Origin of the sequence: Flavobacterium sp. RNTU_13 (genome assembly GCF_046614455.1) — a bacterium.
Classification (GTDB): Bacteria; Bacteroidota; Bacteroidia; order Flavobacteriales; family Flavobacteriaceae; genus Flavobacterium.
In genome coordinates this window covers 285,611-400,953 of the sequence record NZ_JBKJHB010000002.1, presented here as the reverse complement: position 1 = coordinate 400,953, position 115,343 = coordinate 285,611, and the positions used below count along the sequence as shown (strand labels likewise).

The following is a 115,343-nucleotide window of genomic DNA, read 5'->3' as shown; positions in this document are numbered from 1 at the left end:
CGACTTTGGTACCACTGCCATAAGTACGCATCCTTATACTGTGGCGCCGCCTGTCCTTGCGGCAAACCTGTCGGGTTCTTCATGGAGCAATAGTAACGGAACATGGAGCAGTAATAACGGGAGCACGGGTACCGCAATTACACTTACCAGTGCGAATAATGAAACAATAACACTACGGGTAACCATAGCATCGGGTTATCAGGTTGAAATATCCTCATACAGCTTTTGGCGCCAGCGTAGTAACTCGGGGCCTCAAAACTGGGCTATGACCATAAACGGTACTAACGTGGGCAGCGGCAGCGTACCTACAACCGGTGCCAATACCAACAATATTAATGTTACGCCTGTATTATCAGGTATAACCGGTACACTTACGGTAGTACTTTCGCTATCGGGCGCATCGGGTAATGGAAACATAAGGTTAGATGATTTTACCCTTAACGGACGTGTAACCCCTACGTGTGCAGCGCCGGTAATTGCAGGATTTTTGCCCGCAAGTGGCCCGCAAAACACCCGTGTTACCCTAACCGGAAGCGGATTTACAGGTGCTACAGCGGTAACCTTCGGCAGTGTTCCGGCTACGTCATATACCGTAGTATCTGATACACAGATAACCGCTATTGTACCCGCAGGTGCAGGTAATACAGTTAATGTAACTAATGCGGCAGCCTGTACAGGTAGCGCACTTACAAACTTTACATTGTTAACTTCTACCTGCCCGCAACCACCTACCGAAATTTATATTTCTGAAATATACGACGAAGACTTGGGAGATCCGGGTGCCATAGAGCTATACAATCCCACCGCCACTACTGTAGTGCTAGATGGTGTGTATGTATTAGAGCGTTATGGTAACATAAACGACCCTAACCCTACAACAGGGTACATTATTCCGCTAACCGGAAGTATTGCCCCTTACAGTACATATTTGGTACGTTGTGGTACACAGGCCTCATCCTGTTTGTCTACACTAGTTTTCGGGCCAAGCCGTATGTCTGGTATTAATGAAAATGATGCCATAAAACTGCGTAAAAATGGCAGTATTATAGACGTAGTAAATACACCGGGCAACACTGGTTATACCATTATAAGAAACGCTAATGCCATAGCCCCGGCGGCCACCTATGCTGCCGCAGACTGGGCAACATCTAACACAGAGAGTTGTGCAGACCTTGGCAGGCATACGGCAAACCCTTCGGTGCTTAACCCTCCTTCGGTAGCACCCCTTGCAGACGCTACAGCCTGTTCTGGTGCTAATGGTGTATTTGCATTACAGGTTACACCAGCCGGTACTTATACGTATCAGTGGAAGACACTTAGCCCGGCGGGTGTATGGGTTAACGTAACTAATGGTGTTGGGTTTTCTGGAGCCACAACAGCTACACTTACTGTAATAAGCCCTACTGTAGCACTAAACGGAAGCCAGTATTATTGCCAGGTAACATCGGGATGTATAGTATATAGCTATGCAGCAAGGCTTAACGTAGATGCAGCCCCGGCGGCACCAACAGCAACCCCACAGCAACCGGACTGTACCAATGCGATGGGAAGCATTACCGTAACACCTGTTACAGGTGCAACATACAGTAAAGATGGCACAAACTACCAGACTTCCAATGTATTTAACAACCTGGCACCGGGTACCTACTCTATAACCATTAAAAATGCGGCTGGTTGTGTATCTTCGCCTCAGAGTGTTACAATAAATACCGTTGCTTCGGCTCCGGCAGCCCCGGCTGTTACCGTGCAGCAGCCTACCTGTACTGTGCGTTCGGGAGGAATAAACATAACCCCGGTAAGCGGCATGACGTATAGTATAGACGGTACCAATTATGGACCGGCAACTATTTTTGCGGGATTAGCCGCGGGAACTTATCCTGTAAGCGTAAAAAATGCAGCCGGTTGTGAATCCCCGGCCACAATTGTAACCATTAATGCTGCTCCGGAGGTGCCTACCGCACCTAATGTTACAGTTACACAACCTGATTGCATAACTACCACAGGATTTATTAATGTAACTGCGACTGCGGGCTACACTTACAGCAAAGATGGCACAAATTACCAGACAAGTAACATATTTACGGGAGTAAACCCCGGATCGTATGATATAACTACAAAAAGTGCAGCAGGTTGTACATCTCCAATTACCCGCGTTACGGTAAACGCTGCTCCGCTTACACCTGCAACACCAGTAGTAAATGTAACACAGCCAACCTGTACCACCCCTACAGGTACCATTACTATAACCCCGGTTAGTGGTGCTACATACAGTATAGACGACACCAACTATGTGTCCAATAACGTATTTACCGGAGTAGGCCCCGGAGTTTATCCGGTAACAATTAAAAATGCAGCCGGATGTACTTCCGCTGCCGTATCTGCTACGGTAAACGCAGCACCTGCATCACCGGCAACGCCTACAGTTACTACACAACAGCCTACCTGTACCACCCCTACCGGAACCATTACCATAACACCGGTTAGCGGTGTAACCTACAGTATAGATGGCACAAACTATGGTACTAACAGTACGTTTACAGCGCTAACTACGGGTAATTATACGGTAAGCGTTAAAAATGCAGATGGCTGTATTTCTCCCGTAGTAAATACAACTATAAACGCTGTGCCTGCCGCACCGGCAGCACCCGGTGTAAGCATACAAAACCCTACCTGTACACAACCAACAGGTACTATAACGGTAACCGCTATTACAGGCGCTACGTATAGTATTGATGGAGTAAATTATGTAAGTAACAATGTATTTACGGGACTTGGAGCCAACACATACAGTGTAACGGTTAAGAATAGTGCCGGCTGTATATCTCCGGCTTCTTCGGCAACCGTTACTGCTGCCCCTGCCGTACCTGCTGCTCCTTCGGCATCGGCCACACAACAGCCTACGTGTGCTGCGCCAACAGGTACCATCACCATAACACCAATAACCGGCGTAACCTACAGTGTAGATGGCACAACATACACTTCAAATAACGTATTTACAGGCCTTGTTTCAGGAAACTACAATGTAACCGTAAAAAATGCTGCAGGATGTGTATCTGCGGCAACACCGGTAACCATAAATCCGCTAAACGGACCTGCACAGCCGGTAACTTCGGTACAGCAACCTACCTGTAATGTAGGCAGTGGAACCATTACTATAACGCCTGTTACAGGTGTAACCTATAGTGTTGACGGTGTAAATTATTTTACAAATAATGTATTTTCAGGCCTGATTCCCGGCAGCTATCCCGTTACTGTACGTAATGCCGCAGGGTGCGTTTCGCCAGTACGAACTGTAGTTATAAACGGCCTGCCTACTGCTCCGGCTGCTCCTGTAGTAACTGTTACTAACCCTGGCTGCAATGGCAGTACGGGTAGTATTTCGGTAACTGTAATGCCGGGAGTAACCTATAGTATTAACGGGGTAAATTATGTATCTTCAGCAGTATTTACTAACCTTGCACCCGATAGCTATACAGTAACTGTGCGCAATGCCGCAGGATGCGTTTCTCCGGGAACACCGGCTGTAATACAGCCCGCTCCCGCAACGCCGGTGCTACCACTGTTAACAGTAACACAACCTAATTGTACTACAGCTACAGGGAGTATTACTGTGACACCGGTAACAGGCCTTACCTACAGCATAGACGGTAGAACCTATACCGGTACTAATACCTTTACAAACCTAACTCGTGGTACCTACAACGTTACGGTACAAAATGCTTCCGGATGTATTTCCCCGGCGCAGACCGTTATTATAAATGCGGCTCCGGCAACTCCGGCTGCACCACTGGTTAGCGTAAGGCAACCCGACTGTACTACCAGGACAGGAAGCATTACCGTAAACCCTGTATTTGGTTTACAGTACAGTATAGATGGTGTAAACTACCAGTCATCGGCAACATTTACAAATCTTGCGGCAGGAACGTATGCTGTAACAGCACAAAATGCTGCCTTGTGTACCTCAGCAGCTACTACTGTTGTTATAGATGCAGCGCCCGCGCTGCCTGCAACCCCGGCCGCTATAACAGGTAACACTACGGCTTGCCTTGGCGAAACTCTTCAATATTCAAATACCGTTACCGGAGGTACGTGGAGCGTAAGCAATACAAGGCTTGCAACCATAGACCAAAACGGACTTTTAACCACACTGCTACCGGGCCGCGTTGTTATAACATATACCACCGGAACCGTATGTACTGCATCGGCTACTACAACGCTTAACATATCAGGATTGCCCGATGTAAGGCTCGCCACAGAATATTATTTGTGTAAAGACCTTATTACAGGCCAGTACAGTAGTGTTACCATAAACACAGGCCTGTCTGCAGTAACTAATACATTTGCATGGGAAAAAGACGGGCAGTTACTTGCAGATACTACTCCGTTTTTAGAAATTAAAGAACCCGGAAATTATTCTGTTACCGTAACAAATAGTGCCGGATGTACAGATACCGCTACTACTGTTGTAAAAGAATCGTCTAAAGCCATTGCTTACGCAGAAGCAGGCCTTGATTTCCACACGTATCAAACCGTTACGGTATACACTACGGGCGGAAGCGGAAGCTACCTTTACAGCCTTGATGGCGGAAGCTACCAGAGCAGCCCAATATTTACGGGTGTTACGCAGGGGCTTCACACAGTAACGGTAAAAGACGAAAACGGATGTGGAGAAATAGTATTAGAGGTTTTTGTACTGGATTATCCGAAGTTCTTTACACCTAACGGTGATGGTAATAACGATACATGGCAAATTTCGGGGCTACGTAACCAGCCACAGGCCATAATCTATATTTATGACCGCTACGGCAAACTCATTACATCGCTTAAACCTTCTTCAAGAGGATGGGATGGTACCCTAAACGGGCATGATCTCCCTTCTACCGATTACTGGTTTACGGTACTTTATAAAAATATCCTTGGCCAGGACAGGGAGTTTAAAGCGCATTTCTCGCTTATTCGATAGTTATAGCACTTTTAAATATACACGCGGTGTTTTCCTTTACAGAAAACACCGCGTTTTTTTATGCCCGGATGTTAAGCAAAGCGTAAATAAAAACGGGTTATGTAAGTAAAGTAGCGCAAGGGTAGTTAAACTATTGTTAGGCAATCCAGTTTTTAATATATCGTTATGAATCAACCAATTAAACAAAGGTTAATTTTAAGTATTGATTAAAACGATTATTCAATAGTAAACAAAACTTCAATACAAAAACCATTATGAAAACTGCAACAAAAACATCAACAAGAAGTACGGCAAAGGCCAGTACAAAAACAGCGGCTAAAACTAATAAAACAGCTGCAACATCTAAAGCCTCATCTACCAAAGCTACTACTACAAGAGGACAGGTAAAAGCAAAATCAACCGCAGCCGAAGGACTTGAGGAGCTTTTTGTAGACAGCCTGAAAGACATTTATTGGGCAGAGAAAGCACTTTCTAAAGCATTGCCTAAAATGACTAAAAACGCTACTACAGAAAACCTTATTAAAGGTCTTGAAGACCATACTGCACAAACCGAAGAGCATATTGCAAGGCTCGAGCAGGTTTTTGAAATTATAGGAAAACGTGCGGTGGCAAAAAAATGCGAAGCTATGGACGGCCTGATTAAAGAAGGTCAGGACATTATGGAAAGTACAGAGCCGGGCCCGGTAAGGGATGCAGGTATCATTGCTGCTTCTCAAAAAATAGAACACTATGAGATAGCTACTTACGGTACGCTATGTGCTTTTGCTAAAACACTAGGCATGGATGAAGCTGCTAAAATCCTGCACATGACCCTGGAAGAAGAAAAACAGGCCGATATGTTACTTACAGAAGCAGCATATAACACCATAAATTTTGACGCTGCCGAGGCAGACGACACTATGGAAGAATAAAAAAACACGTTATTCTGCAAAAAAAAACCGGCCTTTAAGCGTTGTAAAATTGCTTAAAGGCCAGTTTTATTGTATATTATTTTTGTATTACACAAGCTGACTTAAAACTCAAAGTTAAATCCTTTTTTGGTCAGCTTTTCGTAAATTTTTTCATCGAACTGATACAGTTGCGCAGCGCGATGCGATACGTTTTCCTGTTTTTCATCCAACGGAAGCAACAACTTCATACGCAGGAATTTACGCCTGAAATTTGACTTATCCATTTCTATACCTAATATCTCTTCATACAACTGCATCAGCTCAAAGAGAGTAAACTTTTCTGGCAGCAGGTTAAACCCTATAGGCGCCTGTTTTACCCGGTTACGCAGGTTAAGTAAACTGTAGTTTAAAATATCGTTGTGGTCGTATATCAGCTTAGGTATATCTTTGATTTTGTACCACTTAGCATCCGATGCCGTAAAACCTGCCTTTACATTGTAGTCTTCACGCTTTACCAGGGCATAATACCCTATGGTTATAACGCGCCCCAGCGGGAAACGATTGGGCTCACCAAATGCTTTAAGCTGCTCCAGGTACACATCATCAAGGCCGGTAAGGTCGCCCAAAAGGCGGTGTGCAGCAGCATCTATACCCTCGGTTTCTTTAATCCATCCTCCGGGTAAACCCCATTCGCCCTTACGTATACCCTCGCCGTGCTGAACCAGCAGTACCTCAAGGCTTCCGTTATCAAACCCGAATACCACACAGTCTATGGTAATCGCATTCATTACCGTGCGTTCTACGATCTTTCCGGATTCCCTGTCGATAAATTTTTTGAGCATTGCTTCAATCAGAATAATTAAACACGAATATACAATAAAATCACGAACTCTTAACAAAATCTAATTTTTTAATCATGTGTTAATAAATCTGTTGATATGTGAGAATAATAATTTTTTTAAGCAAAAATTTTGTCGATATAAAAAATCTGTTGTATACTTGTGGTCATAATAACCATAAGAAAAAACGTTATAGCAGCTACTTCCTTAGTGTTTATGCGGGCTGGCGTTAAAAAAGGCACAAAAAAACTAGCAATGTATTTTTTAGGAATCGACTTAGGCAGTTCATCAATTAAACTATCTGTGCTAAATGCACAAACAGGTACCATAGCCTGTTCTATAACCGTACCTGATTTTGAACTTTCTATAGAGGCTCCGCAATTCGGTTGGGCAGAACAAAACCCGGAAGGCTGGTGGAACTACATTAAGCAGGGAATCAGTACTCTAAAATCAGATTACGGTATAAACATTAAAAAAATAGCCGGTATAGGCATAGCCTATCAAATGCACGGGCTGGTACTTACAGATGACAAACTTAACCCGGTACGTCCATCAATTATTTGGTGCGACAGCCGCGCCGCAGAAACAGGTGATGCGGTTTACCAGCAAATGGGAACCATAATTTGCCAAGAAAGCATTTTGGGCAGCCCGGGTAATTTTACCGCCTCAAAACTAAAGTGGGTTAAAGACAACGAACCCGAAGTTTTTGCGCAGGCAAAATACATGATGCTGCCAGGCGACTTTATAGCTGCCCGTTTTTCGGGAGTGGCGCAAACCACAGCATCGGGCTTGTCTGAAGCTGCATTGTGGAACTTTGCCGAAAACCGCCCGGCCACCGAAGTGCTTGATGCTATGGAATTACCGCACACGGTACTACCAGAAATAGTACCTACGTTCGGTATCCAGGCAACCATAGCACATAACGTGGCACTGGAGTTGGGACTTAATGAAAATGTACAAATAAATTACCGCGCCGGCGACCAGCCAAATAACGCACTTTCGCTGGGTGTATTAAAACCGGGCGAAATAGCCACTACCGCGGGTACATCGGCGGTGATTTATGCGGTAACCGAGGCCAATGCCTGCGATGCAGAAAACAGGGTTAATACCTTTTTGCACGTAAACAATACGCCTTCAGATAAAAGTAACGGCGTACTGCTGTGTATAAACGGCAGCGGCATACTGTACCAATGGCTTAGGAAAACACTAAGCACAGGAGCAGGCAGCCTTATATCGTATGAGAACCTTAATGCAGAAGCAGCCAAAGCCGAACTGGGTGCTAAAGGGCTTCGTTTTTACCCGTTTGGTAATGGGGTGGAAAGGATTTTTGGGAATAAGCCTGCGTTTAGCGGCATACAAAACCTCAACTTTAACATCCATACATCGGCAGAAATGGTAAGAGCCGCCTGCGAGGGTATTGTATTTGCCATGAATTACGGTTTTGATATCATGAAAAACATAAACGCCGGTGGCACTGTAGTAAAAGCCGGACGTGCTAATTTGTTCCTTAGCCCTGTATTCAGGGAGATATTTGTAAACACAACACAAACCACCTTACAATTATACAACACCAGTGGCGCAGAGGGTGCCGCACGCGGAGCCGCTTACGGATTCGGCTACTACCCCACCCTTAACGATGCGTTTAAAAACCTGGAGCACCTGGAAACCATAAGCCCTACTCCTGCCCTGGCAGCGCAGTACGCAGAAATTTACAATACGTGGAAACTCCACATTAATTCCCTATAACACACTTATGAGTACAACAAAACAAGCCTACTTTAAAGCTGTAGATAAAATACAGTTTGAAGGCCGCGAAAGCACCAATCCCTTAGCTTTTAAATGGTATGATGAAAACCGCGTTGTGGCGGGAAAAACGTTAAAGGAACATTTTAAGTTCGCTATGGCTTACTGGCATACACTGTGCAACACCGGAAACGACCCGTTTGGACCGGGCACCGAAACCCACGCATGGAATGCTAAAGATAACGCCGTGGCACGCGCTAAAGATAAAATGGATGCCGGTTTTGAGTTTATGGAAAAACTGGGCATACCATACTACTGTTTCCACGATGTAGACCTGGTAGACGAAGCACCTACGCTTGCCGAATTTGAAGACCGCATACAGGCCATGGTAGAATACGCAAAGGAAAAACAAAAAGAAACCGGTATAAAACTACTTTGGGGTACCAGCAACCTGTTTAGCAACCCACGCTATATGAACGGTGCAAGCACTAACCCTAACTTTGATGTGGTGGCGTATGCCGGTGCTCAGGCCAAAATAGCCATAGATGCAACTATAGCACTAAACGGCGACGGGTACGTATTTTGGGGTGGCCGCGAAGGCTACATGAGCCTGCTTAACACAGATATGAAGCGCGAGCAGGAGCACCTGGCCATGTTCCTTGCCATGTGCCGTGATTATGCACGCAAGGAAGGTTTTAAAGGTACTTTCTTCATTGAGCCAAAACCAATGGAACCCATGAAGCACCAGTACGATTTTGATGCTGCCACCTGTGTAGGCTTCCTTAACCAGTACGGGCTAAAAGACGACTTTAAACTAAACATAGAGGTAAACCATGCTACCCTTGCCAGCCATACGTTTGAGCACGAGCTTCAGGTGGCGGCTAATGCCGGAATGCTGGGCAGCATAGATGCTAACCGTGGCGACTACCAAAACGGCTGGGATACAGACCAGTTTCCTATAGATATTTATGAGATTACACAAGCCATGCTGGTATTCCTTGAGTCTGGAGGACTACAGGGTGGTGGCGTTAACTTTGATGCTAAAGTACGCCGTAACTCTATAGATGTGGAAGATAAGTTTATAGCCCACATAAGCGGCATGGACGTATTTGCCCGCGGACTTATCACTGCAGAACACATACTTACAAACACAAATTATACGAAACTGCGCACAGAGCGCTATGCGTCATTTGACGGTGGTAACGGAAAACAGTTTGAAAAAGGAGAGCTCACTTTAGAAAACCTTAACGCTATTGCCCGTCAGAATGGAGAACCTACACCTGTAAGCGGAAAGCAGGAACTGTTTGAACAGATTATTGCCAATGCTTATTAGGACACCAAACCCTTAACTCAAGTACCTATAACCAAACTCTCATTTATCATGAACAGTAAATTTTGTATTCCGCCGCGGGCGTTTACACTTTGCCTGTCGTTTTTCCTTACGATGTTCTCGTATACGGTATTTGCGCAGCAAATTAAAGTTTCAGGAACGGTTACCTCTGCCGATGACGGCATGAGCCTGCCCGGGGTAAACGTTGTGGAAAAAGGCACCACTAACGGTGTAAGCGCCGACATGGACGGTAATTTTGTAATCAGCACACAAGCTAATGCTGTGCTTGTTTTTAGCTACGTAGGCTATGCATCGCAAGAGATAGCCGTAAACGGGCAAACTTCTTTAAAAGTATCACTAAAATCAACCGCTACCGAAATTAAAGAGGTGGTAGTAGTAGGTTACGGTACACAAAAACGCAAGGTAAGTACAGCGGCTACAACGGTAGTAAGCGGTAAAGACCTGCAACAAACAAACTCTATAGACGCTACAAGTGCCATACAAGGGCAAACCAGCGGTGTTAACATTACACAGTCTTCGGGTCAGCCCGGAGCAGGTATGGTTGTTAACATACGTGGTGCCGGTACTGTGGGTAACGCTAACCCGCTATATGTAGTAGATGGTGTGGTGGTAGACAACGGAATTGGCTACCTGGATCCATCGAGCATTGAAAGGATAGACGTTCTTAAAGATGCCTCTGCCGCAGCTATTTACGGTGCACGTGCAGCAAACGGTGTTATCCTTGTAACCACTAAAAAAGGTGTCGAAGGAAAAATAAATGTAGCATTTAACAGCTACACCGGGTGGCAGCAGAGCTATAAAAGGTTGGATATGCTTAACGCAAACCAGTATGCTACCATAATGAACGAAGCGCGTGTAAACTCTGGTTACGCACCGCTATATACACCTGCACAGATTGCAGCAATGCCTAACACCAACTGGCAGGATCAGCTGTTTAACGATGGTGCTATGAAGCAAAATCACTCGCTTCTTATAACCGGTGGTAATGATAAGGCTACGTACAGCTCTGGTATTTCTTACTACGGACAAGACGGCCTTATAGGAAGCCAAACCGGACAATCACAATACGACCGTGTTACCTTTACTACAAATACCACGTTTAATGTAATTAAAGACCGCTTTAGGGTAGGTGAAAACTTCTCGTATGCCAATACAAAAAGTAAGGGTATTGCAGACCAGGGTATTTACTACAACTCAGTAAGAGGATTCCTTAATGCACCGCCAAACTACGCTGTATACAATGCAGACGGTACCTATGGCTCGTCAGACATTAGTGCAGATATTACTAACCCACTGGGTTTAATGTACTACACTAACTTTAGAGAAACACTGGCAAACCGTTTTGTAGGTAATGTATTTGCCGAAGTTATGCCTGTTAGTGGCCTTACCCTAAAAACCTCATTAGGTGTAGACCTTTATACAGATAACTACCGTGCCTTTACCCCTACTTATAACCTTTCATCTGTAAGTTATGCTCAGGTAAATTCAGTTACACAAAGTGCTAACAACAACTTCTCTTACATTTGGGAAAACACTGCCCAGTACAAGAAAAGCTTTGGTAACCACAACTTTGATGTGCTTGCAGGTATATCTGCCCGCGAGCGTGTATCAAGATATTCTGGTGCTACTGGTAAAGACCTAACGTTTAATGACTTTGCCCATGCGTACCTGGATAACGTTTCAGATCCTAAACAAAATAGTGTTTCCGGCGGACGTTATGATTATGCCATAGCTTCATACTTCGGTAGGTTACTATACGATTATGGAAACAAATACCTGTTTACCGCCACAGTACGCCGCGATGGTTCGTCAGAATTTGGCGCTAACAACAAATGGGCGGTATTCCCTTCATTCTCTGCCGGATGGAATGTAGACCAGGAGTCTTTCTTCCCTAAAGACAGTAAAGTACTTAAAACACTAAAAATACGTGGTAGCTGGGGACAAAACGGTAACGACCAGTTCGGACGCAGGTTTGCGTACATGTCTACCGTTTCTTCTGCCGATATGTATTACCAGTTTGGTACCGATGACAGCAAGGCAAACTACGTAGGTGCCAGCCCGCTTGCCCTTAGTAACCCAGACCTTAAATGGGAAACATCAGAACAGCTGGACCTTGGTTTAGACGCTACACTATTTAATAACTTTACATTTACATTCGACTATTATAACAAAACTACTAAAGACTGGCTTGTACAGGCAAGTATTCCTAAATACTCTGGTGCACAGGCGCCATACATTAACGGTGGTAACGTAACAAACAAAGGTTTTGAGGCCGCAGTAAGCTACAATGCTAAACTGGGCGAAGACTGGAGGGTTACGGTAAACGCTAACATTTCTAAAAACAAAAACGAGGTAACTAAAGTTGCTACCCAAAACGGAATTATTTACGGTGAAAGCAACCTGCTGTTCCAAGGTATAGACGAAATTAACCGCGTACAGGAAGGCCAGCCTATAGGCTTCTTCTACGGACTTAAAACCGATGGTATTTTCCAGAACCAGGCCGAAATTGATGCGTATGCAAAAGACGGTAACCTGATTCAGCCAAATGCACAACCGGGCGATGTAAAATTCGTAGACCTTAACGGCGATGGCAAAATTTCGTCTGACGATAAAACAAAAATCGGAGATCCTAACCCTGACTATTATTACGGTATTAACTTCCAGTTAAACTATAAAGCGTTTGACCTGTCTGTGTACACCTACGGTGTTGCCGGTAACCAAATTGCTTATGGTACACGTGATTATTCAAGGCCATACTACAACTATACTACAGACGTGTTTGACCGCTGGACAACCGAAGGCAGCTCTAACACCATGCCACGTGTAACGTATGGTACTGATGCTAACGGTAACTGGACTAAGTTTAGCGACCTGTACATTAAAAACGGTAGCTTCTACAGGATTAAAACCATAACCCTGGGCTGCGATGTTGCTAAACTTTCTAAGGCTGTAAACAGCGTATTCTCTCAGTGCAGGATATATGCATCGGCTAACAACCTGTTCACCTTTACTAAATATCCGGGCCTAGATCCTGAAGTAGGATTTGGTAACGCTAACCAGTCTTGGGCAAAAGGTATAGACGTAGGTTTTTATCCTCAGCCAAGAACCTATATGCTAGGTTTAAGTGTTAATTTTTAAAAAATGCGTGAAATGAAAAATATTATAAAAGTATTCGGAATATCGTCATTACTGGTGCTGGGCTCATGTAGCGATGATTTTATAACTAAAACTCCCTATACCCAGCAGGTAGAGGAGAACTTTTACAAAACACCTTCAGACGCGCTTAAGGGGCTGGTAGCAGCATACGATATCCTACAGCGCGAAGGTTACGGCGGCTGGCTTATGAATACCGAAATAGCGTCTGATAACTGCTACGGAGGTTTCGGTACTGCCGACAGTAACGTAGACGTGGAGCGCGACCGTTTTCAGTTTATTTCAGATAAGGAAATGAACAACCCTATTTGGGAAAACGACTATATAGGTATTTACAGGGCAAATGTACTCCTGCAAAACCTTGATAACATAGACTGGGGTACCGATACGGCACTTAAAACACAGTATGAGGCTGAAGCAAAATTCCTTAGGGCGTTTTATCACTTCCGCCTGGCAAGGGTATTTGGCGACATAGTACCTCTAGACCATACCCTAAGCAGCAGCGAGTTTGAAACACCACGCGCCAGCGCAGAGGTTACCTACAAGCTTATAGCCGAAGACTTTAAGTTCGCAGCCGATAACTTGGGTAACCAAAATTACTCTACACCGGGTAACGATAATTACGGACGTGTAACCAAGTGGGCTGCCGAAGCGTTCCTTGCCAAAGCATTCCTTTTCTACACTGATTATTACAATAAGGCAGACCTTGCAGGTGTAGTATCTAAATCAGAAGCTGTTACATACATAAACGATGTGGTAAACAACAGCGGCCACAACTTAGTAAGCAACTTCTCAAGCCTGTGGCTGGCTTCATCAGCTTCAGAGTCGGCTACCTACGCCGGTGAAGGAAATACAGAAGCTGTATTTGCCATTCGCTACAACGGTTCGGGTAACGCCAACTGGAACCTGCACGATGGCAATCGTTTTAAGGTAAATATTTCTACCCGTGGTGGTAACTACGGTATTTACGGACAAGGATGGGGTGGCGGCACCGTTACTGCATCTCTTTACAATGCCTATGGCGCTGGAGATGCACGCAGGGATGCTACCATTATAGACTACGCCGGCGAAGCACTGGGCTATGATGCCGAAGCTAACGGACAACGCCAGTACACCGGTTACGGCTGGAAAAAAGGCGCACGTGTAACAGGCGAACAAGGCAGCGGAGATTTCCAGATAGATAACACGGAGGACATTTACCTTATGCGTTTTTCTGATGTGCTGCTTATGGCTGCAGAGCTTAACCTGGACAGCAACGCATCATTTGCACAGGCTTGCCTGGACAGGGTACGTAACCGTGCCTATGGTGTTACAGACAACTCGCACAGCGTACCGGCTACCCTTGCTAACATCTTAAACGAGCGCAGGCTGGAGCTTGCCCTTGAAGGCGACCGCTGGTTCGACCTGATAAGGCAGGGTATGGATGTAACGGCAGCAGCTGTTAACGCTACAAGCCTTGGCGGTGAGTTTGCCGTAACCTTCAGGCCCGAAACTCAGGGCTGGTTTGCGCTGCCACAATCGCAAGTGCTGATTTCTAATGGTAGTATCACCCAAAACCCCGGTTGGTAATAAAATGAAAATTAAATAATTACGATCATGAAACACTATATTTTAAAAATGTTTGTGGCCCTTGCGGCACTTACAATGGTATTCTCATGTGAGCCTGTGGAAAATAGGGAAAATCTTCCGGCTATAACGCTAAAAGCGGCCGATATAGATATCGCTGTAACACAGGATCCGTCTAACCCTAACAAGGTTACCATGACAAACCTTACGGATGATATTATTCCGTACTGGAGTTATGTAAACTCAAACGGCGATGAGCTGGGCCACTCTAACCAACAAACCAATACGGTTACGTTTCCGTTTGCAGGTACATATAAAGTATACTTTACAGCCTACACGCGTGGTGGCGCTGTAGCGGCAGAGCCGGTAAACGTTACCATTAACTCTAACAACGCAGATTACTTTAACGACCCCAAGTGGAACTACCTTACAAACGGTACCGCAGGTAAAAAATGGGTGCTGGACATGGATAGCCCCATGGGTTGGTGTGGCCTGGATTACCCTGCCGCTACCGGAGATAACTGGAACTGGTTCCCTGACTACGCCAGTGCAAGCTGGTGTATGGTAAACAAAGACTGGGGAAGCATGACGTTTAACCTTAACGGAAACTACAATGTAAGCGTTACACAAACCGCAGTTGCAGATAATACGCAAACCACAAAAACAGGTACGTTTACATTTGATATGCCTAATGATAAGCTTATCTTTAACGGCGGTACCGAGATGCTGCGCGGTGGTGATTACTACCCTGACTGCAGTAACTGGGTATCTGTACATGTGCTTGAAGTAACAGAAAATTCACTTCGCCTTGCCGTAATACGCGACCAAAGCCGTACAGGAGAAGGTAAGTGCCAAATTATGTTCCACTACAAGCCGGCACCATAATTTGTAAAAACCAGGCCGGTAAGTGCCTTTCACTTATCGGCTTTTTATACCCATATCCTCATGACTACACTAACTATAACTAAACTGCTTAAAACTGCTGCACTTGCAGGCATTTTTAGCCTTATGGCCTGCAAAGGCCATGATAACAGCCTGCTTGCATCAAGAAAGGTAAACTTTAACGACAACTGGCAGTTTCACCTGAATGACAGCCTTAAAGACCATGACACCATAGGAAACGCTACCCAATGGCGCACCCTTAACCTTCCGCACGACTGGAGCATAGAAGGCAACTTCAACGAGCACAGCCCTGCGGGAATAGGCGGCGGCGCACTAAATGGCGGCCTTGGCTGGTACAAAAAAACATTCAGCCTACCTGCCGCAGACAGCACAAAGGTTACCTCTGTTACATTTGACGGCGTATACCGTAACAGCAGCGTTTGGATAAACGGGCATTATTTGGGTAACAGGCCTAACGGCTATATAGGTTTTACCTACAACCTTACCCCTTACCTAAAATTTGGCGAAGGCCAAAAAAACGAAATTATTGTAAAGGCAGATAATGCCAAACAACCCAACTCACGTTGGTATTCCGGTTCGGGCATTTACAGAAACGTATGGCTTACCACTACTAACAAAGTACACGTAGCCGAATATGGCACATACATAACCACACCACAAGTATCTGCACAAAAAGCTACTGTAGCACTGGAAACTACCGTTAAAAACGAAGATAAAACCGAAAAAACGGCTACAATAACTACTACCATATATAAGGGAGATTCAGAAATTACATCGGTTACAGCCGAACAAAAAATTGGTGCTAACGACCAGCAGGTAGTAAAACAACAAGCCGATGTTAACACCCCTGTGCTTTGGGAAACCGAAAAGCCGGAACTGTACCGTGCAGTAACTGAAATAAGTATAGACGGCACTGTTGCCGATGCGTATGAAACTACCTTCGGTATCCGGGATTTTAAATTTGACCTCAACAAAGGTTTTATCCTTAACGGTAAACCACTAAAAATAAAGGGCGTGTGCCTGCACCATGATTTGGGGCCACTGGGGTCGGCTTTCAATACCAGGGCTATGGAGCGCGAACTGCAAATAATGCAGGAAATGGGTGTAAACGGCATACGTACCAGCCACAACCCACCCGCACCGGAACTGTTAGACCTTTGCGATAAAATGGGACTCATTGTTATGGACGAAGCCTTTGATATGTGGGCACAAGCCAAAACACCCTACGACTACAGTAACTACTGGGATAAATGGCACAAAAAAGACCTGGAAGACCAAATACTGCGCGACCGTAACCACGCATCGGTATTTATATGGAGCATAGGCAATGAGATCCCAGAACAATGGAATGAAAAAGGTGCCGAAACAGGGCGCGAACTCGCCGCCATAGTAAAGAACCTGGATAAAACCAGGCCGGTTACCGCAGCCATGAATCCGCCTGTAGCGGTAGACGCTACTAAAGTAAGCATACAGTTTACAAATACGGCAGACAAGCCTAATAACCTTGCAGCATCGGGTGCGCTGGATATTATAGGATACAACTATGCCCATCAAACCTGGCCTAAGCATCAGGTAAACTTTCCTAAAACACCTTTTATTGCTACCGAAACTACCTCAGCACTGGAAACGCGTGGTGTATATGACCCCAAATCAGACACTATAAAAATATGGCCTAAACGATGGGACATTCCTTTACTCGAAGGTAATCCGGGTAACACCTGTTCGGCCTACGACCAGGTACAGGCACCCTGGGGTTCTACCCATGAGGCTACCTGGAAAGTAATGAAAAAGTACGACTACCTCTCGGGTATGTTCATCTGGACCGGGTTTGATTATATAGGAGAACCTACACCTTATCTGTGGCCTTCCATTAGTTCGTACTTCGGCATCGCAGATCTTGCCGGTTTCCCTAAAGATGTGTACTACATGTATCAAAGCGAATGGACTACTAAAGATGTACTGCACATACTGCCTCACTGGAACTGGAAACCTGGTAAAACTGTAGACGTATGGGCCTACTATAATAATGCTGACGAAGTAGAACTTTTTGTAAACGGAAAATCAGTAGGCAAACGCAGCAAACAGGGCGATGACCTACACGTAATGTGGAGCGTAAAATACGAGCCCGGAACGCTAAAAGCCGTAAGCCGCAAAGCAGGAAAAGTGGTGCTGGAAAAAGAAATAAAAACTGCCGGTGCTGCAGCAGCCTTAAAAGCCACTGCCGACCGCCAAACCATAAACGCAGACGGTACTGACCTGAGCTATATTACCGTAGACGTAACCGATGCCGCCGGAAACTTTAACCCTACGGCAAACAACCTTATTAACTTTAGCCTGAAAGGGGACGGGAAAATTGTAGGGGTTTGCAGCGGCGACCCGGTAAGCCACGAAAGCTACAAAGCCACTAAACACACCGCATGGATGGGCAAATGCCTTGTAATAGTGCAGGCGGGCAAAAAGCCCGGCACGCTGCAATTAACAGCAAGTGCAGCTGGGCTAAAGGACACAACGGTTAATATAACCACAAAATAATACGGAAAATTTCCCACAAGTAACCAAACTATAAGTAACCCAATGAAAAAAAGAAAGTTGACTGTACTATCGGCCGCACTGGCGCTCTTTTTAGGAGGCCTGGGCGTAGCCAATGCACAGATACAGAACGCTAACCTGCTTAACGCGCCTGTAGATGTAAGCAAAGATTTTGAAGACTATCTAAACACGTTTTACTTTGCCGATGAACTTGCCTCATTTGACCCGGCTACCGGAACAGGAACCGTAAAGTACCAGCGTTACAATTACCAAACCCGCCAGGCGTTTGACAATATGCTGGTAAAACCGTCTCCGGTTGCTGCAAACGAGTTTCCTACTACTGAATATGAAGCTGCTCCGGTACTGCCATTTACCGTGCAATTTGTATCAGACCGCACGGTAAGGATAAAAATGGCTTCTGGGCCTCAGTACCACCAGCCACAAGAATCGCTTATGCTGGTAAACGGTACCGCGCCTAACCACCCCGAACTTTGGAAATACAGTAAAACCGCAACAGGGCATAAGTATACCAGCAAGTACGGAACGGTTGAAATCATAGCCAACCCATGGCATGTAAAAATATACGATGCAGCAGGTAAGTTACTTACAAGTACCCTGCACAACAGCGACGTACAAAACACCTACACCCCTATTTTACCATTTAGCTACGTGCGCCGCAACAGCGACTATTCGCGTAGTATGGCACCGGTATTTAGCCTGGAGCCCGATGAAAAGATTTTCGGTTGCGGGGAGTCGTTTACCAGCTTTAACAAGCGTGGGCAAAAAGTAGTACTGTTTACCGATGATGCAAACGGTGTACAAAACGAAACCATGTACAAGCCCATTCCGTTTTATATGAGCAGCCGTGGCTACGGGGTGTTTATGCATACCTCTTCGCCCATTACAGTAGACTTTGGTAAGTACGATGCCAATACCAATAAAATGATGATAGGCGACGACGAAGCCGACCTATTCCTGTTTATTGGTGAGCCAAAAGATATACTGAATGAGTATACAGACCTTACCGGTAAGGCAGCCATGCCACCACTATGGTCGTTTGGTTTATGGATGAGCCGTATTACCTATTTTTCTGAAAAAGAAGGCCGTGAAGTGGCTAAAAACCTTCGTAAATACAAGATACCAAGTGATGTAATTCACTTTGATACCGGTTGGTTTGATATTGACTGGAGGAACAACTATGAGTTTGCTTCCAAGCGTTTTGAAGACCCAACCAAGATGATGACCGATCTTAAAAAAGACGGCTTTAATGTGTGCCTGTGGCAGCTTCCCTACTTTACGCCAAAGAATACCTTGTTTAAAGAAATTGTAGACAACAACCTGGCAGTAAAAGACCGAAAAGGTAACCTGCCTTATGAAGACGCCGTGCTTGATTTTACCAACCCGGCCACCGTAACATGGTACCAGGGTAAACTTAAGCACCTGTTCGACCAGGGAGTAGCAGTGTTTAAAGTAGACTTTGGCGAAGCGGCACCTGTAGACGGCATTTACAGCAATGGACGCACCGGTTTTTATGAACACAACCTGTTTCCGCTGCGCTATAATAAGGCTGTAGCCGAGGTTACCCAGCGCGAAAAAGGCTATACGCTTATTTGGGCGCGCAGTACCTGGGCCGGTAGCCAGCGCTACCCACTGCACTGGGGCGGCGATGCAGCTACCACAAACGGTGCCATGAGCGCTACATTAAGGGGCGGGCTTTCATTAGGGCTTTCAGGTTTTAGTTTCTGGAGCCATGATGTAGGAGGTTTTGTAACTAAATCGCCAGAAAACCTATACCGCAGGTGGACACCTTTTGGTATGCTTACCAGCCATGTACGCAGCCACGGCGAACCACCAAAAGAACCATGGTTTTACAGCAGTGACTTCCTGGAAATGTATCGCAATGCCGACAATATGCGCTATGAGCTTATGCCATACATTTACGCCCAGGCAAAAGACTGTAGCGAGCGTGGCCTGCCTATGATGCGTGCCCTGTTTGTAGAGTTCCCTAACGACCCGGGGTCATGGCTGGTAGATAACGAGTATTTATTTGGTTCAGACCTGCTTGTAGCACCGCTGTTTGAAGAAGTAACAGAACGCGATGTATACCTGCCACCGGGACAATGGATAGATTATCAAACCAAAAAAGTATACAACGGCGGCTGGCACAAAATTAAAGCAGGAGACCTGCCTATAGTGGTATTGGTTAAAAACGGTACAGTGCTGCCACATATAAAACTGGCTCAAAGTACCAAGGATATGGAGTGGAGCAAGCTAACGTTAAAGGTATTTGCCACAAACGACAGCGCGTCAGCTACCGGTAAAGTATATCTGCCCGGTACAGATGCCGTACAAACCATAACCACCAGTAAAAAAGGAAATGAGTTTGAAGTAAAACAAAATCCGTTTGGCACTAAAACCAGTTTTACCACACAGTGGGTAAAATAAACATATAAATACTTGGGTTAGTTTTGTAGTTTTCCGGGAATCGGGGTTATCATACTCCCCCCTATTCCCGGTTTTTACAGCTCCAAAGCATCCCTAACACATATAGTCATGAAGAAGATAAGCACGCTTTTACCCATGCTGCTGCTTAGCGTAACCGCGGTAGTTGCACAAAACAAAACACAAAAGCTGGAATCACCCGGCAAAAAAAACAACGTTACCTTTAGCCTTACAAACGGTATCCCCACCTATGCCGTAACCCATGGTAAAGACGAAATCATTACGCCTTCGGCTATGGGCTTTAAGCTTAAAAACGAAGATCTTAGCAAGGATTTCACCGTTACCAACATTAAAACCACTACCCATGATGATACCTGGACACAGGTATGGGGCGAAAAAAAGAACATACGCAACCACTATAACCAGATGGTGGTGCAGCTACAGACCAAAGATGCCCGCAAGCGTAAGCTAAATATAGAGTTTCGCGCGTTTGATGATGGTGTGGCTTTCCGCTACGTGTTTCCTGAGCAAGGTATTAAAGACAGTATTTTTGTAATGGACGAGGTTACCGCCTTTAACCTTAAAGAAGATGGTAAGGCATGGTCTATACCTGCTTATCAGGAAAACCGCTACGAATACCTGTTTACCCCCGGTGCTGTGAGTAAGCTGGGCAAAGTACACACACCGCTTACCATAGAAAACAAGAAAAACGTAATCAGTTTCCATGAGGCAAATCTTGTAGACTGGCCTAGTATGGTAATGGAACATACCACAGGCAGCAACCTAAAATCAGACCTTGTGCCTTGGGCCGATGGTGTAAAGGCACGCTACGTAAAAACCTTTACCTCATCGTGGAGAACACTACAAATAGGCGAAAAACCGGGTGACCTTATAGAGTCGTACCTTATACTAAATCTTAACGAGCCTAACAAACTGAAAGACCTTTCGTACGTGCATCCGTTTAAATACCTGGGTATCTGGTGGGCCATGCACATAGGTAAGTATAGTTTTTGGGAAGGCGAAAAACAGGGTGCTACCACAAAGCACGCCGAGGAATATATTGATTTTACATCTAAAGAAGGATTTCATTACCTGCTTATCGAGGGCTGGAACAAAGGATGGACGCCGTCTTGGTACGAAAACCGCATGCACATGTTTAGCTTTACGCAAAACGCAGACAACTTTGATTTGGCTAAAGTAGTAGACTATGGCCGTAAAAAAGGTGTAGAAATCATTGGCTACCATGAAACAGGTTCAAACCTTGTTAATTACCTTAAAGAAATAGACGCCGGTTTTGCATTGTACAAAAAACTGGGCATCCATAACGTAAAAATAGGCCAGGTAGGTTCTAGGCTAAACATGAAAGAGTGGCACCACGGTCAGTTTGGGGTGCGCTACTATCGTTATGTACTTGAGAAAGCCGCGCAATACGGGCTGGCAGTAAACTTCCACGAACCTATAAAAGATACGGGAGAACGCCGTACCTACCCTAACATGATGGCACGCGAAGGTGCGCGTGGTATGGAGTATAACGCCTGGAGCGAAGGCAACCCGCCGTCGCATGAGGCTACAATTCCGTTTACCCGTATGCTTGCAGGCCCCATGGATTTTACACCTGGTGTTATAGATGTTGAGGTAAAACAGGGGTATCCTGGCAAACGCGTACACACTACAGCCGCAAAACAACTTGCACTGTATGTAGTGTTATACTCGCCAATACAAATGCTTGCCGACCTACCCGAGAACTATGCAGGGCAGCCGGAATTTCAGTTCCTTAAAGATGTACCTACCGACTGGGAAGATACTAAAGTGCTAAACGGCGAAATAGGTGAATACATAACTACAGCCCGTAAAGACCGCAATAGTACCGACTGGTACCTGGGTAGCCTTACTAACGAAAAAGCCCGTAACTTAAATGTAGCGCTTTCTTTTCTGGATGCTAATGCTACGTATGAAGCGCAAATTTATGCCGACGCGCCGGGAACCGATGAAACACACAACCCGGGCGAAGTAGCCATAACCAAAAAAAATGTTACGGCTAAAGATAAGTTAACGCTAAACCTGCCGCGTTCGGGCGGATATGCCATTCGCTTTAAAAAACTGGCTAAATAATACATAATACGGTTATCTTTAAACGCGATATTCGCTTTAATACAACCTCTTTAACCCAATAACAACCTCAATATGAAGAATAAAGCATTATGCCTTTCGGCTGCCATGATACTGCTTATGGCATCGTGTAAGGTAAACGACAAAGCACAGGCATCGGCCTCTAAAGCCTATGAAGGCAAAGAAATGACCGATGAGTATGATGGTAAAATAAATGAACTGGTAAGCAAAATGACCCTGGAGGAAAAAGTGGGCATGCTACACGGTTACAGTATGTTTACAAACAAAGGTGTAGAGCGCCTTGGTATTCCTGAAGTGCACATGGCCGATGGCCCTCTGGGCATACGCGAGGAGCTGGAACGCATGAGCTGGGCTCCCCTACACCTGGAAACCGACTATGCCACGTACTTCCCTGCCGGTGGTGGTTTATCGGCTACGTGGAACCCTGCCATGGCTAACCTCTTTGGTACAAGCATTGGCGAAGAAGCACGCGCCCGAGAGAAAGATGTGTTACTGGCCCCTGCCTTTAACATCATCCGTACCCCACTTGGCGGCCGTACCTTTGAGTACATGACCGAAGATCCTTTCCTTAACAAAAGCCTTGTTGTACCTTACGTAGTAGGTGTACAAGACCAAAACGTGGCGGCGTGTATAAAGCACTATGCGGCTAATAACCAGGAAACCAACCGAGGATCGGTAGATGTAAATATGGACGAGCGTACATTGCGAGAGGTATACCTCCCTGCATTTGAAGCTGCGGTAAAAGATGCGAAAGCGTACAGTGTTATGGGTGCCTACAACAAGTTTCGCGGCGACTACCTGTGTGAAAACAAATACATGCTTCAGGACATTTTACGCGATGAATGGGGCTTTAAGGGTATTGTAATTTCCGACTGGGATGCCGTACATAGTACCAAAAAAGCGCTTGAGGCAGGAACCGACCTTGAGATGGGTACTAACGCGCCATCGTTTGACGAGTTTTGGCTGGCTAACCCACTGATAAAAGCGGTAAAAGAAGGTAAAGTAGCCGAAGCGGAAATAGATAAGCATGTAAAACGTACCCTGAAAATGCTGTATACCCTTAAGGCAATGGGCGACGCCACAGACCGTGTAAAGGGTAGCATAAATACCGAAGCACATTTTAAAAACGCGTATGCCATAGCTTCAGAATCGGTAGTATTGCTAAAAAACAGTGCTAATATGCTTCCGCTACAAACCGAAGGCGTTAAAAGCATTGCCGTAATTGGTGCCAACGCTACAGCAAAACACGCACAGGGCGGTTTTGGCGCCGGAGTAAAAACGAAACGCGAGGTTACTCCGCTTGATGCGCTTAAGGCAAAGCTTCCGCAAAGCATTACCATAAACTACGCTAAAGGTTACGAAACCAAATTTAAGCCAAAAGCTAATATTAAATACGGCGATGTAACGGTAGAACGTGCTGAAACGATAAACGAACTGGATCCTAAAATGGTTGCCGAAGCCGTTGCAGCAGCAAAAAAATCAGACGTGGCAATACTGTTTGTAGGCGCTAACCGCGATTACGAAACCGAAGCCAGCGACCGTGTAGACCTGAAACTTCCGTTCGGACAGGAAGCACTTATATCGGCAGTAAAAGCAGCTAATCCTAAAACTATAGTGGTTTTTGTAGCAGGTTCTCCATACGACCTTAATCAGGTAGAAAAAGAAAACCAAACCATATTGTGGAGCTGGTATAACGGTAGCGAAGGCGGTAACGCCCTTGCCGATGTTATTCTTGGTAAAGTAAACCCATCGGGTAAGCTGCCATGGACCATGCCTAAGCGTATAGAAGATTCTCCGGCTCATGCCACAAACAGCTTCCCCGGGGGCGCTACAGAAGAATATAAAGAAGGTATACTGGTAGGTTACCGCTGGTTTGACACCAAGAACATTGCACCGCTATACCCATTTGGTTACGGCTTAAGCTATACTACCTTTGAACTTGCTAATGCCAAAACCGATAAGGAAAGTTATACCAAAGACGAAACCATAACCGTTACCCTTGACCTTAAAAACACGGGTAAGGCAGACGGTAAAGAGGTGGTACAGTTGTATGTTTCTAAAGCGGAAAGTAAAGTACAACGTTCGGCAAAAGAGCTAAAAGGCTTTGCTAAAACAGCTGTAAAAGTCGGCAACAGTGAAAAAGTGAGCATAGAAGTTCCGGTAAAAGAGCTGGCTTACTATGATATAGCTACCAAAAGTTGGGTAGTAGAACCGGGAACATACACCTTTAAATTGGGAACATCATCCAGAGATATTAAGGCAGAAGTGAGTGTAACTGTGGAGTAATTACATAGTCTACAGAAATTCAATAAGGAGGCACAGGGCCAAACGGAATTAATCCGCTGCTCTGTGCCTCTTTTCATAAAATAAATAACATCATGAAGAAAAACGCTATAGCAATAGCAGCATTATTTGCCCTGGCAAGCTGTTCTACAGTAAAAAAGGGAATCCCCGCAGCACGCCATTATGAGCCTACTTGGGAGTCGCTGGCTAAGTACGATGAATCTGCCGAGTGGTTTAAAGACGCTAAGTTTGGTATTTATGCGCACTGGGGTGTGCTGTCTGTGCCCGCCTATGCAAACGACTGGTATCCGCGCAATATGCACATAGAAGGCACAGACGAAAACAAGCATCAGGTGGCTACCTATGGTCCTTTAAATAAGTTTGGCTACCATGATTTTGTACCTATGTTTACGGCAGAAAACTTTAATGCCGATGAATGGGCAGACCTTATGGTAAAAGCCGGTGCAAAGTTTGGTGGCGTTGTAGCAGAGCATCATGATGGGTGGAGTAACTGGGCCAGCAAAATAAACCCATGGAACAGCCAGGATATGGGGCCTCACCGCGACCTTGTGGGTGAACTGGCAAAAGCCATACACCAACGTGGGTTAAAGTTGGTAACGAGTTTTCATAAAGACCGTAACCTGCAGCTTTTTCAGGATGAAAAAGACAAGTGGCTGGATGATACCTCTTACTTTCCGTATAATCCTAATATGGCTACATCGAGCACCGACCCAAAAATCCGGATGATGTATGGCAATATACCAAGGGAGCAGTTTTATGCGAACTGGCTGGGCGAACTTAAGGAACTTATAGACAACTACTCGCCAGACCTCATTTACTTTGACAGTAAAATGACTAAAATACCAGAGCCGTACAAACAGCAGTTTCTGGCGCATTACTTTAACCATTCGGTAGCGGAGAAAAAGCAAATTGTGGTTACGCACAAGGAAGGCGAACTACCCAAAACAGTGAGCCTTGAAGATTTTGAAAAAGGGCGTAATAATGCCATTACAAAAGACTTTTGGCTGACTGACGAAACGGTATCGGTGGGCAGCTGGAGCTACACCAATAACCTGGGACTAAAAAACGCCGATGAAATCATTGACCTACTGGCAGATATAGTTAGTAAGAACGGAGCATTGATGCTAAACATTTCGCCTATGGCAAATGGTACCATTCCGCAAAACCAGAAAGACATTTTACTGGCCATAGGTAACTGGCTTAGTGTAAATGGCGAGGCAATTTACGGCAGCCGTACGTGGCAGATTTTTGGCGAAGGCCCTACTAAAATGGGCAAGGCGGGTATGTTTGCTGATAAAGTAACCTACACCGCCCAGGATGTACGCTATACCCGTAAAGGCAATGTGGTTTATGCTATATTTTTAGGTTGGCCCGGAAACAATACTCCCGTAACGCTTGAGTCGTTTAGCGGTAAGGTATTTGATTTTGTACCAAAAGTAAAACGCATAACCGCACTGGCTTCGGGCGAAGAAATTGCCTTTACAACAGACGACAAAGGGCTGCACCTAACCACACCTTCAAAAAAAATAGATGACAACGCGTTTGTGCTTAAAATAGAAACGGAGTAATTTAAAAAACCGCTATTCAATTAGTTTGTGATAGGGCTGCCGGTTATGGCAGCTTTTTTTTTTAACACAGTAGCAAATTTAGCATATATATTTTATATATATATTTGGTGTACAAACCAAAAATCTTCAACCATGAAAAATCTAGTTTTAGTTGCATTGTTATGTTTCGTTGAAAGCTTCGCCCAGCAAAAAGCACCTTCTTCGGGAGACGATTCTATTAAATATACCTATAACGAAAAGCAAAACAAGATAACGCTGTTGTTACCTAAAGATGCTGAAATAAAAGCCGACGGCAAGTTTATAATTAAGGGTAACACCTTTCATATAGAAGAAGGTGAAGCTTCATACTACCTTAATGATGATGAGAAAAAATCCCCGACTGACAAAAAGAAAAAAATTACAACTATGACTTCTTTTTGGGCATCTAAAAATTCGAATAAAGACAATGCTGCATTAAAAACGCAAAAAAGAGGGTTTCAAATGCGTTCATCGGAAGATAATGAGTTTATGATTTGCTGGCATACACGAAAAAAAATGGACAATGTCGCATTATCTGAATTTATGGGCGGCAAAGTAATTGGTAACCAGATTTTTATCTTGGTTATGGAGGGAGATGCAGCAACAAAAACGTTAGATTTAACAGAAAACCAAAACTTGTTTTTTGAAATACTAGACAGTGCTTCACCGGAAATTGCCGGAAGATAAAATACATAGCTTTCAACTCAGTGCATAAGCTGTTTATATGAGCTTTGAATAACTATTCCTATAATAGCTTTTTGTATATCGTAATTTGAGGACTAATCAAGATAGCCCTGGTCTATAAAGTTAGGCCAGGGCTTTTTTCAGCTAAAACTTTACAGCGCTAATCTGCTGTATGTTTGTTATATCTACCGGATCCAGGTTAAACCTGTAAACCGCATCGTCTGCTATGGCAAACATTTCATTACCCCTAATAATAAGGTCGTTACAGGCTTTGTCTATACTGGTTTTAAGTACGGGATAAGCCGGTGTGGTAACATCAAATATCTTGATTTTATCGTCGCATACCAGCAGGTAGTTTCTGTAAAGCGCTAAGCCCTTTGGCGCCACAAGCGTACGGGAGTTAAGGGTGGCAGGGTGCTCCGGGTCCGTAATATCGTATACCATAAGCGCATTAACATTGTTACCGCACCAGGTATTGCTGTGTAGCGTTACGTAAGCTGTATTGCCATTGGCCACTACAGGGTCGCACGCCGTAAAGTGGAAGGCAGTACCCAGTAGCTGCGGGTCTTCGGGATTTTCTATATTGTACATATACATGCCGCTGCGTGCCCCCATGTACAGACGATTGTCATTGGCAAAAAGGGTCTCAATTTCAAAGCCCACGTGTACCGTATTTACCTGTGTAGGATTAGCAGCGTCGGCTAAAGAAAACACGTTAAGATTTGTTTCATCTACCACGTATAAATAATTGTCCTTTAGAGCAAAAACCGCTAAGGAACCACCCTGGCCGTCACCGGCAGAGGCATTTTCATTACTATCAGTGGCACAAGATACCGCAACCATAAGGCTCAGTAACAGAAGTAGTATTTTTTTCATATTATCTTGGTATCCAGTTTACAATAATTTCATTGTTTCCCGCAGGTGCCCAGTAGCCGTCCGGCGACTTCTTTGACGGGAAAATATTCCGTGTACGTGCTGTAACAGCAACACTGCTGCCTGTATAGTTAAGCGTAACAAGGTCAACCGCCTGGTTAATGTACAGGCTGTTGTTTCGTATGGCTACATCAGTAGCGCCGGGTACCTGTAGGTATGCTTTTTGGGTAGGGTGCGCCGGGTCTGAATAATCATAAATATGGAAACCCTCGTTAACTTCGGTAACAAACATCAGGTTATCTTTAATGTAAATTTTACCGGATTTCTTAACCGGTTTGGCGTCGGTAAGGCTAATGGAGTTTTCCATAGTGGCGCGGGGCATGGTAACCGCGCGGTAGGCAGATTGCGGAGCCTCGCCCGGGTCATCTGTTCCGTGGATGTCTGTAAAAAGGATAAGCCAGCAGCCCTGTAATAAAAACAGCAAAGGCATTACCAGCAGTAGTTTCAGGTATCTCATAGCATGGTGATTTTCTTAAAAGATAAACAATATGCAAAAGGGTTGCGTGCATGCTTAAATATTTTACAATAGCGTAATATTGTAACTACTGCAAAACAAAAGTAGGCGCGCATACTATTTTTAGTATCTTTACTATTACGAACAAACCTCTGAGAACAATGAATTATACCGAAAAAATGCTGCGTGACGACGCACTTAAAGGCAAAACAATAGTAGTAACAGGCGGCGGCAGCGGCCTTGGCAGATCTATGACCAAGTACTTTTTAGAGCTTGGCGCCAAAGTGGCCATAACCAGCCGTGACCTGGAAAAGTTGCAAAATACCGCTAAAGAACTGGAAACCGAAACCGGAGGCACCTGCCTTGCAGTACAATGCGACGTGCGCCATTATGAAGAAGTGGAAGCCATGCTAAAAACGGTTGTAGACAAATTTGGGCAGGTAGATGTGCTGCTAAACAATGCTGCGGGCAACTTTATATCGCCTACGGAACGGCTTTCTGCCAATGCTTTTGACACGATAATAGACATAGTGCTAAAAGGTACTAAAAACTGCACCCTGGCATTTGGCAAGCACTGGATAGATACAAAGCAGCAAAACACCAGTATTTTAAACATAGTTACCACATACGCATGGACAGGTAGTGCCTACGTGGTGCCAAGCGCTACCGCAAAAGCGGGTGTACTTGCCATGACCCGGAGCCTTGCCGTAGAGTGGGCTAAATATGGCATACGCAGTAACGCTATAGCACCCGGCCCCTTCCCTACCAAAGGCGCTTGGGACAGGTTGCTGCCGGGCGACTTACGAGACAAGTTTGACCTGGCCAAAAAAGTGCCGCTTAAGCGTGTAGGCGACCATCAGGAGTTGGCTAACCTGGCGGCATACCTTGTTTCTGATTTTTCGGCTTACGTAAACGGGGAGGTTATTACTATAGATGGCGGCGAGTGGCTTAAGGGTGCAGGGCAGTTTAACTTACTGGAAGCCATACCCGAAGAAATGTGGGATCAGCTGGAAGCCATGATACGTGCCAAAAAAGCAAAATAACATAGCAGGACGGCAGATGCCCTACCTGCTTTATGCATACAACAAGATACTACCACGCCATCACAGCGTGGTATTTTATTTTTTGTACTGTTAACAAATTCCGTTTTCAGGTACCATAAATAATTGTATTTTTACAGTTCGAAAATTTCAATCAGAAAATGGGTAAAATCATTGCTATTGCCAACCAAAAAGGTGGTGTGGGTAAAACAACAACTTCGGTAAACCTTGCGGCAGCGCTGGGTGTACTGGAAAAAAAAGTACTGCTTATAGATGCTGACCCTCAGGCCAATGCCAGCTCAGGGCTGGGGCTTGATGTAGAATCAGTAGAAATAGGCACCTACCAGATACTGGAACACAGTAACACGCCTGATGAGGCTACCGTACCGTGTACCGCGCCTAACGTATCTATAATACCGGCCCATATAGACCTTGTAGCTATTGAAATAGAACTTGTAGACAAGGAAAACCGCGAATACATGCTTAAAACAGCACTGGAAAGCGTAAAAGATAAATACGATTACATCCTTATAGACTGTGCACCATCGTTAGGGCTGCTAACGCTTAATGCCCTTACGGCAGCAGATAGCGTGGTAATACCTATTCAGTGCGAATATTTTGCCCTGGAAGGTCTTGGTAAACTGCTTAATACCATAAAAAGTGTACAAAAAATACACAATCCCGAACTGGACATAGAAGGCTTGCTGCTTACCATGTACGATTCTCGCCTTCGTCTAAGCAACCAGGTGGTGGAAGAAGTACAAAAACACTTTAATGACATGGTTTTTGATACCATAATACAGCGAAATATAAAGCTGAGTGAAGCCCCAAGTTTTGGCGAAAGCATTATTAACTATGATGCTACCAGTAAAGGCGCTACCAATTACCTGCAACTGGCAGAGGAAATTATTAAGAAAAACAGCAAGTAAGGCATTATCATGACAAAAGCAATAAAAAAGCAGGCACTGGGACGCGGACTATCGGCACTTTTAAAAGACCCTGAAAACGACATTAAGTCGGTTGAGGACAAAGGCGCAGATAAGGTTGTGGGTAATATCATAGAGCTTGAAATAGAGTCGATTGAAATTAACCCGTTTCAGCCGCGTACAAACTTTAATGAGGAAACGCTGCAGGAACTAAGCACCAGTATTAAAGAACTTGGTGTTATACAACCTATTACTGTTCGTAAAACAGATTATAACAAGTACCAGCTAATATCCGGTGAGCGCAGGCTTCGTGCCAGTAAACTTGCAGGCCTTACGCATGTTCCGGCTTACATCCGCCTTGCTAATGATAACGATTCGCTTGTTATGGCACTGGTGGAAAACATTCAGCGCCATGACCTTGACCCTATTGAAATAGCCCTTTCTTACCAAAGGCTTATGGACGAAATACAGCTTACGCAAGAGCAGGTAAGCGACCGCGTGGGTAAAAAACGTTCTACCATAGCTAACTACCTGAGGCTGCTAAAACTTGACCCTATAATCCAGACCGGCATACGCGATGGTTTTATAAGCATGGGCCACGGCCGAGCTATAATTACCGTAGAAAACCTGGACGACCAGGCAGATATTTACCAAAAAATAGTAAGCGGTAACCTTAGCGTTAGGGAAACCGAAGCCTTGGTTAAAAGCTACCACGAAGGTGTAAAAAACCCGGACCAGGCAGCGCCGGCAGAAAATAAACCGAATGCTTTTGCCGTTAATGATGACGAGCGCAAAGCATTTACCAATTTCTTTGGAGCAAAAGTAGATGTAAAGATTGATGCTAAAGGAAAAGGGAAAATTACTATTCCGTTCCACTCTGAAGAGGACTTTAACAGGATTATAAAACTGATACAAGGTTAGTGAAAAACTTATTTTTTATACTGGCGGCTTTTTTTCTTTACACGGGTACTGCACTTAGCCAGGAAGCCGGAAAGGAAGAAAAGCCGCCTGTTAACAAAGAAAAGCCAAGCGAAACGGCTGCTAAAAAAACCGCAGAATATAAGTATGACGCCCTTGCTCCCAGCAAGGCAGCGTTTTATTCTGCCGTAGTACCTGGGCTGGGGCAGATTTACAATAAAAGATACTGGAAAGCACCTATTGTATGGGGTGCATTGGGCGTAAGCCTGTACTCCTATGGCTGGAACCAAAAATACTACAAAAAATACCGTAATGCCTACAAGCAGCTTTTATCTGGCCATGCCCTTACCGGCGAACTGGAAGGTATAGACGGCGACCGCCTTATACGGGCACAAAAGTATTACCAGCGTAACCGGGACCTTTCGGCGCTGGTTACAGCAGGTATTTATATACTTAATATTGTAGATGCTAACGTAGACGCCCACCTAAGGCAGTTTAACGTTAATGAAAACCTGAGCCTAAGGCCGGATTTTGAAACAAACGACATTGATAACCAATATCACCTGGGGCTTACCATGAGCCTCCGTTTTTAACCATAACGTATGAAAATAGCACTGCTGGGCTACGGCAAAATGGGTAAAGTAATAGAGCGCATTGCCCTGGAACGCGGACACGAAATAGTACTTAAAAAAACCAGTGCCAATAGTTTTGATGGTTTAGAAAATGCTGATGCAGCCATAGACTTTAGCATACCAGACGCCGCTGTAGAAAACATAAGCCAGGCACTAAACCTGGGTATACCTGTGGTAAGCGGTACTACCGGATGGCTGGAGCAATATCACAACATAGCGAAACTGTGCGAAGAAAAAAATGGTGCCTTTATTTATGGCTCTAACTTTAGCCTTGGCGTAAATATTTTCTTTGAGCTAAACGGCCACCTTGCCAAAATGATGCGTACGCTAAACCAGTACAAGGTAAGCATGGAAGAAATCCACCATACCCAAAAGCTGGATGCGCCAAGCGGCACGGCAATATCTCTTGCCAAAGACATTATAGCCGAATCTGATTACGCAGGCTGGGCTATAGAAAACCCCAAGCCGGAAGATATTTTTATAGATGTAAAACGTATAGAAAATGTTCCGGGTACGCACGTGGTTACCTACGATTCGGAAATTGACTCTATAGAAATAAAACATACCGCCCATAACCGAGAGGGTTTTGCCCTGGGGGCTGTTATAGCCGCCGAATGGCTGGCCGGTAAAACAGGCATCTACACCATGAAAGATGTGCTGGGCCTGTAACATTTTTGTAAAAACACACACTTATACCAAAAACATACAAATATGACTTTAGTTCAGTGGTTTATATTTTTCCTTGCCGTACAGGTAGTACACTTTGCAGGAACCTGGAAACTTTATCAAAAAGCGGGGCGTAAGCCTTGGGAAGCGGCAGTGCCGGTATACAATGCCGTGGTACTAATGAAAATTATTAACCGCCCCTGGTACTGGACCATACTGCTGTTTATACCTATAGTAAACCTGATTATGTTCCCTGTAATATGGGTGCAGATACTTAAGGCATTTGGCAAAGATAAAACCAGCGACTACATTATAGGCATACTTACCGCAGGCTTATACATCTACGCGCTTAACTATTCTGATAAGGCAGTATATAACGGCAATACAGAAACAAAGGAGAGCACGCTTAGCTCACTACTGTTTGCCGTAGTAGTAGCTACTATAGTCCATACGTATGTAATTCAGCCTTTTACCATACCTTCATCGTCGCTTGAAAAAACGTTGCTTATAGGCGATTTCCTGTTTGTAAGTAAGCTAAACTACGGTGCTCGAATTCCTATGACTACCGTTGCAGCCCCTATGGTACACGATACAATTCCGGTAGTAGGCATAAAATCATACAGCAAATGGCCACAGCTGCCGTACATGAGGCTTCCGGGTTTTGAAACCCCTAAGAAAAACGATATTGTGGTATTTAACTGGCCTGCAGATACGGTAAAGAAATTTTTTGACGCAAGCAGCTTTGGCATACGTAAACCGGTTGATAAAAAATCAAACTATGTAAAACGCTGTGTAGCAGCACCGGGCGATATTTTTTCACTTCGCGATGGTGTGGTGTATATAAACGGTAAAGAACTTAAACTTTCTGACCGCGCAAAGGTACAGTACAGCTATAAACTGACTACTAAAGACAAGAGTTCACTTGACCCTAGTTACATTATTAACGACCTTGGGGTTAATCCGGTTGACGTTCGCCTTGTAGGCCAGGGAGAGTACGGTTTTAGTTCGCTTACCGATGAAATGGTGGCCAAGCTAAAAGCAAACAGCCTTGTTGAAACCCTGGAACGTACCGTATACAAAAACAACGACGGTATGCAGAATAAAAACTATATTTTCCCGTATACCCATGACAACTGGACGGTTGACAACATAGGCGATATCTATATTCCTGAAAAAGGAAAACAAGTAAGCCTTACCGCCGAAATGCTGCCTTTTTACAAAAAAATCATTGAGGAATACGAAGCAAACGAACTTAAAGTTACGGGTAACGAAATTCGTATCAATGGTGCTCCGGCTACCACATATACCTTTAAACAAAACTACTATTTTATGATGGGTGATAACCGCCACAACTCTGAAGACAGCCGTTTTTGGGGCTTTGTGCCGGAAAACCACATAGTAGGTAAGCCAGTATTCATCTGGATGAGTTGGGATAGCGTAAACAAGAAAATCCGTTGGGAGCGTATGTTTACCACCGTGGGCGGCGATGGCCAGCCGGTATCGTATTTCAGGTATTTTATTATAGCATTAGCTGCTTACCTTGCGCTTGATTTCTTTGTACTGAAGAAGAAAAAGAAAGCCGAAAATTAATTAATTTGAAAATTTGGAAATTTGGAAATGAAGTTTAAAGCGCATTTTCAAATTTCCAAATTAATTCACTTTCAAATTATCATGACTAATATACTTTTACACCCCACATATTTTCCTTCAATAAGCCATTTTGTGGCTATGGTTAAAGCTGAGAGCATAACCTTTGAAGCAGAAGATAACTTCCAGAAGCAGACCAACCGTAACCGCATGTACATTTATAGCCCAAATGGTGTGCAGCTGCTTAACATACCCGTAAAACACGCGCCTGTTGCCGGACACCAGAAGTTTAAGGATGTAAAGATAGAGACCGCATTTGACTGGCAGAAACAACACTTTAAGTCGCTTGAAGCCGCTTACAGGACGTCTCCGTTCTTTGAGTATTTTGAAGACGATATACGCCCGGTATTTGAAACCAAACACAAATACATGATGGATCTGGACTTCCAGATTATGGAAATTGTATGCCAATGCCTCGGTATGCCTTTTACATACGGTAAAACCAGCGAATACTTTCATGAAGCACAAGGTTTTACCGACTTGCGCCCTTTAGCAAACGGCAAAAAAGACCCCAACCAATTTGACCCCTACACACAGGTTTTTGAAGAAAAGCACGGCTTTATAAACAACCTTAGCATACTCGATCTTTTATTTAACGAGGGCCGGTATGCATTAGATTACCTAAAAAAACAAGAGCTTGTTTATTAGATAATTCGCGGGTTTAGTAAAAATAAAACGGAATCATAAGTACGATGATTTCTTTTCAGAGTTATAAAAGCATCATCAGCTCAGGACTTTAGACTTTAGACTTTAGACATTCGTCTTTAGACTAAAATTTTATTCTGCTTCCTCTTTAATAAAGCTTAAACGTGTAAGAACCGGAAAATGATCTGAGTTTACAAAATTGCTAAACGTTTGGTACTGGCGTACGTCTATAGTTTTATCGGTAAAAATATAGTCAATACGCGCAGGATAGTATTTAAAGTTATAGGATTTCCCGAAGCCTTTACCAGCCTCTTCAAAAGAGTCTTTCATAGTACCGCGTATGCTGCGATACACATAGCTAAACGCACTGTTATTAAGGTCGCCACATATAATCATAGGATAACTGCATTCGCTTTTGTGCTTTTCCATAAGCTCACCTTGCGACTGCTGTTTTTTAAAAGCAGCACCTATGCGTTTAAATATCATTTTACCCTTTTCCTCATCAATACTTTCGTGTATATCAGGGCTGATTTTTATCGACTGAAGGTGAATGGTGTACACACGCAGGGTGTCTTTGCCTTTTTTAATATCGGCCCAAACCGCATTATTAGCCGACTCCGGAAACTGTATATCGCCGGTATTGATAATCGGGAATTTAGAAAAAATGGCCTGTTCTGTCTGACCTTTTTCCGAAAATATAAAACGGTGTCTGTATTGTTTAAAAGCAGTATCCCCTACCGCCTGTTTACTGTACTCCTGCAGGCAAAGTATATCGGGATTTTTCTCTTTTACAAAAGCTGCTATTTTTTTCGGGATATCATGATCCGGCAGCCATTCGTAAAGGTTAAAAAGGCGTACGTTGTAGCTCATCAGCGTAAAATCTGAAGGCTCTTCAGGCTGAACATTAGCACTAAACTTAAACATTTTACTGACAAACGTAATCCCGATAAGCAGGATAACGCCCGAAAGCAACATTTGCTTTTTAACCTGAAACAGCCAGTAACAAAAGAAAAATGCGTTTAACACCAGCATAAGCGGCATAACAAGCGTAAAAACCGAAAGCAGTGGCGAAAGCTTAGGAGCCACAAACGGCAGTACATACGATATTACCGTGAGCACCGTAAGTACGATGTTCAGGAAATACATAAACTTATTAAACCACGACAGCTTCTTCATTTTTTATTTACGCAGTATTGCTAACGGCAGTACAATTACTTGCCAGTATTCCTTAAAAAATCTTTTTCCGCCTGGGTAAGACTATCATACCCACTACGGCTTATTTTATCGAGTATCTCATCTATGCGCTGCTGTGTTATGTCTTTAGCAGGTTTTTGGGCAGCACGGGCGGGCTGTGGATTTGGGTTACGATATACTTTTTTAAAAGGCGTTGCTTTCTTTGGCTTAAATAAATTGACAAAAAAATCGATTATAGCCGATACTCCCTTACTTAAATCAGTACCGTTTTGTAGCAATTTGATGTAAATAAACCCAAACAATGCCCCTGAAAGGTGTGCTATATGCCCGCCACTATTTGAAACCGATACATCTATTAAATCGAGTACAATAAAAACACCGGCAATATGCCAAAGCTTTACCGTACCTATTAACATAAGCCTTACCTGATATTGTGGTGCATACACCGCTGTTGCTACCAAAACCGCCATAATAGACGCCGATGCCCCTACCATAGGTGCAACTACACCGCTAAGCATGGGAATGACCTGGTAACTGCCTATAAACACCAAAGCGGCAAATATAGCTGATAGAATATATAAGCCAAAAAATTGCTTTTGCGTAAAAAAAGTAAGAAACAGTCGGCCTACAAAAAACAGCCAAAGCATATTAAACAACAGGTGCAGAAAATCATAATGCAGAAAAGCATACGTGATTAACGTCCAGGGTTTCCATAGCAAATCAGCCGGTTCAGATGAAACACTAAACCAGTTTGATGTCCCCCCTACTGTCCAGTCAAACTGAGGCAATACTATCCCTCCCATTTTTAGCAGGCTAAAAACAACAAGCGGTATTACAAACAAGCCTACATTCCAGAAAATGAGGCGTTGCACAATCCCGCCAATGCGGTATTCGTTTTTAATATCGTCTATAATTCCCATAGTTTAATTCCAGCGGTTGTGGTTAAACTGATTTTTCTTCCAATACCACATCATAATAAAACCTATCAGGGCACCTCCTAAGTGGGCAAAATGCGCCACTCCGTCATCTCCTTGACTACCAAAAATAGACTGCCCTTTAAGTCCCAGGAATAAATCTCCTAATAATAAAAGCGGCACAAAATATTTGGCTTTAATAGGTATTGGTAAAAATATCATCATCAGTTCTGCATTAGGAAACATAAATGCAAAGGCTACAATAAGGCCATAGAGTGCTCCCGAGGCTCCTAACATAGGGCTTTGGTTTAGCATAGATGCGTCGAACAAACTTTGTAGTGCACCCGGATTTTGCTGAAGATACTGTAGTTTACCGCTTTCCTGAAGAATGGCTAAAGCTGCCTGCTTAAACTTTTCGGTATCTATAACGTCGCCATTGGTGGAATCAATATTAATTATCTTTCTTATAGCAGTTTCTGATAAATTAAGTCCCTGTGCACCATCCAGCAGGCTTTGCATTTCAAAATGATTTATCCCCAAATGCAATAACGCTGCTCCTATACCGCATGAAAAGTAGAAAAACAGAAACTTCTTTGTTCCCCAAAAATGCTCTAAAGGGCTACCGAACATCCATAAGCCAAGCATATTAAACAATATATGCTGTATGCCTCCATGCATAAACATATAGGTAACAAACTGCCAGGGCTGAAAATCAGTACTCGTTGGTGTATGAAGTGCAAGAATGTCGTAGGCTACATGTGTACCTACTACATACGTACCTATAAAAAAAAGTACATTAATTATAATTAACTGCTTTACAGTGTTGGTAATCTGCATCATAAGGCAAAACGTTTATCTAAATCCTCCACACTCATGGTTATGAAGGTAAGTTTATTAAATGGAGATACTCCGGGCTCTTTACAGGCGAAGAGGGTATTAACCATGGTTTCCTGTTCTTTTTCGGTAAGCTGCGTACCTGTTTTTACCGCCAAACTCCGTGCCATAGATTTGGCTATACGGTCGCTTAGGCTAAAACTACTATCGGGCACCTCCTGCTGCATATCGTTAATCAATTCTTCCAGTAAAATAGAAACCTCACTTTCGGCAACATTTACAGGCAATCCGTTTACAATAACGTGATCTCCATATATTTCGGCAAATCCAAAACCAGTGCTTTCCAGCGATGCCCTCATGTCTTTAATCAATGCCATTTCGGCAGGTGTATAGTACAAAACCAACGGAAATAATAGCTGCTGGCTCGACGCCTGCTGTACGGTAATATTACGCAAAAACTGCTCGTATAGTATACGCTGGTGCGCCCTTTTTTGGTCAATAATCACCATACCCGATTTAATAGGGCTTACTATGTATTTCTTGTGTATCTGGTAGGTTTTATAAACGGTAGTTTCTTCTATATCGCTATCGTTAAACAGGGAACCGGTTACTTCTTCCGACTCAAAATCTATTTCGGCAATTTCCTCGTTACTAGGACTTGTACCTACATACAAGCTTTCCCAACTGGGCTGTAATTCTTTTTTAAACGAAGGGATGCCAAAGCTCCCTCCTCCACCTGAGGCCTTACCGGCTAAAACGCTGCCCAGGCTTCTACCACCTCCCGATGATGCGAACGAGCTGCCAAAACTACTGCCGGTACCAAAACTACTGCCGGTACCAAAATTACTGCCTGTAGGGCTATCATCGGCAAACGGATTGTAGTTCCGGTCTACCTCAACCGTAGGCATACTGGCTTCTTTACCTTCATAAGTGTATGGTGTATCCAGATTAGCATCACGGTCAAAATCCAGTACGGGCGCTATATTAAACTGCCCCAGGCTGTGCTTTATGGCCGAACGTAGTATGGCGTAGAGGGCGTGCTCATCGTCAAACTTAATTTCGGTTTTTGTGGGGTGTATGTTTATATCTATGGTGTTTGGGGGCACATCAAGGTACAGGTAGTACGCAGGCTGTGTGCCGTCTTTAAGCAAGCCTTCGTAAGCCGCCATTACGGCGTGGTGCAGGTACGGACTTTTTATAAAACGGTTGTTTACAAAAAAGAACTGTTCTCCACGGTTTTTCTTGGCAAACTCCGGTTTGGTTACAAAACCGTTTATGGTAACAATTTCGGTAGTTTCATTTACGGGAACCAACTTTTCGTTGGTTTTTCCGCCAAAGATATTTACAATCCGCTGGCGCATATTACCCGAAGGCAGGTTAAACATTTCGCTGCCGTTGTGGTACAGCATAAAGCTAACATTGGCATGCGCCATGGCTACACGCTCAAACTCATCTACTATATGGCGAAACTCCACCGTATCGCTCTTAAGGAAATTACGGCGGGCAGGTATATTAAAAAACAGGTTTTTTATAGAAAATGAAGTACCGCGCGGCAGTACCGCCACATCCTGATGGGTAAATTTACTCCCCTCTATAACCAAGTGGGTGCCAAGCTCGTCCTGCTCCTGGCGGGTTTTTAGCTCTACATGGGCTACGGCGGCTATAGATGCCAATGCCTCGCCCCTAAAACCTTTAGTATGTAGCGAAAATAAATCTTCTGCATTACGTATTTTACTTGTGGCATGGCGCTCAAAGCATAAACGCGCATCGGTAACACTCATGCCCTTACCGTTGTCTATAACCTGAATAAGGGTTTTACCGGCATCTTTTACAATCAGTTTAATTTCGGTAGCACCAGCGTCTACCGAGTTTTCCATCAGTTCCTTAACCGCCGAAGCCGGGCGCTGCACCACCTCACCGGCGGCTATCTGGTTGGCAACATGGTCTGGAAGAAGCTGGATAATACTAGACATTTTATTTGTACAGTTGTTTTAAAAAAAGTAAATCAAAGGTACGATTTTTTTGTGGGCGGGGGAAATAGGATTTTATTGGTTAGATTAAAACAAACTAGAATGCACAACTTTTAAAAAAATATATTACGTTTACCGTAATAAATCCAACCCACAAATTAAATTCTTTAAAACTTGACACAGATAAATTTAGGCACACTAAATGAAAGCCAGCAAGAAGCTGTGCTTAGTGATGAAAAAAGGCTTTTGGTACTTGCCGGGGCAGGATCGGGCAAAACCAAAACACTACTCCAAAAAATAATGTATCTCACTGATGAAAAATACATTAGCCCTTCAGAAATATTAGCCGTAACATTTACCAAAAATGCAGCTAATGAAATGATTGATAGAATGATTATTTCAGCAGATGAAAGTGGAGAATATGAAAAACTGCTTTTAAACAAAAGAGTTTCTAAAGCAGATAAAGATAATGCCCGGAATTTTTATCAAAAGAAATTTAAATGGATAGAGAGTTTATCTATTAAAACATTTCATAGTTTTTGTTACTCTATCCTTCGAAATCATGGAGTAAAACAGTTTGACAATAAATTTAGAATAATCGGAGATGAAAAAGCCGAGGGCAATGAAGAGTTGCTCAAACATATAGCACCCATTACTTCACTAGAGGTTTTTAAAAAGCTATTAATAGACCTTTGTAGCGACACAAACTATCTTCTAAAGTTAAAGAGATATATACTTGACTATGTAATTGATAAAATCCATTTACAACATTCCGGTCCTGTTTTTTCGCACAAAGACGGAAAATATTTTACTGCCTTGGATGGTACCAAAGTGCGATCTAAATCAGAACAATTTATTGCAGATTGGTTCTATAGGCACAGTATAAAATATGAATATGAGCCCGAGTTAAACATAAAGGATTTCACATTCAGACCAGATTTTTATGTTCCGGCAGCTAATGTTTACATTGAGCACGTAAGTGACAAGAGCTATCCTACGCACAAGAAAGAGGAGCAATTTAAAAAAGGTAAACTGCTATTGGTTAAAACGTATGAAGAAATGACCAAAGACTCTTCGCTGTTTAATCATACGCTGGACAGTATCTTTAAAGACCGGCTTCCAGAAAATTATCATTCCGATGCACATTTATCTTACAACGAAGAATTTAATCATTATCATGCAGATGTAACAAGCTTCATAGTATCGGCAATGCGTATTACCGATATGATTAAAGTGGAAAATGCGAATATTGAGGAGGTAAAAAAGAAAGCTGAGGCAGATCAGCATGAGCGCGTCAGGATGTTTTATGAATTAGCACTACCATTAGCTAACTCATACATGTCGTATTGCGTTGACAAATCCTATTTAGATTTCAATGATTTAATAACTACGACTATTAGCCTCTTTAAAAATCATCCAGATATAGCAAACAGATACAGGGAGCAATTTAAATTTGTTCTCGTTGACGAATTTCAGGATGTAAATAACCTTCAGGTAGAGTTTATAAAACTTCTTATAAAAGACGAAACCCAATTATTTTGCGTAGGCGACGACTGGCAGAGTATTTACGGTTTCAGAGGTTCTAATGTAAGCTACATAGTAGAATTTGAAAATCATTTTGAAAATGCGAAAACTATAAAACTCAACCTGAACTACAGAAGTACCCAAAATATTGTTGAGGCTAGTAACGAGATTATAAAACATAACAAATTTAAGGTTGACAAGGATGTAAGGTCTTCAAAACGATCTGAACATAAAATTGTAGTTTATTCAGGAAGTACTCCAGATGACAACGTAAAGTTTTGTGTATCCCAAGTTAAAGAATTACTGGAAGAGGGTGTTGCGAATGACGAAATACTATTCTTGTACCGAAGAAGTAAGATGTTTTGGGAATACCGACAGGAATTACAAAATCAGGGAATCAAAGTTCAAAACAAAACCATCCACGCAGCAAAAGGGCTCGAAGCAAAAGTTGTTTTCATTGTAGGACTGAAAGATGGTAAAGGAGGGTTTCCAGACATTTGGATGGAAGACCGTATATTTCAGATTATAAAACCTGCAAATCACGACGACCTTCTTGAAGAAGAGAGAAGGCTATTTTATGTGGCAGTGACGCGCGCAAAAGATAAATTGTTCTTAATTGCAGAAAAAGGCAATGAGTCTCGATTTATAAAAGAAATACCTACTATATATACTGTTAGAGGAAATACAAATTCTAAGGTAGCAGACGAAAAAATTGAGATTTGCGCAAAGTGTTTCAGCCAGCTTGAAAAACTATGGAATATGTGTCCGTATTGTGGTGAAACCATAAAAAGATAATATACAATCAACATCAATTAACACAAAACCATTTAAATGAAAATTATTTACACGCTCCTGTTTAGCTGTGCATTGATTTCCTGTCAACAGGAAACGAAGAAAACCGAACCAAAAAAAGAGAATACCCCCACCGCTAGCATGGCACTTTCAAAAAGGGAAAAAGACTCTATAGAACTGGAAGAATATTGGAAATGGATAAAAGACAAACAGTACCAGGGTATAGAAAAACAAGAAAAAGATACCTTGGCGCTAAAACACCTGGAAATTAACCGTAACGAGGAGTTGCTAAACAATTTTATTAAAGCTTCTGACACATTGCTATCTGGCTTTACTACACAATACACTCCCGAAACACTAAAAAAGCAGTTATATACTATCGACTTTAATGCCGATAAGCTTGAAGATGTTATTTATTACGGCCCTTCTATAAGCGAAGGTAGCGTAGTGCACTTTTTCCTTAATACACAAAGTGGTTTTAAAAACGTGTTTACACAACGGCAGATCCTGCAAAAACCTAAAATGGAAAACGGCAAGCTAAAAGAATTTATAATTTTTAACCCCGGATGTTGTGCTGAGTATCAAGTGGCTGAGTATAAATATATTGTTGATTATATTGGATCCGAGCCTAAATTTGTTTTAGAAAAAACAACTGGCTACTCTAACGACTTTCAGAAACCACAGCAAATGCTGGCAAAAGAACTACCGTTTAAAGTTACGGCAAACGAAGCAATACTTAGACCCGAATGCTATATTTTGAACGCGGAGCACCCGATAATTGGCGAAAGCGGAAATAAAATGGAGTCTTACAGCAAGGGATGGAACGGTAAAGCAATTGCCACATATAACGAAAATGGTACAGAGTGGCTATTTGTACTAATGGAACCTACAAAAGCACAAAAAGGTAATACAGATACTTTTCATGCACAGCCTACCCGCTTATACGGCTGGATGTTAAAAAGCGATACTGATTTAAAGTAACACCAATTATTTAAAAAGACGATGCCCGCTGTATAGCGGGCATCGTCTTTTTAAATATCTCACAAGAGAACTACCTTGAGTAATTAGGAGCCTCTTTAGTAATGGTAACATTATGTGGGTGGCTTTCGGCAATACCGCTTGAGGTAAGGCGTACAAACCGAGAGGTTTCCTGCAGGGTTTTAATATCTTTAGCACCACAGTATCCCATGCCGGCACGTAGCCCGCCTACAAACTGAAGCATGCTTTCAAATAGTTCGCCTTTGTACGGTACGCGGCCCACAATACCTTCGGGAACCAACTTTTTAATATCATCTTCCACATCCTGAAAGTAGCGGTCTTTACTACCCTCCTGCATGGCCTCTACAGAGCCCATACCGCGGTATGATTTAAACTTACGCCCTTCAAAAATGATGGTTTCTCCCGGCGACTCTTTAGTACCGGCAAGCAGCGAGCCCAGCATTACACAGTCGGCTCCGGCAGCAAGCGCCTTAGGAATATCACCCGTGTAACGTATACCGCCATCGGCAATAACCGGAACACCACTACCTTTAATCGCCGCAGCTACCTCTAGCACCGCGCTAAACTGAGGGAAACCTACACCCGCTACCACACGCGTTGTACATATAGAGCCTGGGCCTATACCTACCTTAACAGCATCGGCACCGGCAGCAACAAGGTACTGCGCCGCTTCGGCAGTAGCAATATTACCCACCACTACGTCAAGTTCCGGGAATTTGGCTTTAACCTGTTTTAGCACCGTAACTACACCCTGGGTGTGCCCGTGTGCCGTGTCTATAACCACCGCGTCTACACCGGCAGCCACAAGTGCTTCGGCACGGGTAACAGCATCGGCAGTAACGCCAAGCGCAGCAGCTACACGAAGGCGCCCGAATTTATCTTTATTGGCTACAGGCTTTTTGCTCACCTGGGTGATATCCCTAAAGGTAATAAGCCCTACCAGTTTATTGTGGACATCTACTACCGGAAGTTTTTCAATTTTATGGTTCTGTAGTATTTCCTCGGCTACATCAAGGGTAGTACCCTCTGGTGCCGTAACCAGGTTTTCAGAGGTCATTACCTCAGTAATCGGCCTTGCAAAGTTTTTCTCAAAACGCAGGTCGCGGTTGGTTACAATACCTTTCAGTGTGCCGTTATCATCAACCACCGGAATACCGCCTATTCCGTACTCGCGCATCGCGGCTTTGGCATCTTTTACAGTAGCGGTAAGTGGGAGGGTAACCGGATCTATAATTAATCCGCTTTCCGCACGCTTTACCTTACGTACGTGTGCCGCCTGCTGCTCTATGGTCATGTTTTTGTGCAGTACACCTATACCACCTTCGCGTGCCATGGCAATAGCCATATCGCTCTCGGTAACGGTGTCCATAGCGGCAGATACCACAGGGGTATTAATAACAATGTTTCGGCTGAATTTTGATTGTATGTTTACTTCGCGGGGTAAAACTTCAGAGTAGTTAGGAACGAGTAAAACGTCGTCATACGTTAACCCTTCTCCCATGATCTTAGTTGTGTGTGCTTTCATGGTGCAATTTGTAGTTAAATTGCGTGCAAATATAACACTTTTTTAAGGAACAAAAAAGCAGCTGCATAAATAAAAATCTATTAAGCAGCTGCTTTGGGTTAATCAAATATATTTTACGTATCGCAAACGATATTATTTAATGATACTCCAAAAACACCTTACTCGCCTCGTTATACGCACTCTCAAAACTAAGAGAGTTCAGTCCGTGGTTTGCTTTCGCAGCGGTAAGGTACGACAGTAGTTTTTCGGTAGGCATATTACCCGTAAGGTCGTCTTTAGCCATAGGGCAACCACCAAAGCCCTGTATGGCACCATCAAAACGGCGGCAACCGGCTTTGTAGGCAGCATCTACTTTTTCATGCCACTTTTCGGGCGTGGTGTGCAGGTGCGCCCCGAACTCAATATGAGCAAATGCAGGTATAAGGTTACGGAACAAATAATCAATAACATCTGGGGTAGAGCTCCCTATAGTATCAGACAGGGAGAGTATTTTAACGCCCATATCGGCAAGCTTTTGTGTCCACTCCCCCACGATTTCCACATTCCACGGGTCGCCATACGGATTACCAAAGCCCATACTAAGATAAGCCACCACCTCTTTATCGGCTTTGTGGGCTATATCCAGTATTTCCTGCAGTGTTACCAAACTTTGGGCTATGGTTTTATGGGTATTACGCATCTGGAAATTTTCAGATATGGAAAACGGAAAACCCAGGTACTGTATTTCTTTGTGTTGCGCCGCAGTCTCTGCCCCTACTGTATTGGCTATAATAGCCAGCAGTTTACTTGTAGTAGCAGACAGGTCTAAACCTGCAAGCACCTCTGCGGTGTCCTGCATTTGCGGAATAGCCTTAGGCGATACAAAGCTCCCAAAATCAATAGAATCAAACCCCACACGCAGTAGCGACTGTATGTAGTTTACTTTTAGTTTGGTAGGGATAAATGGTTTTATTCCCTGCATGGCATCGCGCGGACACTCTATTATTCTTACTGTTTCCATTCTTTAGAGCTTCTGAGACACTTAGCAGCTGAGCTACTTAGCTTTTTAGAAAGTTTTCTAACGTGTAAAATAGCATTATTTAGGTCGCTGAACTTTAAAATCACTTTCAAAGTTCAGCGGCTAAGCGGCTATAAATCTAATATCCTCTCGTTAATATCTTTAATAAGCTGTGGGCCTTCGTATACAAAACCGGTGTATAGCTGTATTAGGCTGGCGCCGGCTTCCAGTTTTTCTATTGCATCATCGGCGCTGTGTATGCCTCCCACACCAATTATAGGAAATGCTTTTCCACTTTTTTCAGACAGGAAACGTATTACCTCTGTACTGCGCTTAGTAAGCGGCTTACCACTAAGCCCGCCGGTTTCGTTTTTGGCTTCAGACTGCAAACCCTCGCGGCTTACAGTAGTATTAGTGGCTATAACCCCGGCAATCCCGGTGTCTTTTACAATATCGATTATATCCAGTAGCTGCCCGTCTGTTAAGTCCGGCGCTATTTTAAGCAAAATAGGCTTTTGTTTTGGCTTGGCAGCATTTTTTTCCATTAATGCAGAAAGCAGCTTTGTAAGCGGTTCCTTATCCTGAAGCTCACGCAGGTTAGGCGTATTAGGCGAACTTACATTCACCACAAAATAATCTACATAATCATAGAGGGCATCAAAACATAGTATATAATCACTAACCGCCTCTTCATTTGGTGTAACCTTATTTTTACCTATGTTCCCTCCTATAAGCACATGGTTTTTGCCCGACGGGTTTTTCTTAAGCCGCTCTGCAGCCGCTGCCACCCCACCGTTGTTAAATCCCATACGGTTAATAAGGGCATTGTCTTGGCGCAGGCGAAACAGCCTTTTTTTAGGATTCCCATCCTGTGGCTTAGGGGTAAGGGTACCTATCTCCACAAAGCCAAATCCCATATTACCAAGCTCTTTAAAGGCTATGGCATCTTTGTCTAATCCGGCAGCAAGCCCTACCGGGTTTTTAAATTTTAGGCCGAATACTTCGCGCTCCAGCCGAGGATCGTTTAAACTATAGGCACTGTGTATAAGAGCCGGAACGCCCGGAATGCTGTTTAAAAAGCGAATGGAGGAAAAGGTAAAATGATGAATCTTTTCCGGATCGAACCGAAAAAGAATAGGCCTTATGAGCGATTTGTACATTATTTTAGTTTGTGTTGTTCCTGCAAAAATATGAATTTCAAAATAATTGCCTTTCATTTTGGTAAAAGACTATAAAATATTCGCATTGCTTGTAAATCTCATTGTAATGACTAATTTTGAAAACACTTTTATAACTAACCAATCTTAAATATACATCTGCATGAATCCGGAATTTGAAAAGTTGTTTGAAGCAGCCTTTACAGACGGTTTTATTACCCCAAAAGAACTGGAAGTACTTAAAAAGAAAGCCCTAAAACTGGGAATCTCTGAGGGTGAGCTGGAAATAATGATAAATGCGCGGCAATACACTACAAAACAGGATAGCGACAAACGAAAAGGAAATACAAATAAATGCCCTAACTGTGGCGCAAAAATTAATCCTGAAAAAGATATCTTTTGTCCAAGCTGTAATAATGCAATAAATAAGCCGCAAGAAGAACCCTCAGGGAGAGAGGATGTAATCACTGATTCTGAATATTATACTAATTGCACAAGAAAATCCATTAACGAGCCTAGGATAGCCCAAAGAAGTGAGTTACAGGGATCGGGATGGCAAATTTTTAAATGGTTTAATATTATTTTTAGCGGCGGACTTTACATCCCTTTTAAGCTACTTTTTAAAAAAGAGCCTGTTTTTGATGGCAAAAAAACCGATAATCAAATAAGGGAGGCAAAAGCCGAGATTTATGCCACTATGGTATCCGTTGTAAATAACGGAGTGGGTAACGACGTACAACTTGCAAAATCTATAGTTAACGGCTGGAAGAAAAGAGTACAACTCCAAAGGTTAAAAGATTTTTTTGTTTCATTGTTGTGGTTTGTTGTATTTGGTTTACCTGCATACGGTATATATATGGCTGTAACCAATAAATCTAAAGCAAAACCTATTGAACAGGAGGCACCTAAGCCAGAAGCGAAACTTTCAAAAAAAGTTTTAAAAAAACAAAAATCCGACAGTATTATTAAACTAACCGATAGTTTAGTAAACACCGGGAATATAGATTTAGCCTTAAAAGCTATTGCCCCGCTTAAGGATGAAGAAAGTGATGCATATTTAACTGAAAAAATTTCACAGCTTACAGCGGATAAAAAATTTTCTGATGCTATGAAACTGACCGAAAAAATTGAGTCTTACGATAAATACCAATCTAAAAGACAGGTGCAGCTGGCTATAGCTTTAGATAAATACGCTACTAAAAAATAATATCCAACTAATATAATCGCTAGTCTTGAAAAACAAGAATACCAAAAACGAATTTGAAAAACTGATATCATTAGCACTTGTTGACGGTTTAATTACCGACCGGGAACGCATGATACTGCGCGAGAAAGGAATATCGATGGGCTTGAGTGCCGACGAAGTTGATGTAATTTTAGATGCGAAGCAATACGAAACAGGAAAATCATCTCCTGCAATATCTAATATAAATAAGTGTGCAAGTTGTGGGGAATTACTCGATGAAGATGATTACACCTGCCCAAGCTGCGACGCTGACATTGAAAGACCTAAAGAAGAATGGGAATTAGATATTGAAAAAGAGAAGAAAAACTATTCTGAACGCGAAACTATAAGCAGTATCGTTAAAGAAATTGAATATACTTTTATAAAAAACAATAATAAAAACTACTATGATACTGGTTCGTACCCGGCATTTAACTGGATCCTTGTTTTTATTACCGGAGGCCTCTATTTAATTGTTCTTCTTATCAGAAAACGTAGTAAAGTTCTGTTTAACCCCTATTCTGAAGTCAATAACTCTTTTGAGAAAACCATTAAAAATTATACTGATCGTTTAGAGAAATTTTCAAAGAATGCAGAAATAAAAACTGCTATTTCAGAAATAAATAAACAGGTGGCATTAATTTCGCGCAGGCGTACGTTAACCGCAGTAGCTAATTCATTTATGGAAGGGTTAGCATGTGCCCTAATCATTTTTGGAATATATAAATTATACGATATATCTTTAGCTACCGACAAAAAATCGCCTGCAGCAGAAAACGACATTGAAGAGTATTATGGAGCTTTAAAAGACACACTACCCTCAAAAGCCCTTAAATATTATCTTAAACTCCCTAAAGAAGAACAAACAACAGACAAGTACTATAACGTTTTAAATACAGAAATTGATAGTTTAATGCAGGCAGAAAATTACGAAATGGCGCTAACTAAAGCTAATCTTCTTCCTAGCGACTACGGAAATAACAATTACGATAAAGAACGTAGCTACAGGGTAGACAAGGCACTTTCGGGGCTTATACCAGAACTAATAGAAAATAAAGAATTTGAAAAAGCCAGTGCATATGTTAATGCGGTTAGTTCATCTACTGCAACACTTTTAAAATACGATATTGAAGACGCAATAAAAAATAAATAAGAGCTATGGGCATATTTGATATTTTCAACAAAAATGAAGGCGGATTTATTGATGTGATTAACTGCACAGAGCAGGATTATCTGGTACATAAATGGACACCCGGAAATGAAGAAAACAGCTCTAAAAAGGAGTTTGCCATACGCTACGGCAGCAGGCTTATTGTAAAGCCCGGCGAAGCTGCTGTATTCTTTTATCCCGGAGACAGCGCAGATCAGAAAAAAGACATAATATACGGCCCGGCAAATGAAGGGATTAAAACAGCCAACTTTCCCGTGCTTTCCAGCCTGGTGGGTAGCCTTTTTGGTGGCGAATCGCCGTTTTTCTCCGAAATATATTTTTTTAACCTTGAAAAGAATATACAAATCCGTTTTGGTATCCCCTACTTCGATGTATTTGATGCACGCTTCCCAGACCTTGGCGTGCCCTGCGCAGTAAGGGGAACCCTTACATTTACCATAACTAATGTAGAAAACTTTATAGCGCAATACCGCTTACAGAGTTTTAACCTGGAGGAATTACAGGCAAAGGTTAAAGACTTTTATACCCGAAAGGCGAAAGCCATTGTGTTTAGCCTGCTTGGGCAGTCTAACGTTTCTATAATGCAGGCCGAAACAATGTTGGAACAAGTGTCAGACCATATCCTGGGGCACATAAAACCTGAACTTGCCGAAAACTTTGCCATAGACCTGAGGCGTGTAGATGTTACGGCAATAGAGCTGGATAAAAACAGCTTAGGCTACATGCAGTTAAAAAGCGCCACTGCCGATTTACAAACCCGTATGGCTTCTGTTAAAACTGAGGTAGAACTTACAAACATTACCGAAGTAGCCCGCATACAACGAAAAGACCTGGAAATGGGAGTTGAAGGTAAAAACTTTGCTGTACACCAAATAAATCAGCAGACAAACGTGCTACGGTCTGCCGCAGAAAACCTGGGTGAAATGGGACAGGTAGACGGTGGTGGAGGCTCAGGAGGGTTTAACGCTGCAGGCGTTATAACAGGCATGGCACTGGGGGGCGCAATGGCGAATCAAATGGGCAACATGATGGGCGGCATAGGTAGTGTGCCCCCGCCTGCACCGGTTACAACATATTTTATAGCTATTAACGGTCAGCAATCAGGGCCGTATACCATAGCCCAACTAAAAGAATTTGCCCTGAACGGCCAGTTTACCACAGAGCACTACATTTGGAAACAAGGTATGACCGCGTGGGAACAAGCCAATACTAATCCCGCCATGACCGAGGTATTTGGGCAAGTTCCACCTCCGCCGCCACCACCCTCAATATAATTTACAATATGAAAATAAACCATATAACCACCATAATAGCAGTGCTTATGTGTCCACTGCTTTCTTACGGATTTTACCGTTTTAACACCCCGCCCCTTAGAGAATTACTTTGCGGCGGCAGCTTTGTACTGCTGTTTACCACGTTATTTTTTAGCATTGGAACCCGCTTTAGCACGTACCAAACCAATATAAACGTGCGCACTATGTCGTTTATATTCTTTGCTGTTTTTATAGCCACGAACCTATTTTTCTCGTTATTATATTTAAATAAAGACGTTTATATTATAGTACACGGGCTGGCACTGCTGTTTTACCTGCTGGTACTTTATTATCTTACACGAACCCAAAGAACGGCTTAAATTCCACCTTCTAATCCTATGGCATTAGCTGAAACATTTATACAATTAGCATTACGGTATACTAATGCTGCTACCGCCAAAAAAATGTGGGATGAGATAGCCTTAGCATACAGCCATAAAAACAGGCAGTATCATAACCTTTTCCACCTGGAAAACATGTACAGCGAACTGAAATGTGTTCAGCATACTATTTCAGATTGGGACACGGTGCTTTTTGCCCTATTTTATCATGATGCCGTATATAGCGTCACAAAAAAAGATAACGAGGAAAAAAGCTCTAAAATGGCTATAAGCCGCCTGCGTGAAATAGGATATGACACTGTAAAAACAAGCTTTTGTTATGAACTCATAATGGCAACGAAGCACCATGCTTCTTCTTCAGTTAATGATATAAATCTTTTTACTGATGCCGACCTGAGCATACTTGGAAAACCATGGGCAGAATATGAGGTATACTGCTTAAACGTACGTAAAGAATACAGCATATATCCTGACCTGCTTTACAATCCGGGGAGAAAAAAAGCACTGCAACATTTTTTAGAAATGGAACATATTTTTAAAACCCCGCATTTTAAAGACCGGTTTGAAGCACAGGCACGTAAAAACATAACACAGGAAATAGACCGGCTGTAAATTTCCAATGTAAATTTATTGTAAATTTGTACGTACTAATTATAGCATGATGCAACATATTATTGATCGTTTTATTAGCTACGTTACCGTAGATACTGAATCGGACCCAAATTCTGACACAACTCCAAGCACGGCCAAACAATGGGACCTGGCCAATAAACTGGTAGATGAACTTAAAGCCATAGGCCTTGAAGACGTTACCATAGATGAAAATGCTTACATAATGGCTACGCTTCCTAGTAATGTAGCGCATGATGTACCTGTTATAGGCTTTGTATCGCATTTTGATACCACACCTGATTTCACCGGAGCAAACGTAAAGCCGCAAATTGTACCAAATTACAATGGCGGCGATATTGTGCTTAACGCCGAAAAAAACATAGTGCTTTCGCCAAAGTATTTTAAAGACTTACTACAGTACAAAGGGCAAACCCTTATTACTACAGATGGTACCACACTGCTGGGCGCAGATGACAAGGCCGGTATTACCGAGATTATAACCGCAATGGAATACCTTATTCAGCACCCGGAAATTAAGCACGGAAAAATCCGTATTGGCTTTACACCCGATGAAGAAATAGGCCGTGGCGCTCACAAATTTGACGTAGAGAAGTTTGGTGCCGACTGGGCGTACACCATGGACGGTAGCCAGATAGGCGAACTTGAATATGAAAACTTTAATGCCGCCGGTGCCAAGGTTACTTTTAAAGGAAAAAGCGTGCACCCGGGTTATGCTAAGGGTAAAATGATAAACTCTATGCTTATTGCAAACGGATTTATTAGTACACTCCCTAAAAACGAAGTGCCTGAGCAAACAAAAGGCTACGAAGGGTTTTTCCACGTTACGGGTATTTCGGGAAGCATAGAAGAAACTACCGTGCAGCTGATTATACGCGACCATGACGCACGTCGTTTTAAAAAACGTAAAAAGCTACTTAAAAAAATAGTGGATAAAATAAACCGTAAGTTTAAAAAGCAATTTGGCGATGATATTGCCGTACTGGAAATTAAAGACCAGTACTATAACATGCGCGAAAAGGTAGAGCCTGTTTTCCATATTGTGAAGATTGCCGAAAAGGCTATGAAAAAAGTGGGAATAAAGCCTATCATTAAACCTATACGTGGCGGAACTGATGGCAGCCAGCTATCATACATGGGGCTTCCATGCCCTAACATTTTTGCCGGCGGGCATAACTTCCATGGGAAGTATGAGTATGTGCCGGTAGAAAGCATGGTTAAGGCCGTAGAGGTTATTGTAAAAATAGCTGAACTTACCGCTAAAGGCGAAAAAGAATAATGGCAGACAAACCTAAACGCGTTTGGGATAAATCATCAAAATGGCCTGAAGAAATTGATTTTCTGAAGGCCATTATTGCTAAAACCCCTTTGGTAGAAACTACAAAATGGGGAGGGCCTGTGTATACTTACAACGGTAAAAATGTAATGGGCCTTGCCGGGTTTACTAACCATATTGCGGTGTGGTTCTTTAAAGGTGTGTTTCTTAAAGATGAAGCTAAGGTGCTGGTAAATGCCAACGAAGGCACTACGAAAGGATTACGCCAATGGCGGTTTACAACCATAAGCGAAATTGATGAGCGGTTGCTATTGAGATATATTAATGAAGCTATAGCTATAGAGGAAGCCGGGTTTACTATTGCGCCGGCAAAAAAAGAAACGATTATCCCCGACTTTTTACAGTTACGCCTTGAAGCCGATGCTATCTTAAGAAATGCTTTTGAGGCCCTGGCACCATACAAACAACGCGAATTTTGTGAATACATAACGGAAGCTAAACAGGAAAAAACAAAACACTCCCGGTTTGATAAAATAAAAACCCTGATCATTGAAGGAAAGGGCCTTAACGATAATTACAGAAAATAAAAATCCCCCAAACGTTTATGTAATAAATCGCTGGGGGATTGTTGTATATATAGAGTGTGTATTCTATTATTTGTCTTCGGCCGCTACCTTGTTTTTAACTACAAGCCTAAAACCTTCGCCGTGTATGTTAAGGATTTCTACCTCCTCATCCGGCTTTAGGTATTTACGTAGTTTTGCAATGTAAACGTCCATGCTTCGAGATGTAAAATAGTTGTCATCTCTCCATATTTTAGTTAGCGCAAGTTCACGTGGCATAAGGTCATTTTCGTGTAGAGCAAGCATTTTAAGCAGCTCGTTTTCTTTCGGCGAAAGCTTTATAGGCTCCTCGTTTTCAAACGTAAGGAAACGCAGTTTAGAGTTCAGGTGGAATTTACCAATCTGGAACTCATTTTTAGAGTTATCCGTTTTACTGTCGCTTGATTTCCTTTGTAGGATTGCCTTAATTTTCATAAGAAGCACCTCAGAGTCAAACGGCTTGTTAAGATAGTCGTCTGCTCCTACTTTGTAACCTTTAAGCACGTCTTCTTTCATGGACTTTGCTGTAAGGAAAATGATAGGCACCTCTTTGTTTTTTTCCCTTATTTCTCTTGCCAATGTATAACCGTCTTTGTACGGCATCATTACGTCAAGTATGCAAAGGTCAAAATTATCTTTTTTAAATTTCTCGAAACCCTCCATACCGTTTTTGGCAAGGGTTACGTCAAAATCATTGATTAACAGATAGTCTTTTAGCACGGCTCCAAAGTTAGGATCGTCTTCCACTAAAAGAATTTTTTTGTTTACTTCTTCCATATTTTTTAATTTATTAGTGGCATCTTAATGATAAAGGTACTGCCCTTCCCCTTTTCACTTTCTACATATATAAGGCCATTATGGTCTTCTACTATTCTTTTTACGTAGGCAAGCCCTAATCCATGTCCTTTAACATCATGAAGGTCGCCTGTATGTTCACGGTAAAACTTCTCAAAAATAAGTTTCTGTACCGCTTTGGTCATTCCCTGCCCCTGATCCTTAATTTTAATCAGGATAAAATCTTTAACATTCTCCGTATACACATCTATAACGGGTCTTTCCGGAGAATATTTGATAGCATTGTCTAAAATATTAACAATTACATTGGTAAAATGTACCGGGTTTAAAAGTGTTGTTGTCCTCTTCGCTTCAAAATGAGTATTTAACACCCCTTCCCTGTCCTCTACAATAAGATTAACATGCTCTATTGCTTCCTCAAGTATATCGTTTACATCTGCAGCCTCTTTAGGTATATCCAGCTCGTTTTTATCAAGCTTAGATATCTGTAGTACGTTTTCTACCTGAGAGTGCATCCGTTTGTTCTCCTCGCGTATCATTTGCAAGTAATACTGCACCCGCTGCTTATCATCAAATATCTTCGGGTTCTTTATTGCATCAAGCGCTAAGTTTATAGTAGCTATGGGCGTTTTAAACTCGTGCGTCATGTTATTAATAAAATCGGTTTTTATTTCAGATATATTTTTCTGCTTTATAACCTGGTTTATGGCACTTAAATACGCAATTACTATAATCAGTGTAAAAACCATAGACAACGACGCCATACCCATAACCGATGACAACAGGTAGCGCTCCTTTTGTGGGAAGCTTACTACAAGTACATACTTTGTGTAGCCATCGCGGTCTTCAAACAGCTTATGGTCGTACATTTCATTAATGCTACTAACACTGTTAGAATGTATGCGTGTGGGCATTCCGTTGTACAGAACCCGGAATTCAAACGGTGTTTTTACCCCGTTTTGTTCCAGCTGCCTGAATATTATCCGTCTCAGCCTATCATTAGTAAGCCAGCTTTCTATGCCCTTATTATCTCTAAAGTCTTTTATAAAACCTTCTATTTTAAAGGCAAGCAGACGGTCTGCATCGTCTACCTCTGCACGGTCTGACGTAACATGAGAAAGTCGGCTTGTTTTTTTTCTCAGGTACGCTTCTACAGCGTCTTTTTCATTTTCTCTTTCAAAGAGCACATCATCTTCGTAACCCGAGGCTAACCCGCCCGCAAATATGATTTGTTTATTACCGGCACCTGCTTCCTGGCTATCATATAACTTTACAAGATCTGCCTTAGAAGGTGCAGTACCTGTACTGTCTTTATACTTGCGGTATACTTTATAAAACTCATCTGTTTCAGCATCTTCCAGTTGCCCGGCCACATGGCTTAGCACCTGTTGTATATGATACTTAAACTGTTCTTCGTTATTTTTAAGAGAACTGTTAACCCAATATAACTGTACAAGTATTATGCCTAAAAGCGAAAGGCTCATAAAAAATACCAACAATCTAAAACGGGCTTTCTTCATCGATACAAAACTAACATTTTAACATTTAAGACTAATATCCATTAACCAAACATTAACAGAGGGTTCTAATTTTCAATTATATTCAGAAAATTAAACGTTGCGAGCACCTGCTTTTTGGTATCTTCAGTATCAATATTGGTAATAATATACTTACTTAACCCCATTTTCTGCTCATCGGTCCACTGATTTGCCATACGTTTAAGCACCATCTCTCTTGTTACACCATCGCGCGCCATTACGCGCGCTATACGTGTTTCTACCGGAGCAGTAACTAATATAACCGCATCGCATTGTTTGCTGGCACCACTTTCAAACAGTATGGCGGCTTCTTTAATTACAAACGGAGCCGTAGAATGCTCTAGTGTCCATTGTTTAAAATGTTCTGCAACGCGCGGATGTATTATAGCGTTAAGTTGTGCAAGTTTTTGCGGATCAGAGAAAACAACCGAGGCAATTTTAGCCCTATCGGGAATACCATCGGTAAACACCGATTCTCCTAATGTTTCTTTTACAAGCTGCGCAACTTGCGGAGTGAAAAGAATACTCTTCGCCTCGTCATCGGCATAATAAACCGGTACACCCAACGCACGAAACATTTCTGCAACTGTAGTTTTACCACTACCTATACCGCCGGTAAGTCCTATAATTTTTGTCATTATTTAAAGAAAAGTTCGGGGAACGCTGCTTTAGGCTCCATGCGCAGCAAGTGAATTTTTACAAAAGATTCCAGATAGCCCATGCCATAACCATAAAACTGCATGAATACAGCCACAACAGCCAGTGAGCCTACCTTAAAGTTATTTTGAGAAACTGCCGTTAACCATATTATTGCAAAATAGACAACGTAAAGTAACAGCATAAATTTAATTCCGAAAAGTACCAAAAACACAGACAGGAATAACCCCAGTATAAATAAAGTAGGAAACAGGAATGTCACTTTTTTGTATTGCGGATGCCACTTATCAAGAATTGGCCTTGCTTTACCAAATTTAGAAACCTGTTTTTTAAATTTTTCCCAGTCTATTCGTCTTTTATGATACACGTAAGAGTTGGCAAATAACGCAGTTTCAAAACCGAGTTTCCACAAGCGTATAGATAAATCCGGATCTTCGCCAGGGTGTATGTTTCCAAAACCTCCTGATGCTTCAAACGCTTTTTTGCTAATTCCCATATTAAAACTACGCGGCTGAAATTTGCCTATTTTCTCTGACTTTCCTCGAATACCACCCGTGGTAAGTGCAGAGGTCATGGCAAAGTTTATAGCTTTCTGTACGTCGCTAAAACTATCCAGGGCAGCATCGGCACCTCCAAAACAATCAACATACTTCTGCTGTAGGGTTGCTTCTATACTAGAAAGATAATGTACCGGTAACAAACAATCAGAATCAAGGATAAGGAAATAACCACCCTTTGCTACTTTCATACCGTAGTTACGGGAATCTCCGGGACCACTGTTTGGCTTAAAATAATACGAAATATTTAAACGGTCTTTAAAAGCCGATACCACTTCTGTACACGGTATAGATGAGCCGTCTTCTACAACCACCACCTCATAAGCCTTTGTGTAATCTTGTTTAACAAGGGTTTGTAAAAGCTCTTCTATTTCATCTGGCCTGTTGTAAACCGGTATTATGAGCGAGAAATACATTACTATTCAATTTTTAACAAAGTTATCTTTTTTAAAATAAAAGAGCCACCCAATGGGTGGCTCTTTTGTGAGATTTATGTAATTCTTATGATTAAAGAAAGATTATTTCTTAATCACTTTTACAGTTTTAATAGCTGAACCGGCAGCAACTTTAACCACGTAAGCACCTTCTGCAAGAGCAGACATGTTTACCTTAGCTACAGTAGCATTTGGTTTCACAGTAAGCACATGCTGACCTAGTAGGTTAAACACTTCTACTGTAGTTATTTCAGAACTGTAAGATATTGTAAGCTCGCTGTTTACCGGGTTAGGGTAATAAGCAAAGTTAGCCATATCAAATGATTTATCACCAAGAATTTCGCTAACAGTAACAGGAACTATTGTAAAACAAAGATCTGAACTAGCTTTAGCGTAGTATGTAGTGCTTGCAGCAATAACGCTATCAGCAAAAAGTGGGTTAGTACCTGCTAAAGCATCTGCTTCAGTAGCATACCACGTTACGTTTGCATCTGTTGTTATTACGATATCTGCAATAGTAGCAAAGTCATTTTGTGTAGAAACAACCTGAGGAGAAACTGCATTGATAACCGGAGAAGCAGTTATGGTAACTGTAAACGGAGTCTCTGCAATACAGCTGCCCGATTGAGCAACAGCATATAGATTTGTGGTAGAAGTTATTACTGTACCGGCAGGAAGTACATCTCCTGTACCCTGGCCTGAAGTGCGGTAAACTACACCTTCAAGTGCTGGTAGCACATAGCTATCACAGCTAGAAACATTAGTTACAGCAGGTGCCTCAACAGTTACTATAGTTACTGTTACAGCAGCTCTCTGACCGCTTTCGCAACCGTTAATGGTTTGTGTAGCGTAGTATACGTTTCCGTTTACAAGCGAAGCGTCTGCACCAAGCACATCTGTCGATGTAGCCGAAGCATACCATTTAACATCAGTACCCTCAGCTGAAAGCTGACCAACTACACCACTTTGGCAGAATGACTGATCTGCAGTTGCAGTTGGAGCAGAAGTAGTATTAATAACTGCAGTTACAACCGTTCTTTGTGCGCTTTCGCAACCATTAACAGTTTGAGTAGCGTAGTACATGTTTCCATTTACAAGAGCAACGTCTGCACCAAGTGCTTCTGTTGATGTAGCCGAAGCATACCATTTAATGTTAGTACCCTCAGCTGAAAGCTGACCAACTACACCACCCTGGCAGAATGTCTGATCTGCTGCTGCAGTTGGCGCAGAAGTTGTATTAATGTTTACTGTGAACATGTTTTCTGCAAAACAGTCACCAGACTGAACGTACACAAATAGTGTTGTAGTTTGTGTAATTACTGTACCTGCCTCTACAAGAGCACCCTGACCTGCTGAAGCAGTGTAGTAAGCACCTGTAGTAAGAGCCGGTAGTACATAGCTGTTACAAGCCACAACATCTTGAGTTTGTGGTGCAGTAACAACTGTAATTGTAACAGCAACCGCAGTACGGTTAAGGCTTTGACAACCGTTTACCGTTTGCGTAGCGTAGTATGTACCTGTTGTAAGCGCAGCGTTTGGAGACAGCGCCTGACCACCGGTAGCAGCAGCATACCACTGTATGTTTGTACCTTCAGCCACAAGCTGAGCGATTGCAGCACCTTGGCAGAATGTTTGTGTTGCAGCAGCTACAGGAGCGTCTACAATACTTACAGTTACAGAAGTTGTACCTGTAACAGAACATCCGTTAGTATTTGTAGAACTAGCAGTATACGTTTGTGCACTGTTACCTTTAAAGTATACCGTACGTGCATCTCCACCTGTGTAAGGAGTTGTAGCAGCAGCATCTGTATAAAGATCTGTTACAGGAGACCAAATTACAGGGTAAGTAGCACTGTAGTTAAACCTCATGTTTGGCCTTGATGTAGAAGTACCAAAAGAACTATAAGAAGTAAGCGCATCATAACTTGCCATACCTGCAGGAGTTACACTGTCTTTTGCTCCATAGTATACAGTGTTCTCTGTAGTTGTAGTAGTTTTTGTTCTTGTACCAGAACCATTACCAAAGTTACCAGCGTTGTGAGCCACTTCTACTACAAGGTTACCACCATTCCATACATACTGAGATGTAAGGGTAAAAGGTACCCAACCAGTAGTTCCTGCAACAGGAGTATAGTTAGCATTGTAAACTGTAGTTAGACCAGTTGAAGGCAAGAAACCTGAGGTTAGGTTAGTCTGAGTAGTTTCGCCTATCTTGATTCTAAAGTCGTTACATGCAATGGCAGAAGACGCAAAGAAATCAAATGAAAGTGATGTAATTGGCACACCCGGAACAAGACCCTGAGCCTGTAGTTCTGCAGCAGTAAATAGTATTTGAGTTTTTACACCTCCATAATAACCGCTGAATGGATTAGGATAACTTGTAGTTCCGGGAGCAGTTGTACCTGTACCAAGAGTAATAACACCTGTGTTATCACCACCTGTAGCTATAAGAGCCTGACTTTGACCCTGACATACCGCCTGAGAAGCAGGAGTAATAACAAGAGGAGCCGGAAGCGCATTTACGTTTACTGTAAATGGTACACTTATAGTACACAAACCAGCAGACTGAGATGCTGTAAGTGTATACGATGTAGTCTGAGAAGGATTGAAAATAAATCCTGTTTCAGCAGAACCGCTTACACCTGTAGCAGGAGTCCATACAAATGTGTCATAAGCTGAAGCACCATCTGTAATTGTAACAGCAGTAGTAGACTGGCCTGCACAAATCGTTGCCTGACCTGCACTAATAGCTAGAGCAGCTGGTGCAGTTACTGTAAATTCTGTTGCACTTACTGCAGTACCTACAAAAGTTGTAGCACTAACAAGACCGGTTGTACCGGCTGGTATGGTTGCTACAATTTGAGTATCTGTAACCGAAGTAGGTGTTATTGTAGTATCACCTACTTTAAGTGTAGCGTTTAATAGTCCAGTACCTGTAACAGTAAGTACAGAGCTCACCGCACAAGCAGCTGCAGGAGTAAAAGATGTAATCGCCGGAGCATCTGGCATAGTTACCACTAACGTGTAATCTTCAAAAGTACCATATGAACCAGTGTAGCATGGATCAGATACAGTTTCATCATCTGTACCGCCAATACGTACTGTGTGCGTACCTACTACCGCTGCAGATGCAGGGATAGTAAATGAACCGTTTAAGGTAAACGGATTTGCACTACCAGAAACACCAGTGTAAACAAGCTCTCCCTGATCATTAAAATCAGCATCATTATTCCAGTCTATCCAAATTTTAGTACCATAAGTATAGCCTGTAGCGTAGGTAATATTAAAGTTAACTGTAGCACCTGCTACAGCACTTGTAGAAAGGTTTGTATAGTTACCGTAGTTACCTTGTTCTGCCACTGTAGTGTTGTTAATATCACCCATGGTAACATTAATAATACCCCTATCATCTACGCTTGAAGGCGCAGGAGTACAGTAACCTGTGTACAATGGTGTAGAAAGAACTACCCATGCACTTTTATTGTCAGCAGCACAAACGCTTCTAACCCATACATAATATGTAGTATTTGCAGTTAAGCCAGAAATTGATGCAGTGTGTACACCTGTAGCAACGCTACCTGCAGGTACAGTTGTTTCATTTGGCGCTAAACCTATATTATTATAGTAATAATCAAAACCTTGTGCAGGTTCAGATCCGTCAGCTACGTTCCAGTTTATGGTAGCAGATGTAAAACCGTTTGCAGTAGCGCTAACAGATAGAGGTGAATCACAAGTTGGCTGAAGCTCTACAACGACATTAGCTATGTGGAAATCATAGTCAGGAGCATCATCTGCAGGGCCATCCGTACCACGGAAAGCGATTTGTACAGTCTGCCCTGTATAGGCTGTAAGAGGCAATACAAAATCAACCAGTGAATTTGTAAGTGTAGTAGTGTTCGAAGCATTAAATTCGTAAAGCGGAACCCAAGTAAGGCCACAACCATCTGTAGAAACAAAAATAGTTACAGCATCATCTGTACCCTGCATACCAGTAGGATCAGGAGTAATACCAGCAAAGTCTGTTATTGCCGCCTTAAACTTAAGCCTTGAATCACCGGTTAATGTAATCTTCGGGCTAATAATCCACTCATTACGTGTAGTGGTATACAGGTTAATCTTCGCGGTTGTAACAGACGACAAAGAACTATTAGTCCATGCAGAAGTACCTGCAACAGGTGAAGTGTTAACAGGAACAGTACCAGAAGCAGTCGTCCTGGAAGCCTCGTACCAGCCAGGAATTACTGTGCTTAGGTTAGCACCTGTAAAACCTGCAAAGTTATTTGTAGCAGGCAGCGTAGCTGTTGCAGGACCCACAGGAGTACCCATAGCAGCGTTTGTACCCTCAGTTAGGTTTACATAGATATCGTAAGGCCCTGAACCACACCTGTTATACTCATAAACTTTTACATAGTATGGTGTTGTACAGTTAAGACCAGTTATAGTTACAGTACTTGCCGTACCATCGTACACAAGTTGCTGACCATCGTTAGCAAAAACAGTAGAAGTTGAAAAAGCAGGGAAGTTTCCGGTGGCAATAGGATCTTCAATAGGATCTGTACTAACAAAAACCATTCTGCGAACGCCTGAACCGTTTGTCCAATCTACTTTTAAGCTGTTTAAACCAGGTGTGAGCGCAATAGCTGACGCCTGAGATAGTGGAGCTTCAATAGGATTAACTGTTACAAAATTGCTAGAATAGGCAACGTCTCCACTAGCTGTACAAATAGATTTAAGCCTGTACATAATAGTAGATCCCTGAAAAGCTTCCGGTGTAAAGCTAAGCGTAGCAGCGCCAGTACCGGCGGTAACATCTGTCCAATCACTACCGTCAAAAGACTGCTGCCACTGAAAAGCAATACCTGTTGTATTGTTAACTACAGGAGCTGTAATAGCAGCTGGTGTTGAACCAGAACATACAAAACGTACTAACTCGCCAGATATAGCACCTCCATTTGGAGTACCAGCACAAGCAGGCGGAGCAGTAAAAGTATAAGTTAAACCAGTAGCAAACGTGTTTGTAGCACTTAGCGTCATTAAAGATGAAGAAGTGGCACCTGTAGTAACAACAGTAGGAGCTGCAAAAGTACCGTTAGAAGCAGAACTAAGAACTTTATAAACTCCAACAGCACTCTTAATACCTATTTGAGGTTGATACGTAGTATCTGAAGTAAATAAAGGAGTACCATCATATACAAATTTCACACTCTTAGTTACTGTATTAAGCCTAACCTGAAAATTAATACTTTCAACAACAAAATAACGTGCGAAATTAGTCCATTGAAATACAATCTCATCACCTACGAGTTCTGTCCTTATCTCCGAAGTGCCCGTTGCACCTGCGTAAAGGTCAGCTGCAAACGGAGACATAATTATGTTACCACCTGCTGAAGATGTTAACGGAGTGTAGTTAAAAGCACTGGTTACAGGAGTTCCCAGCGATACGTGTCCGTTTGAAGTTATAGAATACGAAGTGTAACTATTTCCGGCAAATTCGAAGGCCGCCGGCAGCGTAAGTTGACTAGACACATAGCTGTCCAGTGAGGTAGCTCGGTTTACTGTCGATGTTACCACCGTACCCCCTGTTATGGGCACATAGGTATCTGTCGAAACCGAAAAACCGTACAGAGACGCCTGTGCATAGGAACCCGTAATTCCCAAGAGAATCAGGGCAATAAGCAAAGTAATTTTTCTCATTTAACAAATTATTTAATTATTTTTAAAATTAGCAATAATTCAAATAAATAATAACTTAATGTTATTTTTATATATATTACAATCAAATTGTTAAATAAGGTGCATAAAAATAAATTTAAAACACAAATAAAACAATGTGATGTTAAAATTAACATTAAAGAAACAAAAATACTATTTTCATATTAAAACACCTAAAAAAAAAGAAAAACCTTCCTTAAAAAGGAAGGTTTTCATATAAATATTCAGGTTTATTGCAGAAATATTACTTTTCTATACTTTCTATGTTTACCATTTCATTTGCATCAGCAGCGTAGTCTACGCCTGCAAATTCAAAACCAAAAAGGTTATAAAAATCCTTGCGGTAACCTTCTAAATCGCCAATTTCAGCTAAATTCTCAGTATCTGCTTTTGCCCAAAGTTCAGATACTTTAGCCTGTACGTCATCACGCATTTCCCAGTCGTCTATACGTATACGGCCCTGCTCATCTACAGGAACTTCGCCACCTGTATAAAGCCTTTCGCGGTACAAACGGTCTATTTGTTCTATGGTACCTTCATGCAAACCCATTTCTTTCATGGTCTTGTACAATAGCGATATATACAGTGGAATAACCGGTATTGCCGAACTCGCCTGTGTAACAAGCGCCTTGTTTACAGAAACATATGCTTTACCGTTTATATCTTTTAGCTTATCTGAAATTTCGAAAGCAGTAGCTTCAAGGTGATCTTTTGCCCTACCTATGGTACCCTTACGATAAACAGCCTCGGTAACCGATGGGCCTATGTAAGAATACGCCACAGTAGTAGCGCCTTCGGCAAGCACACCTGCTTCTTTAAGGGCATCTATCCACATAGCCCAGTCTTCGCCACCCATTACGGTAACGGTATTTTCTATATCACCTTCAACTGCAGGCTGAATAGTAACCTCAGATACTTTACCGGTATGGAAATCTACTGTTTTATTACTAAAAACCCCGCCAATAGGCTTTAGCACACTACGGTGCAGCACACCTGTTACAGGATGCTGACGCACCGGAGAAGCAAGGCTATACACAACCAAATCAACCTGACCCAGGTCGGATTTTATAATATCTATAGTTTGCTGTTTCACTTCGTTGCTAAACGCATCCCCGTTAATACTCTTTGCGTAAAGCCCGGCAGCGTGCGCTTCGGTTTCAAAGGCAGCGCTGTTATACCACCCCGGAGTAGCAGTTTTACCCTCTGCAGGCTCCTTTTCAAAAAAGACACCTACCGTAGCAGCGTTGCTACCAAATGCGGCAGTAATGCGAGAAGCAAGGCCAAAACCTGTAGAAGCACCCACAACAAGCACTTTTTTAGGGCCATTGGCTATCTCGCCATGTGATTTTACGTATTCAATTTGGTTTTTTACGCTTTGCGCGGCACCCACCGGGTGGGCAGTAAGGCATATAAAGCCACGCATCCTTGGTTCTATGATCATAACTGTTTAATTCAGTATTTGTTAATTCAGTATTTGATGTATTCGGAAAGCAAAGATAAAAAACTAAAACAACTATGTAGTATATTCTGTAATTTTAGCCAATAAACTAAGCCTGCACCATGAACGACCTGCTTAACGAAGACGAGTTTTTACCTAAAGAGTACAATCCGTGGAATAGATTTTATATTTTTTCGGTTTTTGCCCTGTTAGAACAAATTAGTCTTATTGTTATCCTGAAACATTTTGTACAATTTTCAGAACGTAGTACAGCAATAATTGTAGGTATAACAAACAACTTTATTTTTCCACTCCTTATAGCAGCATTTATGGTGTTAGGCAGGAAAGAGCTACTATTGCACACCTCTAAAAAAACAATTATAAAAGGGCTTATTATATTAGAATGTTGCTATTTGGCACCATTAATCATAAACTCGCTGAGCAACGTTTACACTTGGTCCCTTGCCGATGGCATCGAGCACGTATCTCCACTACTGCTAATCCCGCTTTTCACTATAGCATTTAATCTGGCACTTGCTTTAGTGCTTATACTACCTTTAATCAACAGGGCAAGAAAAATAAACCGTAAACTACCCCAATAGTGCCCTGGCATGCGTCAGCGCTGACTCGCTCACGTCTTTACCACTAAGCATTTCAGCAATCTCACGTATGCGTTCGTCATTAGAAAGAAGCCTTAGTTCGCTCACTGTAGTATCACCCTGAGTTTTCTTGGCTACCTTATAATGCGTATCGCCCTTAGCGGCAATTTGCGGCAAATGCGTTATTGCAAATACCTGCATATCCTTGCTCATAGCCTTCATAATATCGCCCATTTTAATGGCTATTTCGCCTGAAACACCGGTATCTATTTCGTCAAAAATAATAGTAGGCAGTTTAGAATACGTAGCTAAAACAGCCTTTACAGCCAGCATAATACGCGACATTTCACCTCCTGAAGCTACCTTTTTCAGCAACCCGAAATCAGTACCTTTATTAGCAGAAAACAACAGATTGATACTGTCTTTACCATTAGCATAATAGGTTTCGCCCTGAATTATTTCAAATTTGAAACGTGAGTTTGGCATACCAAGCTGAACCAGTATTGCAGTTATTTTATCTACCAACACAGGCACCGCCCCTACCCTTTTTTCATGGAGTTCTTCGGCTGTTTTATCAGCTTCAGATTTTTTGCGCTGCATATCAGCCTCTTTTTCGGCAATAGCCTCATCCAGACCTTCAGCGAAAATTACCTTTTCGCTAAACTCTTTTTCAATAGCCATTAGCTCCTCTACCGTAGCCACATTATGCTTTTTTTGCAACGCATATATAAGCTGTAACTTTTGGTTAATCAGCTCCAGTGCTTCCGGATCATTCACTAACCCTTCATAACTTTCAGCCAGGCTTTCGGCAACATCATCAAGCTCTATTACAATACTGTTTACACGCTCGTAGTATGTAGCATACTCCTCAGAAATACCGCTGATTTTTTGCAACGCCTGTTTTATTTCCTTCAGGTTTTGCACGGCGCCCACTTGCTCCTCAGTGGCTACAGCTATTGCCTTAGCCATACTTTCGCGAATAAACTCTACGTTGCTCAGTTTTTCCTGCTCGGCTTCCAGGTCGGCTTGTTCACCGGCTTTAAGTTTTGCTTCGGCAAGTTCGTTAAGTAAAAAAGTATTATAATCCTGCTCGCGGCTCAGGGTAGATTTTTGCTCGGTAAGCTTTTTAAGCGCGTTTTGTGCCAACTTATAAGCGGCCAGTTGCTTTTTATAAGCGTCGAGTAAAGCTGAATTGCCTGCAACAGCATCTAAAATCTGCATTTGGTATTGCTCATCGCTAAGTTCACGGGTTTGCTGCTGGCTATGGATATCTATAAGAAAATGACCCAATTCCTGCACTTCGGCAAGGTTTACAGGACTGTCATTTATAAAAGCGCGACTTTTGCCGGACGGCAATATTTCGCGGCGGATAATGGTTACATCTTCGTAATCAATATCGTTCTTTTCAAAAAAATCGCGGAGGTTATATTCAGATACTTTAAAATGTGCTTCAATCACACATTTTTGTTCTTTGTCTTTTAACGAACCCAGGTCGGCACGGTTACCCGAAACCAAACCCAATGCGCCAAGAAGGATGGATTTACCCGCACCGGTTTCGCCCGTAATAATGGCAAAACTTCCGTTAAAATCAATATGAAGGTGCTCTATGAGCGCAAAATTCTTTATATGAAGCGTTTGCAGCATAAGGTTTAAGGTGCAAATTGAAATACAAATATAGGCATTTTTCTGCGCAATACCGCGCCAGTACAATTTGCACCTTATGTTAAAACATTATCGGTTTTCAGGTACTTTCTCAGGACCGTCAAACATATAAATCCACAGCATACGAGACAGCCTGAAGTTATACGGACTAAGTACTACCGCCATAACAGCAACCGCACCTACCAAAATACCAAAGTCTTTAGTAAATGGCAACAGCACTACAAAAAGCGCAACCATTTCGGCCACGGCAAGTGCATAGCTTACGTACATAGCCCCAAAAAAATACCCTGTCTCTTTATGAAAATGATGACCACAATGCGGGCAATCATCATTCATTACGGGCATCTTAAGTAAAAATATGTTTCCCTTTGTTTTAAATACCTTACCGGTTCCACATTTGGGGCATTTTTCTCCTATTATATTTAAGAATTGTGACATACCTCTAAAATTTTAGTCAAAGTTAGTGATTTAGTACCATGGAAAGCAATAGATAATTTACGCAAAAAATTGTACTTTTAAGACATATATAAGCAACGCTATGAAACCGGTACATATATTAAAAATAAGTGAGTTCAGGCACGAAGGCAGCGAAGACATTCATGCCAACACTCTTGAAAACCACCTGGCTACCAGACATAAAGATATCGCCGAACCACACAGTCACAACTTTTATCTGGCCATACTTTTTATAAAAGGGCATGGCAGGCACGAAATAGATTTTACAGACTACGAGGTAAAACCTGGCGCATTATTTTTTCTTAACCCGGGCCAAACCCATTACTGGGAGTTATCTGCAGATACAGAGGGATATATTTTTTTCCATACCCGTGATTTTTTTGAAGCGTGGTTTACCGCAAATGAGCTACGTAGTTTCCCTTTTTTTTACAGCATGCATAGTAAACCTGTAGTGAACCTGAATCAGGACGCGCTTACTGAGGCAACCCATTACTTTAAAAAAATACTGGAAGAATTTACCACCGAAAAAGCCTGGAAAAAAAACGCCATACTTTGCTATATCAACCTGCTGTATGTACAAGCCACCCGTTGGTTTGACGAAGATATACTACCCATAGCAGAAAATAATAATGGCTATTACCAGCGTTTCAGGCAATTTGAAGACCTTATAGAAACGCACTTTGTTACCGAAAAATCTCCTGGATTTTACGCCGGTAAACTGGCTATAACACTAAGGCACCTTAACCGTATATCTCAAAACATAACCGGCAAGCCCGCCGGGGATATTATTGCAGGCCGCATAGTACTGGAGGCCCAAAAAGAACTTGCGCTACACAGGGGGAATTTTAAAAAAATTGCAGAAATGCTGGGTTATGAAGACTACGCGTACTTCTCGCGTTTTTTTAAAAACAACACAGGTGAAACGCCCAGCGCGTTTGCAAAGCGCTACACTAACAAATAAACGGTTACTGCCAGTCGTTTTGTAAGATAAGCACCTCTACCCTACGATTGGCTTCACGCTCTTCCGGAGATTTTTCGGGTATTGGGTAAAGCGGTTGCGAAACACCGAATCCCTGAAAAGTTACTCGGCTTTTTTCAATACCGTTTGCTACTAAAAACATCATTATGGCCTTCGCACGCTGGGTGGATAAGTCCTGTCTGTCTTTTGTCATACAGCAAACGTGTCCTTCCAGCTTTATCCTTAAAGAGCCGTTTGCACGCATAACCTGTAGTAACTCATATAACCTGGAGCGGGAATTTGCCATTATAGCAAACGTATTTTCGCGGAAATTGAGGTTAGGTATCACTATTTTTTCACCTGCTTTAGCAGCATTTAAACGCTCCATAAACTTCACATCAAGCTCAAGTTCTTCTTTACCCTGAGGAGTGGTTACCGTCATTGATTCAGGAAATTCTACCTTAACAGGCTTTTTTACAGCCATTGGTTCATTTTTTATACCCAGGATTTCATTTTCTTTTGCAAGGTCTTTTTCCAGCAAATAATATATGGTAGCCTTACGATTCTTTGCCTTTACAGCATCTTGTTTATGAAGTTTACCAAAGCTTCGCGTCATAAAATCTTCCCGAATTTTAACCTTACCCTTTATGAATGAAAAAACAGTAGTTACCCTACGCTCAGAAAGCGTATCATTTAACCCTACCGATCCATCCTCATCGGTATAACCATTTATAGCCAGAATTTTAGATGTTTTGTTTGCTGCTAACCACTCTGTCAGCCGTTTTTGTTCTGTGCCTGTAAGCTGGTATTTATTAGTTTCAAAATATACCGAAAACTGCTCTTGAGCGTAACAAACAGATGACAATACAAGCAGCAATAAAAATAGTAATTTACGAAGCATATGACTAAGGTTTACTGTAGTAACGAATTTAAGCTTTATTTATTTTCCCTCCATAACAAAAACAAAAAAGGCCCCGATAAACGGAGCCTTTTATATTATAGAACTGTATTAATTAGTTTTTAACAACTTTCTTAGTTACAGTACCTTTATCTGATTTAATGTTCATCATGTAAACACCGTTTGCAAGATCTGAAATGTTTACCTGAGCTGAAGAAACACCATCAAACTGAACTGATTTTACAGTACGGCCGTTGATATCTACAAGGCTAACAGCGCTGATCTGAGCTTTAGCATTAGCAACATTTACTACAGTGTTAGCCGGGTTAGGATACACTGAGAATGCAGACTGAGCGTTTTGAGAAGAAGAAGCAGCAAGGCTTAGAGATATATTAAAGAACAAAGACAAACCTCCGCCAGTTGCAGATGTAGAGTGAACACCCAGCCTGTAGTTACCAGCGGTATCAGGAGTGAAGTTGTATGTTTTTGTAACAGCATTTGTAAGCATATCAGCCTGGGTTTCACCCACTTGGGTTATACCAGTTTCCTCACCTAAAATATCGTACGAGTTGGCTGAGTTAATTATTACTGCTTCGAAACTTTCGTTAGCAGGCCCAACCACTGCGTTGTCTGCATCAGTTATATTCAGGGCGTTATATGTAACACTAAGTACATATTCAGTACCTGCCTCAAGAGCTCTCGCATTGCTAACCAAAAAGTCATCTAGATCAGCTTCGTAAGATGAAATAGAAACAACGTTATCACGGTAGTTGTTATTTTGACCACCAAAATCATACTCTGTGTCAAGTGAAAAGCCGTTCGAGTCTTGGTTATTATCTATCCTGCTCCAGCAGAACCAGTAGTTTTTGATAGGTGACCACGATTCAGAGAATGTATCTGTTGTTTCACAAGTAGAGTCGATAAATGAAAGCTCAACATCGAAACCACCTGGATTCCACTTGTTATCAAAAACAACATAGTAAGTAGTACCGCCAAGAACCGGGAATTCAAAATCTGTTAAAAAGTTGCTCTCTGCATCTGTTGCTCCGTAATATACGTCGTCACTAGCAGCCCAGCATGATAAAGCATCGCATGTTCCAGAGAAAACAGAAACACGCGTATCTCCACCAACATTTTGCGGCAGGTCAGTAGAAAGCCTGTAAACTCCATTAGTTTGTGGTGTAACTTTATACCAGTTAGCCGCGGTTGCGTTAGGTGCATTCCAACAAGCGCTGGTTGCTGCAACAGATACAGCCTCGCCTGAAATTTCATCTACAGTTGTTAAACCTACAGGTAAATCTAGCGCGTCAACACATGAACTTTGTGCATTAGCTGCTATAATAGAGCCAAGTAAAAGTGCTCCACTAAGTAATTTTCTTTTCATGATGATAGTTTTTATTTCCGAAACCCAAAAATAGTAAAAAATATATTAGTTACAATTTATTCATATAAAATTTATAATAAAAAAATGCTTTCACCTAAACTATGACAGAAAATAAGCCGATTTTACAACTAAATTGCTAACACATAAAAACCTTACTTCAAAATACTATTTACCTGATAACAAATAGAAATCAGCAATTACTAATGCCGCCATTGCCTCTACTATAGGCACTGCACGCGGCACCACACAAGGGTCGTGCCTGCCTTTACCGTGCATGGCTACCACATTACCGTTACTATCTATGGTTTCCTGTTCCTGCATAATGGTAGCCACCGGCTTAAACGCCACCCTGAAATAAATATCCATTCCGTTACTTATACCACCCTGTATACCGCCGGAAAGATTGGTTTTAGTAGAACCATCAGCGTTAAATATATCGTTATGCTCGCTGCCGCGCATCTTCGCACCGCAAAAACCGCTACCATATTCAAATCCCTTTACAGCATTTATACTCAGCATTGCTTTGCCAAGTTCAGCATGCAGCTTATCAAACACAGGTTCCCCTAATCCCGCAGGCACATTTTTAATAACACAGGTAACAGTGCCACCTACAGTATCACCATCTTTTCTTACCTCCTTAATATAGTCTTCCATTCGTGCTGCCACTTCGGCATCGGGGCAGCGTACGGCATTGCTTTCTACAAGGCTAAAATCCAGTGCCTGGTACGGCTTCTCTAAAAAAATATCTCCTACAGACGATGTGTAGGCATGAATACTTATCCCGGGTATAACCTGACGTGCTATAGCGCCCCCTACTACCCTGCTTATGGTTTCGCGCGCGCTACTGCGACCTCCGCCACGGTAATCACGCACTCCGGTGCCATACTTTTTATCGTATGTAAAGTCGGCATGCGATGGGCGGTACACATCTTTTATATGAGAATAGTCCTGAGACTTTTGGTTGGTATTGGGCACAATGAAGCCAATAGGCGCACCCGTTGTCTTCCCTTCAAAAATACCCGATAAAAACTGCACCTCATCGGGTTCCTTACGCTGCGTTACAATAGCCGACTGCCCCGGCCTGCGCCTGTTAAGCTCAGTTTGAATCGCCTCCATATCAAGCACTATCCCAGGGGGGCATCCGTCTATAACCCCACCAATGGCAGCGCCGTGTGATTCTCCAAAGGTAGATAGCCTGAATAGTGTTCCGTAAGTATTGCCTGCCATATTTCTTCTTTTTACACAAATGTAGCAAACCTGCTTAGTTTTTACTACCTAAAATTTAGCAAACCATAACTTAAAATGGAACATTAACAAAACACATATTTATTAACCTTATAGTAACCAATACATTATACACTACGGTTTATTTTGTAAGAAACACGAAACATGAAAAAACGCCCAGTAGATGTTGTAGTATTATCTGACGTGCATTTAGGTACATACGGCTGCCACGCCAAAGAATTGCTGCAATACCTCGCTTCTATAAAACCAAAAACACTGATACTTAACGGCGATATTATAGACATTTGGCAATTCAGGAAATCGTATTTTCCGAAGTCGCACCTCAAGGTAATCAAGAAGCTGCTGGATTTTTCGGCAAAAGGGACAAAGGTGTACTACATAACGGGCAACCATGACGAAATGCTTCGCAAATTTGCCGATACTACTATGGGTAACTTTAGCATTGTAAACAAAGTAGTACTGGAACTGGACGGTAAAAAAGCCTGGTTTTTTCATGGTGATGTTTTTGACAGCTCTGTGCACTCGGCAAAATGGATTGCAAAGCTGGGCGGACTCGGTTACGACTACCTTATATTACTAAACCGTTTTATCAACTGGATACTGGTAAAAATGGGACGCGAACCCTACTCCTTATCTAAAAAAATAAAATCCGGGGTAAAACAGGCGGTAAAGTTTATTTCAGATTTTGAAACCACTGCTGCCGATATTGCTATAGAAAATAATTACGACTACGTGGTGTGTGGCCACATACACGAACCCGCTATTACTATTAAGGAGAATAAAAAAGGCAGTGTTACTTACTTAAATTCCGGCGACTGGATAGAAAATTTAACCGCACTGGAATACCACCACAACAGCTGGACGCTTTACAGGTACGACAAACAAACAGCAGTAAACGAACCTGAGGAAACAGAAACAGCAAACCCCATAGACGTTAAACTGGTAGCTACGCTTATTTTCAGCAATAATTAAGCTAAATATCTTAAAATGTTAGGTATATTAGCCCGGTAAACTAATATACCTAATACTAATGAAAAAAATAGTGTATGCTTTTGCTCTCCTGGCAGGTTGTTTTATAGCATCTTGCTCTGGAGATAATAACAATAACCCGGGAACCGGTAATGCCGCAAATTATTTACCCGAAGCCAACGGTAATTACTGGGTATACAACACGACGCTTGACGGTACATCGAGCGGGCGTGATTCCCTTTACGTTAAAGGAGATACTACCATAACTTCTATCGCTTACAAGAAGTTTAAAACTAAAGACGTAGCAACAGGTTTCTTTTGTGGTGCCCTAAGCAACAATAGCGTGCGCACTTCGGGCAGCAAGCTATTAGTAACCGGCTCTGCATCATTAGCATTTTCGGCAGATCTGCCACTAAACGTGTCTATAACCGATTTCCCTTTTCTTGATGCGGCAGCTGCGGCAGGTACTCAGGTAGGCACCACAAGCGGAGCCATTAGCCAGGATTCCGGAAGCGGTTACACTATTGTAGCAGACTACACCCTAAAATCAATTGCAGATCAGTCGCTTACCACATTCACCGCGCCTAATAACGCTACTTACAGTAATGTAAAGGTCATGAAAATGGTACTAAACCTGAAAATTACCGCTAACGTAGACTTTAACGGAACTATTCTGCCTATTAGCATTATGAATGCCCAGGATGTACTTACCTCTACACAGTACTACGCAGAAAATATAGGCAACGTATATACTAACACTGTGATTAACTATCAGCTTTCCGACTTTTCGTCACTCGGGGCAGATTTACCAATACCACAAACGGGCAGCTACACGCAAACCGAAGTGCTGGTAAACCATAATGTTAACTAAGCCTTAAAATACGCCCTTGCTTTAACAAAAAGATAACTGTTAAAACCTTAACATAATAATATTCCTACTAAAGGAAGCGTTTTACTTTTGGAATACAGAAAAACGTCAATGATTATTATGAAAAAAGTATTCTTATCAGCTATAATGTTAGTGGGATTGGCATTTAGCGCACAGGCACAAAAAGGAGACAGAAATGCACTTGGTTTAAGGCTGGGTGATAACGACGGCTTTGGTGCCGAAGTATCGTACCAAAGAAACTTATCGTCTAACCACAGGTTGGAGCTTGATTTAGGGTGGAGAAACTCTAATGACTATGACGCCTTTAAACTTGCCGCACTATACCAGTGGGTATGGAACATTGAAGGCGGATTTAACTGGTATGCCGGCGTAGGTGGTGGTGTAGGCTCGTGGAGCTATGACCGCTATGCAGGCCCTTACCACTATGAAGACGATGGTACTTTTGTATTTGTAGCAGGAGACCTTGGTATAGAATATAACTTTGATATACCACTTCAGCTATCGCTTGATTTTAGGCCGGAGCTATATTTTAACGACGACTACCGCGGCGATAATTTCGGTCCGGATATTGCGCTTGGTGTACGTTACAAATTCTAAGCACACAAAACACTATAATCCCGGGATAAAATACCCCGGGATTTTTTGTTTAAAATTGTCAATCAATAATTTACAACAACAGGGTTATCCTAAGATTAAATTATCAACAAAAAACGCCGCCGCATAGTAGCCAATTAAAAAAAAACATACCTTCGAAACTGCACAATTTTAATAAACCATGCTCGAAAAAGTAATTGTAGGAAGCGAAGAATGGTGCGCATTCCCCGAACTGGGATTACCAACCATAAAAGCCCGTGTAGATTCGGGTGCCAAAACCTCAGCACTTCATGCCGTAAATATTGTACCGTTTGAAAAAGAGGGCGAAAACTGGCTAAAGTTTGACATACACCCCATACAAAACAACACCCGTGCAGTAATACACTGCCAAGCGCCGCTTATAGATAAACGTATTGTAAAAAGCAGCAGTGGCTACCGCGAGCTGCGCTATGTTATTAAAACAAAAATATGTGTAGGCGAGCAGGAATGGGAAATAGAAGTTACCTTAACCAATCGCGATTCTATGGGTTTCCGTATGCTACTGGGCAGGGAAGCCATGAGCGGGCGTATACTGGTAGACCCTGAGCAAAAATACCTTTTAGGCCAGCCTACAAAAGAAAAACTAAAAGAATACTACGAAACGGCAGGAGATGAAAAACGCGGGCTTCGTATAGGAGTACTGGCAAGCAATCCTGAACTTTATAGTAACAGGCGCATTATGGAAGCCGGCGAAATGCGCGGGCACGAAATGCACTTTCTTAACCTGAAATACTGCTACATGAAGCTGGATGCCGAAAAACCCGAAATCCACTATCGTGGCGGACGTGTATTAAATGACTTTGATGCGATTATCCCTCGTATACGACCAAGTATGACGTTTTATGGCTGTGCCCTTACCCGTCATTTTGAAGCACTTAAGGTATTTTGCCTTAACTCTGCAGCAGCCATAAGCCAGAGCCGCGATAAGCTATATTCGTTACAATTGTTACTTAATAGTGGTGTAGACATACCTACAACGGGCTTTGCCAACTCTCCGCTAGATACTAACGACCTTATAAAAATGGTAGGCGGAAGCCCCCTTATTGTAAAACTGCTGGAAGGCACGCAAGGAAAAGGCGTAGTACTTGCCGAAACAAAAAAAGCGGCTGAAAGCGTTATTAATGCTTTTAAAAGTCTTAATGCCAACATCCTTGTACAGGAGTTTATTAAGGAAGCAAACGGTAAAGATATCCGCTGTTTTGTAATAGACGGCAAGGTAGTGGCATCCATTCAGCGTGAGGCACTGCCGGGTGAGTTCCGTGCCAACATCCATTTGGGTGGTACTGCAAGTGTTATAAAAGCCACAGCCGAAGAAAAACGCATAGCCATAAAAGCGGCTAAAGCCATGAACCTTAAAGTGGCCGGGGTAGATATTATACGTTCGTCTAAAGGGCCATTGCTGCTGGAGGTAAACTCATCTCCCGGGCTGGAAGGCATAGAAGGCGCTACCCAAAAAGACATAGCAGGCGAAATGATTAAGGCCATAGAAAAAAACTTTAAATGGAAGTAATTCCATAACTGATAATAATAAAAAGGTTGCTGTAAAAGGCAACCTTTTGTGTAGATAAGGTTTACCTTACAATAAACATCTTCCTTTGGCGTTAATTAACATATAGTATATTGCCTGGCTATTTGGCTTGCCGTATATTTAGCCGTACAAAACCTCCAACCTGATTATCCACTCAAAATACCAACAAGTATGATAAAAAAAATACTCCTTATCCTTACTTTTATTGTTTCCCTTTTTGGCTACAGCCAAACCGGTGACTGCTCTATGCTAAAGGAAGGCACTTTTAAGGTTACAGACCCTGCCTCTAAAAAAACCAGCATCATAAAAAGAAGCGGTAATATACAGACTGAGCAGATGGAAGATGCTGAGGAAATATACGATTTTGACCTCGTATGGATAAATGACTGTACCTATACCATTACACCTACCGCAGCTACCGCAGCAAGAAACAAAGACCTGCAAAAAGCAGGAACCATGATGGTAAAAATAACCCGGGTTAAAGAGCATTCGTACATACAGCGCGTTACCGTAGCCAGTAATCCTAAATTTAGGAGAATGGACGAGGTGTTTATTGTAAAAGACAATAAATAATGCGCGTATTGCGCTGCGCATTAGCTACACTTTGCCTGTTTATGCTTTCAGGAAGCTGTAAAACCGTGCCTAAAAAACTGCTTTTTCAGGCGCAAACAGCAACGCGATACAGTTATAAAAACGACACCATTTACCTCAGCCTGGATAATCCGCTGAAATGCCCCATGCGCTATTACCTAAGTAGTAGCGACAGTATTTTTAATCTAAAACTTCAGCAATACAGGGTAATTGTTTTACCTCCGCAAAGCAATACAAACATTACCATAGCTGCAGACAGCCTACAGGTAAAAACCCTGCTGATTAATACAGGGCTGGGTGATCCTGCCGAAATACCCGTGCGTAACACACTGGCCTTACCCTACCCTATAGGCAAAACCTACAGGGTTGTACAGGCATACGATGGTGAATATTCTCACCACGAGCCTTACTCTAAATATGCTATAGATTTTTCACTTCGCGTAGGCGATACGGTATGCGCAGCAGACAATGGCGTAGTTGTAGGTGTTATTTCCGGATATAAATATGGGGGTGCTAATAAAAAATGGAAACAGTATGCTAACTACATTACGCTGTATCATCCGCATATCGGGCTTTACACGCAATACGTACACCTTAAACACAACGGGGCATTAGTAAAAGTGGGCGACAGCGTACAGCGCGGGCAGCCTATAGGGCTTTCGGGTAAGACCGGCTGGACAGACGTAGCGCACCTGCACTTTAATACCCTCGTAGCCGTTAAGGAAGGTCTTATGTCTGTACCGGTAAAGTTTAACGGCGGTGTAGCTGGTGCCTCATTACAACCCGGCGACCGTGTAATTAATACATCAGGGTTATAACAGGTTTTTATAAAGCGTATAATTATCGTCATCAAAACAAACGAAAATTACCTTTTTAATGCTTTCGTTTGTTTCAAGAAATTCGTGCACGGTTGCTACCGCCACCTTTGCGGCTCCCGGCTTAGGATAGCCATAAATACCGGTACTTATGTTAGGGAAAGCTATGGTTTCCGCATTTTTTTCAACAGCAAGCTTTAGGCTGTTCCTGTAACAATTTGCTAAAAGCTCGGGTTCATTTTTATACCCGCCGTTCCATACTGGCCCCACGGTATGCACAATAAATGTTGCGGGTAAGTTACCTGCCGTAGTTACAACGGCCTCGCCGGTTTTACACTTTCCCTGCCTGTTACGTATATCACGGCATTCGTTTAAAACCTCAGGCCCTCCGGCACGGTGTATGGCGCCATCTACGCCGCCGCCGCCCAGTAACGACGAGTTAGCGGCATTAACCACAACATCTACTGCTATTTTTGTAATATCTCCTTTAACAACCTCAATCCTATTCATAAAAGCAATTAATTCAACTGGAACAAGGCATTGGCAAAAAGTAAATTCCCGGCTTCCCAAAACCCTCTGAAAAGCGGATTATCTACCATGTATACCACATTACCTTTTCCTTTATAATCTACCGCAAAAGTAACAGTACCGCCCAACTTTTGCTTTAAATTATTGCCAATAAATCCGAAACTTTTGTAACCTTTTGGTACATAAGCCACATTAGTAGCACCGGTAAGCATTTGATAAAGCGATCCTGAAGTTTTAAGGCTAAAATAGCGGCTTCCTAAACCAAAACTCAGCGGATGCGATGGGTCGGCTATATTTTCTACAATAGCTCCCGAAATACTGGAAGACAGTCCCTGGCGTGCAGCACTGCCATAGCCGTTATACCGTGCAGACAAGTCTTTTTCTTCAGACTGCCGTTTTGAATCATCTTTTGCAGCATCAGTAGCAAAACGCGTGAGCCCGTAGCCCGCCCTGTCTTCAAAAAGGTCAAGGGCGCTACACAGGGCTATAACTTGCCCCCCTTTAGTTATAAATGCATCAAGGCGGGTTTTGTCGGCATCCGAAAAATTATAATATCCGTCTGGTAATACAATGGTGGTAAAGGAATCAAAATTTACACCTCCTGCATTGTGCACATCTACAATACTCAGCGGATATTCGGCTATGTTATCGAAGAAGTTCCACACTTGCCCGAAATCAGTACTGCTGATTCCTTCTCCGCTAAACAATAACACTTTGGGCTGCTTTAAAATCGGGAATGCCTCAGCACCCAGGTCGCTACCTGAAATCGCATATCCGCTCTCTATAATTTCGTATTCATTTTTACCATCTAGCAGTACCGCAAGCGTTTTTTCAAAATCAGCAAACTGGCTGTTGTCCGACTTCAGTACTATCAGGTCGCCATTATTAACCTTAACCCCCGGGAAAAGTGACTGTGATCGCGCGCTCCTCACCTTAACTTTGTTGCGATGTAGCATGGCGAGTGTTTTTACCGATGCCCTGTTGTTCCAGGGAATGTAAAACGCATAAGCATTTTCATATTGTAATTTGCTTTTAGCTACGGGAGCGTTCACCGTTTTTAATGACAATTCTTTTTTAAGTGCATAAGCCTCTGTGCCAAAAGCACGGGGTAAATCCCATGCCGTAATATCATAAGAAAGACTATCGCTAAGGTGATGCTTGGGTTCCAGCAATACCTGCGTGAGTACCGCTTTTGGCTGACTGGTAGTTATTACAAGGTCATTTTGCTGTATGCTAAATTCTTCATCTTTATCTGTACTATATCTATACCCTTTAACACTGCGGCTTTCGGCCGCGTAAGCATACCTTATTTTATTACGTGTTAGTAACTGCGTAAGTTCAGTATTCCTGCCATTATCTTTTATAATGTAGGTGCGGTACTTGCCTTTAAGATTATCCTGCTGGGTTGAAAAATAAGCCCTGAAGTTTTTTATGAGCATGTCTTTTTTCCAGGCGGCTGTTTCTACAACGCTAAGCATTGCCGCGGTATGGTGATCTATCCTGTCCTGCAGGGTAAGTATATTACCATTTTTAAGCTCCACCGCACGCCCCGCGCCTATGCCCCCTTGCTCAAAAGTCATCCCTACGGCACCGTTAAAACAAGGATAGGTATCGCCGTAGCTGGGATAATACAAATCAAACACCTCTCGCGAATAGTATCCCCATCCTTTTTTATCAAACTTTTTAGCGGTCATTTGTCCTATGGCCTCGTAAAAATCTTTTTGGCCTTTCGTTATATAATCGTGCATAGGCTCTGCAGGTGGTGGAAAAAAGTAGGGATCGTTATATCCCATTTCGTGCACATCGGCGTGTACCATAGGCATCCACTGGTTATAAAGATCTATGCGTTGGCGGGTTTCGGGTTGTACCTGCCAAGCCCAGTCACGGTTAAGATCGTACAGGTAATGGTTTTCCCTGCCGTGTGGCCAGGGCTCCATGTGTTCACGGTCTGTAGCACCCGTGTGAAAGTTATTTCCCGTAACGCTGTGCAGCCAGTTGCCATAGCGCGAAAACCCATCAGGGTTAAGGCATGGGTCCAGTATTACCACTATATTTTTTAGCCACTCTTTGGCTTCTTTATTGTCAGGGTTTAGTAAGTTGTAGGCTACGTTCATGGCACTTTCGGCAGCGGCAGGCTCGTTACCATGAACGTTAAAGCTTAGCCACAAAATTACTTTGTCTGAAGGTGCTACATTACTTTGCTGCAACCCCGTAGTGGCAAGATGCCCCGAACGGATGTTTTCAAGGTTTTTTAAATTTTCTGCAGTAGAAATATAGTAAACAGAAAGCGCCCTGCCCTCCGGGGTTTGCCCGTAAGGTTGGCGCCTTATACCATCGGAATTTTGTGTAAGGTGGGTAAAATAGCTTTCAAGCTGGTGGTAGTAGGTAACGTGCCTGCCGTAATCAGGCAGGTATGCCGCCGGGCTTTTCAGCTGGGCGTGGGTTACGGTTACAAACAGTAGTAAAAGGGCGCAAAACAGTTTTCGCATGAGATAACTAAAATTTAGTTTGTGTAAATGTAAGAATTTAACCGCACTGAATTATCCCCATAAAATTGTTTTTAAACCATGATTATTGTCAGGTTTTTCCCTAAACATCCACTGTACTTTTGACATGTAATTAAAAAACACAAATTCATGAAAAAACTAGCTTTTGCTGTACTGGCGGCATCGCTTTTCAGCTTCAACTTTACAAATGCACAAGAAAAAGATAACAAAACTACTACAGCGTTTAAAAACTGGCAGGTACGCCTTAGAGGTGTAGGCGTTATACCTTCAGAAAGCGCTACCATAGGCGCTATAGGTGGCGATGTGGCTATTTCTAACAACTTTATACCAGAGTTAGACTTCACTTATTTCTTTACAAAAAACATAGCGGCCGAACTTATACTGGGCACAACCAAGCACGATGTACATACTACAGGCTCTAACCTTAGCCCAATAGGCGGCCCTACAAGTGCTGACGTAAACTTGGGTAGCGTTTATCTGCTGCCTCCTACCCTTACGTTACAGTATCACTTCTATGCCGGTAAGGTATTTAAGCCGTATGTGGGCGCTGGTGTTAACTACACTATTTTTTACAATGTAAAATCAGGGCCTGTGGTTAAAGATGTAAAATATGATAATGCATTTGGATATGCATTCCAGGCAGGTTTTGACCTTATGATTACTGATAAGTACTTTATTAACGTGGATGCCAAAAAAGTTTTTCTAAATACCGACGTAACTGTCGATGCTTCTAACCTTGCTACCGGACTGAGCATACCGGCTAAAGTGGACATTAACCCGCTATTGCTTGGCTTTGGTGTAGGTATGAAGTTTTAAAAGCCAAATGATGGTTTTGTGTAAGGTGAAAGCCGCTCTTGTGATGGGGAGCGGCTTTTTTATTTTTTAGCTTAAACGTAAAACTACTACCTCTTTATTAGAGCGGCAATATCTACCTAAATATTTGATAATTAAACCTCATGCAGTGCCGCTATAAGCAAATCAATATCTTCTTTGGTATTGTTGTGGCTGAATGAAATGCGTAACGATGGTTTGTTTATTTCGCTTTCGGGTAAAATTTCCTTTAGTACGTGCGATGGCCGTATACTGCCCGACTGGCAGGCACTTCCGCGCGAAACCGCTATGCCCTGCATATCCAGATTAAACAATATCATAGACGTTTTATCTTCTGAAAACGGAAGCTGAATGTTTATGATATTATAAAACAGGTTACCCGCTTCGCTGCCGTTTATTTTGTAACCCGGAAAAGAAGCATCTAACCGGGAAATAAGATAATTTTTTAAGTCGGTAATATGCGCGCGCTCCTCTGTAAGATGGCTGTAAGAAAGCTCCAGTGCCTTAGCCATGCCCGCTACCTGATGTACGGGTTCTGTACCCGGGCGTATGCCTTTTTCCTGCTCACCACCAAAAGAAATCGCGTGCAGTACAAGGTTTTTTCGCACATAAACAAATCCTACGCCCTTAGGACCATGGAATTTGTGGGCGCTTGCCGCGGCAAAATCTACGGGAAGGTTTTTAAAATCAAGTTCTGTTTTTCCTATCGCCTGCACGGTATCGGTATGAAAATAAGCACCGTATTTATGGCAAAGGTTGCCTGCTTTTTCTAAATCCAGTACCACACCTGTTTCGTTATTTACATACATAAGGCTTACGAGTGTGGGTATATCTTGCTGTAAAAGTAGTTCCAGTTGCTCTAAATCCGGTAAACCGCCGGGTAGTAACGGTACGTAAACCACCTCTGCCAGATTTTCGGCTGCAAGCCTGTCTACGGTATTTAGTACCGCATGGTGTTCTGTTTTACTGCTTATAATACGCTTAATGCCCAGCGCAGGTATGGCACCACGTAAAACCATATTATCTGCCTCAGTACCGCCCGATGTAAAAATAATTTCACGTGATTCTGCGTTTAAGTATCGTGCTATGGTTTTGCGTGCCGTTTCCAGCAATACTTTAGCACTACGCCCAAAACTGTGCGTAGACGATGCGTTGCCGTACTCCGCCAGCGTGTGGGCTATTTCGTGTATTACTTCCGGGCGCAAGGCCGTAGTAGAGGCGTTATCAAGATAGGCTTTTTTCATTGGGTACAAATTTACGTATTTTTTACTTTGCCCTTGTGTTAATGCTAATTGCCAAAACGTTTTACAGAACCACTAAAAACACTATTTTTGCCTTTAAAATCATTTTTATGAAAAAGATACTTGGCCTGTTACTTACACTGCTGCTCCTTACCGGGTGCGATGATGGCGACATGGCATTTCAAACCTTTAATTTTGGTACAGAACTTACTTTATGTAATGAAACTACCCGCACTTACATAGCGGTAAACAGCAGCACCAAAGAAGTATTGGTTATAAACTTTCCGGCGGCAGCACTGCTTAACACAGAAAGCGCCAAAGATGCCAACAATAATTACATACCCACATCTTATACCTTAAGCCAGGGACAAATAGAATACCGTGTGTACAGCGGAAGCACACCCACTGCAAGTAATGTGTGCAGTGGCGTAGACAACCCCAATGTAAGTATTAAAGACCGATGGGTAGGCACGGGAGAAATATCTGTAGTAACTGCAAAAACATCGGCTACACAGTTTTCGCACAGCATTACCCTGGTTAACGCCAGTTTTGCCAAAGGCGACCAAACCATACGTATAGAAGACAACTACCTGGGTACTGTAACCAGCAACCTTGGCTTTAACTTTGATTTTACCGAAAACGAAACCAGCCAAAGCTTTTTTAGCACCTGTAACGATGGCAGGCTGTTTTTAGCAAACAGCAAAGAAGCCATACTACTTACGCTGGCTTCGGGAACGTTTAACAACGTACCCGGCAGTAAAACTATTAGTACAGATAGTAATAATTTTGCCCGTTTCCGTGTGTACGAAAACTCAGGTATAAACAATACTGTGATATGTAACGGTGCGTTAACACCGGTGCTGGAGCAGGAATGGATTACCACCGAAGGCTCCGCGCAAATACTTATTGTAACCACCGAATCTACCTCTTCGCCGGGGCAGTTCCTAAACGATATTTACTTGGTAAATGCCAAGTTTTTTAATGTTACCGGTTCGGGCGAAGCATTTACCCCTACCCCTAACGATAGTACAGACAACACACGCTACTACCTGGGCAGGTACGTATCTCAATAAAAAACAACAACACATAAAAAATGCGCCGTACTGAAACAGTACGGCGCATTTTTTATGTGGTAAACTATCTATATAAGTGATTTAACTTTGTTCGTTTTCATCTCCGGTAATCTGGCCTTCCTCTACCGGTCGTGCCCCTACGTAATAAATTTTACCCTCGTATTTTAGCGAAAAACCTTTATCGGCATGCAGCGTCCATTGCTGGTTTTTAAAAACATTTTCAGCAACTTTATGGAATACTATTGACCCTTCTGTATCAGGAAGGTACACTTCCGCATCTTCGCCATTTTCCGAAAAAAGTACAAAAGCACTCTTTACGTCAGTATCATCTTCCACCTTATCAATAGAATTTAAACGATACCCCTCTTCTGAAGGGCGTATACAGTTATTCCGTATAATACTCCACTTGTACCCTGCCGATGGCACGCAACCATTTTTATCTTTTTCGGCATCGTTACCCGCCACAGTTTCCTCGCGTGGCACAACCACACTGTCTTCGCGCTTTTTTAGTATGTAATCACATGACACAAGCGTTAACACGGAAATTAAAACAACTACCGGCTTTTTCATGGTAAAATTAAAATTGAGAAAAATAAAGGTACAAAAATTAATTGATTCCCGTAGGGTAAAGCACAGTATCGGCCGTTTCGTAATCTATAGATCCGTCTTCGTTTATAAAGTAACGTATAAGCACTTCGCCCCATTGTTTGTTGTTATTAAAATCGGCAATAGCCCAGCGGTGGTTAAGAAGTTTAACTTTATTAATAACGTACTTTTGGTCTTCAAAAGAATCGTACCCCACAAGCGGATTACCTTTTGGGTTACCGTTTTTCTGCATTATGCCATCGGTAACTTTAATCACAAACGCCTTTACGTCTTCCACATTATTATCGCGCAGATACGCCTGTGCATTGTTATCGTTTTCTATGGCAAAATAATTCCCCTGGCTGTTACATACTGCAAGGCTGTCTCGCGATGACTTTAGCCGGGCCCTTATGTTTTTCATACTACGGGCATCCTGTTGTTCCTTTCCTGTAAAGTACATATAGGTAAAGAGGTTAATACAAACAGAAAAAACAAACAGGTACAATAAAATACTCCTTTTCATGATATGTATATCTATAAACTAATTTGAAGATTATCGTAGGCCAAAAAAACATTTTCGGGTAACTGTGCAGATACCTCAGCATGAAAACCCAGCATGTGGCTTATGTGCGTAAAATATGCCTTTTCGGGATTAATGCGCTGTACCATTTCCAGGGCTTCTGTAAGGTTAAGGTGCATTTCATGCGGTTCTATCCGCAGCGCACTAATAACCAACACCTTTAATCCTTGCAGCTTTTCTATCTCTGTATCGGCAATAGTTTTTACATCGGTAAGGTAGGCAAAGTCGTCTATCCTGTACCCAAAAATAGGAAGGCTGCCGTGCATTACACTTATGGGCACCACAGTTTTTCCGCCAAGAGTAAAGGGCTGGTTATCCCTTACCTCGTTTATAATCACATCGGGCACACCCGGATATTTTTCGCCATCGGTAAAAATGTAATCAAAGCGGCGTTTAAGGCTTTGTATTACCCGCTGGTGGGCATATATGGGCATATCGCCCTGCCTGAAAAAGAACGGTCGTATATCGTCGAGCCCGGCAGTATGATCGGCGTGCTCATGGGTATACAAAATACCATCGAGCTTAGTGCAGCCACTGGCCAGCATTTGCTGCCTGAAATCAGGACCGCAATCTATTATGTATGAGTGGTTTTGCCATGTAAGCCATACCGAAACCCTTAAACGCTTATCGCGCGGGTCGCTGCTTAGGCATACGGGGTGCGTGCTCCCTATTATAGGGATACCCTGCGATGTACCGGTACCAAGAAACCAAACATTCAAAACGTTGTATTTTTTCTACAAAAATAGCATTATTTGTTTTATAAAATGCAGTGATTTTCTAACTTTGCAGTATATCTTTCAGCACAATGAAATTTTCAGATAACAACATTAAAGTAAAAGGCGACCGAGAAATTGCCCTGGTTCCTTCCATTAAGGATAAAGCACTGCGTATCAACCTCAACGAGAACATTTACGGTACTTTTGCCGAAATTGGCGCAGGTCAGGAAACGGTAAGGCACTTTTTCCGCGCAGGCGGGTCTTCGGGCACTATAGCAAAAGCCATGTCTGCTTACGACAAGGACTTTTCAGACGCTATTTACGGCATAGAAACAGACGGACGCTACGTTACTGAAAGCAGGCTGAAGAAAATGCTTACCCATGAGGTAAAAATTATTGAAGAGCGCCTCAACCGCGAAAAACACCCTAACAAGGTTTTCTTTAGTTACGCAAACACTGTTGCAACCATAGATTTTGCTAAACAGTTTAAAGGCCACGGATGGGTGGGTATTAAATACCAGATAGAGCCCGACGAAGATTATAACGAAATTACCCTGCACATACGTTTTAAGGAAACCGATGCCCGCCTGCAACAGGAAACACTGGGTATACTGGGTGTTAACCTTATATACGGTGCATTTTACAAATATAACGATCCTAAAAAACTACTGCGTTACCTATATGACCACCTGGACAAAGACCAGCTGGAAATAGACACCATTAACTTTAGTGGGCCACGCTTTGCCGATGTAGACAACAGGCTTATGAGCCTTCAGCTGGTTAAAAACGGCATGACCGACGCGGTAATGTTTGACCCTCAGGGGCACAACGTGCTGCCTGCCGCAGTGCTGTATAAGAAAAACATACTGGCACTTAGGGGTAGTTTCCGCCCTGTAACTAAGGTAAACATTGATATGTATGAGAAATCATACCAAATGTTTTTAGAAGAGAACAAAGTAGATAAAGAAAAAACGCTTGTAATTTTTGAAATCACGCTAAGCAACCTGCGTAGCGAAGGTGAAATCGACGAGCGCGACTTCCTGGACCGTGCCGAGTTGCTTTGCTCTATGGGGCAAACGGTAATGATATCTAACTTTCAGGAATTTTATCGTGTAGTAGAATACTTTAGCGCATACACTAAAGCACGTATGGGGCTTGCCATGGGCGTAAGCAACCTTGTAGATATTTTTGACGAAAAGTACTACCGCCACCTAAGCGGCGGTATACTAGAGGCTTTTGGTAAGCTTTTCTACCGCGACCTTAAAGTGTACCTGTACCCTATGAAAGATGAGGAAGGCAATGTTGTAAACTCTGAAAACCTTATGGTACACCCCAGGATGAAGGAGCTGTACAAATTCTTTAAGTTTAATGGTAAGGTTATAGACATACCTAATGTAGATGAGCAGCTGCTGGATATCTTTAGCCGGGAAGTACTAAAACTTATAGGCAAAGGAAAAACAGGCTGGGAACATATGCTACCTGCAGGTATTTCTGAAATGATAAAGCAAAACCACCTCTTTGGCTACGACCCGAAAAAAGAGCACGCCGAACAGGTATAAGAAATAATTTAATGGAAGAAGAGCTGCTTGTAAAGGCAGCTTTTTTATTTTAGCAAAAAACTAACCCAATGAAAAAATTTATTACCTCGGTTTGTAGCAGCCTAATCTTCATTAGCTGCGCTAAAGAAAAAGCCAAAACACAAAAACATGAAACATTTACCGTAAACACGTTCACTGATTTACCGCCGGAAATAGATGGCTGTTCTTGCATCTTCTCGGAAGATTCTTTGTCTTATGCAAAAGAAAAATATATCTATGCTAATGACTTTGCTAAAACATCTTTCATTAAGGTTAATGGCAAAATGATCAGACTTACCGAAACCGAACACGCCAACTCGAATAGCCTTACAAAATTTAAAAGTGCTGGGAGCGGGTACGAAGTGGAAATTAAAGCTAAAATTATCCGCACAACTGATTTAGAATACAACGAAATGAAAGGTACCATTACAATTAAGCATAAAACAGGAAAAACCTTAACCAAAACCATTTATGGTGTATGCGGTTGTTAGATCATCATCAATTACTTTTTCAAAACAATTAAAACCAAACACACCTAATGAAATCATTTTTAAAATTTTCTCAGGCCATTATTTTATTACTTAGCCTTATATCGTGCAATACAGCTGACTACAAAAATCTTACCGAAGCCAGTAAAGAAATAGCAACCTACTGCGGCACACAAAATGTGCTGGTAAGCAACTCTACCGGATTTTTTACCAACGACGAAACTAATGCCTATACCATAACAGTAAACAATGTTAATATACCATTTGACTACACGATAAGACGTGTAGCATCACATTGTGCACAGCTGCTTTACAACAACCTTAGTAATGAGCAACGTAAAGACAAAGATGTGATAAGAGTTACGATTAACCTAAAAGGGAGAAGCGAAACCTCAGATTTTAAAATGGCTAAACTGAAAGACGCCGAAACTTATATAAAAAGGGGACACGTAATACTTGGGTATATTAAAAATGGCGACTATAAAAGCTTACATGATTCTTTAGACCCAAAATATTTTACAGAAGATGGCTATGACAGTTTTCAAAGACTAATTTTAGAAAAAAACAAAAATGTCTTTGCTAAAATAGACACCATAGTCGATGACGGTTTTTCTTTTGACATTATTAACGGAAAGCCATTTGTGCAGGTTTATTCTCACACCCCCATAGATACAATGACTATAAGATACAGATTGTTGTTCGATTTAAGAAAATCGTCGTTTGCGGCGTTAGAAATCAAGTAGCCATGCGTAGCTACTTTATTCAACTAATGCTTTTTTTTACCTTTAGCTGCTTTGCGCAGCCCGATATAACTAATACTAACACTCAAAAAAACGCTTATAAAGTAGCTGACAGCATAGCCCGTACAAAAACCTATAATGGCGACCTAAAATTGCTGGTAAGTCAGCTTACTGAAAACTGCACAACCGAAACAGAAAAGGCACGTGCGCTTTTTATATGGATAACAGACAATATTGCGTACGACTATAAAGCGTTTAACAAGAATAAATTGCCAAAAAGACCCAATTCTAAAAAGAGCAAAAACTACAATGATATTGTAGCCCAATGGAAAATAGACTATACCGACCGGGTTTTACGACGAGGCAAAGCCGTATGCGAAGGGTATGCTATGTTGTTTAAACGGATGTGCGACTATGCAGGGCTGCAAACCGATATGGTTTCCGGATACGTAAAAACAGGACCGGGTGATGTAGGGCGTATGGGCATACTGGACCACGCATGGAATGGCATTATACTAAATGGCAACTATTATTTTGTAGATGTTACCTGGGCAGCAGGCACGTGCTCTGAAAATAAAAAAGGAAAATTAAAGGATTTTACAAAAAAACTGGATGATTTCTACTGGCTTACGCCTACCGAAAAATTCTGTATGGATCATTATCCAGCCGATAAAACTAACCCGGGTGTATCAAATTATCCTGTAGAGAGGTACAAAAACAATCCCTATATCAAAAAAAATTGCCTAAGCAGCCTTACTGTGCTTTACCCGACATCAGGTGTTGTAGAAGCGCACTTAGGAGAAACGATTACTTTTACATTTGAATATGACAAGGACATACACTCCATATACTTAAGTACCAATACAAAACGAATAAAAGCGCTATCGCTGAATAATAACGACACAGAAAAATACCTTTCCGAAGAAAGTCTCAAAACACCCGAGACACTGTTTAAAAGGAACGGGAACAGCTATCAGTTTGATTATGTTGTAAATAATGCAAACACACGCTACATAGAAGTATATATAAATGCTGAATTTGCAATGCGTTTTAATATTAAAATAGCCCGTTAAATGGAAAACATTATAGGCATTATGGGCGCTATGCCCCAGGAGATAAACGGTATTATTACCCTTATACAGAACCCGCTTGAAGTTACCATAGGGAGGCGCATATACACCCACGGCACTATAAACGGCACACGTGTGGTACTGGTGTTTTCGCGATGGGGTAAGGTGGCTGCCGCAGCTACTGCCGCCACGCTGATAAACGAATTTAAAGTAAGCCGCATTATTTTTATGGGCGTAGCAGGCGGTATAGCACCAGAACTTAACATAGGCGATGTTGTTGTAGCAAGCCGCCTGATTCAGCACGATATGGATGCACGCCCACTTATGGAGCAATTCCAGATTCCGCTTTTGGGCAAAAAATTCCTGGATGCCGATGCTGTTTTTAATGCAAAAGTCCATAACAGTATTGAACGGCTTATAAAACGCTATGCTGTGCCGGGCTATTCGCCTAAAGTAATAGTGGGAGATATAGCCAGTGGCGACCGTTTTTTTGCCACTGCCGCAGAAAAGCAGGAACTACTCACAAAACTGCCTACTATACAATGCGTAGAAATGGAAGGTGCCGCTGTAGCACAGGTGTGCTATGAGCATGATGTACCCGTTACGGTAGTCCGTATCATTTCCGATACGGCAGATGAGCAATCTCCTGCTGACTTTATGCAATTTATAGAAACCGTAGCCAGTACGTTCTCGGCTAAAATAATAGAAGCGCTATTCCTTTCGGAGTAGCGCTTCTATTATATTTATTTTTCATGTAGCTGATATTTATCAAGGCGACACTATTCGTACACCACCTCATCTATTTGCAGGTTGTGTAAAAATGCCACTGTATTTTCAATATCATAATGCAGTATCCTGTCTTCGGTTACAAACGGAACCTCTTCCCTGTATGAGCCTACAAAAGTCTCTAAAAAGTCGCTTGATTTTAGCGGCCTGCGGAATTCCAGTGCCTGGGATGCATTCATAAGCTCAATGGCAAGGATACGTTCCAGGTTTTCCATTATTCGTAGTGTTTTTGTGGCGGCATTAGCCCCCATGCTCACGTGGTCCTCCTGCCCGTTACTCGATACTATGCTGTCTACACTGGCAGGTGTAGACAGTTGTTTGTTTTGGCTAACAATGCTGGCGGCGGTGTATTGCGGAATCATAAAACCGGAGTTAAGCCCTGGGTTACTTACCAGGAACGGCGGCAAACCACGAAGCCCACTGATAAGCTGATAGGTACGGCGCTCTGATATACTGCCAAGTTCGGCAAGGGCTATACCTAAAAAGTCCAGCGTAAGGGCAAGCGGCTGCCCGTGGAAGTTACCACCGGAAATAATTTCGTCGCTTTCTACAAAAATATTAGGGTTGTCTGTAACCGAATTAATTTCGGTACGGAACACTTTTTTAACGTAATCTATAGTGTCTTTGGTAGCCCCGTGTACCTGTGGTATACAACGGAAACTGTACGGATCCTGAACGTGTTTTTTTGGCTGGGCTATAATTTCGCTATCCTCCAGCAGCTCGTTCATTCGGCGTGCGGTAACAATTTGCCCTTTATGCGGGCGTACTATATGTATATGCTCATTAAACGGCTCTATGCGCCCATCAAACCCTTCCAGGGAAATGGCTCCAATAACATCAGCCAGGTAAGAATATTTAATAGCCCTTAACAATACGTGCACGCCATAGGCACTCATAAACTGTGTGCCGTTTAGCAGGGCAAGGCCTTCTTTACTTTTTAGTACAATAGGCTCCCAACCGAAGCTGGCAAGTACTTTGTGTGCCGGCTGGCGGAAACCATCGGTAAATACCTCACCCTCACCTATCAGCGGAAGCGACAGGTGTGCCAGTGGCGATAAATCACCCGATGCACCCAGCGAACCCTGTGTATACACCACTGGAAAAATATCGTTATTATAAAAGTCAATTAAACGTTCTACCGTAGCAAGCTGCACACCGCTGTTACCGTAACTAAGCGACTGTATTTTTAGCAGCAGCATTAGTTTTACAATATCTTCAGGAACCACGTCTCCGGTACCGCACGCGTGCGATTTTACCAGGTTTTCCTGTAGTTTAGAAAGGTTATCGGTGTCAATTTTTACATTATACAACGCCCCAAACCCGGTATTAATGCCGTAAATGGGAGCCTCATGGGTTTCCATCTTCTTATCAAGGTACATACGGCATTTTTCTATGTTTGCACGTGCCTCCTCACTAAGAGCCAGCTTTTTATGTTCAGAAACAATGGTATTTACGGTTTCAAGGGATAAAATATCACTGCTGATATAATGTATGTTGTCCATCAGGTACGGGTTTTTTGAAAGCCCAAAATTCACTAATCTTCAATTAAAAAACAAGATTTTTGTCAATATTTCATTTTTGCCTGCACTCTGATTCTATTTTTAAATATGCTTTTCCTAAATAATGCAGTATATCGCTCGCGGTAAACGCCTGCGTGCCGGTTTCTTTTACCCCTATGTCTGCGGTTAACCCATGCAGGTACACCCCAACTATGGCCGCATCTGCCGGAGGGTATCCTTGAGCAAGCAGCCCGGTAATAATACCGGTAAGGCAATCACCGCTGCCGCCCGTAGCCAACGCTGCATTTCCGGTAGCATTTACGTATACCGACTCTCTGTAAACAATAAGTGTATGGGCATCTTTTGCCACCAATACCACACCGTAACGGGTACTAAAAGCCTTCATTTTATCCAACTTGTCAAAGTCGTTATTCCAGCTGCCCATTAGGCGCTCCAGCTCTTTAGGATGCGGGGTAAGTATGGTATTTTCGGGCAGGTATTGTAACGCCTCTTTATTCTGTGCCAAAATATTCAGTGCATCGGCATCTATAACTAACGGCTTGGTTTGCAGTTTCAGGAAGTTGAGTACAGCCTGTTGTGTTTCGGGGTGCTGACCTATACCGGGACCAAGCCCAATAGCCTTAGGTTGCCCATCAAAGCTGATTTTTTGTATGTGAGTATCACCATCGGTAACCGCCATAGCTTCGGGGAAATAGCTTTGTATCACTTCGTAACCGCATTTGGGCAAATAGGCCGTTACCAGTCCGCACCCCGACTTTAGGGCGGCTTTCGCCGAAAGGCATACCGCCCCTATCTTGCCGTAGCTGCCCCCTATTATAAACGCATGACCCTGCGTACCCTTGTGCGCGTGAGGTTTTACGTGCCTAAAGCGGTGGGCGATTTCTTTACGGTCTGTGTAATAGTGGTGTGTAGGTGTATTGGCGATAAAATTTTTATCTAGGCCAATATCTAAAATCGCTATTTTATCTACAAACGCGCTATTTCCCGGCAAAAAGAACGACAGCTTAGGAAACTGAAACGTTAGTACGTAATCACTCTTTACCGCAATAGTAGTGGGGCGGTCCATAAACAAACCACTTGGGGTATCTATAGACAGCACGTAGCCCTCGCAACTGTTTATTTTTTCTATGACCGTTTTTACCGCTTCGGGTAGTTCCCGGTTAAACCCGATGCCGAAAAGCGCATCTATATATATAAGCTTACCTTTTTCGTAAGAATAGCTATCGCCTTTATTATCTTCTATACCGCTTTCAATCAGATTTTTTAAGGCCATTTTAAAATCGTCAGACGGTTTACCAGCGGCTTCTATCACATCTACCTTTACAGGATAGTGGTCTTTGTGCAGCAGGCGTGCTATAACCAGTCCGTCGCCACCATTATTGCCTTGTCCGCAAAACACATGGAAGGTAGTTTCCTTATCAGGAAAATGTTTTTTAATCCACAAAAAAGCCTCGTTTGCCGCCCGTTCCATCAATTCATAAGATGTAAGGTTTTGAGCTGAAATTGTTATATTATCAGCCTGCCTGATGTTTTCTGTGTTAAAAATTTTCATAAATATGTTAATTTGTTGAATTTTTAAAATATCCCTAAAAAGAACACTATGTGTTGCGGCGGTATGTAAAATTATTACATTTGCTACTATATGACTCACCCTGCCAATAAATATTTAACAATTACATCCTCACTTGTTGGGGCGATTGGCGTTATTGGCACCACTACCGGCACAACCACCACCCCTTGGGGGGTATAATCATTTACATATAGCCATTTTAAGGGTTATTTTCCAAAACAGAAAATAACATTCCCCTTGTATTTAAATCTATCTATTTACCGTAAAATCATTTCAGAAATGAATGTTATAAAATTCGGCGGAACTTCTGTAGCCAATGCCCAAAACATAAGTAAATGCATCAACATTATAAAGCAAAAAAAAGATAAAGAGCCTTTAATAGTAGTGGTATCAGCACTGGGTGGAGTAACCGATCTGCTTTTAAACGCTGCAACGCTGGCTTCACAAAAACAGGAAGGCTACAAAGAAATACTGCAGACCGTAGAGAGCCGACATATTGAAACTGTAAAAGAACTGGTTCCTGTGGCGGGCCAAAGTGGTGTACTTAGCCACGTAAAACGGGAACTAAACCGCCTGGAGACATTAATGGAAGGCTGCTGTCTATTGGCGGAACTTTCAGAACGCACTAAGGACCTTATACTTTCGTTTGGCGAATTGCTTTCCTCATACATTATTAGCGAAGCGCTGAAAGCTCAGGGTGAGGACGCTGCCCTTGCAGACAGCCGTGAACTGATTGTAACCAATAGCCGTTTTGGTAAAGCATCGGTAGATTTTGAGGCTACAAATAAACTGATATTTGACTACTACGAACGTAGTGACAAACAGATAACGGTTATGCCGGGTTTTATAGCAAAATCAGCCGACGGGCATACCACAACGCTGGGGCGTGGAGGATCTGACTATACCGCAGCTATAGTAGCCGCTGCGCTTGAAGTACCATCGCTTGAAATATGGACCGATGTAAACGGCATCTATACCGCTAATCCTAAGCTGGTTAAACAAGCCGAGCCGATACCATACATAACCTTTGAGGAAGCTATGGAACTTTCGCATTTTGGTGCCAAAGTGCTATACGCCCCTACCATTCAGCCTATACTAAACAAAGACATTACCCTGCACATAAAAAACACTTTTGAACCCGACGCCCACGGCAGCGTTGTAAGTAAAGTGCCGGAAGTAAAAAGCGAAAATCCTATACGCGGTATAAGCAATGTAGACAACACCACGCTTATAACTCTGGAAGGGCCCGGTATGGTGGGTGTAGCGGGCTTTTCTAAACGTTTGTTTGATGTAATAAGTAAAGAAAACGTAAGTGTAATTTTTATCACCCAGGCTTCTTCTGAACATTCTATATGCCTTGGTATCGCCGATGGTGAGGCTGCAAAGGCTGAGGCTGCGATTAATGCCGAATTTAGTTTTGAAATCCAACAGGGGAAAATATACCCTGCCATTATAGAAAATGGGCTGAGTATTATAGCCGTGGTGGGCGAAAATATGAAAAACCACCAGGGGCTTAGCGGACGTATGTTTAGCTCTCTCGGTAAAAATAATATCAACATCAGGGCTATAGCTCAGGGAGCGAGTGAGCGTAACATTTCTGCCGTAATAGACAGTAAGGATGTAAAAAAAGCGCTGAACACCCTGCACGAAACCTTTTTTGAAGATGCCACCGTACAGCTTAACCTTTTTGTTATGGGGGTAGGCAATGTGGGCGAACGCTTTATAGCCCAGATACAAAAACAGGCGCTATACCTGCGCGAAAACCTTCACCTCAATGTGCGTATAGCAGGCCTTGCCAACTCCCGCACCATGTATTTTGATGAGGAAGGCATAGACCTGGAAAACTGGAAAGCGTTACTACCCCAGGGCGAAGCCAGCGATTTTAATGGTTTTATTAAAAACATAAAAGCACTGAACCTGCGCAACAGTATTTTTGTAGACAACACTGCCAGCCATGAGGTTGCTGCTACTTATGCACAATACCTTAAGAGTAGCATAGGTGTGGTTACCTGTAACAAGGTAGCGTGTTCATCTGAATTTTCAAACTACAAATACCTGAAAAACCTGAGCAGGCAGTACAATGCGCCATTTTTGTTTGAAACCAATGTGGGTGCCGGATTACCTATTATAGACACCCTTAAAAACCTGGTAGCCAGCGGTGACCGTGTGCACAAAATTCAGGCGGTACTTAGTGGAAGCCTGAACTTTATATTTAATAACTTTAACGAAAACACGGCTTTTCGCGATGTGGTTAAACAAGCCATGGTAGAAGGCTATACTGAACCTGACCCAAAAATTGACCTGAGTGGTGTAGACGTAAAACGTAAGCTGGTTATCCTTATCCGCGAGAGTGGTTACGAAATGGAAATTGACGATATAGCCACCATTTCATTCCTGCCGGATGAGTGTATGGCTACCACCAATAACGATGAATTTTTGGTTTCGCTTGAAAAAAATGCCGACCACTTTAATGGGCTATACAAGAAAGCTGCCGACAATGGCGACCGCCTGAAGTTTGTAGCTTCCTTTGAAAATGGTAAAGCAAACGTGGGGCTACAATTTATACCTCAGTCGCATCCGTTTTATAACCTTGAGGGTAAAGACAATATTGTATTGTTTTACACCGACCGCTATGCCGATCAGCCATTGATTATAAAAGGTGCCGGTGCAGGAGCCGATGTAACCGCTTCGGGTATTTTTGCAGATGTAATCAGGATAGGAAACAGGTAATTTTTTTAGACACGAATTGCACGAATGTTCACAAATTTTAGTATAATGTATTAGTGCCAGTTTGTGAAATTAGTGTCAGAGAAAACTATGGAGGAGATAAAATTATTTTGCCCGGCTACCATTGCCAACGTGTCATGTGGATTTGATGTGTTGGGGCTTTGCCTGGACAGCACGGGCGATGAAATGACCATACGAAAGTCGGCTGAAAAAGGCATCCGCATCACTGAAATCATTGGTGCCGATTTGCCTTTGGAAACCGAAAAGAACGTGGCTGGCGTAGCAGCGCTTTCGCTCGCAGACGCCCTGCAACCCGATTGTGGTTTTGAAATCACGATTACTAAAAAAATAAAAGCCGGTAGTGGCATAGGCAGTAGTGCAGCAAGTGCAGCGGGTGCCGTCTTTGGGATAAATTATTTACTGGGCAGCCCTTTAACAGCAAAAGAGTTGGTTTTCCATGCCATGCAAGGCGAAAGACTGGCCAGCGGTAGTGCCCATGCCGATAACGTAGCTCCTGCCCTTTTGGGTGGGTTTACTTTGGTTCGCAGTTATGAGCCGTTGGACATCATTGCCATAAAAGCTCCGGCAGAACTGTACGCAACGGTTATCCATCCGCAGATAGAGTTGAAAACTAAAGACGCACGCTCTGTATTGCGTGAAAACATCAGCCTTAAAAAGGCTACCATACAATGCGGCAACATAGCAGGGCTCATAAGCGGGCTGTACACCGAAGATTACGACCTTATAGGCCGCTCCCTGCACGATGAACTTGTGGAGCCCGTGCGCAGTATCCTGATACCTAAGTTTGCCGAACTAAAAGCCGCAGCCATTGCGGCAGGAGCTTTAGGTGGCGGGATTTCGGGTTCGGGGCCATCGGTATTTGCACTAAGTAAGGGCAGGGAAGACGCAGAGAAGGCCGCCCTGGCCATGAAGGTAATTTTAGAAGAAATCAACGTGCCGTTTGAGATACATGTGTCGGCAATTAATCCAACAGGAATAAAGATATTATAATGAAATACTACAGCTTAAATAACCCCGATATACAAACCAGTTTTAAAGAAGCAGCCATAACCGGGATAGCCCAGGATAAGGGACTTTATTTCCCGGAAAGCATACCGCAGCTTGATGCTGATTTTATAGCAAACATAGAAAACTACAGCTATGAAGAAATCGCTTACCGTGCCATAGCACCGTTTGTAGGCGATGAAATACCCGAAGATAAACTAAGGCAAATTGTAGCCGAAACCCTTGCTTTCCCGTTCCCTGTGGTACAGGTGGAAGAAGGCGTTTATGCGCTGGAACTGTTCCATGGGCCTACCATGGCGTTTAAGGATGTAGGCGCACGCTTTATGTCGCGTTGCCTTAATTACTTTACACAGGGCGAGGACAAAAAGATTACTATACTGGTGGCCACTTCGGGTGATACCGGCGGGGCTGTAGCCAGCGGTTTCTTGGGTGTGGAAGGTATAGAGGTTGTAATATTGTACCCAAGCGGTAAGGTAAGCGATGTTCAGGAAAAGCAGCTTACCACCCTGGGTCAAAACATAAAAGCACTTGAAGTTAACGGTACGTTTGATGATTGCCAGGATATGGTAAAACAGGCGTTCCTGGATGAGGAGCTTAAAAATATAAGTCTTACTTCGGCCAACTCTATAAATGTGGCGCGCTGGCTGCCGCAGATGTTTTACTATTTTATTGCCTACAAAGAACTGAAAAAACTCGGCAAACCACTGGTGGTGAGTGTACCCAGCGGGAACTTCGGAAATATATGTGCAGGTATGATGGCGAAGAAAATCGGACTGCCAATTCAGCATTTTGTGGCTTCAACCAATGTAAATGATACCGTTCCAAGGTTTATGGACTCACAGCAATACCAACCAAAACCAACCGTAGAAACACTGAGTAATGCCATGGATGTAAGCAACCCGAGTAACTTTGTGCGTATATTGGAACTGTTTGGTAAAGAGTTTGGCGCGCTTGATAATGAGCTTACCTCCTACTCATTTACCGATGCCGAAACCGTTGCAACCCTGCAAAAAGTATATACTGAAGACAACTATCTGTGCGACCCACACGGTGCGGTGGGATACCTGGGGTTAAAAAAATACCTGAAAGACAAAGAAAACCTAACCGGTGTATTTTTAGAAACCGCTCATCCTGTTAAATTTGCAGACAGCATTATAAACAACCTGAAAATAGAAATACCTGTTCCGGCTCAAATTCAGGCAGTACTGCACGGCGAAAAGAAAGCTGATCAGATAAGCACTTACAATGAGCTGAAAGACTTTTTGAAGCGATAATCGGTTATATAAACACAAAAACGGCCCTTTCAGAATGATACCAAAAGTACATTTTGAATGGGCTGTCTTCCTTTTAACGGCAGATATCACCGACAAACGAAATCGTTAGAGTAAATGAAAATATATTTTAAAAAATTATATAAAAATTTGATTATCAATACTAAAAACTTACCTTAAATAAGTTTTTGTAAGGATAAAAATCTTAAAATGATAGGTTTTTGATAAACGCTTTTTTGGTGTTTGAAAGGATGTGAAAGATAATTTTATGGAAATTAAAATTTGTTTCATTAAACTTTTAATTATGAAAAACCATTCACTCATTTCAACCCAAAACGTAAAAAAACTACTCTGCTTTGCAAGTGTAGCACTTGGCCTGGCTTCGGCAACGGCGCAAACGGTAACGCCCTGGCTTACTAAAGGAGACCAAAGTGCACTGCTTTCTCAACAAGGCACAGTAAACTTCGCCGCAAATTCCGGCAGCAACGCTAATACCATTACGGTAAACGCAGGCACTACCTACCAAACCATTGACGGCTACGGCTGGACGCTTACCGATGGTAGCGCACAGGTAATTTCGGGGCTTAACGCTACCGCCCAAAACAACTTGTTACAAGAGCTTTTTAACCCCAGCACCGGTTTAAGCTCTAATGTGGTACGTATAAGCATTGGCTCATCAGATCTTAGCCAATACACCTACAGCTATGCCGACACCTATGGCGATACTGCCCTAAACAACTTCAGCCTTAATGGCTTTACTATGGACTACACGGTGCCTATACTAAAAAAGATACTGGCCATAAACCCTAACATAAAAATACTGGCTACCCCGTGGAGCGCACCGTACTGGATGAAAACCAATAACGGCTGGGTGGGCGGCAGCTTGCTTACGGCTAACTACGGGCCGTATGCCAATTACTTTGTAAAATACCTGCAGGCCATGCAGGCTCAGGGTATTAAAATTTGGGCTATAACACCGCAAAACGAGCCCGAAAACCCATACAACGAGCCAAGTATGACCATGAACTCCACCGAGCAGAAAAACTTTATCAACAATAATTTAGGCCCAGCCTTAATGAACGCAGGATTTGGGTACGTAAAAATCATAGCCTTTGACCATAACTGCGATAATACCGCCTATCCCACAGATGTGCTTAACAACAGCAGTTATGTAGACGGGGCAGCGTTTCACTTGTACGCCGGCAATATTTCGGCTATGACCACAGTAAGGAACAACACGGGTAAAAACGTATACTTTACGGAGCAGTATGTAGGCGGGCCAGGTAACTTCGGGGGCGACTTTGGCTGGCACATGCAAAACGTGGTTATAGGCAGTATGAACAACTGGAGCAAAACAACCCTGGAATGGAACCTCGCAACCAATACGTCTTATGGCCCGCATACCTCAGGAGGATGCAGCAACTGTATGGGAGCCATTACCATAACAGGCAGCGGCAGCTACACGCGTAATTCGCCATATTATATTATTGGACAAATTTCAAAATTTGTAAAAAATGGCGCCGTACGCATAGGCAGCAGTAGCTCAAACGGAAGCCTTTCGGCATCGGCATTTAAAAATAATGATGGTTCTGTTGTACTTGTGGTGTACAACTCCTCGTCGTCTGCCCTGAGCACAAAAATTGTGTCAGGCTCAAATGCTTTTACGTATTCTATTCCCGGTAATGCAGCTATTTCATTTAAATGGACCGAAGGCAGTACACAAGGCTATCCGGGCTATTATAACATTATATCCAGGCTAAGCAATAAAGGGCTCGATGTGGCCGATAATTCTACCGCAAGCGGCGCAAACATACAGCAATGGGACATAACTGGCGGCGGCGGCAATAACCAGCGCTGGAGGTTTGAAAGCGCGGGTAACAACCAGTATTACATCCGCGTAAAATCGACCAATATGTACTTGGCACTCGCCAGCACCAGTACGGCCGATGGTATAAAAGTGCAGCAAAAAAGTTTTGTAAATAACGACACCTACAAGTGGATTGTAACCAGCGTAGGCAGCGGTTATTACAAAATAGAAAACGTATACAGCGGTAAAGCGCTGGATGTTACCGATGTTTCTACCGCTAACGGCGCGCTAATGCAGGTATGGGCCTATGGTGGAGGCACTAATCAGCAGTGGTCTTTTACACAGGTAGAAAACAGTGCTAAACCGGGCAACCAGGCAGGTTTAAATGCAGAGGCTTCAGAAGCGTCATTTACCCTTTATCCTAACCCGGCCAAAGAAACCGTAACTCTGGTGGCCGCAGCGTCAGGACAGTATACCATTACCGGCCTTACCGGTAACATTGTAGCCAAGGGCGATGCCGCAAAGGGCGAAAACAACATAAACATAAGCCACCTTGCCGCAGGCTACTACCTGATTTCTATGCAGGGAGAAAACGGCGCGCTAAAAACACTCAAACTTTTAAAACAATAGTATTGAGAGAATAAATCTATTTGTTTACACACCCTTTCCAAAAATGAAGGCTGCCCGTAACGGGCAGCCTTCTATCATATTACCGGATACTTAAATCCCGGTATGATTATTTTACGTCTACAAGTTCTACGTCAAAAATAAGCGTAGCATCTGGCGGGATAACGCCACCTGCACCACGAGAACCGTAACCAAGGTAAGACGGTATTACAAAACGTGCTTTATCGCCTACCTGAAGCAAGGCAATACCTTCGTCCCATCCTTCAATAACGTGGCCTTGCCCTAACGGGAACTCAATAGGCTGCTTACGCCTGTAAGATGAATCGAACTCCATACCGTTTTCAAGGGCACCTTTATAGTGTACCGATACTTTTTTACCTTTTTCTGCTTTTTTACCACTACCCTTCTGGATTATTTGGTATCGAAGCCCGCTTTCAGTTTTTTCAAAACCTGCTGCCAGTTTTTCAAGAGCTTCCTCTGCAAGGCGCTTTTGTTCTGCAAGGCGTTTTTCGCGCGATCCTTCAAAGGTGCGAAAGGCCTCTATGGCGTTCCACTTTTCAGCTTCTTCGCCCACACGGATAATTTCCAGTTTTTCTATTTTATCTCCCTGCTGAATGGCATCTACCACATCTTGTCCTTCCACCACGTTTCCAAACACGGTGTGCTTGTTATCCAGCCACGGTGTAGCTACGTGAGTAATAAAGAACTGAGAGCCGTTTGTACCAGGACCGGCATTAGCCATACTTAGTACACCCGGGCCGCTGTGTGTAAGGGTTGGGTGAAACTCGTCATCAAAGTTGTAACCCGGGCCGCCGGTACCTTTACCAAGCGGGCATCCGCCCTGGATCATAAAGTCTGAAATAACGCGGTGAAACACCAGTCCGTCATAATATGGTTTGCCCATGGGCTTAGCATCGTTATCAAGGTTACCCTCGGCAAGGCCTACAAAGTTGCCCACAGTACCCGGGGTAAGGTCGTACGTAAGCTTCACCAGGATATCTCCTTTTGAAGTATGAAATTTTGCGTAAATACCGTTTTCCATTGTTTTTGTATTCGTTGTTTTGAAGTGGCAAAGTTACAAATTTATTCCTACTGCACTGCCAATCCAAAAAAGGTAATCGGCTAATTGCATCACTTAAAAAAACAATGACCAATTCAATTCGTCAGAAAAATAATAAAAAAGAGGTTTTAGCGTAATAATTACCGCCATATAACTGAGGAATATTTTTAATTTTGACGTACACAATAAACACACATTAATGGAGAGCCTTTACGACCCGAAAGGGAACCAAAATATAATAGACCGCATAGACAGCCTTACGCCTATTAAACTGTCTTTATGGGGAAAAATGACCGTGAGCCAAATGCTGGAACACTGCCAGCAGCCTATAAAAGTATGTTTCGGCACACTGCACATACAACCCCACTGGAAAAGCTATTTCCTTAAAAACAGTTACAAAAAAGTGCTGCACAGTAAACAGCCTTTTCGCCGCGACCTTAGTACCATAAAAGAGTACAACATAACACACGAGCCACATTTTGAAACGGCAAAACAGCAACTAAAAGAATTGGTGGCTACGTTTGCCAAAGAAGGTCACGGCTGTATAAAGCAGCACCGCCATCCGCTAATGGGTAACCTTACGCACCATGAATGGGATTTACTGCAGTGGAAACACTTGGATCATCATTTAAAGCAATTCGGAGTATAAACAATTATTCAATGTAACAATGGATTGATGTAGCAATTAATGAAACTGTATACGCTATGTTTTATGCACCGCCTTTAATTGTTACATTTGCACACTAAAAATTTGATTGATTAGAACCATGCGCATTGATATCATTACCGTATTACCTGAGTTATTACGCAGCCCTTTTGAGGCTTCTATCCTGAAACGTGCTATAGACAAAGGCCTGGTAGAAGTACACCTGCATAACCTTAGGGACTACAGCACTAATAAGCATAAAAACGTAGACGACTACCAGTTTGGCGGTGGTGCGGGTATGGTAATGATGATAGAGCCTATAGACCTGTGCATAAGCAAACTGAAAAGTGAACGCGATTACGACGAGGTAATCTACATGACGCCCGACGGCGAAACGCTTAACCAGGGCATGGCAAACAGCATGTCACTTTTAAAAAACATTATTATCCTGTGTGGGCATTACAAAGGTGTAGACCAGCGTGTGCGCGACCAGTTTATTACTAAAGAAATATCTATAGGTGATTTTGTGCTTTCGGGTGGTGAGCTTGCCGCTGCCGTGGTAGCCGACTCTATCATCCGCCTGATTCCGGGTGTATTGAGTAATGAAACTTCTGCATTAACTGACAGTTTTCAGGATAACCTGCTTGCTCCTCCCGTATACACGCGCCCGGCTGAATACAAAGGCTGGAAGGTGCCGGACATCCTATTAAGCGGTCACCAGGCAAACATAGACAAATGGCGGGAGGATATGGCGTATGAGCATACTAAAACCCGCAGGCCGGATCTTTTGGAATAGTTTATTTTGTTTAAGGTTTAAAGTTGCTTACTCGGATAATCTATTCTCAAAGTCCAATCCAGCTCGTCATTGCGAGGCACGAAGCAATCTTAAACGAAAGCAAACTTTTAGCCTAATAAAGATTAGATTGCTTCGTGCCTCGCAATGACAGGACAAAAGAGTAAGCAACTTTAAACCTTAAACAAAAACTAAAGCGTAAACCTGCTCAGCGTTTCTACTACATACTGATGCATCACCTCTTTGTAGTCCAGGTGGGTTACAATACGTAGTTTGCCCTGCCCCATAGAACTGATAAAAATGCTTTTCTGTTTCAGTTTTTCTATAACAGCAGCTTCGCTGTAGCCATCACGTACAGAGAAAATAAGGATATTGGTTTCTACCGGTTCCACGCTTTTCACCCAAGGGAGTTGGCTTAAAAGTTGGCCCAGTTGCTTTGCACGGCGGTGGTCCTCCTCAAGGCGGCCCACGTTGTGCTGCAATGCATACATACCGGCAGCAGCCAAGTAACCGGCCTGCCTCATGCCGCCACCCAATACCTTACGTATGCGCAGCGCACGGTTCATATCGGCTTTACTGCCCACCAGTACAGAGCCTACCGGAGCACCAAGCCCTTTGCTAAAACAAATAGAAACCGTATCAAACAGCTCCCCAAACTGGCGCGGATGCTGTCTTTTAGCCACCAGGGCGTTCCACAGGCGGGCGCCATCCAAGTGGTATTTAAGGTTGTTTTGGGTACAAACCTCTTTAATATCGCGCAGGGTTTGCAGGTCGTAGCACGCCCCTCCGCCCTTGTTAGTAGTATTTTCTATGCACACCAGCGAGGTAAGCGGGCTGTGGTAAAAATCAGGCGGGTTTATAGCATCGCGCACCTGCTGTGCGGTAATCATACCCCGGTCGCCATCTATAAGCCTGCACGAAACACCGCTGTTAAACGCTGCCCCGCCGCCTTCGTAGTTATACACGTGCGCCCATTTATCGCAAATAAGCTCATCGCCGGGCTGGGTATGCAGTTTAATCGCGGTTTGGTTAGCCATGGTACCACTAGGGAAGAACAGCCCGGCCTCTTTGCCGAACAAGCCTGCAACGGCTTCTTCCAGTTCGTTTACCGATGGGTCTTGTTTGTACACATCGTCGCCCACGCGCGCGCGGAACATTTGCTGTAACATTTCGTGAGATGGTTTGGTAACCGTATCGCTGATTAAATTAATTTCCATATTATGAAAAGTATCGCCTATTTTTGTAAGCAATTACAAACTTACATTATTTATGACAAATACCGAACAAATTAAAGGTATTATGGAGCGCCTCGGAGCACTAAGGAGGTATCTTTGACATCGACAGGAAGTTAATAGAAATTACTAACGAAGAAGAAAAGACCTACGCCCCTGATTTTTGGAACAACGCCAAGCAGGCCGAACTTATTGTACGCAATCTGCGCGGCAAAAAGAAGTGGGTGGAAGACTATAACAAAGCCAACGACTTAGCCGAAGAACTGCAAATAATGTACGACTTCTTTAAAGAAGGCGACGTTACAGAGGAGGAGCTGGATAACCAGTACAGCGAAACCATAACGCATATAGAAAACCTGGAGTTTAAAAATATGCTATCAGACGAGGGCGACAGCATGAGTGCCGTACTGCAAATTACCGCCGGTGCCGGTGGTACCGAAAGCTGCGACTGGGCCAGTATGCTTATGCGTATGTACATTATGTGGGGCGAAAAACACGGCTATAAGGTTAAGGAACTCAACTTTCAGGAGGGTGAAGTTGCCGGTATAAAAACCGTAACGCTGGAGTTTGAAGGCGATTACAGCTTTGGCTGGCTTAAGGGCGAAAACGGTGTACACAGGCTGGTGCGCATTTCCCCGTTTGACAGTAATGCCAAGCGCCACACCTCGTTTGCATCGGTGTACGTGTACCCGCTTGCCGACGATACCATAGAAATTGAGGTTAGCCCTGCCGATATTAGTTGGGAAACCATGCGAAGCAGCGGCGCGGGTGGGCAAAACGTAAACAAGGTAGAAACCGCCGTAAGGCTACGCCACCACCCTACCGGGATTATCATAGAAAACTCAGAAACGCGCTCGCAGCTGGATAACAAGATTAAGGCGATGCAGCTCCTGAAATCGCAGCTTTATGAAATAGAGCTGAAGAAACGCCAGGCGATGCGCGACGAGATTGAGGCCAACAAAATGAAAATTGAGTGGGGTTCGCAGATACGCAACTACGTAATGCACCCGTACAAGTTGGTTAAAGATGTGCGTACCGCCCATGAAACCAGCGATGTAGACGGGGTTATGAATGGCGAAATAGACCCGTTCCTGAAAGCGTATCTTATGATGATGGGACAACAGGAAAGTGAGGATTGATTTTTGACTTTTTATTTGATATTGAAATCCCGTGGTGTGAGCTGCGGGATTTTTTTTTTGCTTATTTTGTTAAAATTATTTATTTTTGACTTAAAACCAACCATTTTATGACAAATCTCAGCAGTATTATAGAATACGATAAAAAAGTTCAAGATATCAACATTGAACAATTAATCACAAATGAGTTCAACCCTAGGGCACGTTATAATGAGGAAGAGGAGGAAGAATTAATTGATTCTATTCTTTCCAAAGGGATACTTAACCCCATTATTGTCTACTATGACAAGCAAAGAGATAAATATATTATTCTGGATGGGGAAAGAAGGTATAGGGCTTGCAAAAAGATTAATATAAAAACAGTCCCTGCTCGTGTCCTTCTAAAAGAGCCAGACTTACTTGAGTCACTTTCTCTAATGTTTCATATCCATAATGTAAGAGAAGAATGGACAGAGTTCGCTATATCAATGACTATCAGGAGAATAGTAGACGAAATGGGGAAAAATATTCAAAATCTAAATTCCTCTGACATGAGAGAATTGTCAACAATGACTTCATTATCAACTTATAAAATCAACAAATATTTAAAATTTCAAGACTATCCCGATAGCGTCATACAGAAGTTTCTAGAATATGAAATTGGGCCTAGTAATGAAAAACCTGACCCCGATATTTTGCTTGAGATGCATAAACCAATAAAGGATATCGGTCAATTAATGCCTGAATTATTAAAAAATCATAACATTGGTGAGATAATTGACATTTGTATTGACAAAAAAGATAAAGGAGTTATTAGAAACAATAAAGAATTTAGATTAATAAACAAAACATTAAACGCTGCTAAAGATGGACAAATCCCAATTGATCAAGTAAAAAATCAAATTGAACGTTTTTTTAACGATATAAATTTTAGCCCTGAAGACTTATATCAATCGACTTCTCAAAATTTTTATAAATATCAGTCTGTGTTAAAAACTTCTAAATCTTTATCACAGTTATTAATTGATTTTGATTTTAATTCTTTGGATTACGAAAGCAAAAGAAATCTTGAGAGTGAATTGGAAAAACTTCTCATTAAAATCCGATCATTATAACATGGATATTATTGATTTAATTGATAAACAATATACTCCAGATGATTATATTGTTTTAGATGTTATGCCTGAAGAATTAACATATGTTCCTAAACTCATCAAAAAAAAAGACAACGACCTGAAGATTTTTCATATTAGAGAAGACAGTAATGTAATCAAAGAATCCATAATACAACGTATCGCATCAGCAAAGAAAATACCAGGAATATCTTATGAGCAATACTTGGTTTTCAATGAAAAACCAAGTATGAGCATTCTTAAATCTTGTCGACTTTATAGAATCGGAATTTATTATAAGAACTTAAAGGGAGAATTAGAGCTTTATGCTGAACCAGCAAAAATAACAGGGCGTAAAAAAAAGAGCCAAATACCTAATACCAAAATTTTTTTTAGTTCCAAACAAGATCTTGAAGAAAGAGCAATTGGTAAAAAAATTATTGATGTACAAAAAGATGCTAATAAAATTCCTGTGTTTGCCAATTTGGTTGAAGATGACCAACGCTACGATAATACCACTGAAAACCTGATAGACATAATTAATGATGTCATGGACGATTCAGATTTTGTAGTATGTATATTAGCCGAAGAATATAGGTCAATTGTTGATCAAGAAATAAGAAGAGCTTTAGATTTATATGAACCCGAAGAAATACTAATTTTTCTTAAAAACAACAAAACAAGTAAAGACGCATGGGCTCCTTTACTAAATCATATTCATACAAACTACAAAGTAAAATATACTGAATATTTGGACATGAGGGATTTCGAATTGAAGTTCACAAGGAGATTAATGGTGATTTTAAAAGAATTACATAAAAAGCACGACGTTGAATTTTTAGGCTAACATGTAAATCTTATCTTTGCCCTAAACACACTCCATGCCTTATTTTATTGAAGTAATACTGCCGCTATCGGTACCCCGAACGTTTACGTATGCCGTTAATGCGGCAGAGTATACGTTTTTGCAGCCGGGTATGCGCGTGGCGGTGCCCTTTGGTAAAAACAAGCTGTACACTGGGCTGGTACATTCGCTGCACCAAAACCCTCCGCAGCTTTATCAGGCAAAGGACATTGACCAAATACTGGACGATGCACCTATTGTAACCCCTAACCAGCTTAAACACTGGGAATGGATAGCATCCTACTACATGTGTACCGTGGGCGAGGTGTACAGGTCGGCTTTACCCAGCGGGCTGCTGCTGGAAAGCGAAACCATAATAACCCCCACGAAAGACTTCCGCCCGGAAACAGGCTCTCTTACCGATGATGAATACCTGATTTATGAGGCGCTGCAAAAACAGAGTGCCATAAAGGTGCAGGAAGTAGCTGCAATACTCAACAAAAAAACGGTACTCCCCACCCTTAACCGCCTGCTAAAAAAGAACGTGGTGGTACTTCAGGAAGAAATTACCGAAAAGTACAAGCCAAAAGTTATCCGTTACATCCGCCTGCAAGAGGAATTTTTACAGGAGGAACAACTCAGCGGATTACTGGAACTGCTAAGCCGCGCACAAAAACAACGCGAACTGGTGCTGCACTACTTTCAGCTTCAGGCACGCGAGCGCAAACCCATAACGGTAAAGGCACTTATAGAGTCGGCAGGCAGTACAGCGGCAGTAGTAAAATCATTGGTAGACAAAAATATCTTTGAAGAATACTTTTTGCAGGAAGACCGCGTAAGCTTTTCCGGGAGCGATGAGGCCGGTTTTACCCTTAGCGAACGCCAGCAAATAGCCTTTAACACCATAAAAGCCGGTTTCGGGCTGCTGCCCGTTACCCTGCTGCACGGCATTACCAGCAGCGGAAAAACAGAGGTGTACATAAAACTGATTGAAGAATATATTAATTCGGGCAAGCAGGTGTTATATCTGTTACCCGAAATTGCGCTTACAACCCAACTGGTACACCGTCTTTCGGCGTATTTTGGTAATAAAGTTGCGGTATTTCACAGTAAATACACCAACAACGAACGCATAGAGGTTTGGAACCAGGTGCTGAGCCAAAGCGAAAAGGCACAGGTGGTCATAGGAGCGCGTTCGGCTTTATTCCTGCCTTTTCAAAACCTGGGCCTTATTGTTATAGACGAGGAGCATGAGCAAACCTTTAAACAACAAGACCCTGCGCCGCGCTATCATGCCCGGGATGCCGCCATTGTACTGGCTAATTATTTCGGGGCAAAAGTGCTGCTGGGATCGGCTACGCCAAGCATAGAAAGCTACATGAACGTACAAAGCGGCAAGTATGCCTTTGCTGAGTTAAAGGAGCGTTTTGGCAAAGTGCTTCCCCCTGAAATTATTTTGGTAGACCTGAAAGACAAGTACAAGCGCAAGCAAATGACCGGCCACTTTAGCGATACGCTTACCGAAGCCATGGCCGAAACTATGGCGCTGGGCAAGCAGGTTATTTTGTTCCAAAACCGCAGGGGCTACTCGCCCTGGGTAGAGTGCATGAATTGCGGACACGTGCCGCAATGCCCGCAATGCGATGTAAGCCTTACGTATTATAAGTTTAAAAACCAGCTGCGTTGCCACTACTGCGCCTACCACATAGCCATGCCCACGCACTGCCACCACTGCCACAGCGTAGACATAAGTACAAAAGGCTTTGGCACAGAACAGATAGAGCAGGAACTTAAAACCTTGTTCCCTACCAAAAATGCCTGGCGCATGGACCAGGATACTACCAGGGGTAAACATGGTTATGAGAAGATAATAGATGCTTTTAAAAACCATGAAATAGATATACTTGTGGGCACCCAAATGCTGGCAAAGGGCCTTCATTTTGATAACGTGGGCCTTGTAGGGATACTTAATGCCGACAATATGCTTTTTCAGCCCGACTTCCGTGCTTTTGAGCGCGCGTACCAAATGATGGTGCAGGTAGCGGGGCGCGCGGGGCGTAAGGATGAACGCGGAAAAGTGTACATACAAACCTATAATGTAATGCACAACATTATCCGCCAGGTTACCGAAGGCGACTATGAAGGTATGTTTAAAGAGCAGCTCTACGAACGAAAGAATTTTAAATATCCGCCTTACTTCCGTTTGGTACGGCTTACCTTAAAGCACAAAGATTACGAAAAGCTGAAAGAAGCAGCGTTTTGGCTGTACAACGTTCTGAACCAGCAGCTGCAAATGCCCATATTAGGTCCTGAAGAACCCGCAATAAGCAGAATCAGAAACGAGTACATACGTACTATTATGGTAAAAATACCACTGGGTGCAGCTATAGGCACCACTAAGCGCAATATACTCCGCATATTAGAAAGCATGGAGGCCATACCACAATACCGTTCGGTTAAGGTTACCGCCAATGCCGACCCATATTAAACAATTAAGAGCTGCACAGGGCAGCTCTTAATTGTATATTATAAGTAAAAGTGGATTTGGTTAAGCTAAATTATTGCGGCCTGTTAAGCACATTTACAAGATCTTCCTTTTTATTACGGCTCAGCGGGATTTTAGTGTCGCCTATTTCGGCAAACTTGCTGTTAAAGCGGTCTACTTTATCAAGGTTTATAATATATGATTTATGCACACGCATAAATTTTTCTGCGGGAAGTTCGTTTTCAAAAGACTTCATGGTGGAAAGTACCAGGTGTGATTCGTCTTCGGTAATAATCTTAATGTAATCGCCCAGAGCCTCGACCCAGCGGATTTTAGCAATGTATACCTTTAAATTTTTAAGGTTACTTTTTACAAAAATAAATTCGCCCTCTTCTTCTACCCCGTCTTTTTGCAGGGATTTCATATCCAGGGCTTTTTGTACCGCTTTATTAAAGCGCTCTTTTGTAACCGGTTTATGCAGGTAATCCAGTGCTGCATAGTCAAATGCCTTAAGTGCGTAGTCGCTTTTAGAAGAAATAAAAATAATTTGCGGCCTTACCTTAAGGCCATCGAGCAAATCAAAACCTGTTTGTACAGGCATCTCAATATCAAGAAATAACAAGTCTACATCCTTATTTATAATACAGTTCCGGGTTTCAGATGCATTAGAAAAATCCCCTACTAAAACAAGGTTAGGATGCTCGTTAACGAGCTTCGCTATAGTTATTCTTTGTATCGTGCTATCGTCAACAACAACACAGTTAAGTTTCATCTGTCATTCGTTTTTTTAAAGGTTTAGTAATCTTTAAACGTGTTTTGAGTTGGATTCTTTACAAATATAAATAAAAAATTCAGTTTTAAATAATAGGTTAAAAATTAAAAATGGGGGTTGCAGGTTAAATAAAAAGCACTAAATTTGCACCCAATTTTGTAACAAAATAAATATAGTATTATGAATCACTATGAAACTGTTTTCATCTTGAATCCCGTTTTATCTGAAACACAGGTAAAGGAAACAGTAAGTAAGTTTGAAGACTACCTTACTTCTAAGGGTGCAGAGTTCGTATCAAAAGAGGATTGGGGCCTTAAGAAACTGGCTTATGAAATCCAGAACAAAAAAAGCGGGTTTTACCACCTGTTTGAATTTAAAGCTCCTGCTGAGGCGCTAATCGGATTTGAAACCGAATTCCGTCGTGACGAAAGAGTTATGCGTTTCTTAACCGTAGCACTAGACAAGCACGCTATATCTTGGGCAGAAAGAAGAAGGGAAAAACTAAAAGCTAAAGCGAACTAATCATGTCAACAATAGAACAGTCGGCTAAAGGAAAAAAAGACGGAGATATCAGGTATCTTACGCCTTTAAACATAGAAACTAACAAAACTAAAAAGTATTGTCGTTTCAAGAAATCAGGTATCAAATATGTAGATTACAAAGATGCTGATTTCCTACTTAAATTTGTAAACGAGCAAGGTAAAATACTTCCTCGTCGCCTTACCGGTACATCTCTTAAATACCAGAGAAAAGTATCTGTAGCCGTTAAAAGGGCTCGTCACCTAGCGTTAATGCCATATGTGGCTGATTTACTAAAATAATAAAGAGGCAAGATTATGGAACTTATACTTAAACAAGACGTACAAAACGTAGGTTTTAAAGATGATATCGTTACAGTAAAGCCAGGATACGGCCGTAACTATCTTATACCACAAGGATTTGCAGTTGTTGCAACGCCTTCTGCAAGGAAAGTACTTGCTGAAAACCTTAAGCAAAGGGCTTTTAAAGAGCAAAAAATAGTTAACGATGCTAAAGCTATCGCTGAAGCTATAAAAGCTCTTGAAATAAAAATCACTGCTAAAGCAGGTGGCGATAAACTATTTGGTTCTGTAACCAATGCTGATATTGCTGCTGCCCTTGAAGCTAACGGTCAGTCTATCGACAAAAAATTCATTACAAGCGGTATTGTTAAGCGTACTGGTAAGTACTCTGCTTCAATCCGTCTTCACCGTGAAGTTATCGTAGACCTTCCTTACGAAATCGTTGCTGAGCAACCTGCTGCTAACTAATTAGAACAGTTAAAAATACTAAAGCCTTCCTTTCGGAAGGCTTTTTTTATGCAAATTGATTAGTTATTTCAACACTAATTGCACAAATTTGCACAAATTATTATTACACACAATACTTAAAAACACATTTACCAATTAGTTATAACTGGCATAATTGGTGGTAAAGATATTCTACAGATGAAATACATCCGCCTTACAAAAGAACAGCTTGAAGAACTGCACCCTGAATTTAGCCGTTTTCTGGCATCGCAACAGATAGACCGCAACGAGTGGGACACCATAAAAAAAGAAAAACCAGAAGTAGCCGAACAGGAACTGGATGTGTTTAGCGACCTGATTTGGGAAAACGTACTAGACAAAGCACAATGGCTGGAACACTACAGCCCTAATCATATTTTTTTGTTTAAAATGGGAAAAGAAAGTATGGAAAGCATTATTATACACGCCCATACACCTAATGCCGACCTTACAACAGAGCATGGCCTTCTATGGCTAAATGAAAATATTTTTAGCGATGACGTAAAAGTAACCCGCGGAAAAAAAGATTTTGGCGAAGACCGTAATGGTGAAATATTCAGCCTTATGCAACAGGGTGCCACGCTTACTGATGGTGTACTGTATGCACAGTTTGAAGATATGTTTTAGTATACACTTAGCCACGAATTACACAAATTTTCACAAATTCAAAGGGCGCTTAATTTCTTCCATTTTAACTGTAGCGCAGCGGAGAAATCTTAAATATTTAACTAGAGAAATATCTCCTATAGTAGACACGGAACGCCGCATATCAATTTGTGAAAATTTGTGTAATTCGTGGCTAAGCTACTACCCTTTCATAGCTTCAGAAACCTTTTCTATAAAATAAGGCGAATCATTCCACCTGATTTTTCGGTACGGCTTATTTTGTTTTAAATTATCGGGCAGACAGCCCCAAATTACCTCACTCATCTTTTCGAGCAACAACTTACGTGTAAAGGTATCAGCAACCACCAGGCTAATTTCGCGTACCGGCACCGGCTCTTCAAAGGGCTTATAAAAGCCATTTTCAGACTCATGCAATACCGAAAGTTGTGGAACCAAGGCAAACCCTAACCCTGCCCTAACGAGGTTTTTAAGCGTTTCTATCGAATTAACTTCGTACACAAAACGTTCTTTTTTGTACCCTCCTTCTTTTAATCCGCAAATATCCAATAGCTGGGCATTGTAGCAATATTCACTTTCCAGCAGCAACAATTCAGGCCTATCCTGCGGCTGAAGTTTATATAAAGGTTCGTTCATCATAGGATGGCCGTGATTTAAGTACGCCACAAAAGGCTCTGTAAATACCGGATACTCATGTAATGCTGCATGGCCGGTAGGCGTAGCCATAAGCGCCACATCTATAGCGCCGGTTTCCAGCCAATGCATCAGTTCGCCTGTACCCCCTTCTTTTATAACAAACTCCATTTTAGGCGCCACGCCCACCATAGCCTTAATAAATTGTGGGATTAAGTAAGGAGACAGCGTACTTATAACCCCAAGGGTTACAGTACCTTCAAGATCGTTTTTTTTATTTACCACATAATCGCGTATAGCATCGGCTTCGCGCAATACTTTTCGCGCCCGCAATATAATTTCTCCACCCGCCTGTGTGGGCTTTAGGGGTGTTTTTGTACGATCAAATATCTTAATGCCTATTTCCTCCTCAAGATTTTTTAGCTGTATGGTAAGCCCCGGTTGCGTAACCATACATTCTTCTGCAGCCCTTGCAAAATGCCGGTGTTCGTCTAACGCTACTATATATCTAAGCTGTTGAATTGTCATGATTATAAAATTATTTTATAAAGGTAAAAAATTATTAATTTGATTTATACACAACCACCCACTTATATTTGTATCATCAAAATGCGCAAGTAAACTGATAATAAGAAAAATAACAAAGGCTTAACAAATAAGCGCTAAGGCAATTTATAACTTTACGAAAACCGTTAGGCCACAACAAACAAAATATAAACAATAATCACTTTAAAAATTTATTTATCATGAAATTTACAAGAACCGCAAGCACCAACTGGAAAGGCACAGGAATGGAAGGAAAAGGAAGCGTAACCACACAAAGCACCGTGTTAAACAATACCCAGCTTTCTTTTAAAACCCGTTTTGCCGATGGTATAGGCACTAACCCTGAAGAACTAATAGCAGCGGCCCACTCTGGTTGTTTCACCATGCAGTTAAGCTTTTTAATTTCTGAAAAAGGATTTACCCCTGAAGACCTAACTACAGAGGCTCAGGTAACTTTTGAAGATGGTACCATTACAAAAATCCACCTGAAACTGGAAGCTAATGTACCGGGAATGACCGAGCAGGATTTTCAGGAAACTGCTGCAAAGGCTAAAGAAATTTGCCCTGTATCTAAAGTGCTTAATGCCGAAAAAACACTATCGGCAACACTTGTAGGATAATAGTACAGCTCATAAAATAAAAAACTCCCTTAGTAATAGGGAGTTTTTGCCTTTATACATAAAGTAACTTAAGAATAGCTGTAAGATACTTTAACTACCCCGCCTTCTGCCGCGGCTATTTTACCACGCGCACGTTTCTGTTGCACCTTTTTATATAACTCTACGTTATTAAGGGTACCTATAGTTTGGTAAACCCCAGAATTGCTTTTGGCCTTTACAAAAACCTCTCCTGCATGGGCACTCTCCTGAAACACCACCTGGTCGCCGGGTGTAAGTACCGGCAAAGCGCCTCCGGCTACAGTTAATTCTTCTTCAAACGTTTTGTCAGATTCTGTAAAAACCACATCGCCTGGCGTGCGGTATACCTTATTTACCAAAAAAACAAGGGCGGCTACCCCCATTAGTACGGCAACTACATTCATAATACGATTATTTAATACAGTACAATATTAGGGCATAAAAAGTAGTTTTGGTAAAACACCCGTAAATTTTATCTATTTTTAAGGTTTAAGGCACATTTATAAATATTTTTCAAAGATTAATTTTTTTAAGCCAAACAAATCATTAAATTCGCAATACAAACAATACAAAATAAACGATTTTTAAAGCCATGAGTAAAAAAGTAGTTATTGTATCGGCAGTGCGTACACCTATAGGCAGCTTTATGGGCGGCCTTTCTACCCTTACTGCCCCTCAGCTGGGTGCTGCTGCTATTAAAGGTGCCCTTGAAAAAATAAACCTTAACCCAGAACTGGTAAACGAGGTAATAATGGGTAATGTAGTACAGGCAGGTGTAGGCCAGGCTCCGGCAAGGCAGGCATCTAAACTGGCAGGCCTACCCGATAATGTTATAGCTACTACTGTAAATAAAGTTTGTGCCAGCGGTATGAAAGCCGTTAGCCAGGCTGCACAAGCCATATTACTGGGCGATGCCGAAATTGTGGTAGCCGGGGGTATGGAAAGCATGAGCCAGATTCCGCATTACGTACACATGAGGAACGGGTACAAATTTGGCCCTGCAACCATGATTGACGGCCTTCAAAAAGACGGCCTTACCGATGCTTACGACAATAATGCCATGGGCGTATGTGCAGACCTTTGTGCTACCGAATATAAAA

General features: G+C 42.5%; 94 protein-coding genes (2 of these 94 running past the window's edge). 60 read left to right on the top strand and 34 right to left on the bottom strand.

Annotated features, from left to right (window positions below):
- Nucleotides 1–4,963: the 3' portion of a T9SS type B sorting domain-containing protein gene (locus ACLI08_RS06820; protein ID WP_411427715.1), read on the top strand. Its footprint begins 89 nt before the window's first position; the window shows 4,963 of its 5,052 coding nt (coding positions 90–5,052); its start codon lies beyond the left edge, outside the window; its stop codon occupies nucleotides 4,961–4,963.
- Nucleotides 4,964–5,217: 254 nt separating this feature from the next.
- Nucleotides 5,218–5,874, top strand: coding sequence for a ferritin-like domain-containing protein (locus ACLI08_RS06815; RefSeq protein ID WP_411427714.1), 657 nt, complete (start codon nucleotides 5,218–5,220; stop codon nucleotides 5,872–5,874).
- 101 nt (nucleotides 5,875–5,975) lie between these two features.
- Here ACLI08_RS06815 and ACLI08_RS06810 read toward each other — a convergent pair whose 3' ends face one another.
- The gene (locus ACLI08_RS06810; RefSeq protein WP_411427713.1) at nucleotides 5,976–6,695 is read right to left on the bottom strand and encodes an NUDIX hydrolase; all 720 of its coding nucleotides are present in this window, start codon (nucleotides 6,693–6,695) and stop codon (nucleotides 5,976–5,978) included.
- A 252-nt stretch (nucleotides 6,696–6,947) separates the two neighbouring features.
- Here ACLI08_RS06810 and ACLI08_RS06805 point away from each other — a divergent pair, with 252 nt between their 5' ends.
- The 11 genes from ACLI08_RS06805 to ACLI08_RS06755 all read left to right on the top strand — a co-directional run bounded on the left by ACLI08_RS06805 (nucleotide 6,948) and on the right by ACLI08_RS06755 (nucleotide 27,086).
- Nucleotides 6,948–8,438 (top strand): xylulokinase, encoded by a 1,491-nt coding sequence (locus ACLI08_RS06805; protein ID WP_411427712.1) that lies wholly within the window; start codon nucleotides 6,948–6,950, stop codon nucleotides 8,436–8,438.
- Nucleotides 8,439–8,445: 7 nt separating this feature from the next.
- Nucleotides 8,446–9,768, top strand: a complete 1,323-nt coding sequence (xylA, locus tag ACLI08_RS06800) for a xylose isomerase (protein ID WP_411427711.1) — start codon at nucleotides 8,446–8,448, stop codon at nucleotides 9,766–9,768.
- Between the two features lie 48 nt (nucleotides 9,769–9,816).
- Nucleotides 9,817–12,924 carry a SusC/RagA family TonB-linked outer membrane protein gene (locus tag ACLI08_RS06795; protein ID WP_411427710.1) on the top strand — a complete coding sequence of 1,036 codons (3,108 nt, stop codon included), beginning with the start codon at nucleotides 9,817–9,819 and terminating at the stop codon, nucleotides 12,922–12,924.
- Nucleotides 12,925–12,936: 12 nt separating this feature from the next.
- The gene (locus tag ACLI08_RS06790) at nucleotides 12,937–14,508 is read left to right on the top strand and encodes a RagB/SusD family nutrient uptake outer membrane protein (RefSeq protein ID WP_411427709.1); all 1,572 of its coding nucleotides are present in this window, start codon (nucleotides 12,937–12,939) and stop codon (nucleotides 14,506–14,508) included.
- A gap of 27 nt (nucleotides 14,509–14,535) precedes the next feature.
- The gene (locus ACLI08_RS06785) at nucleotides 14,536–15,390 is read left to right on the top strand and encodes a hypothetical protein (RefSeq protein WP_411427708.1); all 855 of its coding nucleotides are present in this window, start codon (nucleotides 14,536–14,538) and stop codon (nucleotides 15,388–15,390) included.
- A gap of 60 nt (nucleotides 15,391–15,450) precedes the next feature.
- Nucleotides 15,451–17,940, top strand: coding sequence for a glycoside hydrolase family 2 TIM barrel-domain containing protein (locus ACLI08_RS06780; RefSeq protein WP_411427707.1), 2,490 nt, complete (start codon nucleotides 15,451–15,453; stop codon nucleotides 17,938–17,940).
- Nucleotides 17,941–17,982: 42 nt separating this feature from the next.
- Nucleotides 17,983–20,382 carry a TIM-barrel domain-containing protein gene (locus tag ACLI08_RS06775; protein ID WP_411427706.1) on the top strand — a complete coding sequence of 800 codons (2,400 nt, stop codon included), beginning with the start codon at nucleotides 17,983–17,985 and terminating at the stop codon, nucleotides 20,380–20,382.
- Between the two features lie 108 nt (nucleotides 20,383–20,490).
- Nucleotides 20,491–22,491, top strand: coding sequence for a glycoside hydrolase family 97 protein (locus ACLI08_RS06770; RefSeq protein ID WP_411427705.1), 2,001 nt, complete (start codon nucleotides 20,491–20,493; stop codon nucleotides 22,489–22,491).
- Between the two features lie 72 nt (nucleotides 22,492–22,563).
- A complete protein-coding gene (locus tag ACLI08_RS06765; protein WP_411427704.1) occupies nucleotides 22,564–24,795 on the top strand; it encodes a glycoside hydrolase family 3 C-terminal domain-containing protein in 2,232 nt (743 codons plus the stop codon).
- A gap of 92 nt (nucleotides 24,796–24,887) precedes the next feature.
- Nucleotides 24,888–26,381, top strand: coding sequence for an alpha-L-fucosidase (locus tag ACLI08_RS06760; protein ID WP_411427703.1), 1,494 nt, complete (start codon nucleotides 24,888–24,890; stop codon nucleotides 26,379–26,381).
- 132 nt (nucleotides 26,382–26,513) lie between these two features.
- A complete protein-coding gene (locus ACLI08_RS06755) occupies nucleotides 26,514–27,086 on the top strand; it encodes a hypothetical protein (protein WP_411427702.1) in 573 nt (190 codons plus the stop codon).
- 141 nt (nucleotides 27,087–27,227) lie between these two features.
- Here ACLI08_RS06755 and ACLI08_RS06750 read toward each other — a convergent pair whose 3' ends face one another.
- Nucleotides 27,228–27,959 (bottom strand): LVIVD repeat-containing protein, encoded by a 732-nt coding sequence (locus ACLI08_RS06750; RefSeq protein WP_411427701.1) that lies wholly within the window; start codon nucleotides 27,957–27,959, stop codon nucleotides 27,228–27,230.
- A gap of 1 nt (nucleotide 27,960) precedes the next feature.
- Nucleotides 27,961–28,473, bottom strand: a complete 513-nt coding sequence (locus ACLI08_RS06745; RefSeq protein WP_411427700.1) for a hypothetical protein — start codon at nucleotides 28,471–28,473, stop codon at nucleotides 27,961–27,963.
- A gap of 158 nt (nucleotides 28,474–28,631) precedes the next feature.
- Between ACLI08_RS06745 and ACLI08_RS06740 the strand changes: the two genes are divergently transcribed.
- From ACLI08_RS06740 to ACLI08_RS06710, 7 genes are all read left to right on the top strand, one after another.
- The gene (locus ACLI08_RS06740) at nucleotides 28,632–29,513 is read left to right on the top strand and encodes an SDR family oxidoreductase (RefSeq protein ID WP_411427699.1); all 882 of its coding nucleotides are present in this window, start codon (nucleotides 28,632–28,634) and stop codon (nucleotides 29,511–29,513) included.
- A 158-nt stretch (nucleotides 29,514–29,671) separates the two neighbouring features.
- On the top strand, nucleotides 29,672–30,439 hold the full coding sequence (locus ACLI08_RS06735) for a ParA family protein (protein ID WP_411427698.1): 768 nt from the start codon (nucleotides 29,672–29,674) through the stop codon (nucleotides 30,437–30,439).
- Nucleotides 30,440–30,448: 9 nt separating this feature from the next.
- Nucleotides 30,449–31,357, top strand: coding sequence for a ParB/RepB/Spo0J family partition protein (locus ACLI08_RS06730; protein ID WP_411427697.1), 909 nt, complete (start codon nucleotides 30,449–30,451; stop codon nucleotides 31,355–31,357).
- Complete coding sequence (locus tag ACLI08_RS06725; protein ID WP_411427696.1) at nucleotides 31,357–31,947, top strand: DUF5683 domain-containing protein; 591 nt, start codon at nucleotides 31,357–31,359, stop codon at nucleotides 31,945–31,947. The genes ACLI08_RS06730 and ACLI08_RS06725 overlap by 1 nt, the downstream gene beginning before the upstream one ends.
- Nucleotides 31,948–31,956: 9 nt before the next feature.
- On the top strand, nucleotides 31,957–32,655 hold the full coding sequence (gene dapB / locus ACLI08_RS06720) for a 4-hydroxy-tetrahydrodipicolinate reductase (protein ID WP_411427695.1): 699 nt from the start codon (nucleotides 31,957–31,959) through the stop codon (nucleotides 32,653–32,655).
- 42 nt (nucleotides 32,656–32,697) lie between these two features.
- The gene (gene lepB, locus ACLI08_RS06715; RefSeq protein ID WP_411427694.1) at nucleotides 32,698–34,242 is read left to right on the top strand and encodes a signal peptidase I; all 1,545 of its coding nucleotides are present in this window, start codon (nucleotides 32,698–32,700) and stop codon (nucleotides 34,240–34,242) included.
- A gap of 81 nt (nucleotides 34,243–34,323) precedes the next feature.
- Nucleotides 34,324–34,947, top strand: coding sequence for a WbqC family protein (locus tag ACLI08_RS06710; RefSeq protein WP_411427693.1), 624 nt, complete (start codon nucleotides 34,324–34,326; stop codon nucleotides 34,945–34,947).
- Nucleotides 34,948–35,076: 129 nt separating this feature from the next.
- On the opposite strand, the gene ACLI08_RS06705 is transcribed toward ACLI08_RS06710, so the two are convergent.
- From ACLI08_RS06705 to mutL, 4 genes are read right to left on the bottom strand one after another with little or no spacing between them, the layout of a single operon-like run.
- A complete protein-coding gene (locus ACLI08_RS06705) occupies nucleotides 35,077–36,120 on the bottom strand; it encodes an endonuclease/exonuclease/phosphatase family protein (protein ID WP_411427692.1) in 1,044 nt (347 codons plus the stop codon).
- A gap of 35 nt (nucleotides 36,121–36,155) precedes the next feature.
- Nucleotides 36,156–37,058 carry a rhomboid family intramembrane serine protease gene (locus tag ACLI08_RS06700; RefSeq protein ID WP_411427691.1) on the bottom strand — a complete coding sequence of 301 codons (903 nt, stop codon included), beginning with the start codon at nucleotides 37,056–37,058 and terminating at the stop codon, nucleotides 36,156–36,158.
- Between the two features lie 3 nt (nucleotides 37,059–37,061).
- Nucleotides 37,062–37,892, bottom strand: a complete 831-nt coding sequence (locus ACLI08_RS06695; RefSeq protein ID WP_411427690.1) for a rhomboid family intramembrane serine protease — start codon at nucleotides 37,890–37,892, stop codon at nucleotides 37,062–37,064.
- Nucleotides 37,889–39,859: a DNA mismatch repair endonuclease MutL gene (mutL, locus tag ACLI08_RS06690; RefSeq protein WP_411427689.1), complete on the bottom strand. Its 1,971-nt coding sequence runs from the start codon at nucleotides 39,857–39,859 to the stop codon at nucleotides 37,889–37,891. The genes ACLI08_RS06695 and mutL overlap by 4 nt, the downstream gene beginning before the upstream one ends.
- 171 nt (nucleotides 39,860–40,030) lie before the next feature.
- Here mutL and ACLI08_RS06685 point away from each other — a divergent pair, with 171 nt between their 5' ends.
- Nucleotides 40,031–42,175: a UvrD-helicase domain-containing protein gene (locus ACLI08_RS06685; RefSeq protein ID WP_411427688.1), complete on the top strand. Its 2,145-nt coding sequence runs from the start codon at nucleotides 40,031–40,033 to the stop codon at nucleotides 42,173–42,175.
- A 36-nt stretch (nucleotides 42,176–42,211) separates the two neighbouring features.
- Complete coding sequence (locus ACLI08_RS06680) at nucleotides 42,212–43,153, top strand: hypothetical protein (protein ID WP_411427687.1); 942 nt, start codon at nucleotides 42,212–42,214, stop codon at nucleotides 43,151–43,153.
- A 70-nt stretch (nucleotides 43,154–43,223) separates the two neighbouring features.
- On the opposite strand, the gene guaB is transcribed toward ACLI08_RS06680, so the two are convergent.
- The 3 genes from guaB to ACLI08_RS06665 form a co-directional block, all read right to left on the bottom strand.
- A complete protein-coding gene (guaB, locus tag ACLI08_RS06675; protein WP_411427686.1) occupies nucleotides 43,224–44,696 on the bottom strand; it encodes an IMP dehydrogenase in 1,473 nt (490 codons plus the stop codon).
- 136 nt (nucleotides 44,697–44,832) lie between these two features.
- Nucleotides 44,833–45,696, bottom strand: a complete 864-nt coding sequence (locus ACLI08_RS06670; protein WP_411427685.1) for a hydroxymethylglutaryl-CoA lyase — start codon at nucleotides 45,694–45,696, stop codon at nucleotides 44,833–44,835.
- A 128-nt stretch (nucleotides 45,697–45,824) separates the two neighbouring features.
- Nucleotides 45,825–46,853, bottom strand: a complete 1,029-nt coding sequence (locus tag ACLI08_RS06665; RefSeq protein WP_411427684.1) for a quinone-dependent dihydroorotate dehydrogenase — start codon at nucleotides 46,851–46,853, stop codon at nucleotides 45,825–45,827.
- A 160-nt stretch (nucleotides 46,854–47,013) separates the two neighbouring features.
- On the opposite strand from ACLI08_RS06665, the gene ACLI08_RS06660 reads away from it, so the two are divergent.
- Genes ACLI08_RS06660 through ACLI08_RS06630 form a run of 7 tightly spaced genes read left to right on the top strand, consistent with a single transcriptional unit; the run spans nucleotide 47,014 to nucleotide 53,393 of the window.
- The gene (locus ACLI08_RS06660; RefSeq protein ID WP_411427683.1) at nucleotides 47,014–48,057 is read left to right on the top strand and encodes a hypothetical protein; all 1,044 of its coding nucleotides are present in this window, start codon (nucleotides 47,014–47,016) and stop codon (nucleotides 48,055–48,057) included.
- Nucleotides 48,058–48,082: 25 nt separating this feature from the next.
- The gene (locus ACLI08_RS06655; RefSeq protein ID WP_411427682.1) at nucleotides 48,083–49,228 is read left to right on the top strand and encodes a hypothetical protein; all 1,146 of its coding nucleotides are present in this window, start codon (nucleotides 48,083–48,085) and stop codon (nucleotides 49,226–49,228) included.
- A gap of 5 nt (nucleotides 49,229–49,233) precedes the next feature.
- A complete protein-coding gene (locus ACLI08_RS06650; RefSeq protein WP_411427681.1) occupies nucleotides 49,234–50,520 on the top strand; it encodes an SPFH domain-containing protein in 1,287 nt (428 codons plus the stop codon).
- 8 nt (nucleotides 50,521–50,528) lie between these two features.
- Nucleotides 50,529–50,879 carry a hypothetical protein gene (locus ACLI08_RS06645; RefSeq protein WP_411427680.1) on the top strand — a complete coding sequence of 117 codons (351 nt, stop codon included), beginning with the start codon at nucleotides 50,529–50,531 and terminating at the stop codon, nucleotides 50,877–50,879.
- Nucleotides 50,880–50,897: 18 nt separating this feature from the next.
- The gene (locus tag ACLI08_RS06640; RefSeq protein WP_411427679.1) at nucleotides 50,898–51,512 is read left to right on the top strand and encodes a hypothetical protein; all 615 of its coding nucleotides are present in this window, start codon (nucleotides 50,898–50,900) and stop codon (nucleotides 51,510–51,512) included.
- 49 nt (nucleotides 51,513–51,561) lie between these two features.
- On the top strand, nucleotides 51,562–52,809 hold the full coding sequence (gene pepT, locus ACLI08_RS06635) for a peptidase T (RefSeq protein WP_411428009.1): 1,248 nt from the start codon (nucleotides 51,562–51,564) through the stop codon (nucleotides 52,807–52,809).
- A complete protein-coding gene (locus ACLI08_RS06630) occupies nucleotides 52,809–53,393 on the top strand; it encodes a YdeI/OmpD-associated family protein (protein ID WP_411427678.1) in 585 nt (194 codons plus the stop codon). Before pepT ends, ACLI08_RS06630 begins: the two co-directional genes overlap by 1 nt.
- A gap of 66 nt (nucleotides 53,394–53,459) precedes the next feature.
- On the opposite strand, the gene ACLI08_RS06625 is transcribed toward ACLI08_RS06630, so the two are convergent.
- The 6 genes from ACLI08_RS06625 to fabV all read right to left on the bottom strand — a co-directional run bounded on the left by ACLI08_RS06625 (nucleotide 53,460) and on the right by fabV (nucleotide 64,542).
- Nucleotides 53,460–54,185, bottom strand: coding sequence for a response regulator transcription factor (locus ACLI08_RS06625; RefSeq protein ID WP_411427677.1), 726 nt, complete (start codon nucleotides 54,183–54,185; stop codon nucleotides 53,460–53,462).
- A gap of 5 nt (nucleotides 54,186–54,190) precedes the next feature.
- On the bottom strand, nucleotides 54,191–55,723 hold the full coding sequence (locus ACLI08_RS06620) for a sensor histidine kinase (protein ID WP_411427676.1): 1,533 nt from the start codon (nucleotides 55,721–55,723) through the stop codon (nucleotides 54,191–54,193).
- 65 nt (nucleotides 55,724–55,788) lie between these two features.
- The gene (gene coaE / locus ACLI08_RS06615; protein WP_411427675.1) at nucleotides 55,789–56,379 is read right to left on the bottom strand and encodes a dephospho-CoA kinase; all 591 of its coding nucleotides are present in this window, start codon (nucleotides 56,377–56,379) and stop codon (nucleotides 55,789–55,791) included.
- Nucleotides 56,379–57,371 carry a glycosyltransferase gene (locus tag ACLI08_RS06610; RefSeq protein ID WP_411427674.1) on the bottom strand — a complete coding sequence of 331 codons (993 nt, stop codon included), beginning with the start codon at nucleotides 57,369–57,371 and terminating at the stop codon, nucleotides 56,379–56,381. The genes coaE and ACLI08_RS06610 overlap by 1 nt, the downstream gene beginning before the upstream one ends.
- 102 nt (nucleotides 57,372–57,473) lie before the next feature.
- Nucleotides 57,474–63,083 carry a GEVED domain-containing protein gene (locus ACLI08_RS06605; RefSeq protein WP_411427673.1) on the bottom strand — a complete coding sequence of 1,870 codons (5,610 nt, stop codon included), beginning with the start codon at nucleotides 63,081–63,083 and terminating at the stop codon, nucleotides 57,474–57,476.
- A gap of 262 nt (nucleotides 63,084–63,345) precedes the next feature.
- Nucleotides 63,346–64,542, bottom strand: coding sequence for an enoyl-ACP reductase FabV (fabV, locus tag ACLI08_RS06600; RefSeq protein WP_411427672.1), 1,197 nt, complete (start codon nucleotides 64,540–64,542; stop codon nucleotides 63,346–63,348).
- Between the two features lie 119 nt (nucleotides 64,543–64,661).
- Between fabV and ACLI08_RS06595 the strand changes: the two genes are divergently transcribed.
- Complete coding sequence (locus ACLI08_RS06595; RefSeq protein ID WP_411427671.1) at nucleotides 64,662–65,141, top strand: hypothetical protein; 480 nt, start codon at nucleotides 64,662–64,664, stop codon at nucleotides 65,139–65,141.
- Here the strand turns inward: ACLI08_RS06595 and recN are convergent.
- Together recN and ACLI08_RS06585 are read right to left on the bottom strand one after the other, a co-directional pair.
- Nucleotides 65,130–66,782, bottom strand: a complete 1,653-nt coding sequence (recN, locus tag ACLI08_RS06590) for a DNA repair protein RecN (protein WP_411427670.1) — start codon at nucleotides 66,780–66,782, stop codon at nucleotides 65,130–65,132. The two genes, ACLI08_RS06595 and recN, sit on opposite strands and share 12 nt — an antisense overlap.
- Before the next feature lie 87 nt (nucleotides 66,783–66,869).
- Entirely contained in the window at nucleotides 66,870–67,238 is a 369-nt protein-coding gene (locus ACLI08_RS06585; RefSeq protein ID WP_411427669.1) for a DUF983 domain-containing protein, read from the bottom strand.
- Nucleotides 67,239–67,338: 100 nt separating this feature from the next.
- On the opposite strand from ACLI08_RS06585, the gene ACLI08_RS06580 reads away from it, so the two are divergent.
- A complete protein-coding gene (locus ACLI08_RS06580) occupies nucleotides 67,339–68,217 on the top strand; it encodes a helix-turn-helix domain-containing protein (protein WP_411427668.1) in 879 nt (292 codons plus the stop codon).
- Between the two features lie 4 nt (nucleotides 68,218–68,221).
- On the opposite strand, the gene ACLI08_RS06575 is transcribed toward ACLI08_RS06580, so the two are convergent.
- From ACLI08_RS06575 to aroC, 3 genes are all read right to left on the bottom strand, one after another.
- Nucleotides 68,222–69,115: an OmpA family protein gene (locus ACLI08_RS06575; RefSeq protein ID WP_411427667.1), complete on the bottom strand. Its 894-nt coding sequence runs from the start codon at nucleotides 69,113–69,115 to the stop codon at nucleotides 68,222–68,224.
- Nucleotides 69,116–69,227: 112 nt separating this feature from the next.
- A complete protein-coding gene (locus tag ACLI08_RS06570; protein ID WP_411427666.1) occupies nucleotides 69,228–70,496 on the bottom strand; it encodes a T9SS type A sorting domain-containing protein in 1,269 nt (422 codons plus the stop codon).
- 165 nt (nucleotides 70,497–70,661) lie between these two features.
- Nucleotides 70,662–71,723 carry a chorismate synthase gene (gene aroC, locus ACLI08_RS06565; RefSeq protein WP_411427665.1) on the bottom strand — a complete coding sequence of 354 codons (1,062 nt, stop codon included), beginning with the start codon at nucleotides 71,721–71,723 and terminating at the stop codon, nucleotides 70,662–70,664.
- Nucleotides 71,724–71,885: 162 nt separating this feature from the next.
- Here aroC and ACLI08_RS06560 point away from each other — a divergent pair, with 162 nt between their 5' ends.
- The 6 genes from ACLI08_RS06560 (at nucleotide 71,886) to ACLI08_RS06535 (ending at nucleotide 77,169) form a co-directional block, all read left to right on the top strand.
- The gene (locus ACLI08_RS06560; protein WP_411427664.1) at nucleotides 71,886–72,713 is read left to right on the top strand and encodes a UDP-2,3-diacylglucosamine diphosphatase; all 828 of its coding nucleotides are present in this window, start codon (nucleotides 71,886–71,888) and stop codon (nucleotides 72,711–72,713) included.
- A gap of 58 nt (nucleotides 72,714–72,771) precedes the next feature.
- Nucleotides 72,772–73,581 (top strand): hypothetical protein, encoded by an 810-nt coding sequence (locus ACLI08_RS06555; RefSeq protein ID WP_411427663.1) that lies wholly within the window; start codon nucleotides 72,772–72,774, stop codon nucleotides 73,579–73,581.
- A 117-nt stretch (nucleotides 73,582–73,698) separates the two neighbouring features.
- On the top strand, nucleotides 73,699–74,196 hold the full coding sequence (locus ACLI08_RS06550) for a hypothetical protein (protein ID WP_411427662.1): 498 nt from the start codon (nucleotides 73,699–73,701) through the stop codon (nucleotides 74,194–74,196).
- 178 nt (nucleotides 74,197–74,374) lie between these two features.
- Complete coding sequence (gene rimK / locus ACLI08_RS06545) at nucleotides 74,375–75,742, top strand: 30S ribosomal protein S6--L-glutamate ligase (protein WP_411427661.1); 1,368 nt, start codon at nucleotides 74,375–74,377, stop codon at nucleotides 75,740–75,742.
- 189 nt (nucleotides 75,743–75,931) lie between these two features.
- Nucleotides 75,932–76,333, top strand: a complete 402-nt coding sequence (locus tag ACLI08_RS06540) for a hypothetical protein (protein ID WP_411427660.1) — start codon at nucleotides 75,932–75,934, stop codon at nucleotides 76,331–76,333.
- Nucleotides 76,333–77,169 (top strand): M23 family metallopeptidase, encoded by an 837-nt coding sequence (locus tag ACLI08_RS06535; RefSeq protein WP_411427659.1) that lies wholly within the window; start codon nucleotides 76,333–76,335, stop codon nucleotides 77,167–77,169. Before ACLI08_RS06540 ends, ACLI08_RS06535 begins: the two co-directional genes overlap by 1 nt.
- On the opposite strand, the gene ACLI08_RS06530 is transcribed toward ACLI08_RS06535, so the two are convergent.
- The gene (locus tag ACLI08_RS06530) at nucleotides 77,164–77,676 is read right to left on the bottom strand and encodes an O-acetyl-ADP-ribose deacetylase (RefSeq protein ID WP_411427658.1); all 513 of its coding nucleotides are present in this window, start codon (nucleotides 77,674–77,676) and stop codon (nucleotides 77,164–77,166) included. The genes ACLI08_RS06535 and ACLI08_RS06530 overlap by 6 nt on opposite strands.
- 8 nt (nucleotides 77,677–77,684) lie before the next feature.
- Nucleotides 77,685–80,183, bottom strand: coding sequence for a M14 family zinc carboxypeptidase (locus tag ACLI08_RS06525; RefSeq protein ID WP_411427657.1), 2,499 nt, complete (start codon nucleotides 80,181–80,183; stop codon nucleotides 77,685–77,687).
- Nucleotides 80,184–80,330: 147 nt separating this feature from the next.
- On the opposite strand from ACLI08_RS06525, the gene ACLI08_RS06520 reads away from it, so the two are divergent.
- Nucleotides 80,331–81,017: an OmpW/AlkL family protein gene (locus ACLI08_RS06520; protein ID WP_411427656.1), complete on the top strand. Its 687-nt coding sequence runs from the start codon at nucleotides 80,331–80,333 to the stop codon at nucleotides 81,015–81,017.
- A gap of 131 nt (nucleotides 81,018–81,148) precedes the next feature.
- Here ACLI08_RS06520 and ACLI08_RS06515 read toward each other — a convergent pair whose 3' ends face one another.
- Complete coding sequence (locus ACLI08_RS06515; RefSeq protein ID WP_411427655.1) at nucleotides 81,149–82,276, bottom strand: cysteine desulfurase family protein; 1,128 nt, start codon at nucleotides 82,274–82,276, stop codon at nucleotides 81,149–81,151.
- 107 nt (nucleotides 82,277–82,383) lie between these two features.
- Between ACLI08_RS06515 and ACLI08_RS06510 the strand changes: the two genes are divergently transcribed.
- Nucleotides 82,384–83,346, top strand: a complete 963-nt coding sequence (locus ACLI08_RS06510) for a hypothetical protein (RefSeq protein WP_411427654.1) — start codon at nucleotides 82,384–82,386, stop codon at nucleotides 83,344–83,346.
- An 81-nt stretch (nucleotides 83,347–83,427) separates the two neighbouring features.
- Here ACLI08_RS06510 and ACLI08_RS06505 read toward each other — a convergent pair whose 3' ends face one another.
- From ACLI08_RS06505 to ACLI08_RS06495, 3 genes are all read right to left on the bottom strand, one after another.
- On the bottom strand, nucleotides 83,428–83,916 hold the full coding sequence (locus ACLI08_RS06505) for a hypothetical protein (RefSeq protein ID WP_411427653.1): 489 nt from the start codon (nucleotides 83,914–83,916) through the stop codon (nucleotides 83,428–83,430).
- Nucleotides 83,917–83,953: 37 nt separating this feature from the next.
- Nucleotides 83,954–84,352 carry a hypothetical protein gene (locus ACLI08_RS06500; RefSeq protein ID WP_411427652.1) on the bottom strand — a complete coding sequence of 133 codons (399 nt, stop codon included), beginning with the start codon at nucleotides 84,350–84,352 and terminating at the stop codon, nucleotides 83,954–83,956.
- A gap of 113 nt (nucleotides 84,353–84,465) precedes the next feature.
- Nucleotides 84,466–85,230 carry an MBL fold metallo-hydrolase gene (locus tag ACLI08_RS06495; RefSeq protein ID WP_411427651.1) on the bottom strand — a complete coding sequence of 255 codons (765 nt, stop codon included), beginning with the start codon at nucleotides 85,228–85,230 and terminating at the stop codon, nucleotides 84,466–84,468.
- An 86-nt stretch (nucleotides 85,231–85,316) separates the two neighbouring features.
- Here ACLI08_RS06495 and ACLI08_RS06490 point away from each other — a divergent pair, with 86 nt between their 5' ends.
- From ACLI08_RS06490 to ACLI08_RS06470, 5 genes are all read left to right on the top strand, one after another.
- Nucleotides 85,317–86,786: a TonB-dependent receptor gene (locus ACLI08_RS06490; protein WP_411427650.1), complete on the top strand. Its 1,470-nt coding sequence runs from the start codon at nucleotides 85,317–85,319 to the stop codon at nucleotides 86,784–86,786.
- 68 nt (nucleotides 86,787–86,854) lie between these two features.
- Nucleotides 86,855–87,295 (top strand): hypothetical protein, encoded by a 441-nt coding sequence (locus tag ACLI08_RS06485; protein ID WP_411427649.1) that lies wholly within the window; start codon nucleotides 86,855–86,857, stop codon nucleotides 87,293–87,295.
- 47 nt (nucleotides 87,296–87,342) lie between these two features.
- Nucleotides 87,343–88,035 (top strand): hypothetical protein, encoded by a 693-nt coding sequence (locus ACLI08_RS06480; RefSeq protein ID WP_411427648.1) that lies wholly within the window; start codon nucleotides 87,343–87,345, stop codon nucleotides 88,033–88,035.
- Between the two features lie 2 nt (nucleotides 88,036–88,037).
- Nucleotides 88,038–89,105: a transglutaminase domain-containing protein gene (locus tag ACLI08_RS06475; RefSeq protein ID WP_411427647.1), complete on the top strand. Its 1,068-nt coding sequence runs from the start codon at nucleotides 88,038–88,040 to the stop codon at nucleotides 89,103–89,105.
- Nucleotides 89,106–89,831 carry a 5'-methylthioadenosine/adenosylhomocysteine nucleosidase gene (locus ACLI08_RS06470; RefSeq protein WP_411427646.1) on the top strand — a complete coding sequence of 242 codons (726 nt, stop codon included), beginning with the start codon at nucleotides 89,106–89,108 and terminating at the stop codon, nucleotides 89,829–89,831.
- Nucleotides 89,832–89,881: 50 nt separating this feature from the next.
- Here ACLI08_RS06470 and hutH read toward each other — a convergent pair whose 3' ends face one another.
- Both hutH and ACLI08_RS06460 read right to left on the bottom strand, forming a co-directional pair.
- Nucleotides 89,882–91,390, bottom strand: a complete 1,509-nt coding sequence (gene hutH / locus ACLI08_RS06465) for a histidine ammonia-lyase (protein ID WP_411427645.1) — start codon at nucleotides 91,388–91,390, stop codon at nucleotides 89,882–89,884.
- A gap of 70 nt (nucleotides 91,391–91,460) precedes the next feature.
- Nucleotides 91,461–92,960 carry an NAD(P)H-hydrate dehydratase gene (locus ACLI08_RS06460; protein WP_411427644.1) on the bottom strand — a complete coding sequence of 500 codons (1,500 nt, stop codon included), beginning with the start codon at nucleotides 92,958–92,960 and terminating at the stop codon, nucleotides 91,461–91,463.
- Nucleotides 92,961–93,257: 297 nt separating this feature from the next.
- Here ACLI08_RS06460 and thrA point away from each other — a divergent pair, with 297 nt between their 5' ends.
- The 4 genes from thrA (at nucleotide 93,258) to ACLI08_RS06440 (ending at nucleotide 100,439) form a co-directional block, all read left to right on the top strand.
- Nucleotides 93,258–95,708 carry a bifunctional aspartate kinase/homoserine dehydrogenase I gene (gene thrA, locus ACLI08_RS06455; RefSeq protein ID WP_411427643.1) on the top strand — a complete coding sequence of 817 codons (2,451 nt, stop codon included), beginning with the start codon at nucleotides 93,258–93,260 and terminating at the stop codon, nucleotides 95,706–95,708.
- 87 nt (nucleotides 95,709–95,795) lie between these two features.
- The gene (locus ACLI08_RS06450; protein ID WP_411427642.1) at nucleotides 95,796–96,716 is read left to right on the top strand and encodes a homoserine kinase; all 921 of its coding nucleotides are present in this window, start codon (nucleotides 95,796–95,798) and stop codon (nucleotides 96,714–96,716) included.
- Nucleotides 96,716–98,005: a threonine synthase gene (gene thrC / locus ACLI08_RS06445; protein WP_411427641.1), complete on the top strand. Its 1,290-nt coding sequence runs from the start codon at nucleotides 96,716–96,718 to the stop codon at nucleotides 98,003–98,005. Before ACLI08_RS06450 ends, thrC begins: the two co-directional genes overlap by 1 nt.
- Before the next feature lie 301 nt (nucleotides 98,006–98,306).
- Nucleotides 98,307–100,439 (top strand): RICIN domain-containing protein, encoded by a 2,133-nt coding sequence (locus ACLI08_RS06440; protein ID WP_411427640.1) that lies wholly within the window; start codon nucleotides 98,307–98,309, stop codon nucleotides 100,437–100,439.
- A gap of 106 nt (nucleotides 100,440–100,545) precedes the next feature.
- On the opposite strand, the gene ACLI08_RS06435 is transcribed toward ACLI08_RS06440, so the two are convergent.
- Complete coding sequence (locus tag ACLI08_RS06435; RefSeq protein ID WP_411427639.1) at nucleotides 100,546–101,478, bottom strand: peptidylprolyl isomerase; 933 nt, start codon at nucleotides 101,476–101,478, stop codon at nucleotides 100,546–100,548.
- 217 nt (nucleotides 101,479–101,695) lie between these two features.
- Here ACLI08_RS06435 and ACLI08_RS06430 point away from each other — a divergent pair, with 217 nt between their 5' ends.
- The gene (locus ACLI08_RS06430; RefSeq protein WP_411427638.1) at nucleotides 101,696–102,145 is read left to right on the top strand and encodes a DUF1569 domain-containing protein; all 450 of its coding nucleotides are present in this window, start codon (nucleotides 101,696–101,698) and stop codon (nucleotides 102,143–102,145) included.
- Nucleotides 102,146–102,263: 118 nt separating this feature from the next.
- The gene (gene trmD / locus ACLI08_RS06425; RefSeq protein ID WP_411427637.1) at nucleotides 102,264–102,938 is read left to right on the top strand and encodes a tRNA (guanosine(37)-N1)-methyltransferase TrmD; all 675 of its coding nucleotides are present in this window, start codon (nucleotides 102,264–102,266) and stop codon (nucleotides 102,936–102,938) included.
- 188 nt (nucleotides 102,939–103,126) lie between these two features.
- Here the strand turns inward: trmD and ACLI08_RS06420 are convergent, their stop codons facing one another.
- Nucleotides 103,127–104,152 carry a threonine aldolase family protein gene (locus ACLI08_RS06420; protein WP_411427636.1) on the bottom strand — a complete coding sequence of 342 codons (1,026 nt, stop codon included), beginning with the start codon at nucleotides 104,150–104,152 and terminating at the stop codon, nucleotides 103,127–103,129.
- 52 nt (nucleotides 104,153–104,204) lie between these two features.
- On the opposite strand from ACLI08_RS06420, the gene prfB reads away from it, so the two are divergent.
- The 4 genes from prfB to priA all read left to right on the top strand — a co-directional run bounded on the left by prfB (nucleotide 104,205) and on the right by priA (nucleotide 109,726).
- A protein-coding gene (gene prfB, locus ACLI08_RS06415; RefSeq protein WP_411427635.1) for a peptide chain release factor 2 occupies nucleotides 104,205–105,306 on the top strand; the annotation gives its coding sequence in 2 pieces (ribosomal slippage) (nucleotides 104,205–104,264 and nucleotides 104,266–105,306; 1,101 coding nt in all).
- A 107-nt stretch (nucleotides 105,307–105,413) separates the two neighbouring features.
- Nucleotides 105,414–106,397, top strand: coding sequence for a ParB/RepB/Spo0J family partition protein (locus ACLI08_RS06410; RefSeq protein WP_411427634.1), 984 nt, complete (start codon nucleotides 105,414–105,416; stop codon nucleotides 106,395–106,397).
- 1 nt (nucleotide 106,398) lies between these two features.
- A complete protein-coding gene (locus ACLI08_RS06405) occupies nucleotides 106,399–107,241 on the top strand; it encodes a hypothetical protein (RefSeq protein WP_411427633.1) in 843 nt (280 codons plus the stop codon).
- Nucleotides 107,242–107,275: 34 nt separating this feature from the next.
- On the top strand, nucleotides 107,276–109,726 hold the full coding sequence (gene priA / locus ACLI08_RS06400; RefSeq protein ID WP_411427632.1) for a primosomal protein N': 2,451 nt from the start codon (nucleotides 107,276–107,278) through the stop codon (nucleotides 109,724–109,726).
- A gap of 70 nt (nucleotides 109,727–109,796) precedes the next feature.
- Here the strand turns inward: priA and ACLI08_RS06395 are convergent, their stop codons facing one another.
- Complete coding sequence (locus tag ACLI08_RS06395; protein WP_411427631.1) at nucleotides 109,797–110,495, bottom strand: LytR/AlgR family response regulator transcription factor; 699 nt, start codon at nucleotides 110,493–110,495, stop codon at nucleotides 109,797–109,799.
- Between the two features lie 180 nt (nucleotides 110,496–110,675).
- Between ACLI08_RS06395 and rpsF the strand changes: the two genes are divergently transcribed.
- The 4 genes from rpsF (at nucleotide 110,676) to ACLI08_RS06375 (ending at nucleotide 112,429) form a co-directional block, all read left to right on the top strand.
- On the top strand, nucleotides 110,676–111,017 hold the full coding sequence (rpsF, locus tag ACLI08_RS06390; RefSeq protein WP_322624723.1) for a 30S ribosomal protein S6: 342 nt from the start codon (nucleotides 110,676–110,678) through the stop codon (nucleotides 111,015–111,017).
- 2 nt (nucleotides 111,018–111,019) lie between these two features.
- Nucleotides 111,020–111,316: a 30S ribosomal protein S18 gene (gene rpsR, locus ACLI08_RS06385; RefSeq protein ID WP_322624722.1), complete on the top strand. Its 297-nt coding sequence runs from the start codon at nucleotides 111,020–111,022 to the stop codon at nucleotides 111,314–111,316.
- A gap of 15 nt (nucleotides 111,317–111,331) precedes the next feature.
- On the top strand, nucleotides 111,332–111,784 hold the full coding sequence (rplI, locus tag ACLI08_RS06380) for a 50S ribosomal protein L9 (protein ID WP_411427630.1): 453 nt from the start codon (nucleotides 111,332–111,334) through the stop codon (nucleotides 111,782–111,784).
- Between the two features lie 177 nt (nucleotides 111,785–111,961).
- Nucleotides 111,962–112,429: a DUF6495 family protein gene (locus ACLI08_RS06375; protein WP_411427629.1), complete on the top strand. Its 468-nt coding sequence runs from the start codon at nucleotides 111,962–111,964 to the stop codon at nucleotides 112,427–112,429.
- Nucleotides 112,430–112,609: 180 nt separating this feature from the next.
- Here ACLI08_RS06375 and ACLI08_RS06370 read toward each other — a convergent pair whose 3' ends face one another.
- Nucleotides 112,610–113,587: a LysR substrate-binding domain-containing protein gene (locus ACLI08_RS06370; RefSeq protein ID WP_411427628.1), complete on the bottom strand. Its 978-nt coding sequence runs from the start codon at nucleotides 113,585–113,587 to the stop codon at nucleotides 112,610–112,612.
- A gap of 218 nt (nucleotides 113,588–113,805) precedes the next feature.
- Between ACLI08_RS06370 and ACLI08_RS06365 the strand changes: the two genes are divergently transcribed.
- Nucleotides 113,806–114,225: an OsmC family protein gene (locus tag ACLI08_RS06365; RefSeq protein WP_411427627.1), complete on the top strand. Its 420-nt coding sequence runs from the start codon at nucleotides 113,806–113,808 to the stop codon at nucleotides 114,223–114,225.
- A gap of 68 nt (nucleotides 114,226–114,293) precedes the next feature.
- Here ACLI08_RS06365 and ACLI08_RS06360 read toward each other — a convergent pair whose 3' ends face one another.
- Entirely contained in the window at nucleotides 114,294–114,647 is a 354-nt protein-coding gene (locus ACLI08_RS06360) for a hypothetical protein (RefSeq protein ID WP_411427626.1), read from the bottom strand.
- A 188-nt stretch (nucleotides 114,648–114,835) separates the two neighbouring features.
- On the opposite strand from ACLI08_RS06360, the gene ACLI08_RS06355 reads away from it, so the two are divergent.
- Nucleotides 114,836–115,343, top strand: the 5' portion of a protein-coding gene (locus ACLI08_RS06355; RefSeq protein WP_411427625.1) for an acetyl-CoA C-acyltransferase. It continues 671 nt past the right edge of the window; only the first 508 of its 1,179 coding nucleotides appear in the window; it begins with the start codon at nucleotides 114,836–114,838; its stop codon lies off the right edge, out of view.

What these genes read in the sequence shown, in the direction of transcription:
- ACLI08_RS06745 (WP_411427700.1), bottom strand. Translation starts at nt 28,473, where the DNA reads ATGAGATACCTGAAACTACTGCTGGTAATGCCTTTGCTGTTTTTATTA.
- coaE (WP_411427675.1), bottom strand. Translation starts at nt 56,379, where the DNA reads ATGACAAAAATTATAGGACTTACCGGCGGTATAGGTAGTGGTAAAACT.
- ACLI08_RS06785 (WP_411427708.1), top strand. Translation starts at nt 14,536, where the DNA reads ATGAAACACTATATTTTAAAAATGTTTGTGGCCCTTGCGGCACTTACA.
- ACLI08_RS06490 (WP_411427650.1), top strand. Translation starts at nt 85,317, where the DNA reads ATGAAATTTTCAGATAACAACATTAAAGTAAAAGGCGACCGAGAAATT.
- ACLI08_RS06500 (WP_411427652.1), bottom strand. Translation starts at nt 84,352, where the DNA reads ATGAAAAACATAAGGGCCCGGCTAAAGTCATCGCGAGACAGCCTTGCA.
- aroC (WP_411427665.1), bottom strand. Translation starts at nt 71,723, where the DNA reads ATGGCAGGCAATACTTACGGAACACTATTCAGGCTATCTACCTTTGGA.
- ACLI08_RS06650 (WP_411427681.1), top strand. Translation starts at nt 49,234, where the DNA reads ATGGGCATATTTGATATTTTCAACAAAAATGAAGGCGGATTTATTGAT.
- ACLI08_RS06770 (WP_411427705.1), top strand. Translation starts at nt 20,491, where the DNA reads ATGAAGAAGATAAGCACGCTTTTACCCATGCTGCTGCTTAGCGTAACC.
- ACLI08_RS06680 (WP_411427687.1), top strand. Translation starts at nt 42,212, where the DNA reads ATGAAAATTATTTACACGCTCCTGTTTAGCTGTGCATTGATTTCCTGT.
- ACLI08_RS06430 (WP_411427638.1), top strand. Translation starts at nt 101,696, where the DNA reads ATGGAGAGCCTTTACGACCCGAAAGGGAACCAAAATATAATAGACCGC.
- dapB (WP_411427695.1), top strand. Translation starts at nt 31,957, where the DNA reads ATGAAAATAGCACTGCTGGGCTACGGCAAAATGGGTAAAGTAATAGAG.
- fabV (WP_411427672.1), bottom strand. Translation starts at nt 64,542, where the DNA reads ATGATCATAGAACCAAGGATGCGTGGCTTTATATGCCTTACTGCCCAC.
- ACLI08_RS06795 (WP_411427710.1), top strand. Translation starts at nt 9,817, where the DNA reads ATGAACAGTAAATTTTGTATTCCGCCGCGGGCGTTTACACTTTGCCTG.
- ACLI08_RS06670 (WP_411427685.1), bottom strand. Translation starts at nt 45,696, where the DNA reads ATGGAAACAGTAAGAATAATAGAGTGTCCGCGCGATGCCATGCAGGGA.
- ACLI08_RS06475 (WP_411427647.1), top strand. Translation starts at nt 88,038, where the DNA reads ATGCGTAGCTACTTTATTCAACTAATGCTTTTTTTTACCTTTAGCTGC.
- ACLI08_RS06610 (WP_411427674.1), bottom strand. Translation starts at nt 57,371, where the DNA reads ATGTATTTCTCGCTCATAATACCGGTTTACAACAGGCCAGATGAAATA.
- ACLI08_RS06665 (WP_411427684.1), bottom strand. Translation starts at nt 46,853, where the DNA reads ATGTACAAATCGCTCATAAGGCCTATTCTTTTTCGGTTCGATCCGGAA.
- ACLI08_RS06630 (WP_411427678.1), top strand. Translation starts at nt 52,809, where the DNA reads ATGGCAGACAAACCTAAACGCGTTTGGGATAAATCATCAAAATGGCCT.
- ACLI08_RS06580 (WP_411427668.1), top strand. Translation starts at nt 67,339, where the DNA reads ATGAAACCGGTACATATATTAAAAATAAGTGAGTTCAGGCACGAAGGC.
- ACLI08_RS06710 (WP_411427693.1), top strand. Translation starts at nt 34,324, where the DNA reads ATGACTAATATACTTTTACACCCCACATATTTTCCTTCAATAAGCCAT.
- ACLI08_RS06790 (WP_411427709.1), top strand. Translation starts at nt 12,937, where the DNA reads ATGAAAAATATTATAAAAGTATTCGGAATATCGTCATTACTGGTGCTG.
- ACLI08_RS06605 (WP_411427673.1), bottom strand. Translation starts at nt 63,083, where the DNA reads ATGAGAAAAATTACTTTGCTTATTGCCCTGATTCTCTTGGGAATTACG.
- ACLI08_RS06515 (WP_411427655.1), bottom strand. Translation starts at nt 82,276, where the DNA reads ATGAAAAAAGCCTATCTTGATAACGCCTCTACTACGGCCTTGCGCCCG.
- ACLI08_RS06435 (WP_411427639.1), bottom strand. Translation starts at nt 101,478, where the DNA reads ATGGAAAACGGTATTTACGCAAAATTTCATACTTCAAAAGGAGATATC.
- ACLI08_RS06480 (WP_411427648.1), top strand. Translation starts at nt 87,343, where the DNA reads ATGAAATCATTTTTAAAATTTTCTCAGGCCATTATTTTATTACTTAGC.
- pepT (WP_411428009.1), top strand. Translation starts at nt 51,562, where the DNA reads ATGCAACATATTATTGATCGTTTTATTAGCTACGTTACCGTAGATACT.
- ACLI08_RS06765 (WP_411427704.1), top strand. Translation starts at nt 22,564, where the DNA reads ATGAAGAATAAAGCATTATGCCTTTCGGCTGCCATGATACTGCTTATG.
- ACLI08_RS06560 (WP_411427664.1), top strand. Translation starts at nt 71,886, where the DNA reads ATGAAAAAACGCCCAGTAGATGTTGTAGTATTATCTGACGTGCATTTA.
- recN (WP_411427670.1), bottom strand. Translation starts at nt 66,782, where the DNA reads ATGCTGCAAACGCTTCATATAAAGAATTTTGCGCTCATAGAGCACCTT.
- priA (WP_411427632.1), top strand. Translation starts at nt 107,276, where the DNA reads ATGCCTTATTTTATTGAAGTAATACTGCCGCTATCGGTACCCCGAACG.
- ACLI08_RS06750 (WP_411427701.1), bottom strand. Translation starts at nt 27,959, where the DNA reads ATGAAAAAAATACTACTTCTGTTACTGAGCCTTATGGTTGCGGTATCT.
- rplI (WP_411427630.1), top strand. Translation starts at nt 111,332, where the DNA reads ATGGAACTTATACTTAAACAAGACGTACAAAACGTAGGTTTTAAAGAT.
- ACLI08_RS06810 (WP_411427713.1), bottom strand. Translation starts at nt 6,695, where the DNA reads ATGCTCAAAAAATTTATCGACAGGGAATCCGGAAAGATCGTAGAACGC.
- ACLI08_RS06460 (WP_411427644.1), bottom strand. Translation starts at nt 92,960, where the DNA reads ATGAAAATTTTTAACACAGAAAACATCAGGCAGGCTGATAATATAACA.
- ACLI08_RS06570 (WP_411427666.1), bottom strand. Translation starts at nt 70,496, where the DNA reads ATGAAAAGAAAATTACTTAGTGGAGCACTTTTACTTGGCTCTATTATA.
- ACLI08_RS06540 (WP_411427660.1), top strand. Translation starts at nt 75,932, where the DNA reads ATGATAAAAAAAATACTCCTTATCCTTACTTTTATTGTTTCCCTTTTT.
- rpsR (WP_322624722.1), top strand. Translation starts at nt 111,020, where the DNA reads ATGTCAACAATAGAACAGTCGGCTAAAGGAAAAAAAGACGGAGATATC.
- lepB (WP_411427694.1), top strand. Translation starts at nt 32,698, where the DNA reads ATGACTTTAGTTCAGTGGTTTATATTTTTCCTTGCCGTACAGGTAGTA.
- mutL (WP_411427689.1), bottom strand. Translation starts at nt 39,859, where the DNA reads ATGTCTAGTATTATCCAGCTTCTTCCAGACCATGTTGCCAACCAGATA.
- ACLI08_RS06360 (WP_411427626.1), bottom strand. Translation starts at nt 114,647, where the DNA reads ATGAATGTAGTTGCCGTACTAATGGGGGTAGCCGCCCTTGTTTTTTTG.
- rimK (WP_411427661.1), top strand. Translation starts at nt 74,375, where the DNA reads ATGCTCGAAAAAGTAATTGTAGGAAGCGAAGAATGGTGCGCATTCCCC.
- ACLI08_RS06530 (WP_411427658.1), bottom strand. Translation starts at nt 77,676, where the DNA reads ATGAATAGGATTGAGGTTGTTAAAGGAGATATTACAAAAATAGCAGTA.
- ACLI08_RS06705 (WP_411427692.1), bottom strand. Translation starts at nt 36,120, where the DNA reads ATGAAGAAGCTGTCGTGGTTTAATAAGTTTATGTATTTCCTGAACATC.
- ACLI08_RS06740 (WP_411427699.1), top strand. Translation starts at nt 28,632, where the DNA reads ATGAATTATACCGAAAAAATGCTGCGTGACGACGCACTTAAAGGCAAA.
- ACLI08_RS06375 (WP_411427629.1), top strand. Translation starts at nt 111,962, where the DNA reads ATGAAATACATCCGCCTTACAAAAGAACAGCTTGAAGAACTGCACCCT.
- trmD (WP_411427637.1), top strand. Translation starts at nt 102,264, where the DNA reads ATGCGCATTGATATCATTACCGTATTACCTGAGTTATTACGCAGCCCT.
- ACLI08_RS06405 (WP_411427633.1), top strand. Translation starts at nt 106,399, where the DNA reads ATGGATATTATTGATTTAATTGATAAACAATATACTCCAGATGATTAT.
- ACLI08_RS06645 (WP_411427680.1), top strand. Translation starts at nt 50,529, where the DNA reads ATGAAAATAAACCATATAACCACCATAATAGCAGTGCTTATGTGTCCA.
- guaB (WP_411427686.1), bottom strand. Translation starts at nt 44,696, where the DNA reads ATGAAAGCACACACAACTAAGATCATGGGAGAAGGGTTAACGTATGAC.
- ACLI08_RS06585 (WP_411427669.1), bottom strand. Translation starts at nt 67,238, where the DNA reads ATGTCACAATTCTTAAATATAATAGGAGAAAAATGCCCCAAATGTGGA.
- ACLI08_RS06625 (WP_411427677.1), bottom strand. Translation starts at nt 54,185, where the DNA reads ATGGAAGAAGTAAACAAAAAAATTCTTTTAGTGGAAGACGATCCTAAC.
- ACLI08_RS06525 (WP_411427657.1), bottom strand. Translation starts at nt 80,183, where the DNA reads ATGCGAAAACTGTTTTGCGCCCTTTTACTACTGTTTGTAACCGTAACC.
- ACLI08_RS06595 (WP_411427671.1), top strand. Translation starts at nt 64,662, where the DNA reads ATGAACGACCTGCTTAACGAAGACGAGTTTTTACCTAAAGAGTACAAT.
- ACLI08_RS06365 (WP_411427627.1), top strand. Translation starts at nt 113,806, where the DNA reads ATGAAATTTACAAGAACCGCAAGCACCAACTGGAAAGGCACAGGAATG.
- ACLI08_RS06805 (WP_411427712.1), top strand. Translation starts at nt 6,948, where the DNA reads ATGTATTTTTTAGGAATCGACTTAGGCAGTTCATCAATTAAACTATCT.
- ACLI08_RS06440 (WP_411427640.1), top strand. Translation starts at nt 98,307, where the DNA reads ATGAAAAACCATTCACTCATTTCAACCCAAAACGTAAAAAAACTACTC.
- ACLI08_RS06640 (WP_411427679.1), top strand. Translation starts at nt 50,898, where the DNA reads ATGGCATTAGCTGAAACATTTATACAATTAGCATTACGGTATACTAAT.
- ACLI08_RS06780 (WP_411427707.1), top strand. Translation starts at nt 15,451, where the DNA reads ATGACTACACTAACTATAACTAAACTGCTTAAAACTGCTGCACTTGCA.
- ACLI08_RS06760 (WP_411427703.1), top strand. Translation starts at nt 24,888, where the DNA reads ATGAAGAAAAACGCTATAGCAATAGCAGCATTATTTGCCCTGGCAAGC.
- ACLI08_RS06450 (WP_411427642.1), top strand. Translation starts at nt 95,796, where the DNA reads ATGGAGGAGATAAAATTATTTTGCCCGGCTACCATTGCCAACGTGTCA.
- ACLI08_RS06485 (WP_411427649.1), top strand. Translation starts at nt 86,855, where the DNA reads ATGAAAAAATTTATTACCTCGGTTTGTAGCAGCCTAATCTTCATTAGC.
- ACLI08_RS06730 (WP_411427697.1), top strand. Translation starts at nt 30,449, where the DNA reads ATGACAAAAGCAATAAAAAAGCAGGCACTGGGACGCGGACTATCGGCA.
- ACLI08_RS06775 (WP_411427706.1), top strand. Translation starts at nt 17,983, where the DNA reads ATGAAAAAAAGAAAGTTGACTGTACTATCGGCCGCACTGGCGCTCTTT.
- thrA (WP_411427643.1), top strand. Translation starts at nt 93,258, where the DNA reads ATGAATGTTATAAAATTCGGCGGAACTTCTGTAGCCAATGCCCAAAAC.
- ACLI08_RS06395 (WP_411427631.1), bottom strand. Translation starts at nt 110,495, where the DNA reads ATGAAACTTAACTGTGTTGTTGTTGACGATAGCACGATACAAAGAATA.
- thrC (WP_411427641.1), top strand. Translation starts at nt 96,716, where the DNA reads ATGAAATACTACAGCTTAAATAACCCCGATATACAAACCAGTTTTAAA.
- ACLI08_RS06815 (WP_411427714.1), top strand. Translation starts at nt 5,218, where the DNA reads ATGAAAACTGCAACAAAAACATCAACAAGAAGTACGGCAAAGGCCAGT.
- ACLI08_RS06700 (WP_411427691.1), bottom strand. Translation starts at nt 37,058, where the DNA reads ATGGGAATTATAGACGATATTAAAAACGAATACCGCATTGGCGGGATT.
- ACLI08_RS06520 (WP_411427656.1), top strand. Translation starts at nt 80,331, where the DNA reads ATGAAAAAACTAGCTTTTGCTGTACTGGCGGCATCGCTTTTCAGCTTC.
- hutH (WP_411427645.1), bottom strand. Translation starts at nt 91,390, where the DNA reads ATGGACAACATACATTATATCAGCAGTGATATTTTATCCCTTGAAACC.
- ACLI08_RS06575 (WP_411427667.1), bottom strand. Translation starts at nt 69,115, where the DNA reads ATGCTTCGTAAATTACTATTTTTATTGCTGCTTGTATTGTCATCTGTT.
- ACLI08_RS06505 (WP_411427653.1), bottom strand. Translation starts at nt 83,916, where the DNA reads ATGAAAAAGCCGGTAGTTGTTTTAATTTCCGTGTTAACGCTTGTGTCA.
- ACLI08_RS06370 (WP_411427628.1), bottom strand. Translation starts at nt 113,587, where the DNA reads ATGACAATTCAACAGCTTAGATATATAGTAGCGTTAGACGAACACCGG.
- ACLI08_RS06470 (WP_411427646.1), top strand. Translation starts at nt 89,106, where the DNA reads ATGGAAAACATTATAGGCATTATGGGCGCTATGCCCCAGGAGATAAAC.
- ACLI08_RS06420 (WP_411427636.1), bottom strand. Translation starts at nt 104,152, where the DNA reads ATGGAAATTAATTTAATCAGCGATACGGTTACCAAACCATCTCACGAA.
- ACLI08_RS06755 (WP_411427702.1), top strand. Translation starts at nt 26,514, where the DNA reads ATGAAAAATCTAGTTTTAGTTGCATTGTTATGTTTCGTTGAAAGCTTC.
- ACLI08_RS06535 (WP_411427659.1), top strand. Translation starts at nt 76,333, where the DNA reads ATGCGCGTATTGCGCTGCGCATTAGCTACACTTTGCCTGTTTATGCTT.
- ACLI08_RS06410 (WP_411427634.1), top strand. Translation starts at nt 105,414, where the DNA reads ATGACAAATCTCAGCAGTATTATAGAATACGATAAAAAAGTTCAAGAT.
- ACLI08_RS06550 (WP_411427662.1), top strand. Translation starts at nt 73,699, where the DNA reads ATGAAAAAAGTATTCTTATCAGCTATAATGTTAGTGGGATTGGCATTT.
- ACLI08_RS06735 (WP_411427698.1), top strand. Translation starts at nt 29,672, where the DNA reads ATGGGTAAAATCATTGCTATTGCCAACCAAAAAGGTGGTGTGGGTAAA.
- ACLI08_RS06695 (WP_411427690.1), bottom strand. Translation starts at nt 37,892, where the DNA reads ATGATGCAGATTACCAACACTGTAAAGCAGTTAATTATAATTAATGTA.
- ACLI08_RS06660 (WP_411427683.1), top strand. Translation starts at nt 47,014, where the DNA reads ATGAATCCGGAATTTGAAAAGTTGTTTGAAGCAGCCTTTACAGACGGT.
- rpsF (WP_322624723.1), top strand. Translation starts at nt 110,676, where the DNA reads ATGAATCACTATGAAACTGTTTTCATCTTGAATCCCGTTTTATCTGAA.
- ACLI08_RS06620 (WP_411427676.1), bottom strand. Translation starts at nt 55,723, where the DNA reads ATGAAGAAAGCCCGTTTTAGATTGTTGGTATTTTTTATGAGCCTTTCG.
- ACLI08_RS06510 (WP_411427654.1), top strand. Translation starts at nt 82,384, where the DNA reads ATGAAAAAGATACTTGGCCTGTTACTTACACTGCTGCTCCTTACCGGG.
- ACLI08_RS06555 (WP_411427663.1), top strand. Translation starts at nt 72,772, where the DNA reads ATGAAAAAAATAGTGTATGCTTTTGCTCTCCTGGCAGGTTGTTTTATA.
- xylA (WP_411427711.1), top strand. Translation starts at nt 8,446, where the DNA reads ATGAGTACAACAAAACAAGCCTACTTTAAAGCTGTAGATAAAATACAG.